Here is a 91,046-nt window from a genome sequence, read left to right on the forward strand (position 1 = left end):
AGCGCCGCCGACCCGTTGACCAGGCCGTCGACGCCCTTGTTGTCCACGAACACCAGCGCGCGGGTGAGCCAGGTGCCCGGCCGCGCGAACAGCGCCTCGTTCAGCGCGTTGCCGTACAGGTCGGCACGCGCGGCGCGGACCGGGAAGGACACCCGCGCCGGCCGTTCGACGGGCTGCGCGCCGCGACCGAACAGCAGGAACCCGAGCAGCACGCCCAGCGCCGACAGGCCGAGCACCAGGAAGTTCACCACGCCGTGCGAGAGCACGCCGTGCTGCTCCCGCAACTCGCCCAACGACGGCGTGAGCCAGCCGGACAGGTTGTGGTTCGACTCGAAGAACCAGCCCGCGCCGACCGAGCCGACCGCCAGCAGGATCATCGGCACCGTCATCGACAGGCCGGACTCGTGCGGGTGGTACTCGCGGCCGTCGGCCGACTTCAGCTCGGTGTAGCGGGGCTTGCCCAGGAACACCAGGCACAGCAGGCGGGTCATGTAGAACGCGGTGATGCCCGCGCCCAGCGCGGCCACGCCGCCGAACACCCAGCCGCGCCAGCCCGGCTCGCTGAACGCCGCCGCGATGATGGCGTCCTTGGAGAAGTAGCCGGACAGGAACGGGAAGCCGATCAGGGCCAGGTAGCCCAACGTCCAGGTGACGAAGGTGATCGGCATCTTCTTCGCCAGGCCGCCCATCCGCCGGATGTCGCCCTCGTCGTTCATGCCGTGCATGACCGAGCCGGCGCCGAGGAACAGGCCCGCCTTGAAGAAGCCGTGCGTGAGCAGGTGCATGATGCCCAGCGCGTAGCCGACCGGACCGAGGCCGACGGCCAGGATCATGTAGCCGATCTGGCTGACCGTCGAGTAGGCCAGCACCTTCTTGAAGTCGTCGTACGCGCAGCCGATGACGCAGCCGATCAGCAGCGTGACGCCGCCGATGATCATCACGACCAGGCGGCCGTCGGCCGACAGGTTGTAGATCGGGTTCGACCGGGCGATCAGGTAGACGCCCGCGGTGACCATCGTGGCCGCGTGGATCAGGGCGGAGACCGGCGTCGGGCCCGCCATCGCGTCCGGCAACCACGCCTGGAGCGGGAACTGGCCCGACTTGCCGCACGCGCCGAGCAGCAGCAGCAACGTGATCGCCAGCACCTCGGCCGAGGAGAACTCGCCGACGCGGGCGAACACCTCGGTGTACTGGGTCGTGCCCAGCGTCTTGAACATGAGGAAGATGGCGATCGCCAGACCCAGGTCGCCGACCCGGTTCATCAGGAACGCCTTCTTCGCGGCCGACGCCGCCTCCGGCTTGTGCTGGTACCAGCCGATGAGCAGGTACGACGCGAGGCCGACGCCCTCCCAGCCGAAGTACAGCGTCACGAAGCCGTTGCCGAGCACCAGCAGCAGCATCGCGGCGACGAAGAGGTTCAGGTAGCCGAAGAACTTCCGCCGCCCGGCCTCGTGCGCCATGTAGCCGATCGAGTAGATGTGGATCAGCGACCCGACACCGGTGATCAGCAGCACGAACGTCAGCGACAGCGGGTCGAGGCGGAGCCCGAACTCCACGTTCAGCGCTTCGACCGGGATCCAGTCGAACAGGTGCACCTCGGTGGTGCGCTGCTCGGGCGACAACGCGACCGTGTCGAAGAACAGCGCGACCCCGTACGCGAACGCGGCGATCACGGTGGCGCAGCCCAGCAGGTGACCCCACTTGTCGGTGCGCTTGCCACCCACGAGCAACACGAGCGCGCCGAAGGCCGGCAGGGCTAGCAACAACCAGGCGAGACTGCCGATCCCGCTGGCGGCAACAGGTTCCGTCACCGTGGACCTCTCAGTACTTCAGCAGGTTGGAATCGTCGACCGAGGCCGAGCGACGCGTCTTGAAGATCGCCATGATGATCGTCAGACCGACCACGACCTCGGCCGCGGCGACGACCATCACGAAGAACGCCATCACCTGGCCGTCCAGCCCGCCGTTGATCCGGGCGAACGTGACCAGGCTGAGGTTCACCGCGTTGAGCATCAGCTCGACGCACATGAACACCACGATGGCGTTGCGCCGCACCAGAACGCCGACCGCGCCGAGGCTGAACAGCAGCGCGGACAGCAGCAGGTAGTACGTAGGGGTCACGACGACTCTCCCTTGAGCGCGTGCGCGTCGGGCTCGTGCCCGCTGCCGGACACCTCCGCGACGTCGTCCTCGAGAGTTTCCTTGGCGGTCGTCTCGATCAGCTCGGACAGGGACTCGGCGGCGACCGAGCCGTCCGGCAGCAGGGCGGGCGTGGCCACCGAGTTGGCGGTGGCGAACACGCCGGGTCCGGGCAGCGAGCCGGGGCGGTCGCCGCGGAAGCGCTCCTCGACCAGCTGCTTCTGGGTCTTCTTGGCGTCCTTGCCGGTGCGCGAGGTGAACGCGAGCACCATCGCGCCGACCGCCGCGGTGATCAGCAGCGCCGACGTCAGCTCGAACGGGAACAGGTAGTCGGTGAACAGCGCCTCGCCGATGTTGGCGACGTTGCCGCCGTTCTGCGTGTTCTGCGCGGCCAGGCCGACCGGCTCGACGTCGGTCAGCGCGCGGGCGACCGAGGCGACCACGATGCCGGCGAAGCCGACGCCGATGACCGCCGCGGCGAGCCGCTGGCCGCGCAGCACCTCGACCACCGAGTCGGAGCTGTCCCGGCCGACCAGCATCAGCACGAACAGGAACAGCATCATGATCGCGCCGGTGTAGACGATGATCTGCACGAAGCCGAGGAACGGCGCCTGCTGGACCATGTAGAGCACGCCGAGGCTGAGCATGGTGAGCACCAGCCACAGCGCGGAGTGCACCGCGTTGCGCGCGAAGAGCATGCCCAGCGCGCCGGCGAGGGCCAGCGGGCCGAGGATCCAGAACGCGACCGCCTCGCCGGTGGTGACGGTGTCGACCACCCGCTGGACCTCGTCGGGCTGCTGGAGCAGGAACGAGAGGCTCACTTGCCCGCCTCCTCGGGCCCGGTCTCCACGGTCGCGCCGGCGGGCACGCCCGCCTCGCGAGCCAGCTTCGGCCCGTTCACGTAGTAGTCCTGCTCGTTCTCGCCCAGCCGCATGGGGTGCGGCGGCTGCTCCATGCCGGACAGCAGGGGCGCGAGCAGGTCTTCCTTGGTGAAGATCAGCTTCTGGCGGTTGTCGTCGGCCAGCTCGTACTCGTTCGTCATGGTGAGCGAGCGGGTCGGGCACGCCTCGATGCACAGGCCGCAGCCGATGCACCGCAGGTAGTTGATCTGGTAGTCCTTGCCGTAGCGCTCACCGGGCGAGTAGCGCTCGTCCTCGGTGTTGTCGCCGCCCTCGACGAAGATCGCGTCCGCCGGGCACGCCCACGCGCACAGCTCGCAGCCGACGCACTTCTCCAGCCCGTCCGGGTGCCGGTTGAGCTGGTGGCGGCCGTGGAACCGCGGCGCGGTGACCTTCTTGACCTCGGGGTACTCCTCGGTGACGACCTTCTTGAACATCGTGCCGAAGGTGACGCCGAAGCCCTTGACGGGATCAAACACGCCCATCGCTGGCCTCCTTGTGTGAAGCTGCGGGTACCGCGGCCGGTTCCTGCGTCTGGTTCTCGGCGCCGGGCAGCTCGGCCACCCGCACCTGCCTGCGCGGCGGTGGCTTGGGCACCTTCAGGTCGAGCGGCGGCACCGGGTAGCCGCCACCGGTGACCGGCACGGCGTCGGGGTCGTGCGGTTCCCGCTTGTCCGGCAGCAGGAACGCGATCAGCAGCACCACCGCGAGGAACCCGCCGATCACGATCAGCGCCGTGCTGGTGTCCAGACCGCTGTTGGCCTCCCACTCCTGGCGCAGGTAGCGGGCGACCGCCACGGCGACGAACCAGACCAGCGCGATCGGGACCAGGAACTTCCAGCCCAGCCGCATGAACTGGTCGTAGCGCAGGCGGGGCAGCGTGCCGCGCAGCCAGATGAACAGGAACAGGAAGCCGAGCGTCTTGACCACGAACCAGAGCAGGCCGAACCAGCCGCTGTTGAGCACGTGGTCGTCGCCGACGAACGGGAACCGCCAGCCGCCCAGGAACAGGGTGGTGGCCAGCGCCGAGACGGTGACCATGTTGACGTACTCGGCGAGGAAGAACAGCGCGAACTTCAGCGAGCTGTACTCGGTGTGGAAGCCGCCGACCAGCTCCGACTCGGCCTCGGGGAGGTCGAACGGGGCGCGGTTGGTCTCGCCGACCATCGAGCAGACGTAGATGAGGAAGCTGACCGGCAGCAGGTAGAAGTACCAGCCGCTGCTCTGCGCGTCGACGATGTCGGCGGTGGACAGCGAGTGCGAGTGCATGACGACCGCGACGATCGACAGGCCCATCGCGATCTCGTAGGAGATCACCTGCGCGGCCGAGCGCAGCGCGCCCAGCAGCGGGTACGGCGAGCCGGACGCCCAGCCCGACAGCACGATGCCGTAGACGCCGAGCGAGGAGCAGGCCAGCACGACCAGCACGCCGACCGGCAGGTCGACCAGCTGCAGCGCGGTCCGCTCGCCGAAGATCGAGACCTCGCCGCCGAGCGGGATGACCGAGAAGGCGACGAACGCGGGGATCGTGGAGATCACCGGCGCCAGGAAGAACACCCACTTGTCCGCCAGGACCGGGCGGATGTCCTCCTTGAACGCGAGCTTCAGGCCGTCGGCGAGTGACTGGAGCCAGCCGCCGGGGCCGACCCGGTTCGGTCCGGGACGCTGCTGCATCCGGGCCACGACCTTGCGCTCCCAGTTGATCATGAACAGGGTCATGACCACGAGGAACGCGAAGATGCCGACGACCTTGACGACGATCAGCCAGAGCGGATCGTCGGCCAGGAGTTCAGCGCTGCTCATGCCTTGCCTCCAGCGGGCGACGTGATCTGCTCAGCGGAGCCCGTGACGTGCGGGGAGACGGCCACCACGGACCCGTGGCCGGCGACGAGGTTGCGCCGCACCGTGGCCGCGCCCGAGTTGCCGGGCAGCCACACGACGCCGTCGGGCAGGTCGGCCGCCTCGACCGGCAGCACCACCTCGCCCCGATCGGTGGCGACGGCGATCTCGCCACCGAGTTCGACACCCAGGTGCGCGGCGGTGGCGGCGGACAGCTTGGCCACCACCGGGCGCGCGGTGCCCGCCAGGTTCGGCTCGTCGTCCTGCAACGACCCGTTGTCCAGGAGCCTGCGCCAGGTCGCGAGCACGGCCTGGCCGGCCTTGGGCTGCGGCAGCAGCGGCGCGGGCACGGTCGGCGCGGACGCCGTCACCGCGGCGGAGCCCAGTCTCGCCAGGTCGGCCGCCGCGGCGGCCGGGGTCTGGGTGAACAGGTCCGCGTCCATCTCCACGGCGAGCGTGTCGAGCACCCGGCCGTCCGACAGCGCGCCGGTGCCGTCGATCGTGGTGCCGAAGGGGCGCGGGCGGCCTTCCCAGTTGAGGTAGCTGCCCGCCTTCTCCACCGCGGGCGCGACCGGGAGCACCACGTCGGCGTGCGCGGTGACCGCGCTGTGCCGCAGCTCCAGGCTGACCACGAAACCGGCGAAGTCCAGCGCGCGCTCGGCCAGCGCCGGGTCCGGCAGGTCGAACGGGTCGACACCGCCGACGACCAGCGCGTCCAGCCCACCGCTCGCGGCGGCGGTCAGGATGCCCGTGGTGTCGCGGCCGGCTTCGGCGGGCAGCGCGCCGGGCTCCAGGCCCCACGCCTGCTCGACCTCGGCCCGGGCGGCCGCGTCACCGACCAGGCGACCGCCGGGCAGCAACGTCGGCAGCAGACCGGCCTCCAGCGCACCGCGCTCGCCGGCGCGGCGCGGGATCCAGGCGATCTTCGCCCCGGTCCGCTCGGCCAGCGCGGCGACCGCGGAGAACAGGCCCGGCACCTCGGCGGCGCGTTCGCCGACCAGGATCACCGAACCCGGCTTCGCCAGCTCCTCGACCACGTCGGCGGCGTGCTCGGGCAGCGCGTTCACCGCGGCGGGCTCGCCGCCGGGCACGCACGCGAGCAGCACGCCGTTCGTCTTCTCCACCGCGGGCGTCGTGAACTGGCCCAGGTGGTAGACCTTCGTCCGGTTCTTGCGGGCCGCCTTGCGCAGCCGCAGGAACACGATCGGCGACTCCTCCTCCGGCTCGAACGCGACCAGCAGCGCGGCCGGCGCGGACTCGATGCCCGCGTAGGTGACGCCGCCGTTGTCGGGGTTCGCACCGAGGACCGCGCCGGTCAGGAACTCCAGCTCCTCGGCGGAGTGGGCGCGGGCGCGGAAGTCGACGTCGTTGGTGCGCAACGCGATCCGGGCGAACTTCGAGTACGCGTAGGCGTCCTCGACGGTGAGGCGACCGCCGGCGAGCACGCCGACGCCCTTGCCGTCACGCGCCTTCGCCAGGCCCTCGGCGGCGTGCTGCAGCGCCTCGGTCCAGGACGACTCGCGCAGCTCGCCGCTGGCCTTGTCGCGCACCAGCGGGCGGCGGATCCGGTCACCGGCCGTCGCGTAGGTGAACGCGAAGCGGCCCTTGTCGCAGGTCCACTCCTCGTTGACCTCGGGCGCGTCGCCCGCCAGCCGGCGCTGCACCTTGCCGCGCCGCCAGTCGGTGCGCGTCGAGCAGCCCGACGAGCAGTGCTCGCACACACCGGGCGTGGACATCAGGTCGAACGGCCGGGCGCGGAACCGGTACGCGGCGCTGGTCAGGGCGCCGACCGGGCAGATCTGGATCGTGTTGCCGGAGAAGTAGCTCTGGAACGGCTTCTCCGCCGCGACACCGATCTGCTGCTGGGAGCCGCGCTCCAGCAGCTCGATGAACGGGTCGCCGGCGATCTGCGCGGAGAACCGCGTGCAGCGCTGGCACAGCACGCACCGCTCGCGGTCCAGCAGGACCTGCGTCGAGATCGGGATCGGCTTCGGGAACGTCCGCTTGTGCTCGTGGAAGCGCGAGTCCGAGCGGCCGTGCGCCAGCGCCTGGTTCTGCAACGGGCACTCGCCGCCCTTGTCGCAGATCGGGCAGTCCAGCGGGTGGTTGATGAGCAGCAGCTCCATCACGCCCTGCTGCGCCTTGTCCGCCACCGGCGAGGACAGCTGGGTCTTGACCACCATGCCGTCGGCGACCGTCATGGTGCAGGAGGCCTGCGGCTTCGGCATCGGCCGGCCGCCCATCTCCACCTCGACCAGGCACTGCCGGCAGGCGCCCGCGGGCTCCAGCAGCGGGTGGTCGCAGAAGCGCGGGATGACGGTGCCGAGCCGTTCCGCGGTGCGGATCAGCAGCTCGCCCTTGGGCGCGACGACCTCCACGCCGTCGATGACGAGCTTCACGTGGCCCTCCGGGACCACCAGCTCGGCTTTCTGTTCAGGGGCGATCGTCATGCGGTTGCTCCCGCCAGGACCTGCGAGTTCTGGTCGCACAGAGCCAGGAACTCGTGCTTGAAGTACTTGATGCCGCTGGTGATCGGGCTGACCGCGCCGTCGCCGAGCGCGCAGAACGAGCGGCCCAGGATGTTGTCGCAGACGTCCAGCAGCGTGTCGATGTCGCTGGCCGTGCCCTCGCCGCGCACCATCCGCTGGAGGATCTGCACGAGCCAGTAGGTGCCCTCGCGGCACGGCGTGCACTTGCCGCACGACTCGTGCTTGTAGAACTCGGTCCACTTCATGACCGCCCACGGCACCGACACCGTCTCGTTGAAGATCTGCAACGCGGTGGTGCCCAGCATCGAACCGGCCTCGGCCGCGCCCTCGAAGTCGAGCGGCACGTCCAGGTGCTCGGCGGTGAACAGCGGGGTGGACGAGCCGCCCGGCGTCCAGAACTTCAGCGGGATGCCGTCCTTCATGCCGCCCGCGAGGTCGAGCAGCTCGCGCAGCGTGACGCCCATCGGGGCCTCGTACTGGCCGGGGCGCTCCACGTGGCCGGACAGGGAGAAGATCTTCGGACCGGGCGACCGCTCGCGGCCCATGGTGCGGAACCAGTCCGCGCCGCCGTTGACGATGTAGGGCACGCTGGCGATCGTCTCGACGTTGTTCACCACGGTCGGCGAGGCGTACAGGCCGGCGGTCGCCGGGAACGGCGGCTTGAGCCGCGGCTGGCCGCGCTTGCCCTCCAGCGAGTCCAGCAGCGCCGTCTCCTCGCCGCAGATGTAGGCACCCGCGCCCGCGTGCACGACCACGTCGAGGTCGAAGCCCGAGCCGAGGATGTCCTTGCCCAGGTAGCCCGCCTCGTACGCCTCGCGCACGGCCGCGTGCAGCCGGCGGATCACGTGCAGCACCTCGCCGCGCACGTAGATCGCGGCGAAGTTCGCCCGGATCGCGTACGAGGTGATGATGATGCCCTCGATCAGCGAGTGCGGGTCCGCCATCATCAGCGGGATGTCCTTGCAGGTGCCCGGCTCGCCCTCGTCGGCGTTGATGACGAGGTAGTGCGGCTTGCCGTCGCCCTGCGGGATGAAGCCCCACTTCATGCCGGTGGGGAAGCCCGCGCCGCCACGACCGCGCAGCCCGGAGTCCTTGCACTGCTGGATCAGCTGGTCGGGGTGGGCCTTGAGCGCCTTGCGCAGCGCCGTGTACCCCTCCAACTGCTCGTAGGTCTTCAGCGTCCACGAGCGCGGCGACAGCCAGCGCTTCGTCAGGACGGGAGTCAGGTTGTCGACCACGTCAGCTCCCCTACCTACTTCTTCTCCGGCAGCGGCGGGAACTCCGCGTTGTCCGGCATGGCCGGCGCGGTCCAGCCGCGCTCCGCGGCGATCTTGGCCCCGCGCACCGTCTCCGGCGCGGCCGACGGGCCGTCCAGGTCCGCGTCACGACCCTCGAAGAACCCGGCCAGCTGCAACTCGGCCTGGCGGAAGTCGGTCAGCGGCGCGCCCCGCGTCGGGTGGGGCTTGTCCCCCGCCTGCAAGGACTTCACCAGCTCCAGCGCGCCGTCGGGCGTCTGGTTGTCGAAGTACTCGTAGTTGACCTGGAGCACCGGGCCGAGGTCGCAGGCCGCCAGGCACTCGGCGTGCTCCAGCGTGATCGAGCCCGGCGTGCCCGGCTCGCCCGCGGTCTCCTCGTGGCCGACGTTCAGGTGGTCCTTGAGCTTGGCGTAGATCGCGTCACCGCCGAGCGCGGCGCACAGCGTGTTCGTGCAGACGCTCACCAGGTGCTCGCCGCACGGGCGGCGCTTGTACATGGTGTAGAACGTCGCGACCGCGCTGACCTCGGCGTTGGTGAGGTCGAGCTGGTCGGCGCAGAACGCGATGCCTGCCTGGCTGACGTACCCCTCGACCGACTGCACCAGGTGCAGCATCGGCAGCAGCGCCGACCGCGGCTGCGGGTAGCGCGCGATGATCGCCCGCGCCTTGTCCACGATGGACTGGTCGAAGAGGTCGGTGGGTTCCTGCGTCTGCGTCATCGGTCACAACCACCCATCACCGGGTCGATAGAGGCCACCGAGGCGATGACGTCGGCGACCATGCCGCCCTCGCACATCGCGGGCATCGACTGGAGGTTCACGAAGCTGGGTTCGCGCACGTGCACGCGCATCGGCCGGGTGCCGCCGTCGGAGACCACGTGGTAGCCGAGCTCGCCGCGCGGCGACTCGATCGGCACGTACACCTGGCCCGCCGGCACCGCGAAGCCCTCGGTCACCAGCTTGAAGTGGTGGATCAAGGACTCCATGGACTGGCCCATGATCTTGCGGACGTGCTCGAGCGAGTTGCCCATGCCGTCCGCGCCGATGGTCAGCTGCGCGGGCCACGCGACCTTGGCGTCGGCCACCATGACCGGGCCGGGCGTCAGGTTGTCGACGGCCTGCCGGACGATCTTGAGCGACTGGTGGATCTCCTCCAGCCGCAGCAGGTAGCGGGCGTAGGAGTCGGCGGCGTTGGACGTGGGCACGTCGAACTCGTAGTTCTCGTAACCGCTGTAGGGCTCGACCTTGCGCAGGTCCCACGGCAGGCCCGCGGAACGCAGGATCGGGCCGGTGATGCCCAGCGCGAGGCACGCGTCCACGGGCAGGTAGCCGACGCCCGCGAGGCGGTTGCGCCAGATCGGCTGGCCCGACAGCAGCTTGTCGTAGTCCGGCAGCCGGGAGTCCATCACCTTGATGAAGTCCTTGATCTTCTGCTCGGCGCCGTCCGGCAGGTCCTGCGCCAGGCCGCCGGGCCGGATGAACGCGTGGTTCATCCGCAGACCCGTGAGGAACTCCAGCAGGTGCAGGACCTCTTCGCGCTCGCGGAAGCCCGCGGTCATGCCGGTCAGCGCGCCGAGCTCCATGCCGCCGGTGGCCAGCGCCACCAGGTGCGAGCTGATCCGGTTGAGCTCCATGAGCAGCACGCGGATCGTCTGCGCCCGCTGCGGCACGGTGATGCCGAGCAGCTTCTCGACCGACATGCAGTACGCGGCCTCGTTGTGCAGCGGGGCCAGGTAGTCCATGCGCGTCACGAACGTGACGCCCTGGGTCCAGTTGCGGTACTCGACGTTCTTCTCGATGCCGGTGTGCAGGTAGCCGATGACGCTGCGGGCCTGGGTGACGGTCTCGCCCTCCAGCTCCAGCACCAGGCGCAGCACGCCGTGCGTGGAGGGGTGCTGCGGGCCCAGGTTCATGACGATGCGCTCGTCACCCGCGGCCTCGGCCAGCACCTCGTCCCAGTCGCCGCCGGTCACCGTGTAGACGGTGCCCTCGGTCGTCTGGCGCGAGCCCGCGTAGGCGTCGGTGTCCGGCGTGGTCCGGCCGGCGTCGGGTGCTTCGCTGTCACGGCCGGTGGCACTGGTGTCCGTGCCGGTCGTCACGTCGGAAAGTCGCTCGGTCATGAGTAGGACCGCCTCTGGTCTGGCGGGGGGATCTCCGCGCCCTTGTACTCCACCGGGATGCCGCCGAGCGGGTAGTCCTTGCGCTGCGGGTGGCCGTCCCAGTCGTCCGGCATGAGGATCCGGGTCAGCCCCGGGTGGCCGTCGTAGACGATGCCGAACATGTCCCAGGCCTCGCGCTCCTGCCAGTCCGCGGTCGGGTAGACCGAGACCACGCTGGGGATGCGCGCGTCGTCCACGTCGACCGCGACCTCCAGCCGGATGCGCCGGCGGTAGGTCATCGACGTCAGGTGGTAGACGGAGTGCAGCCGCTGCGGCGCGTCGACGCCGTAGTCCACACCGGACACCGAGCTGCACAGCTCGAACCGCAGCGCCGGGTCGTCGCGCAGGATGCGCGCCACGTCGACGAGGTTCTCGCGGCGCAGGAAGAAGGTGATCTCGCCGCGGTCGACGGTGATCTGCTGGACCGTGTCGGCGGGCAGGCCCTTCTCCCGGATCGCGGCCAGCAGCTCGTCGGCGACCTCGTCGAACCAGCCGCCGTAGGGCCGCTCGGACGGCGCGGCGACGTGGGCGGGCAGCCGCAGGCCGCCGAAGCCGGAGGTGTCGCCGGTGCCGGAGATGCCGAACATGCCCTGGCGCGCCTTGCCCGCGACCATGCCGCCGCGCGCGAGGTGCTCCTCGTGCTCGGCCTCGTTCATGCTCGCGGAGCTGAGCGCCTCGGGGTTGCGGTCGGCCTGCGGGGTGTCCGCACCGGGGGCCTTGTCGACCTCTTTGCCCTGCTCAGCGCCGGTTCCGTCGGGGCTGCTGTCGTTTGCCATGCCGCTCACTTCTTCGCAAAGCGCTCGGAGGACGGGATCATGGCCGTCTGGTGGCCGGACTCGGCCAGCAGCGCGGCGCGGTTCGCCCCGAGCGGTTCGTCCATGATCTTCGCGTGGATCTTGAGGATCGCGTCGATCAGCATCTCCGGCCGCGGCGGGCAGCCGGGCAGGTACATGTCGACCGGCACGACGTGGTCCACGCCCTGCACGACCGCGTAGTTGTTGAACATGCCGCCGCTGGAGGCGCACACGCCCATGGCGAGCACCCAGCGCGGCTCCGGCATCTGGTCGTAGATCTGCCGCAGCACCGGCGCCATCTTGTTGGTCACCCGGCCCGCGACGATCATCAGGTCGGCCTGGCGCGGCGAGGCGCGGAAGACCTCCATGCCGAACCGGGCGAGGTCGTAGCGCGGACCGCCGGTCGTCATCATCTCGATCGCGCAGCACGCCAGGCCGAAGGTGGCGGGCCACAGCGAGGACTTGCGGGTCCAGTTGACCAGCTTCTCCACGCTGGCGAGCAGGATGCCGTTCGGGAGCTTCTCTTCGAGACCCACTGGTTCCCCCTCAGTTCCAGTCGAGGCCGCCGCGACGCCACACGTAGGCGTACGCGAAGCCGACCGTCGCGACGAACAGGGCGATCTCCACCAGGCCGAACAGGCCGAGCCGGTCCGCGGAGACCGCGAAGGGGTAGAGGAACACCATTTCGATGTCGAACAGGATGAACAGCATCGCCGTGAGGTAGTAGGCGACCGGCATGCGGCCACCGCCCACCACGGGTTGCGGCGACGGCTCGATGCCGCACTCGTAGGCGTCGAGCTTCGCGCGGTTGTAGCGGCGGGGACCGATGTACGGCGCGGCCGTCACCGAGAACAGCGCGAAGGCCCCGGCGAGGACGAACATCAATACGAGGGGGAGGTAAGGGTCCAGCACTCTCCGTCGTCCTTTCCTCGCGTCGCGGTGGTGGTGCACCGCCGACCGTTGCGCACCCTAAAGGGTGTTCTTGCGGCCTCCGGAGGTTAGGCGTGCCTAACAATCCGCAGGTCGCTTGTGAAACACTTCACAAGGCATCTCAGCCGGTTGTGAACTGATTCACAAGACCTGAGGGTCAGTGTAGAACGTCACACAGAGGCGTGACGGGCACCCCCGTCATAGGCCCTGACCTGCACTTTCACGGTGCAGATCAACAGTTGGACGACCCGTCCGTGAACGGGAGCACACCGAAAACGAAACAGCGCCGACTCTCAAGTCGGCGCTGCGTCGGTGAGCGGAGGCCCGTTAGGCCGTTGGGGCGAGTTTCGTGGCGGCGGTGATGATGCGGTCGAACGAGTCGCCGTCCTTGGGGTCGTAAAGGCCCGCGAGCAGCTTCAGGACCAGCTTCATCAGGGTCTTGCGCGGCAGCCCGTACTTGGTGGCGGTGCGCATGACCGTGGGGTTCCCGATGAGCTTGCTGAAGACGTTGCCGAGCCGGTAGTAGCTGCCCAGGGCCTGTTCGATGCGCACCGGGTAGCCGTGCAGCGCGCGTTCGCGGCTCGCGCCCTGGCGGGCCAGGGCCTGCACCACGGTCTCGGCCGCGATCCTGGCCGACTCCATCGCGTAGCCGATGCCCTCGCCGTTGAACGGGTTGACCATGCCGCCGGCGTCGCCGACGAGCAGCAGGCCGTCGCGGTAGTGGGGCTTGCGGTTCAGGCCCATCGGCAGGGCCGCGCCGCCGATCTTGCCGGTGGCGTTCTCCTCGCGGAAACCCCACTCCTCGGGGGTGCCGTCGAGCCAGCTCTTGAGCAGCGCGCGGTAGTCCGTGGTGCCGTAGGCCTTGGAGGTGCTGAGGATGCCGAGGCCGACGTTCACGGTGCCGTCGCCCATGCCGAAGATCCAGCCGTAGCCCGGCAGGAGGACGTCGTTGGCGCGGTCCCACAGCTCCAGGTGCGACTCCAGGTAGTCGTCCTTCGTGCGGGGGCTGGCGTAGTAGCGGCGGACCGCGACGCCCATCGGCTTGGCGTCGTCCTTCTGGATGCCGACGCTGAGGGCGAGGCGGGCGCTGACGCCGTCGCAGGCCAGGACGAGGGGTGCCCGGTAGGTGACCGGGGTCTTGTCCGGGCCCTGCTTGGCCTCGACGCCGACGACCCGGCCGTTCTCCACCAGCGCGCCGGTGACGGTGGTCTGCTGGTGCATCCGGGCGCCCGCGGCGACGGCCGTCTGCGCCAGCATCTCGTCGAAGTCCTGCCTGGGCCGGACCAGGCCGTAGGGCGGGAACGTGGCCAGCTCGGGCCAGTCGAGCTCCAGCGTGACGCCGCCCCCGACCACGCGCAGGCCGCGGTTGTGCAGCCAGCCAGCTTCCTCGCGGGTGTCGATGCCCAGGTCGATCAGCTGCTTGACCCCGCGCGGGGTCAGGCCGTCACCGCACACCTTCTCGCGGGGGAAGGTGCTCTTCTCCAGCAGCACCACGTCCAGGCCCGCGCGTGCCAGGTAGGTGGCCGCGGTGGAGCCCGCGGGCCCCGCCCCGACCACGATCACCTCGGCGTCCTCGCCTGCCTTGCGGCGGCTGGGAGTCGTCATCCCCGCTCCTTGTGCCCGTGTTCACAAAGTCCAGGGCGAGTCTACTTGCGCGTTGCTGAGGCTTTGCGCGCTCGAGGGCTACGCGGCCGGGAGCGGTGCGGGCTTGGTGCCGCGGTGCAGCGCGACCATGCCGCCGGTGAGGTTCATCCAGGCGATGTCCTCCCAGCCGGCGCGGGCCACGATCTCGCCGAGCGCGCGCTGGTCGGGCCACGTGCGCATGGATTCGGCGAGGTAGGAGTAGGCCTCCGGGTTGGAGGAGACGAACCGGGCGATGAACGGCAGGATCCGCAGCAGGTGGCGCATGTAGACGAAGCGGAACGGGCGGAACGTCGGCGTGGAGACCTCGCACACCACGAGCCGTCCGCCGGGCTTGACCACGCGGGCCATCTCGCGCAGCGCGGCCTCGGTGTCGTTGAAGTTGCGCAGGCCGAAGGACACCGTGACCGCGTCGAAGGAGTTGTCCGCGAACGGCAGGCGCAGGGCGTCGGCGGCCACCTTCGGCACCGGCCGGTGCGCGCCGCCCTGGAGCATCCCGAGCGAGAAGTCGGCCGCCACGCACCACGCGCCCGAGGCCGCGTACTCCACCGTCGAGACCGCCGTGCCCGCCGCCAGGTCCAGCACCTTCTCGCCGGGCTTGGCGTCCAGGACCCGCCTGCTCCACTCCCGCCAGCGCCGGTCGAACCCCAGGGTCATGACCGAGTTCGTCCGGTCGTAGCCCTTGGCCACGCCGTCGAACATCTCGGCGACCTCGCGGGGGTTCTTGTCCAGACCTGCACGCGCCATGCCGGAAGCCTAAGTGACGCCCCCGACCACCGACATCCCGTCCCACCCGCGCGCGAGTCGAACCCCCAGGTCCCGCGTGTCGAACACTCAGGTCCCGCGTGTCCCACGTCCAAGTCCCGCGAGTCGAACGCTCAGGACCCCCGAGTTCACCACTCAGCCGGATGCCGGCGCGCGAATGTAGAACTCACGGGACCTGACGGTTCGACACGCGGGACCTGACGGTTCGACACGCGCGCGGGGTCAGGTGGCGCGGAGGGCGGTCAGCATTCCGGTGACGGCGGCTTGCCAGGGGTACTCCTCGGCGCGGGCACGGGCGGCGGAGCGGCGGGTCGGTTCGGGGTGGTCCAGCAGGGTGGTCACGGCGCCGGCGAACGCCGGGGCGTGGTCCGGCACGGCGGCCCCGCAGGACGGGCGGACGATCTCGCGCAGGGCCGAGGACGCCGAGACGACCACGGGGGTGCCGGAGGCCAGGGCTTCCAGGGCGGCCAGGCCGAACGTCTCGTGCGGGCCCGGTGCCAGGGAGACGTCGGCGGTGGCGAGGAGGTCGGCGACGTCGGTGCGCCGGCCGACGAACCCCAGGAACGTGACCGGCAGACCGGCCGCACGGCGTTCCAACGCCTCGCGGCACGGACCGTCGCCGGCGATGACCAGCCGCACGTCGTGCCCGGCCGCGTGCAGCTCCGCCGCCGTGTCGACGCTGCGCTCGACGTGCTTCTCCGCCGACAACCGCCCGCAGTGCACGAGCAGCGCGTCGGCGCCCCGCGCCAGGTCCGCCCGCAACGACCGGTCGTGCCGGGTCGGCGTGAACGTGCGCAGGTCGACGCCGAGCGGCACGCGGGCCACGTTGCGCGCGCCGATCCGGTCGAACTCCTCCCGCGCGAACTCCGTCGTGCACACCACCGTGTCGTAGGACGCGGCCATCCGCGCGTTCGCCCAGTCCGCACCCCGCCGCGCCGACGGCGTGGGCAGCAGGAACTGCTCCAGCAGCCGGTCCAGCCGCTCGTGCGAGATCACCACGCTCGGCACGCCGCGCGCCGCCGCCCACCGGCCCATGCCGCGCAGCGTGAGCCGGTCCGACACCTCCAGCCGGTCGGGCGCCAGGTGGTCGAGCAGCGCCCGCACGCGCCACGGGTCCACCGCCCGGTACCCACCGGTGCCCGGGATGCGCGGCGCGGGCAGCGTCACCCGCCGAACGCCCGGCGACAGCTCCTCGTCGGCGTGCGCGGCGCCCGGGACGACCAACGTGACCTGGTGCCCGTTCGCCGCGTAACCGTCGCCGAGGTGGTGCAGCGCCGTGCGCAGGCCGCCGGAACGGGGACCGTAGAAGTTGGCCAGCTGAACGATCTTCATGCGTGCCCGGTCCTCATGCCGCCCGACGCTCCGGCAGGTCCAGCACGGCCGCGTAGTGGCCCAGCAGCTCGTCGCACACGGCCGACCACGTGCGCCCGCGCACCCAGCGCCGGGCCGCCTGACCGAACCGTCGCCGGCGCAGCGGGTCGCCCAGCTCCACCACCGCCTGCCTGAGCTGCGCGTCGTCGGCGAACAGGTAGCCGGTGCCGGGTCGCACCAGGTCACGCGGCCCGCCCGCGTCCGGCGCGACCACCGGCACACCGCTGGCCAACGCCTCCTGCACGGCCTGGCAGAACGTCTCGTGCGGGCCCGTGTGCACGAACACGTCCAAGCTCGCGTACGCCGTGGCCAGGTCCGTGCCGCTCTTGAACCCCAGGAACGCCGCACGGGGCAGGTCGTGCCGCAACTGCGCCTCCTCCGGCCCCTCCCCGACCACCACCAGCCGCACGCCGGGCAGGTCGGCGAGCGCCGCGAGCCGGTCCACCCGCTTCTCCGGCGACAGCCTGCCGACGTACCCGACGAGCAGCTCACCGCTCGGCGCCAGCGAAGCCCGCAACGCGTCGTCCCGCCGGGACGGGTGGAACAGCTCGACGTCCACGCCACGTCCCCACCTGTGCACGCGCGGCACGCCGTGCTCCTGGAGCGCCTCGACGGCCCACGTCGACGGCGCGAGCGTGCGGTCGGCCTGCGCGTGCAGCCGACGCGTCCACCGCCAAGCGGCGCGGGCCGTCAAGCCGAGGCCGTAGTGGCCGGCGAACCCGGCGATGTCGGTCTGGTAGACCGCGACGGTCGGGATGCCGAGCCTGCGTGCGGCGGACAGGCCGCGCGCGCCCATCACGAACGGGCTCGCCAGGTGCACGACGTCCGGCCGGAAGTCGGCCAAGGCGGTCAGCACCTTGCGCGTCGGCACCCCGACGGGCAGCGAGCTGAACCTCGGCAGGTCCACCGCGGGCACGCGCACGACCGGTGTGCCGAGGTGGTGGTCCGCACCGGCGCCGGGGGCCACCACCAACGCCTGGTGGCCGTGCGCTCGGAGGTGTTCCAGGACCCGCAGTACCGAGTTGGTGACCCCGTTGACCTGGGGCAGGAAGCTCTCGGTGACGATCGCTACGCGCACGCCGATCACCATGCGGTGCGAAGGACACGGCGGCGTGACACCTCTGCGAACGCGCGCCGAACACCTCGCGTCGCGGTCGACGTTGGCCGCGGGTTCACCTGGAGTACGTGGCGCGGTCACTCTGTGCGGTGACACTAGGTCGGCATGACCGTCTTGTCGTCCCGACCCGCGCAGCCCGTCGATCCCGGCCTGGTGTCGATCGCGCTGGAGATAGCGGGTCGCCTCGCCAACGACGCGTCCGACGTGATCATGGCGACCGCGGGGCGCGGCGCGCGGCCCGACGACGAGACGTCGCCGTTCGACTGGGTGACCGACACCGACCGGACGTTGGAGCGGCACACGCGGCGGGTGCTGACGGCCGAGTTCCCGGACATCCCGGTGTTCTGCGAGGACACCGACAGCGACGTGGTGAGCGACGCGGAGTTCCGCTGGGTGGTCGACCCGGTCGACGGGACCGCGAACTACGTCGCCGGCGTGCCTTGGTGCGCGTACAGCCTGGCGCTGATCGACCGGTGGGGGCCGGTCGTCGGTGTGGTCGCGGACCCGTACCGGGCGCAGATCTACGCCGCCGCACGGGGACGCGGCATGCGGGCGAACGGCACGCCGGTGCGGCTCGGCGACCAGGCGGTCAGTTCCATCGTGTGCACGGAGATGACGCGGACGGGCCCGTGGCCGGGGATGGGTGAGTTCATCTCCCGGGCCGCCGTGGCGGGCACGGGCGTGCGGGTGCTGGGCTCGAAGGCCCTGGCCGTCGCCCAAGTGGCCCTGGGCCACGCCGCCGCCGCCGTCCTGGACAGCTACCACGAGTGGGACGTGGCCGGCGCGGTCGCCCTGGCCGTCGAGTCGGGCGCCGCCGTGCTGGACAGGAGGGGCGAGGACGCCCCGCTGCCGGTGGACGGCCTGCTCGTGGCCATGCCGGAGGTGGCTGAGGAAGTCCTGGCCTGGTGGCAGGCGGCGTCCACGTCCCGTTAGGCGACCCGCTTCAGCTGTTGCCCAGGTGCGGCAGTTGTTGTTCCAGGATCTCCAGGTCGGTGCGGACGGCATCCAGGGACGACTGGTTCAGCAGGCGGAGGGCGGCTCGGCCCACCTCGTCCTCGAACGACGTGAAGTCGCGGACGGCGGCGTTCAGGCGTTCGGTCACCGGGTGGTGCTGGTCGGCGTCCAGGGCGCGGCCCAGGTCGGCGATCCGGCGGACGTCCGGCAGTTCGGCGGCGAACTGGCCGGCGATGCGCTCCAGCCACTCCCGCGCCGGTGAGGCGGGCACGGTGGCCACGGCGGCGTGCACCCGGCGCGCGGCCAGCTCGCAGCGGCCCACCATCGCCGACCAGCGGTCGTTCGCCGGGGGCGGGACGGGGAGCGGGCGTGGCGGCGGGGGTGGCGGTAGCAGGTGGACAGGGGGTCGGGAGCGGTGGCGGATGGCTCCGACCACCAAGCCGACCACGGATCCCGGCACACCTCCCAGGATCCCCGACGCGATCAGCGACGCCAGGACCGGCACGGACTCGCCGTCGGGGGACGACGGCGCGGCCAAGGTGAACATCAACAACATCGTCATCAGCGCCGTGCCGATGAGCAGTCCCCAGAGCGCCGACCGTGCCATGCGCCCAATGTGCCAGATCAGGCGTCGTAATCCACGGTAACCGCCGAGGTCACGGCGATCGACTGGCACGTCAGGACGAAACCGGCCTCGACCTCGCGCGGCTCCAGCGCGTAGTTCCGCCGCATCTCCACCTCACCGGAGGTGACCAGCGCACGGCACGTCCCGCACACGCCGCCCTTGCACGCGAACGGCAGGTCCGCGCGCACCCGCTGGGCCGCGTCGAGGATCGGCACGTCCGCCGGCAGCGGCACTTCGGTGGTCCGCCCGTCCAGGATCACGGTCGCCGTGGCGGCGGCAGCCGAGGAGGTCTCCGCGCGGCGCGGCGGAGGCGGCGGCTCGTCCACGTAGAACAGCTCGTGGTGCACGGACGACGCGGGCACGCCGAGGGAGCCCAGCACGTCCTCCGCGTCCCGCACCATCCCGTACGGCCCGCACAGCCACCACGCGTCGACGTCCGCCCACGGCACCACCGTCGAGAACAACGCCCGCAGCTTCGCCGCGTCCAGCCGCCCGGTGAACAGCTCGACGTCCCGCGGCTCCCGCGACAGCACGTGCACCAGCTGGAACCGCGCCGGGTAGCGGTCCTTCAGGTCCGCCAGCTCCTCGGCGAACATCACCGTGTCCGCACGCCGGTTCCCGTACACCATCGTCACCCGCGCCCCACCGGCCAGCACCGACGCCGCGATCGACAACGCGGGCGTGATGCCGGACCCGGCCACCAGCAGGCCGTGGTGCGACCCGCCGGACGGCGTGAAGCCGCCCTGCGGCGGCAGCACCTCCAGCACGTCGCCGCGCTGCAACCGGTCCACCAGCAGCGTGGAGAACAGCCCGCCGTCCACCCGCCGCACCCCGATCCGCAGCGGACCGCCGGCGGGCGCGCAGATCGAGTACGACCGCCGCTCGTCGCCGTTGCGCAGGGTCAGGTACTGCCCCGGCGCGAACCCGAAGTCCGCGGCCAGCGACGGTGGCACCTCGAACGTCACCGCGACGGCGTCCGAGCACAGCTGCTCGACCGACGCGACGGTCAGCTTGTGGAACACCGGCCGAGCCATCAGATCTCCTTCACGTGCTCGAACGGCTCGGCGCAGTCCGCGCACCGGCGCAGCGCCTTGCACGCCGTCGACCCGAACCGCGACACCTCCGCCGTCCGCGACGACCCGCAGCGCGGGCACGCCACCCGCCGCGACGGCGGCGTCAGGTTCAACGGCACCGGACCGACCGCGCGCGGCCCCAGCCGGGACGGCGGCGCGATGCCGGCCTCCCGCAGCTTGCGCAACCCGGCCTCGCTGATCCAGTCCGTGGTCCACGCGGGCGACAGCGACAGCCGCACGTCCACCGCCGCGTACCCCGCCGCCAGCAACGACCGCCGCAGGTCGGTGGCCATCTCGTCGATCGCCGGGCACCCCGAGTAGGTGGGCGTGATCGTGACCGAGACCCGACCGTCCTCCTCCTCGGTCACGTCGCGCAGCACGCCGAGGTCGGCCAGCGTCAGCACCGGCAGCTCCGGGTCGCGGACGCGCGCGGCGACGTCGAGGGCGCTCACCAGACCGCCCCCGGCAACGACCGGTGCAGGTGCTGCATCTCGGCCAGCAGGTAGCCGAACGCCTCGGTGTGCACGCCGTCGCGCCCCGCCAGCCCGTTGACGCGCGCCGCGGGCACGTCGGCGGGCCGCGCCAGCCCCGACGCCGCCAGCACCGCGTCCAGCACACCGTCCACTTCGGACCGCAGCTCGGCCGGGTCGACCGCGACACCGGCCAACCGCAGCTCGACCGCGTGCGCGGTGAACAGCTCGTCCAGGAACGGCCACACCCGCGCCAACCCGGCCCGCATCCGCCGGTGCGACTCCTCGGTGCCGTCGCCGAGCCGCACGACCCACTGGGCGGCGTGGTCGCGGTGGTAGGCCAGCTCCTTCACGCCCTTCTCCGCCACGGCCGCCAACACCGGATCGGCGCTCGCGCGCAGCCGCGAGAACTGCGCGAGCTTCCACGACGAGAACACCAGCAGCCGCGCCGTGGTCGTGGCGAAGTCGCCGCCCGCGAACGGCCCGCACTCGATCTCCGCCAGGTGCACGTTGCGGAAGTCGCGCTCGTCGCGCAGGTACGCCAGCGCGTCCTCGTCCCGGCCCGCGCCCTCGACCTCGCCCGCCCTGGTCAGCAGCATCCGGGACTGGCCGAGCAGGTCGAGCGCGATGTTGGCCAGCGCGACGTCCTCCTCCAGCTCCGGCGCGCGGGAGCACCACTCGGCCAGCCGCTGGGACATGATCAGCGCGTCGTCGCCGAGCATCAGGCAGTACGCGGCCAGGTCGGCGCGGTCGACGTCGGGCACCTCGCGGTCCACCCCGGCCAGCGCCTCGGAGAACCCGGTGCCGAACGCCCAGTGCGCGTCCTCGTGGTCGATCAGCGATTCGTACGCGTTGTCGAAGCTCATAGGTGCGGCACGTCCTCGGGGATCTCGTAGAACGTCGGGTGCCGGTAGACCTTGTCCCCGCTCGGCTCGAAGAACGGGTCCTTCTCGTCCGGCGACGACGCGGTGATCGCCGTCGCGGGCACCACCCAGATCGACACGCCCTCGTTGCGCCGGGTGTAGACGTCACGCGCGTTGCGGAGCGCCATCTCGGCGTCCGGCGCGTGCAGCGACCCGACGTGCACGTGGTTCAACCCGCGCTTGCCGCGCACGAACACTTCCCACAGCGGCCACGACGAACTCATGCCACACCCTCCCGAGCCGCGTGCTTCGCAGCGTGCGCCGCAGCCGCCGCACGTACCCACTCGCCGTCCTCGTGCGCCTTGCGCCGGTGCTCGACGCGCTGCGCGTTCGTCGGCCCGTTGCCGCCGACGACCTGCCAGAACTCGTCCCAGTCCGGTTGGCCGAAGTCGTGGTGCCCGCGCTCGGCGTTCCACCTCAGCTCCGGGTCGGGCAGCGTCACGCCCAGCTTCTCCGCCTGCGGCACGGTCATGTCGACGAACTTCTGCCGCAGCTCGTCGTTGGTGTTGCGCTTGATCCGCCACTTCATGGACTGCTCGGTGTTGGAGGACTCGGCGTCCGGCGGGCCGAACATCATCAGCGACGGCCACCACCAGCGGTCGACCGACTCCTGCACCATCGCGCGCTGGGCGTCGGTGCCGGACATCATCGTCATCAGCAGCTCGTAGCCCTGCCGCTGGTGGAAGGACTCCTCCTTGCAGATGCGGATCATCGCCCGCGCGTACGGCCCGTAGGACGTGCGGCACAGCGGCACCTGGTTGCAGATCGCGGCCCCGTCGACGAGCCAGCCGATCACGCCGACGTCGGCGTAGGACAGCGTCGGGTAGTTGAAGATCGAGGAGTACTTCTGCCGACCGGAGATCAGCTTCTCGGTCAGCTCGCCGCGGTCCGCGCCGAGCGTCTCGGTCGCCGCGTACAGGTACAGCCCGTGCCCCGCCTCGTCCTGGACCTTGGCCAGCAGGATCGCCTTGCGGCGCAGCGACGGCGCGCGGCTGATCCAGTTGCCCTCGGGCTGCATGCCGATGATCTCGGAGTGCGCGTGCTGCGCGATCTGCCGGATCAGCGTCTTCCGGTAGCCGTCGGGCATCCAGTCGCGCGGCTCCACGCGCTGCTCGGCCGCGACGGTGCGCTCGAACCGATCCTCCAGGTCCATGCCACCGATGTTACACCTGGAGGCGGATTTACGGCAGAACTGTCACAACCTGCTGGACCTGCCCTTTCTGGGCAACCACCACAGCAGCGGCAACAGCACCGCCCACACGGCCAGCAGGAAGGTGCCGATCGGCAGCAGCGCGAGCACGGCCGTGCGCCCGGCGACCCGCGCCACCTCGGGGTCGGCCGTGTCGTACTCGATGCGCACCAGCTGGCCCGGCTCCAACCCCTCCGGGTACAGCAGGCCCTGTGACGGGCTGTGCACGGCGCCGTCCGGCGTGGCGAAGCGCACCACGGTCCGCTGGAACGAGACGGACACCACCTCGGCGGTCGCCTTGCCCAGCCGCTTCTCGATCATCAGGTCGTCGCGCCAGCACGCCGCGAGCAGGATCACCCCGATCAGCGTCACCACCGCGCCCAGCAGCACCAACGCCCGGCTGACCAGGAGCCGAGCCTTGGGGCGGGCACCTGTCCGCACTGCGTCGTCCACCACAACTGAGGAGTCTAGGGCGGCCTCCGCGCCGGATCTCAGCGACGAGTCCATACCCTCGACGCCGTGACCTCAGCTCCCGCCTCGCGGACCCGACAACGGCTGCGCGTGCACACCAGGCGCGTCGCGAGCGACGACCTGCTGGGCGGGCTACCCGCGCCGACCGGTGCGCTGAGTTGGGTGCGGGACGGAACGGGCCTGGTCGGATGGGGTGAGGCGGCCCGGTTCGAGGTGTCGGGACCGGATCGGTTCGCCGTCGCCGACCGCTGGTGGCGCGAGTTCACCGACGACCTCGTGGTGGACGACGAGCTGGGCGTGCCCGGCGCCGGGCCGGTGGCGTTCGTCAGCATGGCGTTCTCCGACCGCCCCGGCCGCTCGGTGCTCGTGGTGCCCGAGGTCGTGCTCGGCCGCCGCAACGGGCACAGCTGGCTGACCACGATCGGCGACGGCGGCAAGCGACGGGTCGAGCCGGTGCGCAAGCCGTCGGAGGTGCGCTACAGCGACGGGCAGGTGTCCGTCACCGGGTACCGCGAGGCCGTGCGCGCGGCGGTCGAGCGGATGCGCGCGGGCGAGCTGGAGAAGGTCGTGCTGGCACACGACCTGCTCGCGGTCGCGGACGTCGACATCGACCACCGGTTCGTGCTCGAAGGCCTGGCCCGCCGGTACCCCGAGTGCTGGGTGTACGCCGTGGACGGCCTGATCGGCGCCACGCCCGAGCTGCTGCTGCGGCGCAGCGGGTCCGTGGTCGACTCACGCGTGCTCGCGGGCACGACGTGGCCGCACGACGGCATGTCGGACGACGAGCTGGCCGCCGCGCTGCTGTCGTCGGGCAAGAACCGCGACGAGCACGAGTACGCGGTGGCGTCGCTGGTGCAGACGCTGCAGCCGTTCTGCGACACCATGTCGGTCGAAGGGCCCTCGGTGCTGCGGCTGCCGAACGTGTCGCACCTGTCCAGCGACGTCATCGGCACGCTCAGCGGCACGCCGTCGCTGCTCGCGCTGGGCGAGGCGCTGCACCCCACGGCGGCCGTCGGCGGCACGCCGCGCGCGGAGGCCATCGCGATGATCGAGGAGCTGGAGGGCATGGACCGCGGTCGCTACGCGGGCCCCGTCGGCTGGATCGACGGCAACGGCGACGGCGAGCTCGGCGTCGCGCTGCGCTGCGCGCAGGTGGACGGCCGCACGGCCCGCCTGTTCGCCGGCTGCGGCCTGGTCGCCGAGTCGGACCCGGACTCCGAGGTCCACGAGGCGCACGCCAAGATGCTGCCCTTTCGGGAAGCCCTCGAAGGCATGTGACACACGTCATCGGGGCACCCGAGGGCACTCCGGCCGGCCGCGTCGGTGACGCGGTGGCCGACGACCTGGTCGCCGAGACGTTCCTGGTGGCGTTGAAGCGGCGGCACAACTACGACCGACGCGCGAAGGGGCCGTCCTCACCCGAGGACGGCCCCTTCACCGTGCGATCAGTGCTGGTGACCCGCGAGCAGCTCGCGCGTCTCCTGGATCTTCTTGAACGACTTCGGCTCGGTCACGGTCGCGGCACGCGCCGCGAAACCGGCCGCGCCCGGCGCGACCGCCGGCTTGCCCGGCGTGAACAGCCAGGTCTGGAACAGCTCGTCGAGCTGCTTGCCGGACAGGTTCTCGGCGAACGCGATGAACTCGTCCGTCGTCGCGTTGCCGTTGCGCTTCGCCGCCGGCCACTCCCGCAGCAGCTCGAAGAACGCCTCGTCGCCGATCTCGCCGCGCAGCGCGTGCACGGTGAGCGCGCCGCGGTCGTACACGGCGCCGTGGAACTGGTTCGACGCGCCCGGGTCACCGGGCAGGACCTGCCAGAACGGGCTGTCGGCCGGGTAGGAGGCGTAGACGAAGTCCGAGTTCTCCTGGACCGTGCCCTCGCCGACGTGCTCGGACCACAGCCACTCCGCGTAGCTGGCGAAGCCCTCGTTCAGCCAGATGTCCTTCCAGCCCTGCACGGACACCGAGTCGCCGAACCACTGGTGCCCGACCTCGTGCGCCACGACGTAGGTGTTCGCGCCGCGGCGGAAGAACGCGGTGTCGTAGGTCGAGCGGGTCTGGTTCTCCAGCGCGAAGCCGATGCCCGGCGTCGCCACGCCGCCCTGCGCCTCGAACGGGTACGGCCCGAACTGCGTCTCCAGGAACTCCGTCACCTCGGGCGTGCGCTCGATGCTGGCCACGGCCGCGCCGTAGTCCGCGCCGAGCCGCTCCGAGTAGGCGTTGAGCACCGGCTGGCCGTTCGGCGCGGTCGACTGGCGGATCTCGAACTGGCCGATCGCGATGAACGCCAGGTAGGTGGCCATCGGCTGCAGGCTGCGGTAGCGCCAGCGGGTCCAGCCGTTGATCTGCTGGGCGGTGCCGCCGAACGTGCCGTTGGAGATCACCTCGACGCCGGTGGGCACGGCCACCGAGATGTCGAACCTGGCCTTGTCGGTCGGGTGGTTGTTGCTCGGGAACCACCACGGCGCGATGTCGGGCTGGTCGATCGCCAGCGCGCCGTCCGGCGTCCGCTTCCACGACGTGTAGCCGTCCACGGCGTGCGTGGACGGCACGTCGGAGTACGTGACGACGACCGTCACGTTCGAGCCCTCGCGCAGCGTGCCGCGCGGGTCGACCACGAGCTCGCCGCCGGACTGCGAGAACGCGGCGACCTTGTTGTTCACCCGGACCGAACTGACCTTCAACAGGAAGTCGAGGTTGAACCGGCTCAAGTCCTGAGTGGTCTTGGCCAGGATCGTCGTGGTGCCGGAAAGCGTGTCGTTCGCCGGCTGGTAGTTGAGCCTGATGTCGTAATGGGAGACGTCGTACCCGCCGTTGCCCGCATTCGGGTAGTACGGGTCGCCGATGCCGGGTGCGCCCGGTTCGGCCGCCGTCGCCGTGCCGGCCAGCAGGAGCAGGGACGCCGCGGCGGCGGTACCGAGGGTCAGCTTCGCTCTCAGGGACATGCGGCGAAGCTAGTCGCGGCCACCGGCGGGCTGTACCCCCGTCGGTAGGATTCCCACTATTGGAATGCGGTTGACACGGCGGCCTTCAACCGTCGGTGCAGATCGCGCAATTCGTGGCGGTCCGCCCGGATTTCCACCACCCGGATTCCGCTCGGCCGGTCGAGCGCCCTTCTCAGCTGGTCCGGCGTCGAGGCTTCGGTGTGGGGCACGTGGTGCGCCGCGCACAACGACTTGAGGTCGACGCCGTGCGGCGTGCCGAAAACGCGCTCGAAGGTCCGCTCGTGCTCTTTCGCGCCCTGCTCCAGCAACGCGAAGATGCCGCCGCCGTCGTCGTTGAGCACGACGACCGTCAGGTCGGGTCGCGGCTCGCCGGGACCGATGAGCAGGCCGTTGGCGTCGTGCAGGAACGTCAGGTCGCCGATCAGGGCGTAGGTCGGGCCGCGGGTGAGCGCGATGCCGGCGGCGGTGGAGATGCTGCCGTCGATGCCGGCCACGCCCCGGTTGGCGAAGGTGCGGACGTCGCGGCGCGGCTCGGCGACCAGGTCGACGTCGCGGACCGGGTTGGACGAGCCGAGGAACAGGTTCGCGCCCGGCGGCAGCGCGGCGACCAGGTCGCGGGCCACGTGCAGGCCGGTCGGCCAGGGCTCCTTCGCCAGCAGGCCGTCCACCACGTCGGCGACCGCCTTGTCGGCGTGCTGCCAGGCGGTGAGCCACTCGTCGTCCACGTCGTGCTCGCCGAGGACCAGGTCGGTCGACGTGTGCGTGGCGGTGAACTGCGGGTCGGGCCAGTCGAGCTCGTCGGACAGCACGTGCACCACCGGGGTCCGCGCGATGAGCTTGAGCACACCCCTGGAGAGGGTGGCGCGGCCGACGACGACGACAGCCTGCGGCACGAGGTGGTCGGGCAGGTCGCCCGCGTTGAGCAGGAGCGTGCCGTGGCGCAGGCCGTGGCCGGTGGGTTCGGCGACGACCGGCCAGCCGGCGCGGTCGGCCAGGTCGGAGAGGTCGTGCCCGGTGTCGCCGACGATGACCAGGGTGCGCGGGCCGAGGTGGTCGGCGGCGTGCGTGGAGGTGGTCGTGCGGCGGGCGGTGCGGGTCCACGGCATGTCGAACGGGCGGCCGTCCAGGCACTCCGGCCAGTCGTCGTCGCCCTCGGGCACGAGCGGCTCGCGGAACGGGACGTTGACGTGCACCGGGCCCTGGTCGCGGGCGGTGGCCACGGCGCGGCACACCAGGGAGCGCCACAGGCCGTTCTGGTTCTCCCGGCGTTCGGCGATGGGGAACTGGAGCGTGTCCAGGCCGAAGACGCGCTGCTGGTCCACGGTCTGGCTGGCGCCCGTGCGGTAGAGCTCGACCGGCCGGTCCGCGGTGAGCGCGATGACCGGGACGCCCGCGTGCCGGGCCTCCAGCACGGCGGGGTGCAGGTTCGCCACGGCGGTGCCGGACGTGCAGGTGACGGCGGTGACCTCGTCGTTGCCCTTGGCCAGGCCGAGGGCGAGGAAGCCCGCGGTGCGCTCGTCCACGCGGACGTGCAGGGTGAGCCGGCCGGCCGCGGCTGCCTCGTGCAGGGCGAACGACAACGGCGCGTTGCGCGATCCGGGGCTCAGCACGACGTGCCGGACGTCGTTGCGGATCAGCTCGTCGACGAGCACCCTGGCCTGCGCGGTGGACGGGTTCACCCGCACATTGTCGCTCAGCCCGCGACCAGGTGATTCCACGCGCTGAGCCGGACCGGGCCCCCTCTCAGCCGCGGCGCGGGCATATTGTCCCTGCCGTGGCAGATCAGGACGTTTCCGAGCTGTTCGACCCCGCCCGCTGGAAGCCGGTCGAGGGGTTCGACTTCACCGACATCACCTACCACCGCGCGGTCGACCAGGGCACGGTGCGCATCGCGTTCGACCGGCCCGAGGTGCGCAACGCGTTCCGGCCCCACACGGTCGACGAGCTGTACCGCGCGCTGGACCACGCCCGGATGAGCTCGGACGTCGGGTGCGTCCTGCTCACCGGCAACGGCCCGTCGCCGCGTGACGGCGGCTGGGCCTTCTGCTCGGGCGGCGACCAGCGCATCCGCGGGCGCAGCGGCTACCGGTACGCGTCGGGCGAGACGGCGGAGACCATCGACCCTGCCCGCGCGGGCAGGCTGCACATCCTGGAGTGCCAGCGCCTGATCCGGTTCATGCCGAAGGTCGTCATCGCGGTCGTGCCCGGCTGGGCGGCAGGCGGCGGGCACAGCCTGCACGTGGTGTGCGACCTCACGCTGGCCAGCGCCGAGCACGCGAAGTTCAAGCAGACCGACGCCGACGTCGGCAGCTTCGACGGCGGCTACGGCTCGGCGTACCTGGCCAGGCAGGTCGGCCAGAAGTTCGCCCGCGAGATCTTCTTCCTCGGCCGGACCTACACCGCCGAGGACATGCGGCAGATGGGCGCGGTGAACGCGGTCGTGCCGCACGCCGAGCTGGAGTCGACGGCGCTGGAGTGGGCGAAGGAGATCAACGGCAAGTCGCCGACGGCGCAGCGGATGCTGAAGTACGCGTTCAACCTGATCGACGACGGCCTGGTCGGGCAGCAGATCTTCGCGGGCGAGACCACGCGCCTGGCGTACATGACCGACGAGGCGGTGGAAGGCCGGGACGCCTTCCTGGAGAAGCGCCCGCCGGACTGGTCCGACTACCCCTACTTCTACTGATGGTCACCCTCGAGCGGCTGCGGGCCGCGCTGACCTCCGGCGGTGGCCCGGTGACCGCACAGCCCGGCGACCTGCCGCCGTTGCGCGGGTGGGAGACCGGAGCCGCGCTCGCGGTCACGACGTCGGGCTCCACCGGCGAGCCGAAGACCGTGCTGCTCGGCGCGGACGCGCTCACCACGTCCGCCGAGCTGACCCACGCCCGCCTCGGCGGGCCCGGCCGGTGGCTGCTCGCCCTGCCGACCACGCACATCGCGGGCATCCAGGTGCTCGTGCGGTCGGTCGTGGCGGGCGTCGAGCCGGGCGTGATGGACCTGGCCCCCGGTTTCCGCGCCGCCGACTTCGCCGTCGCGTCCCGCCCGGTGCTGGCCACGCCCGGACGCCACTACACCGCCCTCGTGCCGACGCAGCTGGCCCGCCTGGTCGCCACCGACGGCCCGGGGCTGGCCGCCGCCCGGCAGTACGACGCGGTGCTGATCGGCGGCGCGGCCACCCCGCCGACGCTCCTCGAACGCTCGCGGCAGCTCGGCGTCCGGGTGGTCACCACCTACGGGATGAGCGAGACGTCCGGCGGCTGCGTCTACGACGGGCTGCCGCTCGACGGCGTGCGCGTGCGGCTGGTCGACGGCCGCATCGAGGTCGGCGGCCCGGTGCTGGCGCTGGGCTACCAGGGCGGCGAGCCGTTCGGCGAGTGGTTCCGCACCGGCGACCTCGGCCGCGTCCGCGCCGACGGCGCCGTGGAGGTGCTCGGCCGGGCCGACGACGTGATCATCAGCGGCGGCGAGAACATCGCGCCCGCCGGCGTCGAACGGGCGCTGACGGCCCAGCCCGGCGTGCGGGAGGCGTGCGTGGTGGGGCTGGCCGACCCCGAATGGGGTCAGGTGGTGGCGGCGGCCGTGGTGCCGGAAGATCCGGATGACCCGCCCGACGCGGACGAGCTGTGCGCGGCGGTCGGCGAGGTGGTGGGGCGGTTCGCCATGCCGAAGCGGGTCGTGTACGTGGCGGAACTGCCGTTGCGCGGGCCCGGCAAGGTGGATCGGAGGGCGGTCGCTAGCTCGTTTGGGTGAGTTTCTGTCTTGTTAGCAAGATTGTTGGTTGACAGCTAACCACACCAGGCGATTGGCTCGGCAGCGCCGAGGCGCGCGGCCCTGCCGCGGTCACCACCGCACCGCGCACCCGGACGAGGAGTGCTGCGATGACCAGGCGCTACCTGATACCGCTCGCCGTCGCCACCGTCCTGACCGCCGGACTCGCGTCGCCCGCCGCCGCCGCGTCCGACGTCGAGTGGCGAGCCGATCTGTCCACAGTCGATGCCGACGACAACGGCGTGACGACGCGCGACGGCGCGGTCCGGCTCGACCGCGCCGCGCCGACGCCCGCCAGCGCGCGGGCCGCCATCCGCACCGGGTTCCTGCAGCTCGAACCGCGGACGTTCGACGCGCCGGTCAACGCCGTCGCCGCGACCGTGAAGAGCAGCGTGCCCGCCGGCGCGGAAGTCGCCGTCGACGTGCGCGGCGCGGTGGGCGACGAGCAGTGGACCGAGTGGGTCGAGGCGCGTCCCGACGCGCCCGCCGTGCTGCCGACCTCCGTCACCGCGGTGCAGGTCCGGTTGGCGCTGACGGCCGAGAAGGCCTCGCCCGAGGTGAGCCAGGTGGACCTGCGGGCGTTCACGACGGTCGCCGCGCCTGAGGTCGGGGCGCAGGCCGCGGGCCTGTCCTATCGGGTCTACGCGACCCGTGAGGGCCTGGTCGGCGGCACGACCGCGAACGGGCACGTGATCGTCAGCCGCGACCACTTCGTCGCCCTGCCGTCGCGGCGCGGCCTGTCCGCCAAGGGCACCGGCACGTACAGCGTGCGGGTCTGCGCGTCGAACGGCCGCTGCGAGTGGGCGCCGGTGTGGGACGTCGGCCCGTGGAACACCAAGGACGACTACTGGAACCCGTCGGCCACCCGGGAGATGTGGAAGGACCTGCCCCAGGGCAAGCCCGAGGCGCAGGCCGCGTACCAGGACGGCTACAACGGCGGCAAGGACCAGTTCGGCCGCACCGTGGCCAACCCGGCGGGCATCGACCTGGCCGACGGCACGTTCTGGGACGGCCTGAAGCTGACCGACAACGCGTGGGTCACCGTCACCTACCAGTGGACCGGTTCGGGCCCGGCGGGCTTCGTCCGCACCGCGGGCGACCCGCTGAACGTGCGCAGCGGCGCGACCTCGACGGCCTCCCAGGTCGGCTTGGCCGCGAACTACGCGCAGGTGCGGGTCGAGTGCCAGGTCACCGGCCAGTCGGTGACGGGCTCGCAGGGCACGTCGAACATCTGGTTCCGGATCGCGGCGGGCAAGTTCATCGCCCGGGCGTACGTGTCGGGCGTGTCGGGCGCCACCGCCTGCTGATCACGCGACCACCCGGGAGCGGGTCCCCGTTCACCATGTCGGAGGATGTCCGGCATGGCCACAGTCGCCCAGTGGGTATCGGGGACCCGCCCCCGCACGCTGCCGAACTCGATCGCGCCGGTGCTCGTCGGCGCGGGCGCCGCGCACCACATCGACGGCTTCGACCTGACCCGGGCGGCGCTGGCGCTCGTGGTGGCGGTGGCGTTGCAGGTCGGCGTGAACTACGCCAACGACTACTCCGACGGCATCCGGGGGACGGACGCGAACCGCGTCGGCCCGTTCCGGCTGGTCGGGTCGGGTGCGGCCGACCCGCGGGCGGTGCGCACGGCGGCGTTCGCGGCGCTGGGCGTGGCCGCGGTGGCGGGCCTGGTGCTGGTGGTGCTGTCGGGCCGGTACTGGATGGTGGCGTTCGGCGCGGTGTGCATCGCGGCGGCGTGGTTCTACACCGGTGGCCGCAAGCCGTACGGGTACTCGGGCCTCGGCGAGCTGGCCGTGTTCCTGTTCTTCGGGCCGGCAGCGGTGCTCGGCACGCTGTACGTGCAGACCGGCGAGGTCACCGGCATCGGCATCGGCGGCGCGGTCGCGATGGGCGCGTTCTCGACCGGCGTGATGATCGCGAACAGCCTGCGCGACATCCCGACCGACATCCAGGCGGGCAAGCGGACGCTGGCGTCCACCCTGGGCGACCGCGACTCCCGCAGGCTCTACCTGGCCCTGGTCTCGATCCCGTTCCTGATCACGCTGGCGATCGGCTTGCGCGTGCCGCTGGCCCTGATCGGCTTCCTGGCCCTGCCGCTCGTCGTGCTGGGCGCGCGACGGGTGCTGAACGGCAGCAAGGGCCGCGACCTGATCCCCGTGCTGCGCGACACGGGCCTGGCCATGCTGGTGTGGGGCATCGCCGTGCCGGTCGCGTTGGTGCTCGGCTGATCCGGGGAAGGGGGCGCTGACGTGTCGGGCAGTGACGAGCAGGAGGTCCTGGACCGGATCCGGCGGGGCCTGGTCTACACCGAGTCCGAGGCCGCGTTCCAGGCTCCGCGGCGACGGACCGACCTGATCTTCGAGTACAACCACACCCCGCCGGGCGACGCGGACAAGCGGAGGTCGCTGCTCGTCGCGATCCTCGGTTCGGTCGGCGAGCGCACCGTGCTGCTCCCGCCGTTCAGCGCCGGCTTCGGGAGCAACGTCCACATCGGCGACGACTTCTTCGGCAACGTCAACCTCGCGTTCGTCGACGACGTCGACATCCGCGTCGGGGACGGGGTCATGATCGCCCCGAGCGTGACGCTGACCACGACGGGGCACCCCGTCCACCCGCACCGGCGCGTCGACTTCGCGCGGTTCTCGGAACCGATCGTCATCGAGGACAAGGTGTGGATCGGCAGCAACGTCGTCGTGCTGCCGGGTGTCCGGATCGGCTACGGGGCGGTCATCGGCGCCGGCAGCGTGGTCAGCCGGGACATCCCGCCCATGGTGGTCGCGGTCGGGACGCCGTGCCGAGCGGTCCGCCCGATCACCGACGAGGACCTCGTCACCAGGCGTCCTCGGTGAACGTCATCGGCTCGTCGTCGTCACGCGGCTTGGGCTTCGGTGGTTCGACGCGCGGTTCCTCGCCGCGGCACAGGGCCGCCAGGGCTTCGCGGTCCGCCTCCAGCGCCGCCTTCACGCCGCGGTCGTCGGCGGCCTCGCCCATGAGCACCTGGCGCCAGCTCAGGTAGCCGCCCGCGATCCTGCGCTGCAACGCCTGCAGTTCGGGCGTCGCCGCGTTCGACTTCGCGTACTGCATCACCCGGCGCACGTCGTCGGCCGAGGGCTCGCGCTGCGGGTACCGCAGCTTCGCCGCCTCGCGCATCGCCTTGTCCGCATCGGCGACGGACCTGGCCAGCACGTCCTCCGCCGTGAGCACCTCCGCCGTCCGCCACGCGCTCACCGCACACCCCTTCCCACGCGCCGATCCCCGCTGCGACGCACGGCACGCGCCGCGCGTTCCCATGAAAGCAAGAATCACCGGCTCCACATACCGGTCGAGCGGAACCTCTCCAACGTGGCCAGGTGCGGCTCCAGGTCCATGCCCTGGGCGGCCACCCACTCGTCGTCGTAGTAGGTGTGCGCGTAGCGCTCGCCGCCGTCGCACAGCAACGTCACGACGCTCCCGCGCAGCCGCGACGCCCGCATCTCGGCGATCAGCTGGAACGCGCCCCACAGGTTCGTGCCGGTCGACCCGCCCACGCGCCGCCCGAGCACGTCCTCGACGTGCCGGATCGTCGCCACCGACGCCGCGTCCGGCACCTTGATCATCCGGTCGATCACGGTGCCGATGAACGACGGCTCCACGCGTGGTCGCCCGATGCCCTCGATGCGCGAGCCGCGCGTCCCGGTCAACGACGGGCTCCCGTCACGCCAGGCGTCGAAGAACACCGAGTGCTCCGGGTCCACCACCGCCAGCCGCGTCCGCAGCTTCCGGTAGTGGATGTAGCGGCCGATGGTGGCGCTCGTGCCGCCCGTGCCCGCACCCACCACGACCCACTCCGGCTCGGGCGCGGACTCCAGCGCCATCTGCTGGAACACCGACTCGGCGATGTTGTTGTTGCCGCGCCAGTCCGTCGCCCGCTCGGCGTGCGTGAACTGGTCCATGAAGTGCCCGCCCAGCTCGGCCGCGAGCCGCCGGGACTCGTCGTAGATCGCGCCCGGCTCGTCGACGAAGTGGCACCGCCCGCCCTGGCGCTCGATCAGCGCCACCTTCTCCTGGCTGGTGGAACGGGGCATCACCGCGATGAACGGCAACCCGAGCAGGCGCGCGAAGTACGCCTCCGACACCGCCGTGGAGCCGGACGACGCCTCGATCACGGGCGTGCCGCCGACCACCCAGCCGTTGCAGATCGCGTACAGGAACAGCGAGCGCGCGAGCCGGTGCTTGAGCGAGCCGGTGGGGTGGGTCGACTCGTCCTTCAAGTACAGGTCGATGCCCCACTCCGGTGGGAGGGGGAAGTGCAGCAGGTGCGTGTCGGCGCTGCGGTTGGCGTCCGCTTCGATGATGCGGACGGCCTCGCACACCCATTCCCTGGTCCGGGAGCTACATCGGTCTACCGAAGTCGTCACGCCGGCACGATAACTTCTGCGACGTGACCTCACTTCCGATCGGCCCACTCCGCGGCAGCCTCCTCGCCGGCGCGGTCGGCGACGCGCTCGGCGGTTCGATCGAGTTCGACCGGATCGACCGCATCCGGGGCCGGTTCGGCCCGTCGGGCCTCACCGACTACGCGCCCGCCTACGGCCGGCTCGGCGCGATCACCGACGACACGCAGATGACCCTGTTCACGCTGGAAGGCCTGCTGCTGGCCCGCAAGCGCGGCAGCGACCCGGTGCACGAGGTGCGCGTGGCGTACGCGCGGTGGCTGCGGACGCAGGGCGGCCCGGAGGTCAGACCGGACGGGTGGCTGCTGGACGTGCCCGAGCTGCACGACCGGCGCGCGCCCGGCAACACGTGCCTGACCGCGTTGCGCTCGGGCGTGCTCGGCACGGTGGACGCGCCGATCAACGACTCCAAGGGCTGCGGCGCGGTGATGCGGGCGGCGCCGGTCGCGTTGTGGTCCGACGACGTGCGCGAGGTGTTCGAGCTGGCCGCCGCGACCGGCGCGCTGACCCACGGCCACCCCAGCGGCTACCTGTCCGCGGGCGTGCTGGCCGTGCTGGTGCAGCAGGTGCTGGCGGGCGTGCCGCTGCCGTCGGCGATCGAGGTGGGCCGCGCCGAGCTGATCAGGTGGGACGGCCACGAGGAGCAGCTGGCCCTGCTCGACCTGGCCGTCGAGCTGGGCGTCGGCGGCGTGCGGCCGACGCCCGAGGTGATCGAGACGGCGTTGGGCGGCGGGTGGGTCGGCGAGGAGGCGCTGGCGATCGCGGTGCTGACCGCGTTGGCCGCGCGCGACCTGGCCGACGGGCTGCTGCTCGCCGTCAACCACTCCGGGGACAGCGACTCGACCGGCGCGCTGTGCGGGAACCTGCTCGGCGCGCGGGACGGCGTCGAAGCCATCCCCGAGCACTGGTTGGAGGCGCTGGAGCTGCGCGACGTGGTCGAGCGCCTGGCCGACGACGCGGCGGCCGTGTTCGCGCGGTGACCGGACGGCCCGCCGCGGACGCACCGGACCGGCGCGATCCGATCAGGACGGCCGGCGCACGAACCGGGGAAGGCGCTGCAAGGCGTACGGGTAGGGCAACGGCCGGCTGCTGACCTCGGTCAGGCGCGCCAACTGGGCCTCGTCGAGCGACCAGTCGGTGGCGCCGAGGTTGTCCCGGAGCTGGTCCGGCGTCCGGACCCCGATGATCGGGCCGGTCACACCGGGCTGTTCGAGCAGCCAGCGCAGGGCGACCTGGGACGGCGTCCTCCCGACCTCGGCGGCGACGGCCGAGACCGCCTCCACGACCTGCCAGGTGAAGTCGGTCGCGTCGTCCTGCGGCGACTGCCGCCGATCGGCCAGCCTGGTGCCGGCCGGGGCCTCGGTCATCTCCCGGGTGTACTTGCCGGTCAGCCGGCCGCCGCCGAGCGGGCTCCACGGGATCAGGCCGAGGCCCTCGTTGCGGCAGATCGGCAGCAGTTCGAGCTCCACGTCGCGTTCGAGCAGGTTGTAGAGCGGTTGCAGGCTGACGAACGGCTCCCAGCCGTGGTGACGGGCGAGGTCGATCGACTTCTGCAACTGCCACCCGGTGTAGTTGCTGGCGCCGACGAATCGCACCTTGCCGCTGCCGACCAGTCGGTCGAGGGTGGACAGCGTCTCCTCGATCGGTGTGGCGTCGTCGAAGACGTGGATCTGGTACAGGTCGAGGTAGTCGGTGCCGAGCCGTTCGAGGCTCGCCTCGACGGCCCGCACCAGGTGCTTGCGGCCGGCGCCGTTCACCGGTGCGCCGGCGGCCATCTCCCCGTAGGCCTTGGACGCGATCACCAGGTCGTCGCGGTTGTGCGAGCTCAGCCAGCTGCCGATGATCTGCTCCGAACCGCCGAACCGGTAGGTGTCGGCGGTGTCGATGAAGGTGCCGCCGGCGGCGGTGAACTCGTCGAGGATCCGGTGGGCGGTCGGCTCGTCGGTCTGGTCGCCGAAGGTCATGGTGCCGAGCGCGAGCTCGCTGACCTCGAGCCCGGTACGTCCGAGGAATCGTCGTTGCACGGATCGAACAGTAGGCACGGCGCGGCCGGGGGACCGTGCCAATTCGCGGCGGAGATCCCGTGCCGATTCGCCGCCGAGCCGGACCGTTGAGGACGAGCCCGCACCGGTGTGCCGGAGGTTGTGGACAACCCTTAATCTACATAGGTAGGCTTGCCCCGTGGAACCGCTCGGACGCATCGGAGGGGCCACGGTGGACGTGCTGGAAGTGCTGCTCAAGAGCGACCAGCCGCGCTGGGGCCTGGAGATCATCAAGCTGACCGGACGCCCGTCCGGCAGCGTCTACCCGCTGCTCGACCGGCTCGAACGGGCCGGGTGGGTCACCTCGGCCTGGGACGACGACAGCGAACGCCGTGGCCCGCGCCGCCGGATGTACGTGCTCACGCCCGGAGGCGCCCAGGAGGCGGTCAAGGTGTGCGCGAAGGCCGCCGGCCGGCAGAGGAAGTCCAAGCCCGTGCCCGTCACCCGACCGGAGGTCGCCCGATGAGCAGACTCACGACCCGACTCGCACTGACCGTGGTCGCAGCCGCCGCTGTGCTGCTGCCGCGCGGGCAGAGGGACCGTTACCTGGAGCAGTGGCGCGCCGACGTGGCGGGCGCGCGGGAGCTGGGCCTGAACCCGCTCGGCGTGGCGTTCGGCGCGTTCCGCATCGCGAACCGGGAGCGCAAGCCGGTCCTGCTGCCGATCGGCCCGTTGGCGCTGGCCCTGCGGCTGCGCGAGAGCACGAACATCGGCGCGGTGCTCGCCGTGATGGTGCTGGCCAACCTCGGCGGGGCGATCCTGCTGGTGGTGTGAGGCGCTAGGCCGCGTCGCCGCGCAACTGGGCGCGCAGCTTCTCGCGTTCGGCGCGGCGCACCGCCTGCTTCTCCTCGAGGCCCTGCGCGACCCGCTTGCGCAGCCCGCTGAACACGAACAGCGACAGCGGCAGCGCCACCACCACGCCCACGGCGAGCGCGACCAGCAACGGCACGTTGACGAGCACGAGCAGCGCGGTGACCGCGGCGACCATGCCGAGGCGCGCGCCGACGTAGAGCGTCACATCACGACCCAGGTGCACGGTTACCCAGGTTACGCGTCGTCCGCGGGACCGGCTGCCGCGGTGTTCGGACGGCCCTCGAACCGGGTGGACAGCACGACCGTGGTGCGCGTGCGCGCGACGCCCTGGATGCGCCGCAACCGGCCGAGCGAGCGTTCCAGGTCGTCCACCGTGGCGACCCGCACCTTCACGATGAAGGACTCGTCGCCCGCCACCCGGTAGCACGACTCGACCTCGACCAGCTCGGCCAGCGCGACGGCCAGCTCGTCGTCGTCCGCGGTGTCGGTGGGGTGGATGCTGACCAGCGCGGTCACGCCGAGGCCGACGGCGCTCGGGTCGACCACGGCGTGGTAGCCGACGATCACGCCGGTGGCTTCCAGCTTGCCGACCCGTTCGTGCACCGCGGAGGCCGAGAGGCCCACCTTGCGCCCCAGGTCCGCGTAGGTGGCCCGGCCGTTCTCCCGCAGGGCGGCGATGATCTGTCGATCAAGAGCGTCCACCGGTCACAGCGTAGGCCCACCGACCTCGATGTCCGAACCGCGCGCTTCGTCCCTTACTACCTCTTTACCATCACCCAAGCGTTCGAGTACCCGACGGGTGGAGTGCCACGATGCGTCCGGTACGTCTGTTCGCCATCGGGGAGGATGCCGTGACCGTGACGCAGGGACACCAGGGGGAACGCCTGCTGACACCGGGTGAGGTCGCGAACCTGTTCCGGGTCGACCCGAAGACGGTCACCCGCTGGGCCACCGCCGGTCGGATCGGGTCGATCCGCACGCCGGGTGGGCACCGGAGGTTCCGCGAGTCCGAGGTGCAGCAGCTGTTGTCCCAGCTGACCACCGAAGCGACGGAACCGGTTCGGCACTGACGACGCCCACCTCCGCGACACGGGTAATCTCGTGGCAAAGGAGGTGGCGACCATGCTCTACCTGCTCGCGGTGATCGGTGCGCTCACCATCGCCGTGCTGCTGTGGCGTGCGTTCGGGCCGAACCGGGTCGATACCGCCCCCAGTCGTCGGATCGTGGCGCCGGACGACGACCCGGACTTCCTGCGCAAGCTCGGTGAGCAGCGCAAGAAGAAGCCGGACGACGAAGAGTGACAACGGCGGGGCCTCGCACGAGGCCCCCTCGTCGTGTCGGTCGCTCGTCGCGTCAGTTGTTCGGGAAGTCGTCGGCCACGGTGGCGGCGAGTTCCAGCAGCGCGAGCCGGGTGTCCGGGGCGAGCTTGTCCAGCTCGATCTCCGCGCCCTCTTCCAGGTGCGTGTCGAACGGGATCCGCACCACGGCGCGGCAGCGCTGGGCGAAGTGCGCGGCCAGCTTGTCCAGGTCGACCTTGCCCGAGCCCGGCCGCACCGAGTTGATCACCGCGACGGACTTCGCGACCAGGTCGCGGTAGCCGTGGGCGTCCAGCCAGTCCAGCGTCGCCGCCGAGGTCTGCGCGCCGTCCACCGAGCCCGAGGACACCAGCACCAGCGAGTCGGCCTGGTCGAGCACGCCCTTCATGGCCGAGTGCATCAAGCCGGTGCCGCAGTCGGTGAGCACGATGTTGTAGAACAGCTCCAGCAGCCCCATCGTGCGCAGGTAGTCGAGGTCGCTGAACGCCTCCGACACCGCCGGGTCCTGCTCCGAAGCCAGCACCTCGAGCCGGCTGGGCGACTGCGAGGTGTACGCGCGCACGTCGCTGTACCGGGTGATCTTCGAGGCGTCGCGCAGCAGGTGCCGCACGGTCGCCGTGGTCTCCCTGGGCACCTTCAGCGCCAGCGTGCCGCGGTCGGGGTTGGCGTCCACCGCGATGACCCGGTCGCCGCGCAGCGAGGAGAACGTCGAGCCGAGCGTGGTCGTCGTCGTGGTCTTGCCGACGCCGCCCTTGAGGCTGAGCATGGCGATCTTGTAGCAACCGCGCAGCGGCTGGTTGATCCGGCCGATCAGCTCACGCCTGCGGATGTCCGCGGGGCTCTCGCCGAGGTTGACCAGACCGCCGGTGACCGAGTGCACGGTCTTGCGCCAGCCGGACTGCGGCGGGCGCTTCGCGCGCTTGATCAGCTGCTGCGAGGACACGTCGCTGGCGTTGGCCGCCCGCTGGGGTTGCGGCTGCTGCGGCTGGACGCTCTGCGGGAAGTTGTTGGGGAACCCGCCCTGGTACTGGTGCGGTCCCGGCTGGCCGGGGTACGGGCCGGACTGGCCGCCGGAGACCTGGTAGGCGCCCGACTGGCCGCCCGACACCGGGTACGGGCCCGACGGGCCGCCGTGGACCGGGTAGGCGCCGGACTGCTGCCCGGAGACCTGGTACGGCCCGGACTGCTGACCCGACACCGGGTACGGGCCCGACTGCTGACCCGACACCGGGTACGGGCCCGACTGCTGGCCCTGCGCCGGGTACGGGCCGGACGGGTGGCCCTGCGCCGGGAACCCGCCCGACGGGGGGCCGGTCACCGGGCCGGACTGCGCCGGGTCGAGGTAGACGGTCTGGGGGTCGACGTAGTGGGCACCCGATCCCGGCTCGACCTGGTGGCCGCCCGACTGGTTCGGGTTGGGCTGCTGCCCGTCCGCTCCGGCCGGCTGCTGCCACGACGGCTCAGGATTCTCGTAGCGACCGGTCACCGCTGGGGTCCTCCCTGAGCGAAGCGGATCGAGACCTCCCCGACCCCACGCGTCCGACGGTAGTCGGCCACCAGTGGTTCCACGACACTGGGTGCTCGCTCACCCGAGCCTCGCGAACGGGTCCGCGGACACCGCGTTACACGTGGTCTACGGCATCAGCCGACGCCCGCGTACGAGTGCATCCCAGTCGTTACGAGGTTGATGAAGAACAGGTTGAACACGGTCAGCGCGAAGCCGAGCGAGTTGATCCACGCGGCGGGACGGCCGCGCCACCCCGCCGTCGCCCGCGCGTGCAGGTACGCCGCGAAGACGACCCACGAGACGAACGCCACGGTCTCCTTCGGGTCCCAGCCCCAGAACCGGCCCCACGCCGCCTCGGCCCAGATCGCGCCGCAGATGATGCCGATGGTGAACAGCGGGAACGCGAACACCGTGCTGCGGTAGGCGAGCCGGTCGAGCACCTCGGCGTCGGGCAGCCTGGTGAACCGCGCGCGGCCGGAGGTCTTCAGCAGGTACAGCACGCTGGCCACGCCGGGCACCAGCAGCACGCCGCTGGACACCGAGATCACCGACACGTGCACCACGAGCCAGTACGACTGCAACGCGGGCTGCACGGGCGCGGCGTCGGCGTAGAGCACCGTGCCGCCGAGGAACATCAGGATCACGATCGGCACGAGCACGAAGCCGCCGAGCTTGCGGACGTCGAACGTGCGCGACAGCACGAGCCACGTCACGACGGCGGCCAGCGTGAGCAGCGAGCCGTACTCGTACATGTTGCCCCACGGCGCGCGCTCGGTCGCGAACCCGCGCAGCACCAGGGAGGAGGCCTGCAGCAGCGCGCCGAGGACGGTCAGCGCCACGCCCATGCGGCCGAGGCGTTCGGCGCGGGACCGCTCCGGCTTGGTGACCCGGCCAGGCGTCCACGTGCCGTCGGCCTGCGTGCCGCCCGACACGACGGCTCCGGCGAGTTCGCGGGTCTTGGCAGGCCGGGCGAACGCCGCCTCGCACAGGTACAGCACGGCGGCGAGGAAGTAGATCGCCACGGCCGCGCCGTAGGTCCAGTCGCTGTAGGTCGCCAGCGCCGTGTTGACCGGCATCAGCTCTCCTCCTTGTGAGCGAGCAGGTCGCGGGGGATTGCCAGATCACGGGCCAGCACCGTGAACTCCTCGCCGTACCCGGCTTGATCAGTGCGCGCGAGGCCGCCGACCTCGACAACGGTACGCCCGTCCTCCCGCGGTGCGGCCCGCACCCAGACGCGGCGGCGCTTGATGCTCAGCGAGACGGCCAGACCCAGGATGACCAGCACCGAGAACACGAGCACCCACACCTGGGTGGGGTCGTGGGACACCTGCAACGACACCCAGTCGCGGACGCCGTCGAAGCGGATCACGGTGCCGTCGTCGAGCGTCAGCTCCTCGCCCTGCTCGAGGTTCTGCCGGGCGACCTTGGTCAGCTTGCCGTCCTGCACCATCTTCTGGTCGATGGAGAAGATGGACTGGCCGCGACCGGAGTCGGTGCCGAGGTCGCCGCGGTAGACGTCGATCGCGACCGCCGGGTCGTTCGCGGCGGGGAACGCGGAGTCGAGCAGCTCGCCCTGGAAGACGGCGGTCGGCGCGAGCAGGCCGGTGATCGCGAGCTGGCTCTTGCGGCGCTGCTCGGCGTCCGGCACGTTCGGCGGGTCGAACTTCGTCGCGCCCTCCGAGGCGAGCGTGACCTGGTTCACCGGGCGCCACTGGGTCGCGCCGGTGCGGGTCTCGCCGTTGGGGAACGTCACCGTGAACAGCGGCGTGTAGCCGTGGCCGAGGAGGTAGAGCCGGTCGCCCGCGGTGCGCAGCGGGCTGTTGACCTCCAGCGGGTACGGCCGCCAGGTCCCGGTCTCCAGGTCCGCGCCGGACTGGTAGTGGATGTCCGCGCGGAAGCTCTCCGCCTGGCCGTTGTGCAGGAACGTGGCGTCGAAGTCGTCGACCCGCACGCAGAACTGGTTGAGCTGCGTGCCGTCCACGCGCAGGCCGGGGCGGAACGTGTCGTAGTTGTAGACGCCCGAGTTGCAGAACTGGCCGCCGTTCGCCTGCACGATGACCTGGCCCTCGTAGCCGAACATCTTGCCCAGCGCGAACGCGACCAGCAGGCCCAGCAGGGAGAAGTGGAACACCAGGTTGCCGGTCTCGCGGAGGAACCCGCGTTCGGCGCTGATCGTGCGGGCGCCGTCCGGCTCGTCGCGGGTGACGGTCCGCCAGCCCTTGAGCCGGCGTTCGGCGTGCTCGATGACGGCCTGGGGCGACGAGGTCGTGTCGGCCGAGGCGTGGTGCGGCATGCGGGCCAGGTTGCGCGGCGTGAGCACCGGCTTGGCCCGCATCTGCTTGAAGTACTCCCACGTGCGCGGCAGCAGGCAGCCCACCAGGGACGCGAACAGCAGCACGTAGATCGCGGAGAACCAGAAGCTCGCGTAGACGTCGAAGAACTGCAGCCGGTCCAGGAGCCGGCCCCACCAGCCCTTGTCGGCGATGTACTCGTCGACCTTGAAGGAGTTCAGCGAGCGCTGCGGCAGCAACGCGCCCGGCATCGCGCCGAGGGCGAGCAGGAAGAGCAGGGTCAACGCGGTGCGCATGGCCGTCAGGCCGCGCCACGTGTTGCGCAGGAAGGCGAGGAGGGCGCGCACTACAACGGCAGTTTCAGGTCGTTGACGACGGCGTCGCGCAGCCAGGCGACGAAGTCGCCCCACAGGCCGGTGACCAGGGCAACGCCGACGGCCATCAGCAGCACACCGCCGAACACCTGCACCTGGCGGACGTGCGAGCGCAGCCAGCCGGTCGTGCGGACCGCCCAGCGCGCGCCGAGCGCGATCAGGATGAACGGCAGGCCGAGGCCGAGGCAGTAGGCGAGGACGAGGACCCCGCCGCGGGCGGTGACCGAGCCGACCTCGGTGCTGCGGGTCAACGCCAGCACGCCCGTCAGCGTCGGGCCGAGGCACGGCGTCCAGCCGAGCGCGAACACCCCGCCGAGCAGGGGCGCGCCGAGCAGGCCGGCGCGCGGCGTGCGGTGCAGGCGGATGTCCCGCTGGAGGCCGGGGACGAGCCCGATGAACACCAGTCCCATGGCGATCGTGATGACGCCGCCGACGCGCAGGAGCAGGTCGCCCTGGACCCAGAACAGGTCGGTCAGCCCGAGCACCACGAACGACATCAGCGCGAACACGATCGTGAAGCCGAGCACGAACAGCAGGGCGGCGCCCGCGACCCGCCAGCGGCCGCTCTTGCGCGCCTCGTCGTCCTGGACCGCCGGCGCTTCCGCGCCCACCAGCCCCGCGAGGTACGCGAGGTAGCCGGGCACGAGCGGGACCACGCACGGCGAGGCGAACGAGATCGCACCGGCCAGGACCGCCACCGCGGTCGCGAGCAGGATCGGGCCGGAGGTGGCCAGATCGGTCGGATTCACGTCGTTCAGGGTAGGTATCGCCTACTTGACTGCTCCCACCGGCATCCCTTATGGGCGACCCAGATCACAAGCCGGTGGTGGTCCGGATGGCGCTGCGGCCGGGCCGGCGCGGGCCTCTATTACCCATCTCAGTGAATGTTTAAACGCGACCATCAACCCTTGTGGGTTAGTGGGCAACTCCATAGCGTCACTGCCATGCGCGCACACCGGCTCACCCTCCCCGCGCTGGCCGTCGCCTTCGCCGTCGTCGCCGCTCCCCTGCCCGGCGGCGCCGCGGAGTCCGACGGTCCCGGTGTGGAGTGGGTCGAGGTCTTCTCACCGGACGGCACGATCTCGCGGACGCCCGTGGCGGTCGCCGTCGAGACCAGGGCCGCGCCCGAGGCGGTGGCCGCCGACGTGGTGGCCATCCAGGAGACCGGCGCGCCCGACCAGCGGTTCGACCTGGTCTTCGTCGGCGACGGGTACACGGCGGGCGAGATCGGCGTCTTCCACGACCACGTGGTGAGCAAGTGGACGGAGCTGTCCGCCGTCGAGCCGTTCAAGTCCTACCGCCAGTACTTCAACGTCTGGCAGGTCAACGTCGTGTCGAACGAGTCGGGCGTGGACCACGACCCGACCCTGGGCACGGCCCGGGACACGGCGCTCGACATGGGCTTCTGGTGCCAGGGCCGCGACACCCAGACCGAACGGCTGCTGTGCGTGAACCAGACCAAGGCGGGCCAGTTCGGCGCGCTCGCGCAGCAGGCCGACCAGGTCATCGCGCTCGGCAACACGGCCAAGTACGGCGGCGCGGGCGGCGGCGTGGCGACCGCGGCGGGCGCGAACGACCAGGCCGGGCAGATCGCCGTGCACGAGCTCGGCCACTCGATCGGCAAGCTGGCCGACGAGTACGACTACCCGTACGACCAGTACAGCGGCGCGGAGCCGACCGAGGTCAACGTGACCGCGGACCCGACCGGCGCGAAGTGGTCGGCCTACCTGGGCCAGGCGTCGCCGGACGGCGGCGTGGTCGGCGCGTTCGAGGGCGCCCGCTACTACGAGCTCGGCCTGTACCGGCCGACCGAGAACTCGATCATGCGCACGCTGGGCCGCGAGTTCAACCTCGTCGGCCGGGACGCGATGGTCGACGCGTTCAAGGCCAAGGTGCCCGAGCTGCGGTGACCCGTCAGGACTCCGCGGCCAGGTCCTTCACCAGCGGAACCAGGTCCGAGGCGATCACCGCGCCGAGGAACGCCGCCGCCACCCGGTGCTGCTTGTCCAGCACGAACGTGGACGGCACGGCGTTGGGCGGCACCCCGCGGAACGCCAGCATCGCCCGCCCCGACTCGTCGTAGATCGACGGGTAGCTCAGCTGCCGGTTGGTCATGAAGTCCCGGGGCGACTCGGTCGAGGTCTCCTTGACGTCCACGCCGAGCACCTGCACGCCGAGCGGCCCGGTCTCGTCCTGCACCTTCTGCAGCTCCGGGGCCTCGGTCCGGCACGGCCCGCACCACGCGCCCCAGACGTTGACGATCACGACCTTGCCCGCGTAGTCGTCCAGGGAGACGGTCTTGCCGTCCTCCATCAGGCTCGGCCCGGACAGTCCGGTGACCTTCTTGCGCTCGTCGCCGTCGTAGCGCAGCTTCGTCTCGCCGTTGGGCGCGACGAGCTGGAACTCCGACCCGGCCACCACCGCGTCGTCGCCGGTCGTGCAGCCGCTGACCAGCAGGACCGCCGCGGTGAGGCCGGCCAGCGCCGATCGAGCCCTCATGCCCCGGTCACCCTCGGGTTCGTCGCGCCGACCGGCTCGGTGTAGACCACCCGCACCAGCTGCTCGCCCTCGAACACGAGGCTGGTCAACGACGCCAGCGAGCACTCGCGGCGACGCGGGTCGTGCCACATCCGCTTGCCCTCCACGAACCGCCGCAGCGTCCAGATCGGGAGCTGGTGCGACACGCACACGGCCTCGTGGCCCTCGGCCGCGGACCGGGCCCGCTGCACCGCGCCGAGCATCCGGTGCGCGATCGCCAGGTACGGCTCGCCCCACGACGGCCGGAACGGGTTGACCAGCTTCGGCCAGTGCTTGGGCGAGCGCAGCGCGCCGTCGCCGACGGCCACCTTCAGGCCCTCGAACTTGTTGCCCGCCTCGATGAGCCGCTCGTCGGTGTCCAGTTCGAGCCGGTGCGAGTCGGCGATCGGGGACGCGGTCTGCTGCGCCCGGTCCAGCGGTGAGGCCACGACGTGCGCGATGTCGTGGTCGGCCAGGTGCTCGGCCACGGTCAGGGCCTGCTTCTGGCCCCGTTCGGACAGCTTGAAGCCCGGCAGGCGGCCGTAGAGGACGCCGGTCGGGTTGTGCACCTCGCCGTGCCGCAGCAGGTGGACGACCGTGCGGCTCACTGGGTCGCCCCGGCGGCGGCGCGGGCGGCGTGGGGCAGGGCGTCGGCGATGACCTGGAAGTCGTCGTCGGTCATGGCCGCGTTGACGAACCACGCCTCGAAGGCGCTCGGTGGCGCGTACACGCCGCGGTCGAGCAGGGCGTGGAAGAACGCCGGGAAGCGCCACGTCTCGGCCCGCTGGGCGCCCGCGTAGTCGGTGACCTCGGAGTCGGTGAAGAACACGCTGACCAGGTTGCCGGCGAACTGGACCCGGTGCGCGACGCCCGCTTCGGTGAGCGCGGCGGTGAACAGCGCGCCCAGGCGCGTGGCGTTGGCGTCCAACGTGCGGTAGACGTCGTCGGTCGCGGCGCGGAGCGTGGCCAGGCCCGCCGCCACGGCGACCGGGTTACCGGACAGCGTGCCCGCCTGGTAGACCGGGCCGGCCGGCGCCAGCTTCGACATCACGTCGGTCCGGCCGCCGAACGCCGCCGCGGGCAGGCCGCCGGACATGACCTTGCCGAACGTGTAGAGGTCGCCCTCGACGTTCTCCAGGCCGTACCAGCCGGCGCGGGACACCCGGAAGCCGGTCATGACCTCGTCCATGATCAGCAGCGCGCCGTTGTCGTGGCAGAGCTGCTTGAGCTCGGCGTTGTGCCGGGGCGCGATCGCGCCCATGTTGCCCGCCGCGGCCTCGGTGATCACGCAGGCGATCTCGTCGGGGTTCTCGGCGAACGCCCGGCGGACGGCCTCGACGTCGTTGTAGGGCAGCACGAGGGTGTCGGCGGCCTGGGCGCCGGTGACGCCGGGCGACGTGGGCAGGCCGAGCGTGGCGACGCCGGAGCCGGCCTGGGCGAGCAGCGCGTCCACGTGGCCGTGGTAGCAGCCGGCGAACTTGACGACCTTGCGGCGGCCGGTGAAGCCGCGGGCCAGCCGGATCGCGCTCATGGTGGCCTCGGTGCCGGAGTTGACCAGCCGGACCTGGTGCACCGGCGCGACCCGGTCGATGATCTCCTCGGCCAGCTCGATCTCGCCCTCGGTGGGCGTGCCGAACGACAGGCCGTGCACGGCCGCCTCGCGGACGGCGTGCACCACGTCCGGGTGGGCGTGCCCGAGGATCATCGGGCCCCACGACGACACCAGGTCGACGTAGCGGGTGCCGTCGGCGTCCCACAGGTGCGGGCCCTCGCCGCGGACCATGAACCTGGGCGTGCCGCCGACCGAGTGGAAAGCCCGCACCGGGGAGTTCACGCCACCGGGGATCACCGCCGCCGCGCGCTCGAACAGTGCCTGGGATCGCGTCGCTGTCACGTCGTCCAGTCTCACACGTCGGGTTCTTCGACCTGCTCCCGACCACGGGTGCGCACGGCGAGCACGGTCTGGCGCACGGCGTCGAGCAGCAGCACGCCCGCGATCGTGACGAGGCCGACGGACGCGCCGATCCAGTTGCCCCGGAAGCGGGTGGACTCGAGCGGCGGGTGGTCGGGCACGGGGTAGCTGTAGTGCACGACACCCCGGTTCCAGCACCACACCGCGAACACCACGAGCAGTGCGACGAGCACCACCTCGCCGACCGCGATGAGCGCTCGTTTCGGCTGGTGCAGCGCCGGCGCGCCGGGTTCGGGCTCGGGTTCCGGCACGGTCTCGGTCTCGACGGTGGCCGCAGTCACGTCGGTCAGCCTCTCATGCCCGCGCGGCTCGTCACCCATGTGTGGTCAGCAGCTTCGCGATCTCGGCCCGGAGCGCGTCGGCGTCACGTGCCCAGCCCATCACCACCGAGCCGTCGGTGAGCCGGATCGGCACCGCTTCGGTGCCGCGAGGCAGGGACCAGCCGCCGCCGAGCACCTTCGCGCCGGACCTCGGCTCGACGCCCTCGACCTCGTCGATGTCGCGCAGCGGCAACTCCTCGCGACCTTGGTGGAGGGCGACGGGCGTGAGGCGCACGGCGAACAGGCGACGGCGGCCCTGCACCCACAGCGCGGTGGGCAGGAGCAGGAGCAGCGCGACGGCGAACCACAGGAGGGGGCGGGTGGTGCCGGTCAGCGCCTCGACGCCGAACCCGAGCACGGCGAACACCGGTCCCCACAGCAGCGGCCACCAGGACGTGCCCGCTTCGGTGTACAGGGTCGGCTGGTCCACGGTCGGCCGCTCCTCGGTCCGCGCTAGCCCGGGCTGCCGGAGAAGTACTGCCGCGTGCCCGGCAGGAAGCTGAACACCGACGCGGCGGCGGGCAGCGCGAGCCGCAGCACGATCACCACCCAGGAGAGCGCGCCGGTGTCGCCGTCGCGGGCCGCGACGATCGCCGCGGCCAGGGCGAGGACGCCGACGACCAGCGCGCCGCCGCACAGGCCGAGCCGCGCGTGGTAGTTGCCGCCGAGGAGCAGCACGGCGCCCCAGACGCACGCGACGGCCAGGCACGCGCTGGTGAACAACGCCATGACCGGCCCGAACCCGGTGATCGCGCCGTCCTCGGCGAGCGTGCGCGCGACCGAGCCGACCGGCCAGGAGAGGGCGGTCAGGATCCAGAGGACGAAGGAGACGACCACGGCGGTGGGTCGGGCCAGCGCGGCGGTGTGCTGGTCGACGTCGCGCATCTGACCGGGGTACGGGGACCGGTACGGCGGTTGCGGGCCCGCTTGCGGGTACTCGACGGGCCGCATCGGCTGCCCGCCGTACGGGTCGAACGGCGGCTGCGTCATCTCGTCACCGACCGGGTGTACGCGTTCGAAGCGGGCAGGTACATCGCCACGAAGCCGAGCGCGCAGACGCCGAGGAACGCCCACGACCACGCCACGCCGACCACCCAGTCCACGTACGTCACGCCGGAGGCGAACATCAGCATCGCGACGATCCCGAAGGCGCCGACGGGCAGGCCGAGGACGGTGAGCAGGATGCGCGCCCAGTTCCGGCCCGAGCGCAGCTTGGCCGCGGCGATCACGAACGGCACGGACAGCACCGCGAACCCGAGCGCGAACAGCACCGGTGTCAGCCGGGCGGCCACCTCCGCCTCGGTCCTGGTCAGCGCGTCGGGCTCGCCGGCGGAGTCGCGCACGAGGTCGTCGGCGAACGCGTCCAGCCCGGTGTAGAACAGGCCGGGCAGCGCGAGCACCACCAGCACCGCGCCCGCGATCCAGCTCCACGAGGCGACGGTGGCGGTGACCGGGCGACGTGGCGCGTAGTCGGCCGGGCCTACCGGCGGCATGGGCGCGGGCAGCTGGAAGCCGGGCGGCAGGGGCGTGTTCGACGGCCCCTGGCCCGGCAGCTCCACGTGGTGGAAGGGCGAGGCGAACGGATCCGGTTCGGGCATGGGGTTCTCCGCAGGGGTCAGTGCTGCTTCACCCACTGTGCCGTACCGGGCAGCCAGGTGAACGCCAAACCGACACCGATCAGCAGCAACGTCACGAGGTTCACGGCGCTGGCGCCCGGCAGCACGATCCACAGCACGTGCAGCACGGCCACGCCGGTGAGCACGCCGCGTGACCACCGCCTGCCGTGTCGCAGCAGCCACCCGAACAGGCCGTAGCCGATCGTGAAGGCCACCGCGACCACGGTCAGCTGGGCCAGCAGCCCCGGCACCGCGGCCGGGTCGTCGCCGGCGCGGGCCGCCGCCTCTTCGAACTCGTCCCGGCGCAGCCACAGCACGACGTTCTCCACCAGCAGGAACGCGCCGAGGGCGAGCCACACGGCCACCGCGCCGCGCACCACCGCGGGCGGCTGCCCGGTCATCCGGCCCGTTTCACCGCGTCGAAGTAGGCCTTCGAGGCGGGCAGGTACAGGGTCACCACGGCGGCGGCCACGACCAGCACGATGACGAGGCCGACCAGCGAGAACCCGACCAGGTGGTAGAGGAACACCGCCGCGCCGAGCACGGTCAGCGCGATGCGCGCCCAGTTGCGGCCCGCGCGGGCCTTCATGGCGAAGAACACCATCAGCCCGGCCAGCACGATGCCGATGATCACGAGGAACACCAGGATCGCGGTGACGGTGGACTCGAGCTGCTCCACCGTGATGCCGGGCGTCGGCGGGGCCTTGCGCGCCTCTTCGAGGGCGGTCTCGCGCTGGGTGAGCACGAGCACGGACGACACGACGAGCAGGATCGCGCTCGCGAGCCAGAGGAAGAAGGACAGGCGGACTTCCTTCGGCTCCGGCACGGCCGGCCGCTGCCCGCCGGATCGGGCCAGCTCCGACTCGCTCAGCGGCGGCGGCGCCGGGGTGTAGGGCTGCTGCGGCGGCGTGTACGGCTGCTGCGGAGGCCGGTTCTCAGGGTCCTGTGGGGTGGTCACGCCTCGAGACGCTAGGGCCCGGTCAAGGTCGTTGTCCACCGCGACAGGCAGTGGCTGCAGACCTGTGACCTGCTACCTCGCCGGTGCGCGGACCGGCGGGTCAGGGGGTGGTGGGCGCGGGGCGGGTGGTGAAGTAGCGGGAGACGGAGCTCTGGTACATCAGCGCCACGGCGGTCGCGTCGATCAGCATCGTGACCACGCCGAACGCCAGGTCGACGCCGCTGACGGCCAGCCCGAACGCCGCCGCGAAGCCGGACGCCGCCGCGACCAGCCGCACCACGCCGAGCAGGATCCCGGTGCCGGCGATGACCGTGAGCACGATCCGCGCCCAGTTGCGGCCACCGGCCATCCGGTTCGCCAGCAGCGTGTAGACCAGGATCAGGCCGACCGCGATCACCAGGCCGAACACGACGCCGCCGGTCGCGGCGGCGTCCAGGTCGTCCTGGCTCAGGTTCGGCTGCTGCGCGCGCAGCTCGCGGATCAGCATCTCCCGGTCGGCCAGCTGCACCATGAACCGGACCACGCCGACCGCGGCGCTGAGGATGAACAGCCAGCGGGCGATGTCGATCAGCTTGGGCGGGGTCGGCTTGGGCGGCTTGGGCGGTCTCGGCCTGTTCAGCGCGTTCGTCATTCCCGGTCCAGCCAACCCGCGGCCTCGACCGCCCAGTAGGTGAGCACGATGTCGGCCCCGGCCCGGCGGATCGACGTGAGCAGCTCCAGCACGGTCCGCTCGCGGTCGATCCAGCCGTTGCGGGAGGCGGCCTCGACCATCGCGTACTCGCCGGAGATCTGGTAGGCCGCGACGGGGACGTCGGAGACCTCGGCGACGGCCTTGAGGACGTCGAGGTAGGGCAGCGCGGGCTTGACCATGACCATGTCGGCGCCCTCGGCGAGGTCGAGCGCGACCTCGCGGAGCGCTTCCCGGGCGTTGGCCGGGTCCTGCTGGTAGGTCTTGCGGTCGCCCTTGAGCTGGGACTCGACGGCGTCGCGGAACGGTCCGTAGAGGGCGGACGCGTACTTGGCGCTGTAGGCGAGGACGCCGGTGTCGGTGTGGCCCGCTTCGTCCAGCGCGGCGCGGATGAACCCGATCTGGCCGTCCATCATGCCGCTCGGGCCGACGACGTGCGCGCCCGCTTCGGCCTGGGCGACGGCCATCTCGCCGTAGACCTCGAGGGTGGCGTCGTTGTCCACGGCGCCGTCGGGGGTCAGGACGCCGCAGTGGCCGTGGTCGGTGAACTCGTCCAGGCAGCAGTCCGACATGAGGACGGTCGAGTCGCCGAGGTCGTGGCGGAGGTCGCGCAGGGCGGCGTTGAGGATGCCGTCCGGGTCGGTCGCGCCGGAGCCGACGGCGTCGCGCTCGGCGGGGACGCCGAACAGCATGATCCCGCCGACCCCGGCCTCGACCGCTGCCGCGGCGGCTTCGCGCAGCGACTCGCGGGTGTGCTGGAAGACGCCCGGCATGCTCTGGATCTCGGTCGGCGCGGACGCGCCTTCCTTGACGAACATGGGCAGGACCAACTGGCGCGGGCGCACGGTGGTCTCGCTGACCAGGCGGCGCATGGCCGGCGTGGTGCGCAGGCGGCGGGGACGGTGGGATGGGAACACTGCGGGTACTCCCTGTTGCATTAAGGCTGGTCCGGATTGCGTCGATGCAAGTCCGGCTCGATGTGACATGGGGCCCTCACGAGCACCCCGGGCAGGCCGCAGCCGGCAGGCCCGGCGGGGAAGAGCGTCCCGCCAAGCCTGCCGGCTCCGACCAGCCCAAGGCACTCGAACCCATGTCAGATCGGGCCTCGTCGGCCCCCTGCGGTGTCACCGAGGGCCTGTTGGATCAAGAACGGCGCAGGCGCTTGGTCTTGCGAGGCGGGGGCAACGCGCCCTCGGCCCTCAACCTCGCCGCGTGTTGTGCGAGGGCGTCGACGAGCGCCGGGACGTTGGCGTCCTCGGGTTGGACGTCGACGCGGAGGCCGAACTCGCGGGCCGTTTCGGCGGTCTGCGGGCCGATGCACGCGACCAGGGTGCGGGCGTGCGGCTTGCCCGCGATGCCGACCAGGTTGCGGACGGTGGAGGACGAGGTGAAGCAGACCGCGTCGAAACCGCCCGACTTGATCATCTCGCGGGTGTCCGCGGGCGGCGGGGCGGCGCGGACCGTGCGGTAGGCCGTAACGTCGTCGATCTCCCAGCCGCGTTCGCGCAGGCCGGCCGCCAGGGTTTCGGTGGCGATGTCCGCTCGCGGGAGCAGGACGCGGTCCACCGGGTCCAGTATGTCGTCGTACGGCGGGAAGTCGGCCAGCAGGCCTTCCGAGGACTGCTCGCCGGACGGGACCAGTTCCGGGATGATGCCGAAGCTGCGGACCTTGGCGGCCGTGCTCTCGCCGACGCAGGCGATCTTCACGCCGGAGAACGCGCGGGCGTCCAGGCCGAACTCGCGGAACTTCTCCCAGACCGCGCGGACCGCGTTGGTCGAGGTGAAGACGACCCACTGGTAGCGGCCGTCGACCAGGCCCTTGACCGAGCGCTCCATCTGGGCGGGGCTGCGCGGTGGCTCGACGGAGATGGTCGGGACCTCGACCGGGATCGCGCCGTGGGAGTGCAGCCGGTCGCTCATCGCGCCCGCCTGTTCCTTGGTGCGCGGGACGAGGACCCGCCAGCCGTAGAGCGCGCGGGACTCCCACCAGGAGAGCTTCGGCCTGCCGGCCACGGCGGCGCCGACGGTGACGATCAGCGGGCCGCCCAGGTCGCCCGCGTCGGCGGCCAGGGAGGCGAGCGTGGTGTCCACGGTGCGCTGGCCGAAGCCGGTGCCGTCGCAGGTCACCGCGACCGGGGTCTGCGGGGCCAGGCCGTTCTCGACGAGCGACGACGCGGCCTCGGCCAGGTGGCCGCCGGTGGCGTGCAGGACGAGCGTTCCCGGCGCGGCGGCGAGGCCGGACCAGTCGGCCACGCCCCGGACGTCGGCCTCGGTGTGGACGGCGCCCAGCGCGACGCCCGCGTAGGCGGGCACGGCGGTGCCGGCGGGGACGCCGGGCACCACGTCGAAGGCGATCGTGGTCTTGGAGACGGCCTGGGCCTCCTTCACCACGGAGTCCAGGGTCAGCGGGTCACCGGCTACCAGGCGGACCACGGCGTGGCCGTTCTTCGCCTCGGCGACCAGGTCCTTCGCGACGTCGGCGGGATCGCCCACGGCGGGTCGCACCTCGACGCCGTCGGGTACCAGCGCCACCACCTCGGCCGGGACGTCCGGGTCCGTGACCACGAGCTCCGCCTTGTGGAGCAGGTCGCGGGCCCGGACCGTGAGCAGCCCGGTGTCGCCCGGACCTGAGCCGACGAACGCGACTCGGCCGGGGGTCTTGCGTGCGCGGGTCATCAGGGCACTCCCCATCAACTACGCCCCGCCGGCGACGCGGTGGCGTGGCCGGAGAGGTCGAGCAACTCGGCGGCCAGCGCGCGGCCGAGTTCCTCTGCTGCGGTCAAGTCACCGGTGGCGGACGCACGGAGGAGGTCGCCATCCTCCGTCGCCATGACCCCGCGCAGGGACAGGCGGAGAACGACTCTCGTCGACCCGTCGGCTGCGTCTTCGGCGAGGTCTTCCACCACATCGGCCAGTGCGCCGACCGGCGCGCTGCAGCCTGCCTCGAGCGCGGCCAGGAGGGCGCGCTCGGCGGCGACAGCGGCCCTGCTGGCCGAATCGTCCAAAGTGGACTGGAGGAGGTGTTCGGCGTCGACGTCGTCGACCCGGCACTCCACTGCGAGGGCGCCCTGCGCGGGCGCGGGGAGCATCTGGATGGGCTCCAAGGTCTCGGTGATCTCGGCGGTGCGGCCGAGGCGGGCGATGCCGGCGCGGGCGAGCACGACGGCGTCCAGCTCGCCGTTCGCCACCTTGCGGATGCGGGTGTCGACGTTGCCGCGGAGCGCGACCACCTCGATGCCCAGTCCGAGCGCGTTGAGCTGCGCGGCGCGGCGGGGTGAGCCGGTGCCCACCTTCGCGCCGGTCGGCAGTTCGCCGAGGGTCAGGCCGTCGCGGGCGACCAGCGCGTCGCGCGGGTCCTCCCGCAGCGGGACGGCGGCCAGCGACAGGCGCGGGTCGGGCGCGGTGGGCAGGTCCTTGTAGGAGTGCACGGCGACGTCGATCTCGCCGTTGGCGAGCGCGTCGCGCAGCGCCGAGGTGAACACCCCGATGCCGATCTCGGCGATGGGTGCGGACGAGCGGTCACCGGGCGTGGAGATCGTGACGATCTCCACGTTCGCGCCCGCCTCGCGCAGCGCGTCGGCCACGTGGCCGGTCTGCGCGAGCGCGAGGGCGCTGCCGCGGGTGCCGATCCTCAGGGTGCGGTTCACCGCTTCTCACCTTTGGGTTGCGTCGAATGGGGGGTGCTGACGGCGGACGGCGCCTGCGGGTCGAGCCCGAACAGCTCGCGCAGCGCCTCGGCGTACCCGGCCCCACCGGGCGCCGCGGCCAGCTCCTTCACCCGCACGGTGGGGGTGTGCAGGAGCTTGTCCACCACCCGGCGCACGGTCTTGGCCAGCTCGTCGCGGACCGGGGCGGGCAGCTCGGGCAGCCGCGAGTCCAGGCGCAGCAGTTCGGCGTCCACCACCTCGGCGGCGCGCTTGCGCAGCGCCGTCACGGTGGGCGTGACCCCGGCCGAGCGCTGCCCGGCCAGGTAGGCGCGGACCTCCTCGGCCACGATCTCCGCCGCGCGCAGCGTGCCCTGCCCGGTCGGGGCGTCGGACAGCCTGCGCTGCAGGGTCTCCAGGTCGACCACGCGGACGTTGTCGAGCAGCGTCGCGGCCGGGTCGACGTCCTTGGGCAGGCCGAGGTCGCAGACGACCAGCGGCCGGTCCGCCGCTCGGTCGCCGATGTGCTCCGCGCCGACGACCGTGCCGACGGAGCCGGTGCACGCGAACAGCACGTCGGCCTTGGCGACCTCGTCGGCGAGGCCGGCCAGGTCGGTCGAGGTGGCGCTGACGCCGTCCGCGCGCAGCGCCGTGGCCAGGCGTTCGCCGTTGGCCGGCGTCCGGTTGGCGATCACGACCTCGCCGATGCCGGCCCGGCGCAGGTGGGCGGCGGCCAAGCCGCCCATGGAGCCCGCGCCGACGATCAGGGCCGTGCGCCCTTCGAGGCCTGCCCTGCCGCCGGAGGCACGACGCAGTGCGGTGTCCGCATCCCTCAGGGCCTCGGAGACGACGGACGCGCCCGCGTGGTCGATGTCGGTCTCGGTGTGCACGCGCTTGCCGACCCGCAGCGCGTGCTGGACCAGCTCGTGCAGCGTGCGGCCGACCACGCCCTGCTCGTCGGCGGCGTTGTAGGAGTTGCGCAGCTGGCCCAGGATCTGGGCCTCGCCGACCACCATCGAGTCCAGCCCGCCGGCCACCGAGAACAGGTGCTCGACCGCGGCGGCGGAGTAGTGCACGTACAGGTGTTCGAACAGGTCGGCGGGCTCGGCGCCGGCTTGCCGGGCGAGCACCTCGACGACCTCGTTCATGCCGCCGTGGAACGTCTCGACGACCGCGTACACCTCGACCCGGTTGCAGGTCGACAGCAGCACGGCCTCGGACACGCTCGGCGCCTTCAGCAGCTGGTCGAGGACCTTGCCGCGGTCGGCGTCGGCCACCGCGACGCGCTCCAGCACGGGAACCGGGGTGGTCCGGTGGGACAGACCGACGACGAGAACGCTCATGAGCGCACCACCGACCGGCGCACTACCCGCACGATCACGGGCGAATCACCACCCCGTCCACACCGATGCCGTTGACCACGTCACCGGCGGCCTCGTCAGCCCGTCGCGCGACGTGGAACGACAGGATCTGCATCTCGACCGCCAGGTCGACCTTGCGCACTTCGACGTAGTCCGGCACTTGGAGCACGACGGGTGCGAAGTTCAGGATGCACTGGACTCCGGCGGATACCAAACGGTCGCAGACGGCCTGAGCTGCCTGTGGGGGTGTCGCGATGACCCCGATCGAGACCTCGCGCGCCGCGCAGACGGACGTGATGTCATCGATGTGGTCGACCGGGATGCCGCCTACCGGCACTCCCGTCAGGTCCGGGTCGATGTCGAACAGCGCGGCGACCGGGAAGCCCCGGCTGGGGAAGCCGCCGTAGTTCGCCAGCGCGTGACCAAGATTACCGATGCCGACGACCGCGACCGAGTGCTTGCGGGTGAGGCCGAGGATCCGCTCGATGTGGCTGACGAGCACCTCGACGTCGTAGCCGACGCCGCGCGTGCCGTACGAGCCGATGTAGGACAGGTCCTTGCGGAGCTTGGCCGAGTTGACCCCGGCCGCGCCCGCGAGCTCCTCGCTGGAGATGGTCGTCACGCCCTGCTCGACCATGCCCGAGAGGACGCGGAGGTAGACCGCGAGCCGCGCCACCGCCGCCTCGGGGATCGCGCGTGCCCGCTCCCGGACGTCGGCGGGCGCTTCGGCACCGGTCTCCCCTGGGCGGGTCACGACACCGTCACCCTCGCCCCGCTGAGCCGCCACGCTGGAACTCCTCGACATCCGTCGCACTGACCCGCCGGGTATCGCCACCAGCGGAGTGATGCACCCACCGTACCGCTTGTGAACGCTTGCACAAAGTCGACGGCCGGGTGCCCGACCACGGCAACGGCCCCCGGTGGACAGGGGGCCGCGCCTCCGGCGTGGATACCAGGAGACGCGGCTCACCTTGGGGTGAACTTCGCCCGATCGGCGTGTCACCTCGCCGAACGGGCTCGCGGGCCCGCGCCCGTTCGGGTGATCTAGGCGACGGTGAAGAAGAGGGAGTGCCAGCCGGTCGCGCCGTCGGGGATCGGGGCGAGGCGGGCCTGCGGCTGGGTGAAGCCGGCCTTGTCCGTGGCGCGTGACTCGATCGTGTGGCCGCCGGGCGGCAGGTCGAGCTCGACGCGCCACATGCGCCACGTCGAGCCGTTCACCTCCTCGGCCAGGGTCGCGGTCCGCCACGGGCCGTTGTCGACCCGGACCTCGACCCGCTGGACGCCCGTCGGCTGGGCCCACGCCACGCCGGTGGCGACGACCCGGCCGGAGACCGTGGACCGACCCTCCGGGCGGTCGATCCGGGACATCACCTTGACCGGCGCCTTCTGCGCCCACGCGCGGTCCAGCCAGTAGCCGCGCCGCGCCTCGAACGTGGTCAGCTCGAGGTCGACGACCCACTTCGTGGCCGAGACGTAGCCGTAGAGGCCGGGCACGACCAGGCGGGCCGGGAAACCGTGCTCCAGCGGCAGCGGCTCGCCGTTCATGCCGAGGGCGATCAGCGCGCCGCGACCGGGCTCCATCACCACGTCGACCGGCGAGCCCGCCGTCCAGCCGTCGGCGCTGGTGGAGAACAGCTGGTCGGCGCCTCGGCGGACGCCCGCCTCCAGCAGCACGTCGCGCAGCGGCACGCCGACGAAGTTCGCGGTGGAGATGTAGGGCCCGCCGACCTCGTTGGACACGCACACCATGGTGATCGTGCGTTCGACCAGGTCACGGCGGCGCAGGTCGTCGTAGCGGAGGATGAGCTCGCGGTCGACCAGGCCGTGCACCCGCAGCACCCAGTCCTCGGCGCGCACGCGCGGCACGCTCAGCGCGGTGTCGATCCGGTAGAAGTCGGCGTTCGGCGTGATGAAGGCGGGGGTGCCCTCGGCGGCGAAGTCCGCGCCCGGCGGGATGGGCGGTGCGGGCGAGGCGGGCTCGAGCGCGCCGACGGCCCGTCGTGACGCCTCGACGTCCACCCGGCCGCCGGCGAACTGGCCGACCAGGGCGGCGAGACCGGCGCCCGCCGCCGTCGCGCCCGAGGCGACGAGGAACGCGCGCCTGCCGTCGGCGGGTTCGGCGGGGCCGAGCGCCTTGGCGTGCAGCCACCGGAAGACCGCGACGCCCGTGCCCAGGGCCGCGACGGGCGCGAGGACGCCGAGTTGGCCCAGGTCGGGGCGGTAGAGCGCGGCGGCCACGCCCAGGAGGCCGAGGACGACGGCGAGGACCGTGCCCGGCAGTGGCGTGCGGCGGGACAGCAGGCCCGCGGCAACGGCGGCGGCGGCCAGCACGACGGCCATGCCCAGCAGCAGCACGAGCTTGTCGTAGGTGCCGAACGTGCGCACCGCGAAATCCTTCAGCGCGCTCGGCGTGAAGTCGATCGCGGTGTTGCCGACCGCGAGGAACGGCGAGGCCGACGGTCCGACCACGCCCGCGACGAGGTGTCCGGCCGCGAGCGCGGCGGCCACGCCGAGCAGTCCGACGAGGGCGGCGGTCGAGCGGTTCATGTGCTCGATTCGACACCCTCGGGACGCCGGCCGGCGGATTTCGTAAGCGGCCGGTAATCCTCAGCGCAGGGCCGCGCGCAGGCGGTCCTCCTCGACCGACCAGTACCCGTGCTCCTCGCCGTCCACCAGGATCACCGGCACCCGGTCGCCGTACTCGGCGCGCAACTCGCGGTCGGCGTCGACGTCCTGCACGTCCCACGGCACGCCCAGCTCGCCGCAGATCCGCTCCAGGTCGGCTTTGGCCTGGTCACAGGCGTGGCAGTCGACCCGGCTCATCAAGGTGACGTGGTGGCTCACGACGTTCAGGCTAGGGGAAGGCGCAGCCGGGCCCGCGCGAGCTTGCCGGTCGGCGAGTGCGGCAGGGCGGCGACGAACTCGACCACGGTCGGCACCTTGAACTTCGCCAGCCGGCCGGCGCAGTGGTCCTTCACCGCGTCCTCGGTGAGCTCCGCGCCGTCGGCGGGCACCACGACCACCTTCACCGACTCGCCGGTCCGCTCGTCCGGCACGCCGACCGCCGCCGCCTCGGCCACGCCTGCCAACTCGGACAGCACCTGCTCGACCTCGTGCGGGTAGACGTTGAAGCCGTTGACGATGATCAGGTCGCCCGCCCGGTCGACCAGGTGCAGGTCGCCGTCGGCGTCGAGGTAGCCGACGTCGCCGGTGCGGAACCAGCCCTCGGCGTCCGGCCCGTGCGCGCCGTCCGGCCAGTAGCCGCTGAACAGGTTGTCGCCCTTGGCCGCGACCAGCCCGGTGCCGGGCTCGTCCTCGTCCTGGTCCAGCGGTCGGCCGTCGGTGTCGACCAGCCGGATCAGCACGCCGGGCAGCGCGCGGCCGACCGAACCCGCCTTGGGCACGCCGCCGGCCAGGGTCGTGGTGAGCACCGGACCGGTCTCGGTCAGGCCGTAGCCCTCGTAGACGGGCAGGCCGACGGCCTCGCGCATGGCGTCGAGCAGGCCGGCCGCGAGGGGCGCCGCGCCGGAGGTGAACAGGCGGACGGTGGCCAGGTCCTCGCGGAGCCGTTCGACGGGGTTGGCCAGGATCGCCGCGTACATCGGCGGCACGCCGACCAGCGTGGTCACCCGGTGCTCGCGGATCGCGGTCAGCGCCTGGTCCGGGTCGAACCGCTCCAGCAGCACGGCCGTCGCGCCCGCGCCCGCCACCTGGAACAGGCCGGGGCCGAGGCCGTAGACGTGGAACAGCGGCAGCGCCAGCAGCACCCGGTCGCCCGCCGTCACCGGCGCGGGGCGCAGGGAGGCGCACTGCTCGACGTTGGCCAGCAGCGCCCGGTGCGACAGCATCGCGCCGCGCGGCGCGCCGGACGTGCCGGAGGTGTAGCCGAGCACGGCCAGGTCCTCGCCGGAGCCGATCGCGGCGAACTCCTCGCCCGGCTCCATCGGCGGCGCCGGGAGCACCTCGACGTCCGCGCCGCCGCCGTCGCCGATGAGCAGCTTCGCGCCGCTGTCGGCGACCAGGCGCTGCAGCTCGCGCGTCGGCTGGCCGGGTCCGGCGGGCACCAGCACGCCGCCCGCGCGGAGCACGCCGAACACGGCGACGCAGAAGGCGGGACCGGTGGGCAGCCGCACGACGACCCGGTCGCCGGGTTCCAGGCCCGCCCGGACGAGCCGGTGCGCCTCGCCGTCGACGGCGGCGTCGAACTCGGCCCAGGTGTAGCTGTTCGCAGTCGTGACATCCACCAGCGCGGCATGCTTGGGTCCACGGTGCGCGGAGGCGCGAACCAGGTCGGCGATGTTGCTTGCGGAAGCGGTCAACGTGACCTCCTGGTGAACCACGGCGGACCTCAGCGCAGTCTGTCACGGGCGGGAGGCGTCACGCATTGCCTCCATCCGCGTCGCAGATTCGAGACCACTTGCCGCTACCTACTACGGAGTAACAACACGTATGCTGCCGGCACGGCGACCCTGTGGAGGTGCCGCGAGCCGATGACCGCACGGGCACGCGAGAACTCCGTCCGAACCATCCGGACGCTCCGGTCGAGGTGGAGCGCGGGAGGGCAGTCCAGCACGATCGACAGCGTGGAGAGCAACGCGGCCGACGAGCCGTGGAACCTGGTCCGCGCCGCTCAGGGCGGCGACACGGACGCGTTCGGCGCGCTGTACGACCGGTACGTCGACGTCGTCTACCGGTACGTGCTCTTCCGGGTCGGCGACCGCACCCTGGCCGAGGACGTGACCAGCGAGACGTTCCTCCGCGCGCTGCGCAGCATCGGCTCCATCAGCTACCAGGGCCGCGACGTCGGCGCCTGGTTCGTCACGATCGCGCGGAACATCGTCTTCGACCACGTGAAGTCCAGCCGCTACCGGCTGGAGATCACGACGGCCGAGCTGGCGGACAACCGCGAGGTCACGGACGGTCCCGAACAGGAAGTCCTGACCGATGCGACCAACGCCGAGCTGCTCCGCTGCGTAGCCCAACTGGGTGATGATCAGCGTGAATGCATCACCCTCCGCTTCATCCAGGGCTTGTCCGTGGCGGAGACGGCCGCGAGGATGGGTCGCAACGAGGGCGCCATCAAGGCCCTGCAGCACCGAGCGGTGCGCCGGTTGGCCCAACTGCTGCCCACCTGGCTGCGGTGAGATCACCGTCGCACCACTCGGCGTTCGCGTAACCCCGGGACCTCCCGGTTCGTTGTCCGGGGCAGGATCTCTCGAGACGTGCGGGATGGTTGGCCAAGCGGGATGGCAGGCAAGGGGATCACGCCGCTGCGGCGGCACAGGCAGCGCGAGCAGTTCGCCCGCGCGGTCGACGCGCATCCCGGGTCCGCGCCGACCGAGGACGACGAGCTCGCCGACGAGCTGGCCGTGGTGGCGCTCCTGCGGAAAGCCGCAGTCACCTCGGGCCCGGACGAGGCCGCCAAGGCGCGGATGCGGGCGCGGGTGCTCGGCGCGGCCGAGCCGCCGCCCACCAAGGTCGACCGGCCCGTCCGGGAACGCCGCGCCGGAGCCCGCGGTCGATTAGCAGTCGCCCTCGTCGCCGCGCTGTGCCTGCTGTTCTCGCTGACCGGGATGAGCCTGCTGCTCAGCCGGGACGCGTTGCCGGGCGACGCGCTGTACGGCGTCAAGCGCACCGCCGAGTCCGCATCGCTCGGCCTCACCTTCGGCGAGGAGTCGAAGGGCTACAAGCGCCTGGAGTTCGCCGCCGCGCGCGTCACCGAGATCGAGACCATGGTCGACCGGTACCGCGAGTCCGGCGGCGGGCCGCTCGGCGGCTACCTGACCGCGCTGACCGACTTCGACGCCGACGCCGCAGCCGGTTCCCGCGTGCTGGCCGCGCTCGGCTCGAACTCGGACCAGCGCGCCCTCGAAGGGCTGCGCGACTGGGCCGGCTCGCAGGCCGTCCAGCTGACCGAGCTGCGCGCGTCGCTGCCCGCCGAGGCCGCCGACCGAGCCGGCACGTCGCTCGACCTGCTCGGCCGGATCGCCGAACGCGCGTCCGCGCTGCACGCCCGGCTCGACTGCGTCTCCGTGACGTCGGGGCAGGTCGACCAGGTCGGGCCGGTGCCCGCCGAGGACGAGTGCGCGGCGCGGCCCGTCGACCCCGGCACCACGCCGGACGACCAGCCGTCCGTGCCGCCGTCGACGACCGCGGTCGCGCCCACCACGTCCGGCAACGCGCCGGGCAGCACGAGCACACCGGGCGGCGTGCCGGGCGCCACGACCCCGGTGACGCCGTCCGCGCCGATCACCACGACCCCCGGACCGCTGCTGCCGCTGCCCACGTTGACCCTCCCGTCGCTGCCGCTGCCCGGCCTCAGCGGCTGATCGCTACCCTGTCCCCATCGGACCGCGGGAGGCGCTGACGTGGTGAAAAGGCGTGTGGTGGAGGGCTCGGCGGAACGGGAGCGGCGTGCCGCGCTGGCCGGCGAGGCTTCGGCCGAGGCCGCGTCGACGGTCGGGCCGTCCGGGAGCGCGCCCACCGACCTCACCGCCGCCGCCTTCTTCGACGTCGACAACACCATGATGATGGGCGCGTCGATCTTCCACTTCGCCCGCGGGCTCGCGGCCCGCAAGTACTTCAAGAACTCGGACCTGGCCGGGTTCGCGTGGCAGCAGCTCAAGTTCCGCGTCGGTGGCCGGGAGGACCCACAGAGCGTCGCGGCGTCCCGCGAGCAGGCGCTGTCGTTCGTGGCCGGCCGGTCGGTGGCGGAGCTGATCTCGCTCGGCGAGGAGATCTACGACGAGCTCATGGCGGACCGGATCTGGGCGGGCACGCAGGCGTTGGCGCAGATGCACCTGGACGCGGGCCAGCGGGTGTGGCTGGTGACGGCGACGCCGGTGGAGCTGGCGCAGATCATCGCGCGGCGGCTCGGCCTGACCGGCGCGCTGGGCACGGTGTCGGAGAGCACGGACGGCATCTACACCGGCCGGTTGGTCGGTGACCTGCTGCACGGCCGGGCGAAGGCGCACGCGGTGCGCGCGCTGGCCGCGAAGGAAGGCCTCGACCTGCGCCGGTGCACGGCGTACTCGGACTCGGTGAACGACGTGCCGATGCTGTCGGTCGTCGGCACGGCGGTCGCCGTGAACCCGGATTCCGGGCTGCGCGAGACGGCGCGCAAGCGCGGCTGGGAGATCCGCGACTTCCGCACCGGCCGCAAGGCGGCGAAGATCGGCGTGCCGTCCGTCCTCGGGGCGGGCGCGCTGGCCGGCGCGGTGGCCGCCACCCTGGCCTACCGCCGCCGAGTCCGCTGACGCCGGTCGGTCCGTTCGAAGATCAAGAGCTTGAAAAGCATGTCCGGCCGCGAGGGATCGACGGGCCGCTGCCCTATGAGGTCAGTGCCGGCCTTTCCTCACCAGGAGGGCTTCGTGTCATCCCGCCGACCTGGCGCAGCCCTGATCTGCCCGTCCGGCGAGGACATGCTCTTCTCAAGCCCTTGGGCTCTTCTCAAGCCCTTGGCGTGTGAGTCGGGGCTTTTCCTCACCCCAGGAAGACGTTGCGCCGCTGCGTGAGCAGCCGGTAGAGGGTCTGCTGGATGGTCTCGCGCACCTGGTCGGTCAGGTTGAACACCAGCATCGGGTCGTCCGCCGCGTGCTCGCCGTAGACGTCGGTCCGGATCGGCTCGCCGAACTCGATGTACCACTTCGACGGCAACGGGATCGCGCCGAGTGGGCCCAGGAACGGGAAGAACGGCGTCACCGGGAAGTAGGGGAAGCCGAACAGCCTGGCCAGCGCCTTGATGTCGCCGATCTTCGGGTAGATCTCCTCCGCGCCGACGATCGAGCACGGGATGATCGGCACGCCGGTGTTCAACGCCGCCGACACGAAACCGCCCCGGCCGAACCGCTGCAGCTTGTACCGGTCCTTGAACGGCTTGCCGATGCCCTTGAAGCCCTCCGGCCACACGCCGACCAGCTCGCCGGACCTGAGCAGGCGTTCCGCGTCCGGGTTGCACGCCAGCGTCTGACCCGACTTGCGGGCCAGCGCGCCGAGCACCGGAGTCTTGAACACCAGGTCGGCGCCGAGCATCCGCAGGTGGCGGCGCTTGGGGTGGTCGGCGCGCACCGCGTACGCGGTCATCGTGGCGTCCAGCGGCAGGGTGCCGGAGTGGTTGGCGACGATCAGGGCGCCGCCCTCGCCCGGGACGTTGTGCATCCCGATCGTCTCCACCCGGAACCACTTCTCGTACAGCGGCTTGAGCGGCGGCATCAGAACGTTGTCGGTCAGGTCGGGGTCGAAGCCGAACTCGTCGACCTCGTAGTCGCCCTGGATGCGCCTGCGGGCGAACGCCAGCAGCTCGGCCAGGCGCTGCTCCCAGCCCGTCGGCCCCTCGGCCGGCGTCGGCTCCGGCGACGGGTCCGGCGCGGGCGGTTCGGGCACGGGAACCGGTCCGGGAGCCTGGTCCGCGGCGCGTCGTCGTCGGGCCGTCTCCCGGTCCGCACCGTGCAACGGGATCACCCGCGCCTCTGCCACGTGTCCACCTCCTCTGTCTGGTCGCCGACTCGGCCGGCGGTCGTCTGGTCGCCGACTCGCCGGCGTGATCGCTAGCGGAACCTGGCGGCCAGGTCGAGCACGCCACGCTCGACCGAGGCCACCAGTTCCGGGTCGACGAGCGGACGCAGCGCGCGCCCGCTCACGTAGTCGTCGAACGCCTGCTGGGTGGTCCACCTCGGCGTGAACCCGAACTCCCGCTTCAGCAGCGTCGTGTCCATCACCCGACCCCAGTTCAGGAACCTCATCTGGTCCGGTGAGAAGTCCACCAGCCTGGCGCTGCGGAACAACCGGCCCATCGTCGGCACGGCCGCGCTCGGCACGGGCAGGCTGACCCGACCGGCCCGGCGGATGGCCTGCGACAGCATCAGCACGCCGTCACCGCCCACGTTGTAGACGCCGGGGAGGTCGTGCAGCGTGGCCCGTTCCAGCACGGCCAGCGCGTCCTCGGAGTGCAGCAACTGCACCCTTGCGTCGTAACCCATCACCGTCGGCACGACGGGCAGGGCGAAGTACCTGGTCAGGACCGTGTCGATGCGGGGGCCGATGAAGTTGCTGAACCTCAGCGAGGTGACGTCCACGTCCGGCCGGCGGCGCGCGAACCCGCGCACGTAGCCCTCGACCTCGACCGCGTCCTTGGCGTACCCGCTGGACGGCAGGTCCTTCGGGCCCATGTCCTCGGTGAACACCGCCGGGTCGCGCGAGCTGGACCCGTACACCGCGCTGGTCGACTTGACCACCAGCTTGCGCACGTGCGGCGACTTCTGGCACGCGGCCAGCAGCTGCATCGTGCCGATGACGTTCATCTCCTTCATCACGGTCCGCCCGCTCGGGCCGGCCGGGTTCGCCGTCACCGACGCGTGCACGACCGTGTCGACGTGCGCGGTGTCGATGACCTTCGCGATGAGGGGGTTGCGGATGTCGGCGCGCACGAACTCGGCGCGGCCCATGCGGCGCAGCAGGTCACGTGACGGCGGTTCGGTGTCCACCCCGAGCACGCGTTCGACGTCGGGGTTCGCCGCGAAGCGCGCGGCGAGGTGACCGCCGAGGTACCGGCTGCAACCGGTGACGAGAACGACCTTGGGCGCCATGCGACTCCCTGTGCGGGTGGTGCGACTCGACGATGCTAACCGGGATCCGGCGGCGCGATCGGTCGCGGAACGTCGTCTTGACGCAGGTCACCGAGGCGTTACCGGTGAATCACCCGGATGGCGGGACGGCGCCCGGGCGGCGCGGAACGAAGACACCGCCAGTCCCGCGGCCGGTGTGGCCGGGGACTGGCGGTGCTAGAACCCGCAGGGGTTACTTGCCGCGCTTCCTGCGCTGGACCCGCGTCTTGCGCAGCAACTTGCGGTGCTTCTTCTTCGACATGCGCTTGCGGCGCTTCTTGATGACCGAGCCCATGCGGGTTCCTTCACTACTAGACGTTGGTGGTCTCCACGCGCCGGTGGAGACACCCGTCAAGTGGGCGCGCCGACACCAGGCACGAACGGCCTATGAGTTTACCCGCCTGCCCGGACGCGCCCTCACCCGGCGTCGAAGTAGGCGTTCCGCAGGTACTCGTTGACCGCCTTCTCCGGCACCCTGAACGACTTACCCACGCGCACCGCCGTCAGCTCACCGGAGTGGACCAGGCGGTACACCGTCATCTTGGACACGCGCATCATCAGCGCGACCTCGGCGACCGTCATGAATCTGACTTGACCGAGTGACTTCTCCTCCGCAGGCATGGATCACCGCGTCCTTCGACACGCGTCGTGCCGTCGGCTTCCCCACCGACGGTTCGACACGCACGTGCTCCCCTGAGGGTAACGGGACGGGTGGGACTGGTGCGACGGCCAATGGCGGTATCAGTCCGCCTCGTGGTCGCGTCCCAGTTCCACCGAACGGTCGCGGGCGGCCTCGATGGCCGCCAGCATGGCCGCGCGCACGCCGTGCCTCTCCAGCTCCCGGATGGCCATGATGGTGGTTCCCGCGGGCGACGTGACGGCCTCGCGCAGGATGACCGGGTGCTGGTCGCCCTCGTTCAGCATGGTGGCCGCGCCGACCGCCGACTGGATGATCAGCCGACCGGCCAGGTCGCGCGGGATGCCGAGCAGGATGCCCGCGTCGATCATGGCCTCGACCAGGTAGAAGAAGTAGGCGGGGCCGGAGCCGGACAGCGCGGTGACGGCGTCCTGCTGGTTCTCCGGGACGCGGGCCACCTTGCCGACCGTCGTCAGCAGCTCCTCGACCAGGTTCAGGTGCTCCTCGGTGGCGTACTTGCCCGCCGAGATGGCGCTCATCGCCTCGCCGACGACCATCGGGGTGTTCGGCATGACCCGGACCACGGGGGTGCTGTCGGGCAGCCTGCGCTCGTACAGGGACGTCGGCAGGCCCGCGCACAGGGACACGACGAGCGTGCCGGGCTTGAGCACGGGTGCGAGCTCGTCCAGCAGCGGTTCGATGTCCTGCGGCTTGACCGCGACCACGAGGACGTCGGCCCGCAGCGCCGCGCCGGGCACGTCGAGGCCCTCCACCCCGTACCGCTCGGTCAGCGCGGCGGCCCGCTCCGGGTGCTTCTCGGTGAACAGCAGGTCGTCGGCCTTGCGCCCGCCTTGAAGCAGCCCCGACAGCAGCGCTTCACCGATCTTGCCAGCCCCCAACACGGCGATGGTCGTCATGCGCCAAGCCTGCCACGCCGCCACAACCCGAATACCCGCAGGTCCCACGCGTGTCCTACGCCCAGAACGCGAGTGTCGTACGTTCGCGTCGTGCGTGTCCCACGTTCAGAACGTGCGTGTCCTACGCTCAGGACCCCTGAATTCAACGCTCAGGTCGCCGGCGTCAGCGCCAACTGCCGCGCCTGGCACACCAGCCGCCCGGCCGAGTCGATCACCAAGGCGTCCTCGTCGAACCACTGCCCGTGCACCGCGCTGCACGACACCCGCACGCGCAGCCACCCCGGCGCCGGGTTCGCCCTCAGCAACGCCGTCAGCTGCACGGTCGGCGACCACCCGAACCGGCCGAGGTTGAACGTCACCGGCATCGAGATGTCACCGGCGATCAGCGCGAAGTACGGGTCCGGCCGCTCACCCAGCGGACGCACCCACAGCCGCAGCACCAACGGGCCGCCGACCCGTCCGGTCAGGAACCCGGCGCCCGCCTGGTCCAGCCGCACGTCGCACACCGCGCCGAGCTTGTACACGCCGCCGGAGCCCATGGACGCCAGGTCGATCGCGTCCGCGGGCGGCTCGGCGGGCAGGTCGGGCAGGTCGGCGTAGTCCGGCGCGGCCGTCGGCATCCGCCCGACCGTCACCACCGCCTCCACGCAGCTGCGCCCGCGCTGCTCCAGCGTCGACGTCACCACGGTCGCCGTCCGCCCCGCCTTGCGCACCTCGGTCCGCACCAGCACCGGCCCCACCTCTGGCGCGCGCAGGAACTGCGTGCTCACGCTCAGCGGCGCGAGGTCGTCCGCACCCGGCACGGCCGTCCGCGCGCTGTCCACCGCCGCCCGCGCGACCAGGGCCAGCAGGAACCCGCCGTGCGGCTTCGGACCGACGGTCCACTCGGCGGGCAGGGACGCGGTGTACGTGCCGTCGCCGAGGGGGCGGACCGCACTGGCAACCGAGAAGGACACAGGGCTCCTCACGAGCGGGTGACCAGCGAACGCAGGAAGAACGCGACGTTGGCCGGCCGCTCGGCCAGCCGGCGCATCAGGTACCCGTACCACTGGCCCCCGTACGGCACGTAGACGCGCACGACGTGCCCCTCCGCCGCCAGGTGCTGCTGCTCGCCCGGCCGGACGCCGTAGAGCAGCTGGAACTCGAAGTCCTCGACCTCCTTGCCGTACCAGCGGGCGCGTTCGGAGACGATCTCGATCAGGCGCGGGTCGTGGGTGGCGAACATGGGGTAGCCGGAGCCGGCCAGCAGGACGTTGGCGCAGCGCACGTAGTTGAGGTCGACCTCGTGGGGGTCGAGGTAGGCCACCGACGGCGGTTCGGCGTACGCGCCCTTGCACAGCCGGACGCGCGTGCCCGCGAGTTCGCGCACGTCGTCCAGGGTGCGGCGCAGGTACGCCTGGAGCACCGCGCCCACCGACGGCCAGTGGCGGCGCAGTTCGGCGAGCACGCGCAGGGTGGCGTCGGTGGTGGTGTGGTCCTCCATGTCGAGCGTGACCGTGGTGCCCGCCTGCTCGGCCGCCGCGCAGATGCGGGAGGCGTTGTCCAGCGCGAACGTCTCGCTCAGGCCGAGGCCCACGGCGGACAGCTTCACGCTCACCTCGGCGTCCGCGGCGAGGCCGACGTCGTGCAGCTGGTCGAGCAGCTCCAGGTAGGCGCGCACGGTCCGCTCGGCGGTGGCGCGGTCGGCGGTGTCCTCGCCGAGGTGGTCGAGGGTGACGCGCAGGCCGTTGCCGATCAGCCGGCCGGCCGCGTCGATCGCGTCGGCGGTGGTCTCGCCCGCCACGAACCGGCGCACCACGTCGCGGCTGACGGGCGCGGTCGCGACGACCCGGCGCACCGTGTCGTTGCCCGCGGCGGCGAGGATCAACGTGCGCAACGGGTTCACGATCAAGACCCTAGCCGCTGACCGGCGCCGCAGCGGATGCGAGTTCGCCGTCGGTCGACCTGAGCGTTGAATTCGGGGGTCCTGAACGTAGGACACACGCGGTCTGAACGTAGGACACACGCGGGGGTCAGAGGTGCAGGCGGGCGAACAGGAGGGATTCGGTCAGCAGTTCGGTGCGCTCGGCGGCGGTGCGGGCGCGCCGGGTGTTGACCTCCAGCACGACCTGCCCGGTGAAGCCCGTGCGGGTCAGGTGGGACAGCAGCTCGCCGCACGGCTGCGTGCCGCGGCCGGGCACCAGGTGCTCGTCCTTGGGCAGGCCGGCGCCGTCGGCCAGGTGCACGTGGGTCAGCCCGTCGCCCATGCGCTTGGCCAGCTCCATCGTGTCCACGTGCGCGGCCGAGGCGTGCGACAGGTCCAGCGTGTAGTTCCGGTGGCCGACGTCGGTCGGGTCGATCGACGGCCGGAACGCCGTGACCTGCACCGATCGCCCACGCCCGAGGGGACGCCGCACCGGGAACATGTTCTCCACCGCGATGGCGACGCCGCTGTCGTCCTCCAGCGACGCGACCAGGTCCGCGAAACCCTCCGCGTACCGCCGCTGCCACACGAACGGCGGGTGCAGCACGACGGTCCGCGCACCCAGGTCACCGGCCGCCTGCACGCTGCGCCGCAGCCGCTCGGCCGGATCCGGCGACCAGACGCGCTGGCTGATGAGCAGGCACGGCGCGTGCACGGCCAGCACCGGCACCCGGTAGCGCTTCGAGAGCCGGTCGACCGCCTTCACGTCCTGGCTCACGGGGTCGGCCCACACCATGACCTCGACGCCGTCGTACCCCAGCTCGGCCGCCGCCTCGAACGCGGCGCCCGCGGGCTGCGGCCACACGGCCGCGGTGGACAGCCCGACCGGGATCAAGAGTTCACCAGCAGCATCGCCGCCGGCGACACCGTCACGATCAACCCGACGAGCACCGCCAGGACGGTCGTCTGGAGGTCGTCGGCACGGCGGATCTTGCGGACCATCATCACCAGGCCGACGGTCACCGCCAGGGCCACCACCAGCGCCGCGGGCGCGGCCGTGCGCCAGAGGAAGTTGAAGCCGAGCCACAGCGCCGCGCCACCGATCACGCCGGCGGCCAGCTGCCCGATCATGAGCAGCCACTCCTTGCCCGCCGAGCGGTCGGCGGGGCGCTCCTCGTCCACGTCGTCGTCGATGTCGGCCAGCCCGGCCGGCCCGTCGTCGTCGAGGTCGCGGCGCTTGAAGTCGCGGCGGGGGTAGTCGTCGTCCTCGTCTTCCTCGTCGAGGTCGACGTACGGGTGGAACGCGGTGCTCTCGCCCTCGACGGCCTCTTCCGGCTCGTCGTCGCCGAACCAGTCCTCGGGGGACTGGTCGGGCAGCGGGTCGGGCAGCCGCGGCGGCGCGGGCGGCACGATCAGCACCGACTCGGTCGGCAACGACTCCAGCGGCACGTTGGGCGTGAGCTTGTCGGTGATGCGCGGCATCACCTCGGTGACCGGTTCACGGGCGGGTGGCTTCACCACGGGCGGCGCGCCGGGCGGCACGGGCCGCACCACGTTCGAGCGCGACGCCTCGGGCTTGACGGGCGGTTTCGGCAGGTTGGGCCGGGACGGTTCGCCCTGGTAGTCCGCCACGACCGGCGGCACGACCCTGGTCTGCTCGGCGGGGTCGACCTCGGGCGCGCGTCTGCGCCCGGATTCGGCCTGCTTCGGGGGCTCGAGCCGGGACGAGGGTGGTTCCAGCCGCGAGACCGGCGGTTCCAGCCGGGAGACGGGCGGCTCGGGACGGGACACCGGCTGCACCGGCGGCTGGTAGGCCGTTCGCTCGGCCTCGACGGGTCGCTGCCGCTGCGGCAACGGCGCGGGCGGCGCGGCGGGCGGTGGCGGTGGCGGTGGCGGGACGGGCGACGCGGCTTCGTCGCGGACGGCGCGCAGCCTGCCGCTGTCGGAGTTGACCCGGTCGATGATGGCCTGCGGAGCGGTGTCCGAGGCCTCTTCGGCACGGCGCCGTCGCCGACGCGGCGTCACCTCGCCGGAGCCCCCGCCGCCGTACTGGGCGAGCAACTCCGCGACGGTGCGCTGGGTCTGCTCCGACTCGCTCTCTCGACTCATCAACTCCACCGTGCCCCGTGGCGGCCAGTCCGTCCAGTGTCACCCGTCCGGCGGGTGTGGTCCGGCGCGGCGTCCAGGTCCGAACCATTAGTGTGGTCCAGCCGACGCAGGATGACACCTTCCCGCAGCGCCCAGGGACAAATCTCCAGCTCGCCGAGTGACAGGGCTCGCATGGTGGCCTCCGCCACCAACGCCCCCGCCACCAGCTGGTGGGCACGGCTCGCGCTCACCCCTTCGAGCTCGGCCAGGTCGGCCGCGGACATCCGGGAGATGAACGCGATGACCTGGCGCAGGCCCGCGTCGGTGAGCACGCGTCGCGCGCGCGGACCGGCCGACGACGGCGCCGCGCCGGTCAGCCGGGCCAGCGTGCGGAACGTCTTCGACGTCGCGACCACGCGGTCGGGGGTACCCACGCGGAGCAGCTTCTTCGCCACCGGCGCCAGCTGCTCGGCCAGCCACGCGCTGGTCTCGCGCACCTCGGCCTTGGTCGGCGGGTCGTTGCGGAACCGGGTCCGGGTCAGCCTGCCCGCGCCCAGCGGCACCGAGAACGCCTCCTCCGGCTCCTCGTCGACGCCGACCGCCAGCTCCAGCGACCCGCCGCCGATGTCCAGGCACAGCAGCCTGCCCGCCGACCAGCCGTACCAGCGGCGCACCGCGAGGAACGTGTACCGCGCCTCGTCCTCGCCGGTCAGCACCTGCAGGTCGACGCCGGTCTCGGCGCGCACCCGGTCCAGCACCTCGGCGGAGTTGCCCGCCTCGCGCACCGCGGACGTGGCGAACGCCATCAGGTCCTCGCAGCCGAGCCGCTCCGCCGCCGCCTTGGACGCGGCGACGGCGCGCACCAGCTGGTCGGCACCCGCACGCCCGAGCAACCCGTCGCCGTCCAGCTGCTCCGCGAGGCGCAGCACGGACTTCTCCGAACTCATCGGCGTCGGGTGGGCACCACGATGAGCGTCCACCACCAAGAGGTGGACGGTGTTCGACCCGACATCAAGCACCCCTAGGCGCACGCGGTGCACCGTACCTGGTCGGGATGATCAGGATTCGAACTTGTATCCCAGTCCGCGAACGGTGACCAGGTGCCGCGGCGCCGACGGGTCGGGCTCGATCTTCGACCGCAGCCGCTTGACGTGCACGTCCAGGGTCTTGGTGTCGCCGACGTAGTCCGCGCCCCACACCCGGTCGATCAGTTGGCCGCGGGTCAGCACGCGGCCGACGTTGCGCAGCAGGTACTCCAGGAGGTCGAACTCCTTGAGCGGCAGGCTCACCTCGGCGCCGTCCACGGTCACCACGTGCCGCTCGACGTCCATCCGCACCGGGCCCGCCTCCAGGACCTGCGGCAGCAGCTCCTCGGACTCGCCGCCGCGCCGCAGCACGGCCCGGATCCGGGCGATCAGCTCACGGGCCGAGTACGGCTTGGTGACGTAGTCGTCCGCGCCCAACTCCAGGCCGACGACCTTGTCGATCTCGCTGTCCCGCGCCGTGACCATGATCACCGGCACGGCGGAGCGGGCGCGCAGCTGCTTGCACACGTCGGTGCCGCTCATGCCGGGGAGCATGAGGTCGAGCAGCACGATGTCGGCGCCGTTGCGGTCGAACTCCTCCAGCGCCTCCTGGCCGGTGGCCGCGAGCGCCGCGGTGAAGCCCTCCTTGCGCAGCAGGAAGGCGAGCGGATCGGCGAAGGACTCCTCGTCCTCCACGATGAGCACCCTGGTCACAGCTCTCCTCCGTGGTTGCTGCCCGCGCCGCTCGGCACGGGGCTCGCCAGCTCCTGCGTGGGCAGGTCCTGGGTGGGCTCGTCCTGGTCGGGATGAGCCGGGATGCGCAGCGTGAAGGTGGAGCCGGTGCCCGGCAGGCTCCAGAGCCTCACCTCGCCGCCGTGGTTGTTGGCGACGTGCTTGACGATGGCGAGCCCGAGCCCGGTGCCGCCGGTCGCCCGCGACCGGGCCTTGTCGACCCGGTAGAAGCGCTCGAACACGCGGGTCTGCTGGTCCTCGGCGATGCCGATGCCGCGGTCGGTGACGGCGATCTCGACGAAACCGTCGACGAGCTTGCGGCTGACCGACACCGGGCTGCCCGGCGGCGAGTACGCGACCGCGTTGTCCAGGAGGTTGCTCAGGGCCGTGACCAGCAACGTCCGGTCGCCCTCCACCTCGAGGCCGCTCGGGGAGTCGGTGGCGACCTCGATGCCCGCGGACTCGGCGGCCAGCCTGGAGCGGCCCATCGCCTCGTCGATGACCACGTCGACCTCGACCCGGCTGAGCTCCGGCAGCTTCTCCGCGCCCTGCAACCGCGACAGCGCGATCAGCTCGGTGACCAGGGTGCCCAGCCGGGTGGCCTCCTGCATGATCTTGGCGCTGAACCGGCGGACCTCCTCCTGGTCGTCCGCGGCGTCCAGCACGGCCTCGGCCAGCAGCGCGAGCGCGCCGACCGGGGTCTTGAGCTCGTGGCTGACGTTGGCCACGAAGTCGCGCCTGGTGGCCTCCAGCCGCACCGACTCGGACTCGTCGGAGGCGTCGACCACCACGAAGCCCTCGGTGAGCACCTTCACGGTGGCGTGCACGGCCTGCGGCTGGCGGCCCTTGATGACCTCCAGCGACGACAGGTCCACCGAGATCACGCCACCGTTGCGGCGGGCCATCTCGGCGGCGCGTCTGGCCCGGTCGTCCACGCGGTTGTTGCGCACCACGCCCAGCTCCTCGGCGCGGGAGTTGTGCAGCACGACGTCACCGAAGCCGTTGAGCACGGCGATGCCGTTGGGCGAGGAGTGGACCACCCTGGCCATCAGGTCGGCGACGGTGAGTCCGCGCGGACGCGCCTCGCGGGCCCGTGCCGTGGCCCGTCCGGCGAGAAACGCGACACCGCCGATCAGCAGAGCGCCGATCGACAGGACGAGGTAACCCGTTGCGGTCACGAGCGCATCGTAAGCAGGTCAGGCGGGGTACGGCCTAGAGCTGACGCCTGGTTCGTGACTCCTGCGACACCGTCCGGGACCGATGTTCTCCCGGCAGACGACCGCCGTTCACCCAATCGTGTCCAATTGAGTCAGGCGTGTTCGAACAGGTGCAGAGCCGCGGAAGCCGGGTTCTCCTCTAGGTGACGAGTGGAGGACGTGCCGGGGGCGCTGGACGCGTCGGACGAAGGGGCCGGACGCACGAGACGGCGGCACGCGCGCCGGTCGTGCCCCGCGCGCGTGCCGCCGTCTCCTGGCGTTGGCTAGCGACCCTGGTTGGCCACGGCCTTGATCGCGTCCGCCGCCGCGTCCGGGTCGAGGTACTCGCCGCCCGGCTTGAGCGGCTTCAGCTCGTCGTCCAGGTCGTAGCGCAGGGGGATGCCGGTGGGGATGTTCAGGCCCGCGATGGCTTCGTCCGAGACGCCGTCGAGGTGCTTGACCAGGGCGCGCAGCGAGTTGCCGTGCGCGGCCACGAGCACGGTCCGGCCGGTGCGCAGGTCCGGCACGATCGAGGACTCCCAGTACGGGATCATCCGCTTGACCACGTCCAGCAGGCACTCGGTGAGCGGCAGGTCGGGGCCGAGGTCGGCGTAGCGCGGGTCGCTGTCCTGGCTGAACTCCGTGCCGGGCTCGATCGGCGGCGGCGGGGTGTCGTAGGAACGGCGCCAGAGCATGAACTGCTCCTCGCCGAACTCCTCCAGCGTCTGCTTCTTGTTCTTGCCCTGGAGCGCGCCGTAGTGGCGCTCGTTGAGCCGCCAGTCCCGGCGGACCGGGATCCAGTGCCGGTCGGCCGCGTCGAGGGCGAGGTTGGCGGTGCCGATGGCCCGCCGCAGCAGCGACGTGTGCACCACCTCCGGCAGCACGCCCGCTTCGCGCAGCAGGACGCCGCCGCGCTTCGCCTCGTTCACACCCTTCTCCGAGAGGGGGACGTCCACCCAGCCGGTGAACAGGTTCTCCGCGTTCCAGACGCTCTCGCCGTGGCGGAGCAGCACCAGGGTTCCGACAGCCATGGGCGTCAGCCTGCCAGATGGACCGGGCCGGCTCACGCCGGTGGTAGGTGTGATCTTGATCGGTGCAGCAGGACAGGCCGGGCCGGGCCTCTCGGGCCCGGCCCGAAGCCGGGTCAGCCGCCGAGGCCCTGGATGTCCACGAGCCCGCCGGTCATGCCGCCGATCCCGCCGGCCGCACCGGTCAGGCCACCGAAACCACTGACCACCGGGCCGAGCAGGGCGCCCAGGACGTCGCCACTGGGAACGGCGTCCATCGCGCCCTTCGTCGTCCGCTCCGCCGGGGCGTCGGAGGCGTTGGCGGCCGGGGCAGCCAGCAGGATGACGGCGGTGGCGCCGGCCGCGACGGCCAGCCTTCCGAGGATGCGCATGCGGTGTTCTCCGATGTGTGGTTCCGATTTGCACCCGACATGGTTGTGGAGCGTGACGATCCCGGCTCGCCGAGTAGTCGGGATCAACCCCATCGAGTGATCACCACCGCCCCCGACGCCGAGAACCCCCGGCAGCGCGATCGCCACCGGGGGTCCGCGCCAACCGGTTCAGGCAGAGACCTCGCGGGCGCGCAGGTCCTTGCGCAGGATCTTGCCCGAGGCAGACTTCGGGATCGCTTCGATGAACTCCACGACCCTCACCTTCTTGTGCGGGGCCACCTGGGACGCCACGAACTCCATCACGCCGGACTCGTCCAGCGCCGCGCCCGGCTGGCGGACGACGAAGGCCTTCGGCACCTCCTCGCCCTCCGCGTCACGCACGCCGACCACGGCCGCGTCGGCGATCTCCGGGTGCGTCAGCAGCACGGCCTCCAGCTCCGCGGGCGGCACCTGGTAGCCCTTGTACTTGATCAGCTCCTTGACCCGGTCGACGATGCTGACCAGGCCGTCCTCGTCGATGACCCCGACGTCGCCGGTGTGCAGCCACCCGTCCTCGTCGAGCGTGGCGGCGGTGGCGTCGGGGTTGTTCAGGTAGCCCTTCATGACGTTCGGGCCGCGGCACCACAGCTCGCCGCGCTCGCCCACGCCCACGTCCTCACCGGTGGCCGGGTCGACGAAGCGGCACTCCATGTTCGGCGCGATGACGCCCACCGTGCCGACGGGGATGTCGTCGCGGCCATCCGGGATCGCGTGGCTGACCGGGCTCATCTCGGTCATCCCGTACCCCTGCGAGACGCGGCAGCCCAGGCGCTTGGCGACGGCCGCCGCGAGGTCGACGTCCAGCGGCGCGGCGCCGGAGAAGATCGTGTCTATGCCGGAGAGGTCGTACTGGTCGACCAACGGGTGCTTGGCCAGCGCCACCGCGACCGGCGGCGCGATGTAGACGCGGTCGGTCCGGTGGTCCTGGATCACCCGCAGGAACTCGGCCAGGTCGAACTTCGGCAGCGTCACCACGGTCGCGCCGACGTGCAGGCCGTTGTTCATCAGCACCTGCATGCCGTAGATGTGGAAGAACGGCAGCACGGCGAGGATCTTCGTGTCCCCGCCGACCCGGAGCAGCGGCCCGCACTGCACGATGTTCGCGACCAGGTTGCGGTGCGTCAGCATCACGCCCTTGGCCCGTCCGGTCGTCCCCGACGAGTACGGCAGCACGGCCACGTCCCGCGCCGGGTCGATCGACACCTCCGGCGCCGCCTCGTCGTTCGCCAGCAACGACGACAGGCTGGGGTAGCCCTCGGCGGCGTCCAGCACGACCACGTCGGAGATGCCGGCCTTCTCGGCGCCCGGCGCGGCGTTCGGCAGCAGCACGGACACCGTGAACAGCATCTTCGCGCCGGCGTCCGTCAACTGGTGCGCGACCTCGTCCGCCGTGTAGAGGGCGTTGACGGTGGTCGCGGTGGCGCCCGCGCGGAGGATGCCGTGGAACACGACGGCGTAATAAGGGGTGTTCGGGCTGAGGATGCCCACGACGTCGCCCTTGCCGATCCCCCTGGCGGCCAGCGCGGCGGCCAGGCGATCGACCGTCCCGGCCAGTTGGCGGTAGGTCAGCGACGCGCCCGAGGTGCCGTCGACCAGGGCCACCCGGTCGGCGCGCTCGCCGAGGTCGGCGAACAGCAACTCGTGCAACGTGACGTCCGGGACCGCGACATCGGGGAACGGACTGCGGAAGACCATGCGGCTGCCTCACTCATCCTGGGGGCCGGGATCCCGTCATCGTGAGTCAAGCCACATCGCCGGTCAAGGCGGTCGCGCCTCGCGCTACAGCGTTACTTAACTCGGCTAAGAACAACACGAATGGAGTAGCGCCGCCCCTTGTGGTGATCACCGGCCATCTGCCAAGTTGGCAGGGCCCTCGCGGGTCGGCTCCCACGCACTCCGATCGACCCGCGCGGCAGAACCGCGGTTCGCAATCCCCCCGTCGAACCGCGGCCCGCTTGGAAGCCCGGGCTCCCCCCGCCCGGATCCACCTTCAGCGGGGACCGACGCGGGGCGGCTTGAGCTCGCGACTCCCCCTCTCTCCCAAGCCGCCCCGCGCTCCCGCTCGCTACGGCGTGCTCGACGACGCGGCGGGCTCCACGGGCACGACCCTCCGGCGACGCCGCCACCACAGGTAGCCGAACGCCGGCACCCCCAGCACCACCGCGAACGGCAGCACGCCGCCCAGCACCACCAGCAGCCAGCCGAACGCCGTCACCAGCGCCTTCCAGCCACCGGCGAACGCCTCCAGGAAGTCGTTCTCGTCCCGCACGACCACCGGCTCGCCCGTCGCCGAGATGACGACGGTCAGCGTCGCCATGGCGACCTGGCCCTTCACCGTCTCGTACCGGCGTTGCAGCGACTCCAGCTCGGACTGCCGCTTGGTCAGCTCGGCCTCGATGTCGGTGATCTCGGACGTGGTCGTGGCCCGCTCCAGCAGTCCCCGCACCCGCTCCACGCTGGCCCGCTGGTTGGCGAGCCTGGCCTCGATGTCCACCACCTGCTCGGTCACGTCCTCGGTCTGCAGCTCACGCCGGCTGACCTCGACGTTCTCCAGCTTCGCGATCGACTCCAGCACGGGGTCCAGCCGGTCGCCGGGCACCTTCAACGTCACCGACGCGCGGTTGGCCTGCGACTTCTCCTGCGCCGAGTACCCGCCCGCCGCGATCACCAGGTCCTTGACCTCGCTCAACACCGCGTTCGAGTCCGGCGCGCGCAACTCGACCGTCGCCGTGCGCACGAGCTGCCGGTTCTGCTGCGCCGACGTGCCCGCCTGCTGCGCCTCACCCGTGCCGGCCGACTCCTGCTTCGGCGTGCCGCCGCCCCGCTGCGCGTTCTCCTGCGCCGGCGCCGGCGCGGCCTGGTCCGCCGACGACGTCCCCGAGCCGTTCGCGGCGCACCCCGCCAGCGCCAGCACCGCGAACGCGGCGACCACCAGCCCCACCCGTCTGCCCATGTGACCCTCCCTGGTTTCCGGTCACCGGTGGGACGGGGCCCGCGCTCATCCCCGTTGCTCCCGCGCGATCACGATTCGGACACCAGGTGCCGGAACGCCTCGAGGTTGGCCAGCGACTCGCCGCGCGAGACCCGCCAGTCCCACTCCCGCTGGATGGCGCCGGCGAACCCGATCTCCAGCAACGTGTTGAAGTCGCCGTCGGCGGCCTCCACCACCTGCCCGAGCACGCGGTCCAGCTCGTCGGGCGTCACGGCGTGCGGTGCGATCCGGCCGACCAGGTAGATGTCCCCGGTCGTGTCGATCGTGTAGTGCACGCCGTACAGCTTGGCGTTGCGCCGCAACAGGAACCGGTAGACGTCCTCGTGCGCCTCGTCCGGCTTGCGGCAGACGAACGCCTCCACCACCAGCGCGTGCCTGCCGACCACCAGCCAGCAGTTCGTCTGGAGCTTCTTCGTGCCGGGCAGGGTCACGAAGAACCGGCCCGGCTCCTTGCGGTCGTAGCGCAGCTCGCGGTCGTCCAGCGTCGACCGGATGACGTCGTCCAGGCTCAAGCGATGACCTCCTCGCGGAACACGTCCCGGGCTTCGGCGTACCCGGCGAGGAGTGAATCAGTCGTGCGGTCCCAGGAGAACCGGCGGGCGTGGCCGACGGCGTTGCTGGCCAGCTCCTCCCGGCACGCGGGGTTCACCGCGATGCTCGACAACACCCGCGCCCACGCGGCCGGGTCGTGACCGTCCACCAACGCCCCGGACACCCAGTCGCGCACCGCCACCGGCAACCCGCCCACCGCCGCCGCGACCACCGGCGTCCCGCACGCCTGCGCCTCCAGCGCCACCAGCCCGAACGACTCGTTGTAGCTGGGCACCGCGACCACGTCGGCCGCCCGGTAGACCCGCGCCAACGCCTCACCGCCCTGCGGCGGCAGGAACCGCACCACGTCCGAGATCCGCAGCTCGGCGGCCAACCGCACCAACTCGTCGGGCGTCTTCATCCCCGACCCCGACGGCCCGCCGACGACCAGCACGACCAACCGCGACCGCAACCCGGGATCACGCGCCACCATCTCCGCCGCCGCGCGCAACAACACGTCCGGCGCCTTCAACGGCTGGATGCGCCCCACGAACGCCAGCACCACCGACTCCGGCCGCAACCCCAACGCCGCCCGCGCCCCGTCCCGATCACCGGGCGTGAACCGCTCCAGGTCCACCCCCGGCGGCACGACCAGCACCTTCGACGGGTCCGCGTCGTACAGCTTGACCAGCTCGGCCGCCTCGACGTCGGTGTTGGCCACCAACCGGTCCGCCTCGGCGACCACCTGCTCCTCGCCGATCACCCGCATCCGGGGCTCGGGCATGTCGTCAGCGGCCAGCGCCAGGTTCTTCACCTTCGCCAACGTGTGCGCCGTGTGCACCAACGGCACCGCCCACCGCTCCCGCGCCAGCCACCCGACCTGCCCCGACAACCAGTAGTGCGAGTGCACGACGTCGTAGTGACCGGGCTCGTGCCGCGCCTCGGCCCGCAGCACACCCGCCGTGAAGGCGCAGAGCTGACCGGGCAGTTCCTCCTTGCCCAGCCCTTCGAACGGCCCCGCGACCACGTGCCGGACCTTGACGCCGGGCGCGAGCTCGGCCACCGGCGGCAGCTCCGAGGACGTGGCCCGGGTGAAGATCTCCACCGCGATGCCCCGCTGCGCCATCCGCGTGGCGGTCTCCACGATGTAGACGTTCATCCCGCCCGCGTCGCCCGTGCCGGGCTGCTCCAACGGCGACGTGTGCACCGACAGCACCGCGACCCGCTTCACCGCGAGACCTCTGCCACGAACCGACCGAGGTCGGCCGCGAAGCGCTCCGGCCGTTCCAGGAACGGCGAGTGTCCAGTTCCGTCGTAGCGGCGCAAGTCGGCTCCGGGGATCAGGGCCGCCGCGTACTCACCGGCGGCCGGGTCGACCACCTCGTCGGCGGTGCCGTGCACGACCAGTGTCGGCTTGTCGACCGCCTTCAGCACAACGGCGCTGTCCACGTCACGCCGGAACAGCTCCCGCCGGACCCACGGCGGCACCCGCAACGCCGTGCCCACCATCCGCTGCACCACGTCACCGGACAACCCCGGCGCCTGATCACGGCAGAACCGGGTCAACGCCGGCACCGCCACCGCCGGATCACCGGAGAACGCCGCCGGCAACACCGCCTTCATCACCGGCCCGGTAACCCCGCCGGGCCTGTCCCGCCCCAACTCGGTGACCGCCCCGACCAGCACCAACCCACTGATCCCGGCCGTGCCGTGGAAACGCAGGTAGTCCGCGACCACCACCCCGCCGTACGACCACCCGACCACCACGGCGGGCCGCCCGACGTGATCGAGCACGGCCTTCAGGTCAGCCGCCCAGACCGCCGACTCCCGATAACCGCCGTCGGCAACCTCAGACCCACCGTGACCACGCAGGTCCACCGCGTAACCGCGCCACGACGGCTGAGGCGACCACACCTCCCCCGACTGCGCCCATCCGTGCACCAGCACGACCGCAGGGGCATCGGCCGGGCCCGACTCGCGAACCAACAGCCGGACGCCCTCGGCGTCGAGGAGAGTATTCCGCACGACTTATGACAACGCGCGAGTCATCCCACCACTTCCCGCGCAAGCGGTTTTGCGCCATCAACCACACCCCAGACCGCACACCCAACGTGCCGCGAGCACCGACGGTCACGTGCCCAGACCACAACTCCCCACCGAGGCCCTCACCCGACTCGCCCACATCGGACCCGCCACACCCCGCAGAGGCCCGATATGACAGGTCACATCGGGCCGGACTCAAACCACGAGCCGCTCTCCCACCAACCCGACCCGACCGCTCACAGAGCGGACATCGTCTGCCACTGCGCCCAAGGAATCTGCCAGTCGTACCAGTCGAACTGCGCCGGCAACGTCGTGGCCGACCCGGTCACCTCCACCGGATCACCGACCATCGCGCTGTCGTAGTACGCCTTGGCATCGGCCTCCAACAGGTTCGCGCACCCGTGGGACGAGTTGAGCTTGCCGATGTTCGCCGCGTTGTCGTTGTTCTCGTGGATGAACTCACCGTGGTTGGAGAACCGCACCGACCACTTCTTCACGACGTTGGTGTAGCCGTACTGGGGGTTGTCGAAGCTCCACGTGTCGAACTTCTGCATCACCACGAACGTGCCGTTCGGCGTGGCCAGGTTCGGGTCGTCGTCCTTCCCGAACGACGCCGGGTAGGTCGCCACGGTCTGCCCGTCGCGCTGCACGACCAACTGGTGCGACGGCGTGTCGATCTTCACGACCTGGTTCCGGCCGATGGTGAAGTCGCTGGTCACGTCCGCGCGACCGTACGCGCCGCCGCCGTAGGGCACCCCGTACAGCTTCGCCTCGACGTGGATCTGGGTGTTCGCGGGCCAGTACTTCTCCGGCCGGTAGTGGACCTCGCGCGAGCTGAGCCACGCCCAACTGCCCTTGACCCCGGCCGAGTTCGTCACGGTCAGCGCCTTCTCGACCGTCGCGCGATCCGCGACGTCGGCGTCGAAGTCGACCTTGATCGGCACCGCCACGCCCATGGTCTGGTTGTCGCCGGGGAACAGCGTCGCGCGCACCTGCGAAGCGGGGTTCACCGTGGTGAACCCGCCCTTCAGCTCGACCGGCTTGCCGTCCGTCCCGGTCGCCCGACCCGCGTACGCGTACGCCTTGCCGAACCCGAGCGGCTCCGTGCTGGACCACGACTTCTTGTCCTCGGCGAGCTTGCCCTGGACCGCCTTGCCCTCGGGGTTGGTGACCGCGACCTGCTCGATCGTGCCCTCGGCCACGGTGACCTGCACCGGCGCGTTCACCGGGGCGTCGACCGCGCCGTCCGCGGGCGCGGTGGTGAACTTGGCCACCGGCGGGCTGTCGCCGCCGATCGGTTTGGCGGTGCCCGTTTCCACCTTCGCCGAGCAGCCGGCCACCAGGGCCAAGCCGAGCAGCAGAGCCGCCACTGTCCTGTGCACGTTACGACCTCCTGATCGAAGGACGTCCCACCCGACTCCCGGTGCGAGTGATCCGCGTCACATGCGCGTCCCACGCCTAGGATTCCCGGTGTGAACCGTCCTATCGCAGTCGTGACCGGAGCCAGTGCGGGCATCGGCGAGGCCACCGCCCGCAGGCTCGCCGCCGAGGGCTTCCACGTGGTGCTCGGCGCCCGGCGGGTCGACCGCCTCAAGGTTATCGCGGATGAGATCGAGGGCGCCGCCGTCGAGCTGGACGTCACCTCCGCCTCGTCGGTCGAGTCCTTCCTCGACGCCATCCCCGCCGCGAACGTGCTGGTCAACAACGCCGGCGGCGCGCGCGGCCTGGCGACCGTCGCCGAGGCCGACGAGGAGCACTGGCGGTGGATGTGGGAGACGAACGTGCTCGGCACGTTGCGCGTCACCAAGGGCCTGCTGCCGAAGCTGATCGCCTCCGGTGACGGGCACGTCGTCACCGTCACCTCGGTCGCCGCCTACGAGGCCTACGACAACGGCTCCGGCTACACCTCCGCCAAGCACGCCCAATCCGCGCTGCACCGCACGCTGCGCGGCGAGCTGCTCGGCCAACCCGTGCGCGTGACCGAGATCCTGCCCGGCATGGTCGAGACCGACTTCTCCGTCAACCGGTTCGACGGCGACGCCGACCGGGCCGCCGCCGTCTACCAGGGCGTGACGCCGCTGACCGCGGACGACGTGGCGGACGTGATCGCGTTCGCGGTGACCAGGCCGCCGCACGTCAACCTGGACCAGATCGTCCTCAAGCCCCGCGCGCAAGCATCCGCTTCACGGGTGCACCGGGCCTGACCAACTCGGGCCTGACCACCGTCGTCAGCATCACCCCGAGGTCAGCAGTTCCACGTCCAACTGGTCGAGCACCGGACCGATGGGGTTCGCGAACCCCCGGTCCGGGCTCCCGCCGCAGTACAACCCGACCACGCGGTTCGCGTCGTCCAGCAGCACCGCGCCCGAGTCACCGTGGTCGGCGAACCGGGGCGTCTCGATCCGGATCTGGTCGTACAGCGTCCGCACGCCGAGCTGCACCCCGAAATCCAGCGTGATCGCCGCGTCCGTCGACGCCACCACACCCTCCGTGACCGCCGTGGTCCGGCCGCGCTTGCGCACCCGGTCACCGACCCGCGCCCGCGCGCCACCCGTCACCGCGCCCAGCCCCACCACCTCGGGCCGCACGCGCGCTGTCGTCAGCGTGATCGCGGCGGCGTCCACCTTCGCCGACAACGCCGCCCGCGCCAACACGCCGACCCGGTCGCGCACCGGGTGCCCGCCGTCGACGCGGGAGGGGTGCACCATCGGGTCGCCGACCGCCCAGGCGTCGTCCACGCAGGCCACGTGGAACGACGTCAACGCCATCACCGTGCTCCTCCGACGCGGCGTGACCAGCGCGCCCAGCGTCCCGGCCACCACGTAGTCGTCCACCTCCGGCACGTCCGGCGGCACGAACCGGATCGCCCTGCTCGGCCCGATCCCGATGCCGCCGGCCAACGACTCGTGCCGCTCCGCACCGCTCACGCCCTCGGGGGACGCGATGGTGTGGTGCGGCCAGAACGTGTCCTCGACCACGTCGGTCGGCACTCCCAGCACGTCCGGCGGGATGGCGAACTGCGCGGCGCGGCCCTTGTGGCGGACGAACACGACGATCGCCAGCCGGCCGGTCGCCCGGCCACCGACGGTCTTCTCGCCGAGGTCGACACCCACCACACCGGGCCGGCTCAGGAAATCGTCCTCAACCAGCTTCTTGATCGGCCTGACGCTCGCGCGATCGTCGGGGTAGGCCATGACGACCTCCAACGGGTGCCCCTACCTCCATGAAACGCGTGGAGTGAGGATTCGTCACACCGAGTCACCCGTTCGGCGGTTCAGCGGTCGGCGTGTTCCCGACCACGCACCCACCCGACCATCACCCGAGCTCGCAGCCCACCAGCACCGGCTCCGGGAGCAGCTCCACCCCGAACGCCGCCCGCACCCCGTCCCGCACCTCGCGCGCCAGGTCCAGCAGGTCCTCCGTCGACGCCCCGCCCCGGTTCGTCAACGCCAGCGTGTGCTTGCCCGACAACGCCACCCGGCCACCCGGCCCGCGGTGCCCGCGCCCGAACCCGGCCCGCTCGATCAGCCACGCCGCCGACAGCTTCGAGTACCCGGCCCCCGCCGGGTACGTCGGCACCTCCACCTGCGGCCCGAGCCGTTCGGCGATCCGGATCAGCACCCCGGCCAACGTCGAGTCGTCCAGCAGCGGGTTGGTGAAGAACGAGCCCGCGCTCCACGTGTCGTGATCGGTCGCGTCCAGGACCATGCCCTTGCCGCGCCGCAGTTCCAGCACCGCCTTGCGGGCCGCGTCGGCGGGCACCCGGTCGCCCGGCGCGACACCGAGCACCCTGGCCAGCTCGCCGTACCGGATGGGCGCCGACTGGCCGCCCGCGGTCAGCGCGAACCGCGCCCGCAGCACCACCGCGTGGTCGGTGCCCTTCAGCACACTGGTGCGGTACGCGAGCCCCAGGCCGTCCGCCGGCACCTGGTGCACGCGACCGGTGCGCCGGTCCAGCAGGTCCACCGACGTCAGCACCTGCGCCACCTCGACGCCGTACGCGCCGACGTTCTGCACCGGCGTGGCGCCGACCAGGCCCGGGATGCCGGACAGGCACTCCAGCCCGCCCAGCCCCTGCGCCACGGCCTCCGCGACGACCGAGTCCCAGTCCTCGCCCGCCTCCACGGTCAGCTGCACGAGGCCGTCGCCCAGCGGGTCGAGCCGACGGCCGGACGTGCCGACCGCCACCACCGTGCCGTCGAACCCGGCGTCGGACACCACCAGGTTCGAACCGCCGCCGAGCAGCAGCAACGGCTCGCCGTCCGCGTCCAACGCGCGCACGGTCTCGACCAGATCGGCGGCTGTGGCGGCGCGCGTGAACCTCGTCGCAGGGCCACCGAGCCGCAGCGTGGTGCACTCGGCCAGCGGCACACGGGCACTGGAGGGCGGGGTGGTCACGACCGTGAACGGTAGCCTCCGCGACATGGCACGCCGCATCGAGCACCGAACCACGTCCCGCTGGCCGGCGCGGGACGTGTACGCAGCCTTGGTCGACCAGACGTACCTGCGGGACCGGCTCGCCGAACTGGGCGGCACGAACCCGGAGCTGGTCGCCTTCACCACCACCGACCAGAGCACGTCCTACCAGCTCAAGCAGGGTGTGCCCGCCGACAAGCTGCCGTCGGTGGCCCGCGGCCTGCTCGGCGGCGACCTCGTCATCGACCGCGCCGAGTCGTGGACCGAGGCCGGTTACGCGGGCACGGTCGAGGTGACGCTGAACGGCGTCCCGGGCCGTTTGGACGGCACGATCACGCTCGCCGACACCGCGAGTGGGAGCGAACTCACCCTCACGGGTCAGGTCAAGGTGGGCATCCCGATCATGGGCGGCAAGCTGGAGGCGATGATCGCCGAACAGGTCTCGCTGTTGCTCGACAAGGAATCCGAGTTCACCGCCGAATGGCTCGCACGCCGCGCCTAGCCGCGGGTCGGGCGCGTGCGCTCGGCCTGCCCACGAGGGGCACCACCAACCCGAACCGCCTGCGCCGGGTCGACCGGTGGGTCGCGCACACCTACCGCGACCTGCTCGCCGCGCCCGAACCGCTGGTGGTCGACCTCGGGTACGGCTCCTCGCCGATCACCACCGTCGAGATGGCGGCACGGCTGCGCGCCGTGAACCCGGCCGTCCGCGTGCTCGGCCTGGAACTCGACGCCGACCGGGTCGCCGCCGGCAAGGAGGTCGCCGACCCGCCCGGTCTCGACTTCCGGCGCGGCGGGTTCGAGCTGGCCGGCGCCCGCCCGGTGCTGCTGCGCGCGTTCAACGTGCTCCGGCAGTACACCGAGGAGCAGGCGGCCGAGGCGTGGGACACCATGGTCGGCCGGCTCGCGCCCGGCGGCGTGCTGGTCGAGGGCACGTGCGACGAGATCGGCCGCCGTTGCTGCTGGGTCGCGTTGACCTCGGACGGGCCGCGAACGTTCACGCTCTCCTGCCTGCCCGCCGACCTGGAGACCCCGGGTGACCTCGCCGAGCGGCTGCCGAAGGCGTTGATCCACCACAACGTGCCCGGAGAGAAGGTGCACGCCCTGCTCTCCGAGCTGGACGCGTGCTGGGCGACGTGCGCGCCGTTCGCGCCCTATGGCCCACGTGCGCGATGGGTGGAGTCCGTGGGGCTGCTGGCCGAACGCGGTTGGCCGGTGCTGGACGACCGGAAGCGGTGGCGGCTCGGCGAGGTCACCCTGTCCTGGGACGTGGTGAGTCCCTAGGCTGTGCGGAGTGGACCACGCCGATTTCGTGCAGCACATGAGCAACCAGGCCTCCGCACTGCGCGCCGCCGCGATCGCCGCCGGGCCCGAGGCGCAGGTGCCCACCTGTCCGGGTTGGACGGTCCGGGGCCTCGTCGACCACATGGCGATGGTCCACTCCTGGGCGTTGCGGTCACTGCACACGCCGGCGGACGGGGACCGGGCCAAGCCCGAAGACCGCCCCGCCGACTGGGACGAGCTGCTCGCCTGGTGGGACAAGAAGGTCGCCGAGCTGGCCGACACCCTGCTCGGCTCCACGTCGAACACGCCCGCGTGGACGTTCGTCGGGCCGAAGACCTTCGGCTTCTGGTCACGCCGGCAGGCGCACGAGACCGCGATCCACCGGCTCGACGCCGAGCACGCCCGGCACGGCGCGGACGTGCCGTCCCTGCTGTTCGACGTCGAGTTCGCGGCCGACGGGGTGGACGAGTTCCTGACCCGGATGCTGCCGACCGTCGCCCGGCGCAGGCCGATCGCGCGGACGGGGCGGGTGCTGTTCCACGCCGCCGACGCGGGCCGTGCCTGGGAGGTTCGGCTCACGCCGGGTCAGCCGCCGCAGGTCGGCCCGATCACCGATTCCGGGACCGACGAGGACGCCACCGTGGCGGGCACCGCCGACGCGGTGTACCGGGCGGTGTGGGGCAGGCCGAGCGGCGCCATCACATCGGGTGACAGGTCTCTGCTGGACGGGCTGCCGCGACCGTAGATACTTCCGGTCGTGCCTCTGCCTGAACGACGCTACGTGATCACCTTCGGCTGCCCCGACCGCACCGGCATCGTGGCCCGGATCTCCTCGTTCCTGGCCGAGCACGGTGGCTGGATCGTCGAAGCGGCCTACCACACCGACCCGACCACCAACTGGTTCTTCACCCGCCAGGAGGTCCGGGCCGACTCGCTGCCGTTCGACGTGGACGAGCTGCGGGTCCGGTTCGCCGAGGTGGCCCGCGAGCTGGGCGCGCGCCCCGGCTCGTGGCGGGTCGCCGACTCCGGCGAGCGCAGGCGGGTGGTGATCCTGGTGTCCAAGGAGGGCCACTGCCTCTACGACCTGCTGGGCCGGGTGGCGTCGCACGAGCTGGACGTCGACGTGTCCGCGGTCATCGGCAACCACGCCGACCTGGCCGGGATCACCAGGGCGCACGGCATCCCGTTCCACCACGTGCCGTTCCCGGCGAACGATCCCGAGGGCAAGGCGGCGGCGTTCGCGCAGCTGCGGCAGCTCGTGGACGCCCACCGGCCGCACGCGGTCGTGCTGGCGCGGTTCATGCAGATCCTGCCCGCCGAGCTGTGCGCGGACTGGGCCGGGCGGGCGTTGAACATCCACCACAGCTTCCTGCCGTCGTTCATCGGGGCGCGGCCGTACCACCAGGCTCGCAGCCGGGGCGTGAAGCTGGTCGGCGCGACGTGCCACTACGTGACCGCGGACCTCGACCAGGGCCCGATCGTGGAGCAGGACGTGATCCGGGTGGACCACACCGACTCCGTCAACGACATGGTGCGCAAGGGGCGTGACATCGAGAAGGTCGTGCTGTCGCGCGGTCTCCGGTGGCACCTGGAGGACCGCGTCCTGGTGCACGGCAACCAGACCGTCATCTTCTGAGCGTCGAACTCACCACCCCTGAACGGAGGACTCTCGCGAGAGTCCTCCGTTCAGGGCGCGAGAGTCCTGCGTTCGCGCACCCCGAGTTCAACGTCGGCGCAACGGGAGTTCAACGCTCGCCCGTAGGCTGCGCCGGTGCGCACCGAGTACACCGACCTCGACCGGGTCCGCGCGGCCACCGAGTTGAGGCACGCCGTCCTCGTCGGGCTCGACCTGGGCGAGGAGGACCTGCGCGTGCCGATGGACGGCGCGCTGTTCCTCGGCTGCACGCTCTCGCCGCTCGCCCAACGACGCGCGGCGGCGGCCGGTGCGCTGGTGTTCCCGGCCATCCCCGGCCTGCCCTACGACGTGTACCGGTCGCGGCTCTACACGCCGGCCGAGCTGTTCGCCGGTTTCGACCCGGACGACCCGCTGTCCTACGCCGACACCCCGGACGCCCTGATCTACCACCACAGCCGCGCCCAGGGCCACAACCCGGACCCGCTGCACGCGCTCGCCGAACGCCTGCACGACCACGCGATCACCGAGGCGTTGGCGGACGCGCTGCCCGAACGGCCGGTCGCCGTGATGGGCGGGCACGCGCTCGGCCGCGACACGGACGGCTACCGGCGGGCGGTGGGGCTCGGCGCGGCGCTCGGCGAAGCCGGGTTCACCGTGCTGACCGGCGGCGGTCCGGGCGTGATGGAGGCCGTGCCGCTGGGCGTGCGGATCGGCGTGGACGAGCCGACCCTGGCGGACCTGGCGAAGGCGCCCGCGTTCGGCGGCGACGCCGAGTCCATCGGCCGCTGGATCGCCGCCTGCCCCACCGACCTGCCCACGTCCGACCGGCCGCGCACGATCGGCATCCCGACCTGGTTCTACGGCCACGAGCCGCCGAACCCGGCGTGCGAGCTGCACGCCAAGTACTTCGCCAACTCGGTGCGCGAGGAGGGCCTGCTCACCGTCGCCACGGGCGGCATCATCTACACGCCGGGCAGCGCGGGCACCGTGCAGGAGGTCTTCCAGGACTACTGCCAGAACCACTACGGCTCGGTCGGCCCGGCCGCGCCGATGGTGTTCCTGGGCAAGGACTTCTGGGTGGACGAGGTGCCGGCCGCGCCGCTGGTGCGACGCCTGGCCCGCGGCCGGGAGGCCGAGCGCTGGATCCTGGTGACCGACGACGCCGACGAGGCCGTCAGCTTCCTGCGGGAGTACGCGGCGTGATCACCCGCTCCACCACCTCGGCCGCGTCCAGGCACACGTCCTCGCGGTAGGCCCGCCCGATCAGCTGCACGCCGACCGGCAGCCCGTCGACCACCCCGGTCGGCACGGCCACCGCCGGCAGGCCCGCGAAGCTCGTCGCGGTGCACAGCCGCATCGCGCCGGTCACCAGGTCGTGCCCCTCGCGCGAGCGCGACTCCAAGCCGGGCTCGGGCGGTCGGGCGGTGAACACCGGACCGAGCACCAGCGGGAACCGGGTCAGGAACTCCGCCCACGCCCGCTCACGCCCAGCAGCACGCCGGTGAGCCGCAGGTACTCCACGACGTCCACCGGCCCGGTCCTCGCCATCGACATCTCGATGTACCGGTGCCCTTCCGCGCCGAGCAACGTCCGCACCACCGTCCAGCTCGGCGTGAACTCGGTCATCACCATGCTCCCGTATGAGGTCGGCAAGCGCGTCCTGGGCCGGGCGGGCGGCACCGCGGCCGAGGCGGCGCGCGCCGTCGCGCTGCCCGAGCGCGCCGAAGCCAGGGTGTGGCTCGCGTTCGTCGCGCAGGCGGCCGTCAGCCCCGCGCTCGCGCCCGTCCTGCGCGCGAAGCTACGCCGACCTCGAAGACATGTTCACCAGGCTCCTCGGCGACCGCGCGCGGGCGCGCACGGTGCTGGCGCCGGCCGACGGCCTCACCACGCACGTGCTCATCGGGCGCCTCACGCACGACCAGGCGCGCGAGGTGCTCGACCGGCAGCCGGCGACCTAGTGCGTTGACCACATACGTTCACCGTGTTGGGGACACGCCGGACAAGATCCCCGACACCGGTTCGCGGTGATCCCATGCTCGGTGGTGACGTAGTCGCCGCCGAGCATGAGGACGGGTCGATGGCCGAGCCGGTCAGAGCACGTCGATTATCCGAGGACGAGGGCCGTCGCCTGCTGAACTACGTGCGTCGGGGCAAGCAGGGCACGATCCGGATGCGCCGGGCGATGATCATCCTGGCCTCGTCGTCCGGAACACCCGCGCCGTCGATCGCGCGCCTGGTTGCCGCGGACGCCGACACCGTGCGGGACGTGATCCACGACTTCAACGCCCGCGGTCTGGCGGCGCTGGACCCTAGGTGGGCGGGAGGCCGTCCCCGCCTGATCGGCCCCGACGACGAAGCGTTCGTCGTGGCGACGGCCAAGGCCCGCCCCGCCAGGGCGGGCCTGCCCTTCACCCGGTGGAGCCTGCGCAAACTCGCCGCCCACCTGCACCACAACCCTCAACGGCGGGTCCGCATCGGCCGGGAACGGCTCCGTCAGATCCTGCACCGACACGGGATCAGCTTCCAGCGCACGCGGACCTGGAAGACCTCGAACGACCCCGCCTTCGACGCCAAGCTCGACCGCATCGACGAGGTCCTGACCCGCTTCCCACGGCGGTGTTTCGCGTTCGACCAGTTCGGGCCGCTGTCCATCCGCCCGCACCACGGCTCCGGCTGGGCGCCGAGAACCAGGCCCGACCGGCTGCCGGCGACCTACCGGCGCACCCACGGCATCCGCTACTTCCACGGCTGCTACTCCATCGGCGACGACAAGCTCTGGGGCGTGACCAGGCGCCGCAAAGGCGGCGACCACAGCCTGGCCGCCCTCAAATCGATCAGAGCGGCCAGACCGGACGGCGCACCGATCTACGTGATCATGGACAACCTGTCGGCCAACAAGACCCCGAAGATCCTCGACTGGGCTGCCGACAACAA

Annotated in this window: 99 protein-coding genes and 2 pseudogenes (1 of these 101 cut by a window edge); 25 read left to right on the forward strand and 76 right to left on the reverse strand. The window is 71.9% G+C overall.

The features are described 5' to 3' along the window. The 16 genes from nuoL to AB0H12_RS16930 form a co-directional block, all read right to left on the reverse strand. On the reverse strand, positions 1–1,811 hold the 5' portion of the coding sequence (gene nuoL / locus AB0H12_RS16855) for an NADH-quinone oxidoreductase subunit L (RefSeq protein ID WP_499623734.1). Its footprint begins 124 nt before the window's first position; 1,811 of the gene's 1,935 nt are visible here — the first part of the coding sequence; the start codon lies at positions 1,809–1,811; its stop codon lies off the left edge, out of view. Between the two features lie 10 nt (positions 1,812–1,821). Further along, positions 1,822–2,121, reverse strand: coding sequence for an NADH-quinone oxidoreductase subunit NuoK (gene nuoK, locus AB0H12_RS16860; protein ID WP_053715303.1), 300 nt, complete (start codon positions 2,119–2,121; stop codon positions 1,822–1,824). Then, positions 2,118–2,960, reverse strand: a complete 843-nt coding sequence (locus AB0H12_RS16865) for an NADH-quinone oxidoreductase subunit J (protein ID WP_230566435.1) — start codon at positions 2,958–2,960, stop codon at positions 2,118–2,120. Before AB0H12_RS16865 ends, nuoK begins: the two co-directional genes overlap by 4 nt. Beyond that, positions 2,957–3,523 carry an NADH-quinone oxidoreductase subunit NuoI gene (gene nuoI / locus AB0H12_RS16870; protein ID WP_499623735.1) on the reverse strand — a complete coding sequence of 189 codons (567 nt, stop codon included), beginning with the start codon at positions 3,521–3,523 and terminating at the stop codon, positions 2,957–2,959. The genes AB0H12_RS16865 and nuoI overlap by 4 nt, the downstream gene beginning before the upstream one ends. Beyond that, positions 3,510–4,841, reverse strand: a complete 1,332-nt coding sequence (gene nuoH, locus AB0H12_RS16875) for an NADH-quinone oxidoreductase subunit NuoH (protein WP_230566433.1) — start codon at positions 4,839–4,841, stop codon at positions 3,510–3,512. The genes nuoI and nuoH overlap by 14 nt, the downstream gene beginning before the upstream one ends. Next, positions 4,838–7,327: an NADH-quinone oxidoreductase subunit G gene (locus tag AB0H12_RS16880; protein ID WP_499623736.1), complete on the reverse strand. Its 2,490-nt coding sequence runs from the start codon at positions 7,325–7,327 to the stop codon at positions 4,838–4,840. The genes nuoH and AB0H12_RS16880 overlap by 4 nt, the downstream gene beginning before the upstream one ends. Continuing rightward, a complete protein-coding gene (gene nuoF, locus AB0H12_RS16885) occupies positions 7,324–8,604 on the reverse strand; it encodes an NADH-quinone oxidoreductase subunit NuoF (RefSeq protein WP_230566431.1) in 1,281 nt (426 codons plus the stop codon). The genes AB0H12_RS16880 and nuoF overlap by 4 nt, the downstream gene beginning before the upstream one ends. A gap of 14 nt (positions 8,605–8,618) precedes the next feature. After that, the gene (gene nuoE / locus AB0H12_RS16890) at positions 8,619–9,341 is read right to left on the reverse strand and encodes an NADH-quinone oxidoreductase subunit NuoE (protein ID WP_499623737.1); all 723 of its coding nucleotides are present in this window, start codon (positions 9,339–9,341) and stop codon (positions 8,619–8,621) included. Next, positions 9,338–10,741, reverse strand: coding sequence for an NADH-quinone oxidoreductase subunit D (locus AB0H12_RS16895; RefSeq protein WP_499623738.1), 1,404 nt, complete (start codon positions 10,739–10,741; stop codon positions 9,338–9,340). The genes nuoE and AB0H12_RS16895 overlap by 4 nt, the downstream gene beginning before the upstream one ends. Continuing rightward, positions 10,738–11,436, reverse strand: a complete 699-nt coding sequence (locus tag AB0H12_RS16900) for an NADH-quinone oxidoreductase subunit C (protein ID WP_499623817.1) — start codon at positions 11,434–11,436, stop codon at positions 10,738–10,740. Before AB0H12_RS16900 ends, AB0H12_RS16895 begins: the two co-directional genes overlap by 4 nt. A gap of 125 nt (positions 11,437–11,561) precedes the next feature. Continuing rightward, on the reverse strand, positions 11,562–12,110 hold the full coding sequence (locus tag AB0H12_RS16905; RefSeq protein ID WP_498776413.1) for a NuoB/complex I 20 kDa subunit family protein: 549 nt from the start codon (positions 12,108–12,110) through the stop codon (positions 11,562–11,564). Positions 12,111–12,120: 10 nt separating this feature from the next. Next, entirely contained in the window at positions 12,121–12,486 is a 366-nt protein-coding gene (locus AB0H12_RS16910; RefSeq protein WP_053715312.1) for an NADH-quinone oxidoreductase subunit A, read from the reverse strand. A 345-nt stretch (positions 12,487–12,831) separates the two neighbouring features. Further along, on the reverse strand, positions 12,832–14,109 hold the full coding sequence (locus AB0H12_RS16915; RefSeq protein ID WP_499623739.1) for a geranylgeranyl reductase family protein: 1,278 nt from the start codon (positions 14,107–14,109) through the stop codon (positions 12,832–12,834). A 78-nt stretch (positions 14,110–14,187) separates the two neighbouring features. Next, the gene (locus AB0H12_RS16920; RefSeq protein WP_499623740.1) at positions 14,188–14,892 is read right to left on the reverse strand and encodes a demethylmenaquinone methyltransferase; all 705 of its coding nucleotides are present in this window, start codon (positions 14,890–14,892) and stop codon (positions 14,188–14,190) included. A gap of 240 nt (positions 14,893–15,132) precedes the next feature. Beyond that, the gene (locus AB0H12_RS16925; protein ID WP_499623741.1) at positions 15,133–16,242 is read right to left on the reverse strand and encodes a glycosyltransferase; all 1,110 of its coding nucleotides are present in this window, start codon (positions 16,240–16,242) and stop codon (positions 15,133–15,135) included. Between the two features lie 13 nt (positions 16,243–16,255). Then, entirely contained in the window at positions 16,256–17,359 is a 1,104-nt protein-coding gene (locus AB0H12_RS16930) for a glycosyltransferase family 4 protein (RefSeq protein WP_499623742.1), read from the reverse strand. 144 nt (positions 17,360–17,503) lie between these two features. Here AB0H12_RS16930 and AB0H12_RS16935 point away from each other — a divergent pair, with 144 nt between their 5' ends. Then, positions 17,504–18,331, forward strand: a complete 828-nt coding sequence (locus tag AB0H12_RS16935; protein WP_053715316.1) for an inositol monophosphatase family protein — start codon at positions 17,504–17,506, stop codon at positions 18,329–18,331. 10 nt (positions 18,332–18,341) lie between these two features. Here AB0H12_RS16935 and AB0H12_RS16940 read toward each other — a convergent pair whose 3' ends face one another. The 7 genes from AB0H12_RS16940 to AB0H12_RS16970 are packed head-to-tail and all read right to left on the reverse strand — an operon-like array spanning position 18,342 to position 23,088. Next, positions 18,342–18,959: a hypothetical protein gene (locus tag AB0H12_RS16940; RefSeq protein WP_499623743.1), complete on the reverse strand. Its 618-nt coding sequence runs from the start codon at positions 18,957–18,959 to the stop codon at positions 18,342–18,344. Positions 18,960–18,976: 17 nt separating this feature from the next. After that, complete coding sequence (gene paaE / locus AB0H12_RS16945; protein ID WP_499623744.1) at positions 18,977–20,011, reverse strand: 1,2-phenylacetyl-CoA epoxidase subunit PaaE; 1,035 nt, start codon at positions 20,009–20,011, stop codon at positions 18,977–18,979. After that, a complete protein-coding gene (paaD, locus tag AB0H12_RS16950) occupies positions 20,011–20,505 on the reverse strand; it encodes a 1,2-phenylacetyl-CoA epoxidase subunit PaaD (protein WP_499623818.1) in 495 nt (164 codons plus the stop codon). The genes paaE and paaD overlap by 1 nt, the downstream gene beginning before the upstream one ends. After that, the gene (gene paaC, locus AB0H12_RS16955) at positions 20,499–21,386 is read right to left on the reverse strand and encodes a 1,2-phenylacetyl-CoA epoxidase subunit PaaC (RefSeq protein WP_499623745.1); all 888 of its coding nucleotides are present in this window, start codon (positions 21,384–21,386) and stop codon (positions 20,499–20,501) included. The genes paaD and paaC overlap by 7 nt, the downstream gene beginning before the upstream one ends. Beyond that, entirely contained in the window at positions 21,383–21,667 is a 285-nt protein-coding gene (gene paaB, locus AB0H12_RS16960; protein WP_158845120.1) for a 1,2-phenylacetyl-CoA epoxidase subunit PaaB, read from the reverse strand. Before paaB ends, paaC begins: the two co-directional genes overlap by 4 nt. Further along, on the reverse strand, positions 21,664–22,596 hold the full coding sequence (gene paaA / locus AB0H12_RS16965; RefSeq protein WP_499623746.1) for a 1,2-phenylacetyl-CoA epoxidase subunit PaaA: 933 nt from the start codon (positions 22,594–22,596) through the stop codon (positions 21,664–21,666). Before paaA ends, paaB begins: the two co-directional genes overlap by 4 nt. A 42-nt stretch (positions 22,597–22,638) precedes the next feature. Next, a complete protein-coding gene (locus AB0H12_RS16970; RefSeq protein WP_499623747.1) occupies positions 22,639–23,088 on the reverse strand; it encodes a DUF3592 domain-containing protein in 450 nt (149 codons plus the stop codon). 63 nt (positions 23,089–23,151) lie between these two features. On the opposite strand from AB0H12_RS16970, the gene AB0H12_RS16975 reads away from it, so the two are divergent. Further along, positions 23,152–24,381, forward strand: coding sequence for an isochorismate synthase (locus AB0H12_RS16975; protein ID WP_499623748.1), 1,230 nt, complete (start codon positions 23,152–23,154; stop codon positions 24,379–24,381). Positions 24,382–24,548: 167 nt separating this feature from the next. Here the strand turns inward: AB0H12_RS16975 and AB0H12_RS16980 are convergent, their stop codons facing one another. Together AB0H12_RS16980 and menD are read right to left on the reverse strand one after the other, a co-directional pair. Next, on the reverse strand, positions 24,549–26,045 hold the full coding sequence (locus AB0H12_RS16980; protein ID WP_499623749.1) for a M1 family metallopeptidase: 1,497 nt from the start codon (positions 26,043–26,045) through the stop codon (positions 24,549–24,551). Between the two features lie 56 nt (positions 26,046–26,101). Then, a complete protein-coding gene (menD, locus tag AB0H12_RS16985) occupies positions 26,102–27,724 on the reverse strand; it encodes a 2-succinyl-5-enolpyruvyl-6-hydroxy-3-cyclohexene-1-carboxylic-acid synthase (protein WP_499623750.1) in 1,623 nt (540 codons plus the stop codon). Between the two features lie 95 nt (positions 27,725–27,819). On the opposite strand from menD, the gene AB0H12_RS16990 reads away from it, so the two are divergent. The 6 genes and pseudogenes from AB0H12_RS16990 to AB0H12_RS17015 all read left to right on the forward strand — a co-directional run. Then, a complete protein-coding gene (locus tag AB0H12_RS16990; RefSeq protein ID WP_499623751.1) occupies positions 27,820–28,731 on the forward strand; it encodes a 1,4-dihydroxy-2-naphthoyl-CoA synthase in 912 nt (303 codons plus the stop codon). Then, positions 28,731–29,795, forward strand: a complete 1,065-nt coding sequence (gene menE / locus AB0H12_RS16995) for an o-succinylbenzoate--CoA ligase (RefSeq protein WP_499623752.1) — start codon at positions 28,731–28,733, stop codon at positions 29,793–29,795. Before AB0H12_RS16990 ends, menE begins: the two co-directional genes overlap by 1 nt. 128 nt (positions 29,796–29,923) lie before the next feature. Further along, the gene (locus AB0H12_RS17000) at positions 29,924–31,120 is read left to right on the forward strand and encodes a DUF8814 domain-containing protein (RefSeq protein ID WP_499623753.1); all 1,197 of its coding nucleotides are present in this window, start codon (positions 29,924–29,926) and stop codon (positions 31,118–31,120) included. Positions 31,121–31,174: 54 nt separating this feature from the next. Further along, the gene (locus tag AB0H12_RS17005; RefSeq protein ID WP_499623754.1) at positions 31,175–32,047 is read left to right on the forward strand and encodes a 1,4-dihydroxy-2-naphthoate polyprenyltransferase; all 873 of its coding nucleotides are present in this window, start codon (positions 31,175–31,177) and stop codon (positions 32,045–32,047) included. A gap of 21 nt (positions 32,048–32,068) precedes the next feature. Further along, positions 32,069–32,242: pseudogene (locus AB0H12_RS17010) on the forward strand (maltose acetyltransferase domain-containing protein); the annotation flags it as partial. Between the two features lie 246 nt (positions 32,243–32,488). Beyond that, positions 32,489–32,579, forward strand: a pseudogene (locus tag AB0H12_RS17015) (antibiotic acetyltransferase); the annotation flags it as partial. A 69-nt stretch (positions 32,580–32,648) separates the two neighbouring features. Here the strand turns inward: AB0H12_RS17015 and AB0H12_RS17020 are convergent. Then, positions 32,649–33,047 carry a hypothetical protein gene (locus AB0H12_RS17020; protein WP_230566406.1) on the reverse strand — a complete coding sequence of 133 codons (399 nt, stop codon included), beginning with the start codon at positions 33,045–33,047 and terminating at the stop codon, positions 32,649–32,651. 74 nt (positions 33,048–33,121) lie between these two features. Next, the gene (cds1, locus tag AB0H12_RS17025) at positions 33,122–34,216 is read right to left on the reverse strand and encodes an L-cysteine desulfhydrase Cds1 (RefSeq protein WP_499623755.1); all 1,095 of its coding nucleotides are present in this window, start codon (positions 34,214–34,216) and stop codon (positions 33,122–33,124) included. Positions 34,217–34,239: 23 nt separating this feature from the next. On the opposite strand from cds1, the gene AB0H12_RS17030 reads away from it, so the two are divergent. Beyond that, positions 34,240–35,232: an ADP-ribosylglycohydrolase family protein gene (locus tag AB0H12_RS17030; protein WP_499623756.1), complete on the forward strand. Its 993-nt coding sequence runs from the start codon at positions 34,240–34,242 to the stop codon at positions 35,230–35,232. 42 nt (positions 35,233–35,274) lie between these two features. Here AB0H12_RS17030 and AB0H12_RS17035 read toward each other — a convergent pair whose 3' ends face one another. Beyond that, entirely contained in the window at positions 35,275–36,276 is a 1,002-nt protein-coding gene (locus AB0H12_RS17035) for an aldo/keto reductase (RefSeq protein WP_499623757.1), read from the reverse strand. 157 nt (positions 36,277–36,433) lie between these two features. Between AB0H12_RS17035 and AB0H12_RS17040 the strand changes: the two genes are divergently transcribed. Further along, positions 36,434–36,760: a PadR family transcriptional regulator gene (locus AB0H12_RS17040; protein ID WP_499623758.1), complete on the forward strand. Its 327-nt coding sequence runs from the start codon at positions 36,434–36,436 to the stop codon at positions 36,758–36,760. Then, positions 36,757–37,068 carry a hypothetical protein gene (locus AB0H12_RS17045; RefSeq protein WP_499623759.1) on the forward strand — a complete coding sequence of 104 codons (312 nt, stop codon included), beginning with the start codon at positions 36,757–36,759 and terminating at the stop codon, positions 37,066–37,068. The genes AB0H12_RS17040 and AB0H12_RS17045 overlap by 4 nt, the downstream gene beginning before the upstream one ends. Positions 37,069–37,072: 4 nt before the next feature. On the opposite strand, the gene AB0H12_RS17050 is transcribed toward AB0H12_RS17045, so the two are convergent. Further along, positions 37,073–37,330 (reverse strand): DUF4229 domain-containing protein, encoded by a 258-nt coding sequence (locus AB0H12_RS17050; protein ID WP_499623760.1) that lies wholly within the window; start codon positions 37,328–37,330, stop codon positions 37,073–37,075. 11 nt (positions 37,331–37,341) lie between these two features. After that, the gene (locus tag AB0H12_RS17055) at positions 37,342–37,809 is read right to left on the reverse strand and encodes an Lrp/AsnC family transcriptional regulator (RefSeq protein ID WP_073886017.1); all 468 of its coding nucleotides are present in this window, start codon (positions 37,807–37,809) and stop codon (positions 37,342–37,344) included. A 149-nt stretch (positions 37,810–37,958) separates the two neighbouring features. Between AB0H12_RS17055 and AB0H12_RS17060 the strand changes: the two genes are divergently transcribed. Both AB0H12_RS17060 and AB0H12_RS17065 read left to right on the forward strand, forming a co-directional pair. Continuing rightward, positions 37,959–38,177 carry a BldC family transcriptional regulator gene (locus AB0H12_RS17060; RefSeq protein ID WP_241828460.1) on the forward strand — a complete coding sequence of 73 codons (219 nt, stop codon included), beginning with the start codon at positions 37,959–37,961 and terminating at the stop codon, positions 38,175–38,177. Positions 38,178–38,229: 52 nt separating this feature from the next. Continuing rightward, positions 38,230–38,409, forward strand: a complete 180-nt coding sequence (locus AB0H12_RS17065; protein ID WP_053715371.1) for a hypothetical protein — start codon at positions 38,230–38,232, stop codon at positions 38,407–38,409. Positions 38,410–38,461: 52 nt separating this feature from the next. Here the strand turns inward: AB0H12_RS17065 and AB0H12_RS17070 are convergent, their stop codons facing one another. From AB0H12_RS17070 to AB0H12_RS17085, 4 genes are all read right to left on the reverse strand, one after another. Next, positions 38,462–39,910, reverse strand: a complete 1,449-nt coding sequence (locus AB0H12_RS17070; RefSeq protein WP_499623761.1) for a MinD/ParA family ATP-binding protein — start codon at positions 39,908–39,910, stop codon at positions 38,462–38,464. A 155-nt stretch (positions 39,911–40,065) separates the two neighbouring features. Further along, on the reverse strand, positions 40,066–41,007 hold the full coding sequence (gene ccsB / locus AB0H12_RS17075; RefSeq protein ID WP_499623762.1) for a c-type cytochrome biogenesis protein CcsB: 942 nt from the start codon (positions 41,005–41,007) through the stop codon (positions 40,066–40,068). Beyond that, positions 41,007–42,569: a cytochrome c biogenesis protein ResB gene (resB, locus tag AB0H12_RS17080; RefSeq protein ID WP_499623763.1), complete on the reverse strand. Its 1,563-nt coding sequence runs from the start codon at positions 42,567–42,569 to the stop codon at positions 41,007–41,009. Before resB ends, ccsB begins: the two co-directional genes overlap by 1 nt. Next, positions 42,569–43,354, reverse strand: a complete 786-nt coding sequence (locus tag AB0H12_RS17085; protein WP_499623819.1) for a cytochrome c biogenesis CcdA family protein — start codon at positions 43,352–43,354, stop codon at positions 42,569–42,571. The genes resB and AB0H12_RS17085 overlap by 1 nt, the downstream gene beginning before the upstream one ends. A gap of 186 nt (positions 43,355–43,540) precedes the next feature. On the opposite strand from AB0H12_RS17085, the gene AB0H12_RS17090 reads away from it, so the two are divergent. Further along, positions 43,541–44,506, forward strand: coding sequence for a M64 family metallopeptidase (locus AB0H12_RS17090; protein WP_499623764.1), 966 nt, complete (start codon positions 43,541–43,543; stop codon positions 44,504–44,506). A 4-nt stretch (positions 44,507–44,510) separates the two neighbouring features. Here the strand turns inward: AB0H12_RS17090 and AB0H12_RS17095 are convergent, their stop codons facing one another. The 18 genes from AB0H12_RS17095 to AB0H12_RS17180 form a co-directional block, all read right to left on the reverse strand. Continuing rightward, positions 44,511–45,095 carry a TlpA disulfide reductase family protein gene (locus AB0H12_RS17095; RefSeq protein ID WP_499623765.1) on the reverse strand — a complete coding sequence of 195 codons (585 nt, stop codon included), beginning with the start codon at positions 45,093–45,095 and terminating at the stop codon, positions 44,511–44,513. Beyond that, entirely contained in the window at positions 45,092–45,721 is a 630-nt protein-coding gene (locus AB0H12_RS17100; RefSeq protein ID WP_499623766.1) for a histidine phosphatase family protein, read from the reverse strand. Before AB0H12_RS17100 ends, AB0H12_RS17095 begins: the two co-directional genes overlap by 4 nt. Continuing rightward, complete coding sequence (gene hemL / locus AB0H12_RS17105) at positions 45,718–47,007, reverse strand: glutamate-1-semialdehyde 2,1-aminomutase (RefSeq protein ID WP_499623767.1); 1,290 nt, start codon at positions 47,005–47,007, stop codon at positions 45,718–45,720. The genes AB0H12_RS17100 and hemL overlap by 4 nt, the downstream gene beginning before the upstream one ends. A gap of 11 nt (positions 47,008–47,018) precedes the next feature. After that, positions 47,019–47,366, reverse strand: coding sequence for a hypothetical protein (locus tag AB0H12_RS17110; RefSeq protein WP_499623768.1), 348 nt, complete (start codon positions 47,364–47,366; stop codon positions 47,019–47,021). Positions 47,367–47,397: 31 nt separating this feature from the next. Further along, positions 47,398–47,835, reverse strand: coding sequence for a transport-regulating membrane protein Mce1N (mce1N, locus tag AB0H12_RS17115; protein ID WP_499623769.1), 438 nt, complete (start codon positions 47,833–47,835; stop codon positions 47,398–47,400). 23 nt (positions 47,836–47,858) lie between these two features. Further along, positions 47,859–48,395 carry a hypothetical protein gene (locus AB0H12_RS17120; RefSeq protein WP_499623770.1) on the reverse strand — a complete coding sequence of 179 codons (537 nt, stop codon included), beginning with the start codon at positions 48,393–48,395 and terminating at the stop codon, positions 47,859–47,861. Next, entirely contained in the window at positions 48,392–49,003 is a 612-nt protein-coding gene (locus AB0H12_RS17125) for a hypothetical protein (protein ID WP_499623771.1), read from the reverse strand. Before AB0H12_RS17125 ends, AB0H12_RS17120 begins: the two co-directional genes overlap by 4 nt. Positions 49,004–49,020: 17 nt before the next feature. Further along, positions 49,021–49,422, reverse strand: a complete 402-nt coding sequence (locus AB0H12_RS17130; protein ID WP_499623772.1) for a hypothetical protein — start codon at positions 49,420–49,422, stop codon at positions 49,021–49,023. Further along, complete coding sequence (locus AB0H12_RS17135) at positions 49,419–49,979, reverse strand: hypothetical protein (protein WP_499623773.1); 561 nt, start codon at positions 49,977–49,979, stop codon at positions 49,419–49,421. Before AB0H12_RS17135 ends, AB0H12_RS17130 begins: the two co-directional genes overlap by 4 nt. Before the next feature lie 100 nt (positions 49,980–50,079). Beyond that, complete coding sequence (locus AB0H12_RS17140) at positions 50,080–50,610, reverse strand: hypothetical protein (protein ID WP_499623774.1); 531 nt, start codon at positions 50,608–50,610, stop codon at positions 50,080–50,082. Continuing rightward, a complete protein-coding gene (gene hemB / locus AB0H12_RS17145) occupies positions 50,607–51,584 on the reverse strand; it encodes a porphobilinogen synthase (RefSeq protein ID WP_499623775.1) in 978 nt (325 codons plus the stop codon). Before hemB ends, AB0H12_RS17140 begins: the two co-directional genes overlap by 4 nt. Positions 51,585–51,810: 226 nt before the next feature. Continuing rightward, the gene (locus AB0H12_RS17150) at positions 51,811–53,343 is read right to left on the reverse strand and encodes a bifunctional uroporphyrinogen-III C-methyltransferase/uroporphyrinogen-III synthase (protein ID WP_499623776.1); all 1,533 of its coding nucleotides are present in this window, start codon (positions 53,341–53,343) and stop codon (positions 51,811–51,813) included. A gap of 14 nt (positions 53,344–53,357) precedes the next feature. Next, positions 53,358–54,314 carry a hydroxymethylbilane synthase gene (gene hemC / locus AB0H12_RS17155; protein WP_499623777.1) on the reverse strand — a complete coding sequence of 319 codons (957 nt, stop codon included), beginning with the start codon at positions 54,312–54,314 and terminating at the stop codon, positions 53,358–53,360. Next, entirely contained in the window at positions 54,311–55,654 is a 1,344-nt protein-coding gene (locus tag AB0H12_RS17160; protein WP_499623778.1) for a glutamyl-tRNA reductase, read from the reverse strand. Before AB0H12_RS17160 ends, hemC begins: the two co-directional genes overlap by 4 nt. Positions 55,655–55,688: 34 nt before the next feature. Beyond that, on the reverse strand, positions 55,689–56,459 hold the full coding sequence (locus AB0H12_RS17165; RefSeq protein WP_499623779.1) for a redox-sensing transcriptional repressor Rex: 771 nt from the start codon (positions 56,457–56,459) through the stop codon (positions 55,689–55,691). 257 nt (positions 56,460–56,716) lie between these two features. Continuing rightward, positions 56,717–58,219 (reverse strand): molybdopterin-dependent oxidoreductase, encoded by a 1,503-nt coding sequence (locus tag AB0H12_RS17170; RefSeq protein WP_499623780.1) that lies wholly within the window; start codon positions 58,217–58,219, stop codon positions 56,717–56,719. 60 nt (positions 58,220–58,279) lie between these two features. Beyond that, a complete protein-coding gene (locus AB0H12_RS17175) occupies positions 58,280–58,516 on the reverse strand; it encodes a glutaredoxin family protein (RefSeq protein WP_499623781.1) in 237 nt (78 codons plus the stop codon). 5 nt (positions 58,517–58,521) lie between these two features. Next, positions 58,522–59,991 (reverse strand): AMP-binding protein, encoded by a 1,470-nt coding sequence (locus AB0H12_RS17180; protein WP_499623782.1) that lies wholly within the window; start codon positions 59,989–59,991, stop codon positions 58,522–58,524. A 171-nt stretch (positions 59,992–60,162) separates the two neighbouring features. On the opposite strand from AB0H12_RS17180, the gene AB0H12_RS17185 reads away from it, so the two are divergent. The 3 genes from AB0H12_RS17185 to AB0H12_RS17195 all read left to right on the forward strand — a co-directional run bounded on the left by AB0H12_RS17185 (position 60,163) and on the right by AB0H12_RS17195 (position 62,928). Continuing rightward, complete coding sequence (locus AB0H12_RS17185) at positions 60,163–60,816, forward strand: sigma-70 family RNA polymerase sigma factor (RefSeq protein WP_230566377.1); 654 nt, start codon at positions 60,163–60,165, stop codon at positions 60,814–60,816. A gap of 102 nt (positions 60,817–60,918) precedes the next feature. After that, on the forward strand, positions 60,919–62,001 hold the full coding sequence (locus AB0H12_RS17190; protein ID WP_499623783.1) for a DUF5667 domain-containing protein: 1,083 nt from the start codon (positions 60,919–60,921) through the stop codon (positions 61,999–62,001). Positions 62,002–62,040: 39 nt separating this feature from the next. Then, complete coding sequence (locus tag AB0H12_RS17195; protein WP_499623784.1) at positions 62,041–62,928, forward strand: HAD family hydrolase; 888 nt, start codon at positions 62,041–62,043, stop codon at positions 62,926–62,928. A gap of 226 nt (positions 62,929–63,154) precedes the next feature. Here the strand turns inward: AB0H12_RS17195 and AB0H12_RS17200 are convergent, their stop codons facing one another. From AB0H12_RS17200 to AB0H12_RS17295, 20 genes are all read right to left on the reverse strand, one after another. After that, complete coding sequence (locus AB0H12_RS17200; protein WP_499623785.1) at positions 63,155–64,147, reverse strand: lysophospholipid acyltransferase family protein; 993 nt, start codon at positions 64,145–64,147, stop codon at positions 63,155–63,157. Positions 64,148–64,218: 71 nt separating this feature from the next. Further along, positions 64,219–65,256 carry an NAD-dependent epimerase/dehydratase family protein gene (locus AB0H12_RS17205; protein WP_499623786.1) on the reverse strand — a complete coding sequence of 346 codons (1,038 nt, stop codon included), beginning with the start codon at positions 65,254–65,256 and terminating at the stop codon, positions 64,219–64,221. A gap of 211 nt (positions 65,257–65,467) precedes the next feature. After that, on the reverse strand, positions 65,468–65,569 hold the full coding sequence (locus AB0H12_RS17210; RefSeq protein ID WP_015105422.1) for a 30S ribosomal protein bS22: 102 nt from the start codon (positions 65,567–65,569) through the stop codon (positions 65,468–65,470). A 122-nt stretch (positions 65,570–65,691) separates the two neighbouring features. Next, positions 65,692–65,895, reverse strand: a complete 204-nt coding sequence (locus AB0H12_RS17215) for a helix-turn-helix domain-containing protein (protein WP_123745150.1) — start codon at positions 65,893–65,895, stop codon at positions 65,692–65,694. A gap of 120 nt (positions 65,896–66,015) precedes the next feature. Then, positions 66,016–66,828: a pyrroline-5-carboxylate reductase gene (gene proC / locus AB0H12_RS17220; RefSeq protein ID WP_499623787.1), complete on the reverse strand. Its 813-nt coding sequence runs from the start codon at positions 66,826–66,828 to the stop codon at positions 66,016–66,018. Positions 66,829–66,977: 149 nt separating this feature from the next. After that, a complete protein-coding gene (locus tag AB0H12_RS17225; protein ID WP_499623788.1) occupies positions 66,978–67,784 on the reverse strand; it encodes a thioesterase family protein in 807 nt (268 codons plus the stop codon). Positions 67,785–67,792: 8 nt separating this feature from the next. Next, positions 67,793–68,713 carry a proline dehydrogenase family protein gene (locus tag AB0H12_RS17230; RefSeq protein WP_499623789.1) on the reverse strand — a complete coding sequence of 307 codons (921 nt, stop codon included), beginning with the start codon at positions 68,711–68,713 and terminating at the stop codon, positions 67,793–67,795. Positions 68,714–68,840: 127 nt separating this feature from the next. Continuing rightward, a complete protein-coding gene (locus tag AB0H12_RS17235; protein WP_499623790.1) occupies positions 68,841–69,626 on the reverse strand; it encodes a sugar phosphate isomerase/epimerase family protein in 786 nt (261 codons plus the stop codon). After that, positions 69,623–70,840: an Rv0497 family membrane protein gene (locus tag AB0H12_RS17240; RefSeq protein ID WP_499623791.1), complete on the reverse strand. Its 1,218-nt coding sequence runs from the start codon at positions 70,838–70,840 to the stop codon at positions 69,623–69,625. The genes AB0H12_RS17235 and AB0H12_RS17240 overlap by 4 nt, the downstream gene beginning before the upstream one ends. Further along, positions 70,840–71,850, reverse strand: a complete 1,011-nt coding sequence (locus AB0H12_RS17245) for a Ppx/GppA family phosphatase (protein WP_499623792.1) — start codon at positions 71,848–71,850, stop codon at positions 70,840–70,842. Before AB0H12_RS17245 ends, AB0H12_RS17240 begins: the two co-directional genes overlap by 1 nt. A gap of 27 nt (positions 71,851–71,877) precedes the next feature. After that, positions 71,878–72,558, reverse strand: a complete 681-nt coding sequence (locus tag AB0H12_RS17250) for a response regulator (protein WP_498776290.1) — start codon at positions 72,556–72,558, stop codon at positions 71,878–71,880. Next, the gene (locus tag AB0H12_RS17255) at positions 72,555–73,754 is read right to left on the reverse strand and encodes a sensor histidine kinase (protein WP_499623793.1); all 1,200 of its coding nucleotides are present in this window, start codon (positions 73,752–73,754) and stop codon (positions 72,555–72,557) included. The genes AB0H12_RS17250 and AB0H12_RS17255 overlap by 4 nt, the downstream gene beginning before the upstream one ends. 302 nt (positions 73,755–74,056) lie before the next feature. Beyond that, positions 74,057–74,803 (reverse strand): phosphoglyceromutase, encoded by a 747-nt coding sequence (locus AB0H12_RS17260; protein WP_499623794.1) that lies wholly within the window; start codon positions 74,801–74,803, stop codon positions 74,057–74,059. Between the two features lie 113 nt (positions 74,804–74,916). Further along, positions 74,917–75,171 (reverse strand): hypothetical protein, encoded by a 255-nt coding sequence (locus AB0H12_RS17265; protein WP_499623795.1) that lies wholly within the window; start codon positions 75,169–75,171, stop codon positions 74,917–74,919. Between the two features lie 168 nt (positions 75,172–75,339). Next, complete coding sequence (locus tag AB0H12_RS17270) at positions 75,340–76,905, reverse strand: 4-coumarate--CoA ligase family protein (protein ID WP_499623796.1); 1,566 nt, start codon at positions 76,903–76,905, stop codon at positions 75,340–75,342. A gap of 370 nt (positions 76,906–77,275) precedes the next feature. Beyond that, positions 77,276–78,163, reverse strand: a complete 888-nt coding sequence (locus AB0H12_RS17275) for a DUF4349 domain-containing protein (protein WP_499623797.1) — start codon at positions 78,161–78,163, stop codon at positions 77,276–77,278. Between the two features lie 68 nt (positions 78,164–78,231). Then, on the reverse strand, positions 78,232–78,714 hold the full coding sequence (locus AB0H12_RS17280; RefSeq protein ID WP_498718050.1) for a type III secretion system chaperone family protein: 483 nt from the start codon (positions 78,712–78,714) through the stop codon (positions 78,232–78,234). Next, positions 78,711–79,964 carry a D-inositol-3-phosphate glycosyltransferase gene (gene mshA / locus AB0H12_RS17285; protein WP_499623798.1) on the reverse strand — a complete coding sequence of 418 codons (1,254 nt, stop codon included), beginning with the start codon at positions 79,962–79,964 and terminating at the stop codon, positions 78,711–78,713. Before mshA ends, AB0H12_RS17280 begins: the two co-directional genes overlap by 4 nt. Then, a complete protein-coding gene (locus tag AB0H12_RS17290; RefSeq protein ID WP_499623799.1) occupies positions 79,961–80,758 on the reverse strand; it encodes an alpha/beta fold hydrolase in 798 nt (265 codons plus the stop codon). Before AB0H12_RS17290 ends, mshA begins: the two co-directional genes overlap by 4 nt. Before the next feature lie 254 nt (positions 80,759–81,012). Then, the gene (locus tag AB0H12_RS17295) at positions 81,013–82,158 is read right to left on the reverse strand and encodes a L,D-transpeptidase (RefSeq protein WP_499623800.1); all 1,146 of its coding nucleotides are present in this window, start codon (positions 82,156–82,158) and stop codon (positions 81,013–81,015) included. Between the two features lie 90 nt (positions 82,159–82,248). Between AB0H12_RS17295 and AB0H12_RS17300 the strand changes: the two genes are divergently transcribed. Beyond that, positions 82,249–82,980, forward strand: coding sequence for an SDR family NAD(P)-dependent oxidoreductase (locus tag AB0H12_RS17300; protein ID WP_230566353.1), 732 nt, complete (start codon positions 82,249–82,251; stop codon positions 82,978–82,980). A gap of 30 nt (positions 82,981–83,010) precedes the next feature. Here AB0H12_RS17300 and AB0H12_RS17305 read toward each other — a convergent pair whose 3' ends face one another. Continuing rightward, complete coding sequence (locus tag AB0H12_RS17305; RefSeq protein WP_499623801.1) at positions 83,011–83,970, reverse strand: chymotrypsin family serine protease; 960 nt, start codon at positions 83,968–83,970, stop codon at positions 83,011–83,013. 121 nt (positions 83,971–84,091) lie between these two features. After that, positions 84,092–85,201, reverse strand: coding sequence for a UDP-N-acetylmuramate dehydrogenase (locus AB0H12_RS17310; RefSeq protein WP_499623802.1), 1,110 nt, complete (start codon positions 85,199–85,201; stop codon positions 84,092–84,094). Between AB0H12_RS17310 and AB0H12_RS17315 the strand changes: the two genes are divergently transcribed. The 5 genes from AB0H12_RS17315 (at position 85,200) to AB0H12_RS17335 (ending at position 89,315) form a co-directional block, all read left to right on the forward strand. Continuing rightward, entirely contained in the window at positions 85,200–85,694 is a 495-nt protein-coding gene (locus AB0H12_RS17315; protein ID WP_498776264.1) for a DUF2505 domain-containing protein, read from the forward strand. The two genes, AB0H12_RS17310 and AB0H12_RS17315, sit on opposite strands and share 2 nt — an antisense overlap. Then, entirely contained in the window at positions 85,673–86,476 is an 804-nt protein-coding gene (locus AB0H12_RS17320; RefSeq protein WP_499623803.1) for a class I SAM-dependent methyltransferase, read from the forward strand. The genes AB0H12_RS17315 and AB0H12_RS17320 overlap by 22 nt, the downstream gene beginning before the upstream one ends. A gap of 10 nt (positions 86,477–86,486) precedes the next feature. Further along, entirely contained in the window at positions 86,487–87,221 is a 735-nt protein-coding gene (locus tag AB0H12_RS17325) for a maleylpyruvate isomerase family mycothiol-dependent enzyme (RefSeq protein WP_499623804.1), read from the forward strand. 12 nt (positions 87,222–87,233) lie between these two features. After that, entirely contained in the window at positions 87,234–88,112 is an 879-nt protein-coding gene (purU, locus tag AB0H12_RS17330) for a formyltetrahydrofolate deformylase (RefSeq protein WP_230566347.1), read from the forward strand. A gap of 135 nt (positions 88,113–88,247) precedes the next feature. Then, positions 88,248–89,315 carry an LOG family protein gene (locus tag AB0H12_RS17335; RefSeq protein WP_499623805.1) on the forward strand — a complete coding sequence of 356 codons (1,068 nt, stop codon included), beginning with the start codon at positions 88,248–88,250 and terminating at the stop codon, positions 89,313–89,315. On the opposite strand, the gene AB0H12_RS17340 is transcribed toward AB0H12_RS17335, so the two are convergent. After that, positions 89,287–89,556, reverse strand: coding sequence for an amidase family protein (locus AB0H12_RS17340; RefSeq protein WP_499623807.1), 270 nt, complete (start codon positions 89,554–89,556; stop codon positions 89,287–89,289). The two genes, AB0H12_RS17335 and AB0H12_RS17340, sit on opposite strands and share 29 nt — an antisense overlap. Before the next feature lie 14 nt (positions 89,557–89,570). Further along, positions 89,571–89,738, reverse strand: a complete 168-nt coding sequence (locus AB0H12_RS17345; RefSeq protein WP_499623808.1) for a hypothetical protein — start codon at positions 89,736–89,738, stop codon at positions 89,571–89,573. Positions 89,739–89,929: 191 nt separating this feature from the next. Here AB0H12_RS17345 and AB0H12_RS17350 point away from each other — a divergent pair, with 191 nt between their 5' ends. Then, positions 89,930–90,070 (forward strand): hypothetical protein, encoded by a 141-nt coding sequence (locus tag AB0H12_RS17350; RefSeq protein ID WP_499623809.1) that lies wholly within the window; start codon positions 89,930–89,932, stop codon positions 90,068–90,070. A 119-nt stretch (positions 90,071–90,189) separates the two neighbouring features. Next, the coding region (locus AB0H12_RS17355) for an IS630 family transposase (protein ID WP_499623810.1) at positions 90,190–91,046 on the forward strand (857 nt) is incomplete at its 3' end.

The organism is Actinosynnema sp. NPDC023794, assembly GCF_040639675.1.
Lineage (GTDB): Bacteria > Actinomycetota > Actinomycetes > Mycobacteriales > Pseudonocardiaceae > Actinosynnema > Actinosynnema luteola.

Bases quoted from the DNA above. Each gene is read 5' to 3' on its own strand.
- nuoI (WP_499623735.1), bottom strand. From the start codon at position 3,523: ATGGGCGTGTTTGATCCCGTCAAGGGCTTCGGCGTCACCTTCGGCACG.
- nuoH (WP_230566433.1), bottom strand. From the start codon at position 4,841: ATGAGCAGCGCTGAACTCCTGGCCGACGATCCGCTCTGGCTGATCGTC.
- AB0H12_RS16880 (WP_499623736.1), bottom strand. From the start codon at position 7,327: ATGACGATCGCCCCTGAACAGAAAGCCGAGCTGGTGGTCCCGGAGGGC.
- nuoE (WP_499623737.1), bottom strand. From the start codon at position 9,341: ATGACGCAGACGCAGGAACCCACCGACCTCTTCGACCAGTCCATCGTG.
- AB0H12_RS16895 (WP_499623738.1), bottom strand. From the start codon at position 10,741: ATGACCGAGCGACTTTCCGACGTGACGACCGGCACGGACACCAGTGCC.
- AB0H12_RS16900 (WP_499623817.1), bottom strand. From the start codon at position 11,436: ATGAACGAGGCCGAGCACGAGGAGCACCTCGCGCGCGGCGGCATGGTC.
- AB0H12_RS16915 (WP_499623739.1), bottom strand. From the start codon at position 14,109: ATGACGACTCCCAGCCGCCGCAAGGCAGGCGAGGACGCCGAGGTGATC.
- AB0H12_RS16920 (WP_499623740.1), bottom strand. From the start codon at position 14,892: ATGGCGCGTGCAGGTCTGGACAAGAACCCCCGCGAGGTCGCCGAGATG.
- AB0H12_RS16925 (WP_499623741.1), bottom strand. From the start codon at position 16,242: ATGAAGATCGTTCAGCTGGCCAACTTCTACGGTCCCCGTTCCGGCGGC.
- AB0H12_RS16935 (WP_053715316.1), top strand. From the start codon at position 17,504: ATGACCGTCTTGTCGTCCCGACCCGCGCAGCCCGTCGATCCCGGCCTG.
- AB0H12_RS16940 (WP_499623743.1), bottom strand. From the start codon at position 18,959: ATGGCACGGTCGGCGCTCTGGGGACTGCTCATCGGCACGGCGCTGATG.
- paaE (WP_499623744.1), bottom strand. From the start codon at position 20,011: ATGGCTCGGCCGGTGTTCCACAAGCTGACCGTCGCGTCGGTCGAGCAG.
- paaC (WP_499623745.1), bottom strand. From the start codon at position 21,386: ATGAGCTTCGACAACGCGTACGAATCGCTGATCGACCACGAGGACGCG.
- paaB (WP_158845120.1), bottom strand. From the start codon at position 21,667: ATGAGTTCGTCGTGGCCGCTGTGGGAAGTGTTCGTGCGCGGCAAGCGC.
- paaA (WP_499623746.1), bottom strand. From the start codon at position 22,596: ATGGACCTGGAGGATCGGTTCGAGCGCACCGTCGCGGCCGAGCAGCGC.
- AB0H12_RS16980 (WP_499623749.1), bottom strand. From the start codon at position 26,045: ATGTCCCTGAGAGCGAAGCTGACCCTCGGTACCGCCGCCGCGGCGTCC.
- menE (WP_499623752.1), top strand. From the start codon at position 28,731: ATGGTCACCCTCGAGCGGCTGCGGGCCGCGCTGACCTCCGGCGGTGGC.
- AB0H12_RS17000 (WP_499623753.1), top strand. From the start codon at position 29,924: ATGACCAGGCGCTACCTGATACCGCTCGCCGTCGCCACCGTCCTGACC.
- AB0H12_RS17005 (WP_499623754.1), top strand. From the start codon at position 31,175: ATGGCCACAGTCGCCCAGTGGGTATCGGGGACCCGCCCCCGCACGCTG.
- AB0H12_RS17045 (WP_499623759.1), top strand. From the start codon at position 36,757: ATGAGCAGACTCACGACCCGACTCGCACTGACCGTGGTCGCAGCCGCC.
- AB0H12_RS17065 (WP_053715371.1), top strand. From the start codon at position 38,230: ATGCTCTACCTGCTCGCGGTGATCGGTGCGCTCACCATCGCCGTGCTG.
- ccsB (WP_499623762.1), bottom strand. From the start codon at position 41,007: ATGCCGGTCAACACGGCGCTGGCGACCTACAGCGACTGGACCTACGGC.
- AB0H12_RS17090 (WP_499623764.1), top strand. From the start codon at position 43,541: ATGCGCGCACACCGGCTCACCCTCCCCGCGCTGGCCGTCGCCTTCGCC.
- AB0H12_RS17095 (WP_499623765.1), bottom strand. From the start codon at position 45,095: ATGAGGGCTCGATCGGCGCTGGCCGGCCTCACCGCGGCGGTCCTGCTG.
- AB0H12_RS17120 (WP_499623770.1), bottom strand. From the start codon at position 48,395: ATGACGCAGCCGCCGTTCGACCCGTACGGCGGGCAGCCGATGCGGCCC.
- AB0H12_RS17125 (WP_499623771.1), bottom strand. From the start codon at position 49,003: ATGCCCGAACCGGATCCGTTCGCCTCGCCCTTCCACCACGTGGAGCTG.
- AB0H12_RS17130 (WP_499623772.1), bottom strand. From the start codon at position 49,422: ATGACCGGGCAGCCGCCCGCGGTGGTGCGCGGCGCGGTGGCCGTGTGG.
- AB0H12_RS17140 (WP_499623774.1), bottom strand. From the start codon at position 50,610: ATGACGAACGCGCTGAACAGGCCGAGACCGCCCAAGCCGCCCAAGCCG.
- AB0H12_RS17150 (WP_499623776.1), bottom strand. From the start codon at position 53,343: ATGACCCGCGCACGCAAGACCCCCGGCCGAGTCGCGTTCGTCGGCTCA.
- AB0H12_RS17160 (WP_499623778.1), bottom strand. From the start codon at position 55,654: ATGAGCGTTCTCGTCGTCGGTCTGTCCCACCGGACCACCCCGGTTCCC.
- AB0H12_RS17170 (WP_499623780.1), bottom strand. From the start codon at position 58,219: ATGAACCGCTCGACCGCCGCCCTCGTCGGACTGCTCGGCGTGGCCGCC.
- AB0H12_RS17185 (WP_230566377.1), top strand. From the start codon at position 60,163: ATGACCGCACGGGCACGCGAGAACTCCGTCCGAACCATCCGGACGCTC.
- AB0H12_RS17190 (WP_499623783.1), top strand. From the start codon at position 60,919: ATGGCAGGCAAGGGGATCACGCCGCTGCGGCGGCACAGGCAGCGCGAG.
- AB0H12_RS17205 (WP_499623786.1), bottom strand. From the start codon at position 65,256: ATGGCGCCCAAGGTCGTTCTCGTCACCGGTTGCAGCCGGTACCTCGGC.
- AB0H12_RS17210 (WP_015105422.1), bottom strand. From the start codon at position 65,569: ATGGGCTCGGTCATCAAGAAGCGCCGCAAGCGCATGTCGAAGAAGAAG.
- AB0H12_RS17215 (WP_123745150.1), bottom strand. From the start codon at position 65,895: ATGCCTGCGGAGGAGAAGTCACTCGGTCAAGTCAGATTCATGACGGTC.
- proC (WP_499623787.1), bottom strand. From the start codon at position 66,828: ATGACGACCATCGCCGTGTTGGGGGCTGGCAAGATCGGTGAAGCGCTG.
- AB0H12_RS17240 (WP_499623791.1), bottom strand. From the start codon at position 70,840: ATGAGTCGAGAGAGCGAGTCGGAGCAGACCCAGCGCACCGTCGCGGAG.
- AB0H12_RS17260 (WP_499623794.1), bottom strand. From the start codon at position 74,803: ATGGCTGTCGGAACCCTGGTGCTGCTCCGCCACGGCGAGAGCGTCTGG.
- AB0H12_RS17265 (WP_499623795.1), bottom strand. From the start codon at position 75,171: ATGCGCATCCTCGGAAGGCTGGCCGTCGCGGCCGGCGCCACCGCCGTC.
- AB0H12_RS17270 (WP_499623796.1), bottom strand. From the start codon at position 76,905: ATGGTCTTCCGCAGTCCGTTCCCCGATGTCGCGGTCCCGGACGTCACG.
- AB0H12_RS17275 (WP_499623797.1), bottom strand. From the start codon at position 78,163: ATGGGCAGACGGGTGGGGCTGGTGGTCGCCGCGTTCGCGGTGCTGGCG.
- AB0H12_RS17305 (WP_499623801.1), bottom strand. From the start codon at position 83,970: ATGGCCTACCCCGACGATCGCGCGAGCGTCAGGCCGATCAAGAAGCTG.
- AB0H12_RS17315 (WP_498776264.1), top strand. From the start codon at position 85,200: ATGGCACGCCGCATCGAGCACCGAACCACGTCCCGCTGGCCGGCGCGG.
- AB0H12_RS17310 (WP_499623802.1), bottom strand. From the start codon at position 85,201: ATGTCGCGGAGGCTACCGTTCACGGTCGTGACCACCCCGCCCTCCAGT.
- AB0H12_RS17320 (WP_499623803.1), top strand. From the start codon at position 85,673: ATGGCTCGCACGCCGCGCCTAGCCGCGGGTCGGGCGCGTGCGCTCGGC.
- AB0H12_RS17345 (WP_499623808.1), bottom strand. From the start codon at position 89,738: ATGACCGAGTTCACGCCGAGCTGGACGGTGGTGCGGACGTTGCTCGGC.
- AB0H12_RS17350 (WP_499623809.1), top strand. From the start codon at position 89,930: ATGTTCACCAGGCTCCTCGGCGACCGCGCGCGGGCGCGCACGGTGCTG.